At 71.7% G+C, this 87576-nt stretch carries 80 protein-coding genes, 2 tRNA genes, 1 other RNA gene and 1 pseudogene; 54 read left to right on the forward strand and 30 right to left on the reverse strand.

Features of this window, described 5'->3' with window-relative positions; genetic code table 11:
* Positions 1-66: 66 nt before the first annotated feature.
* From ftsE to ssrA, 5 genes are all read left to right on the forward strand, one after another.
* Positions 67-756: a cell division ATP-binding protein FtsE gene (ftsE, locus tag ACIP5W_RS27940; protein WP_067235911.1), complete on the forward strand. Its 690-nt coding sequence runs from the start codon at positions 67-69 to the stop codon at positions 754-756.
* A gap of 36 nt (positions 757-792) precedes the next feature.
* Positions 793-1710 (forward strand): permease-like cell division protein FtsX, encoded by a 918-nt coding sequence (gene ftsX / locus ACIP5W_RS27945; protein WP_401479176.1) that lies wholly within the window; start codon positions 793-795, stop codon positions 1708-1710.
* A 68-nt stretch (positions 1711-1778) separates the two neighbouring features.
* A complete protein-coding gene (locus ACIP5W_RS27950; protein ID WP_401479179.1) occupies positions 1779-2948 on the forward strand; it encodes a S41 family peptidase in 1170 nt (389 codons plus the stop codon).
* Positions 2949-3028: 80 nt separating this feature from the next.
* Positions 3029-3562 carry an SsrA-binding protein SmpB gene (gene smpB / locus ACIP5W_RS27955; RefSeq protein WP_401479182.1) on the forward strand — a complete coding sequence of 178 codons (534 nt, stop codon included), beginning with the start codon at positions 3029-3031 and terminating at the stop codon, positions 3560-3562.
* Positions 3563-3719: 157 nt separating this feature from the next.
* Positions 3720-4108: a transfer-messenger RNA gene (ssrA, locus tag ACIP5W_RS27960) on the forward strand.
* Positions 4109-4215: 107 nt separating this feature from the next.
* Here the strand turns inward: ssrA and ACIP5W_RS27965 are convergent.
* The 6 genes from ACIP5W_RS27965 to ACIP5W_RS27990 all read right to left on the reverse strand — a co-directional run bounded on the left by ACIP5W_RS27965 (position 4216) and on the right by ACIP5W_RS27990 (position 11951).
* Positions 4216-5226 carry a LacI family DNA-binding transcriptional regulator gene (locus ACIP5W_RS27965; protein ID WP_401479185.1) on the reverse strand — a complete coding sequence of 337 codons (1011 nt, stop codon included), beginning with the start codon at positions 5224-5226 and terminating at the stop codon, positions 4216-4218.
* Positions 5226-7514 carry an alpha-xylosidase gene (gene yicI, locus ACIP5W_RS27970; protein ID WP_401479188.1) on the reverse strand — a complete coding sequence of 763 codons (2289 nt, stop codon included), beginning with the start codon at positions 7512-7514 and terminating at the stop codon, positions 5226-5228. The genes ACIP5W_RS27965 and yicI overlap by 1 nt, the downstream gene beginning before the upstream one ends.
* Positions 7515-7526: 12 nt before the next feature.
* Complete coding sequence (locus tag ACIP5W_RS27975; RefSeq protein WP_401479191.1) at positions 7527-8351, reverse strand: carbohydrate ABC transporter permease; 825 nt, start codon at positions 8349-8351, stop codon at positions 7527-7529.
* Positions 8348-9316, reverse strand: a complete 969-nt coding sequence (locus tag ACIP5W_RS27980) for a carbohydrate ABC transporter permease (protein WP_401479194.1) — start codon at positions 9314-9316, stop codon at positions 8348-8350. The genes ACIP5W_RS27975 and ACIP5W_RS27980 overlap by 4 nt, the downstream gene beginning before the upstream one ends.
* Complete coding sequence (locus ACIP5W_RS27985; protein WP_401479197.1) at positions 9313-10605, reverse strand: ABC transporter substrate-binding protein; 1293 nt, start codon at positions 10603-10605, stop codon at positions 9313-9315. The genes ACIP5W_RS27980 and ACIP5W_RS27985 overlap by 4 nt, the downstream gene beginning before the upstream one ends.
* 119 nt (positions 10606-10724) lie before the next feature.
* Positions 10725-11951, reverse strand: a complete 1227-nt coding sequence (locus ACIP5W_RS27990; RefSeq protein WP_401479200.1) for an MFS transporter — start codon at positions 11949-11951, stop codon at positions 10725-10727.
* Between the two features lie 83 nt (positions 11952-12034).
* Between ACIP5W_RS27990 and ACIP5W_RS27995 the strand changes: the two genes are divergently transcribed.
* The 12 genes from ACIP5W_RS27995 to ACIP5W_RS28050 all read left to right on the forward strand — a co-directional run bounded on the left by ACIP5W_RS27995 (position 12035) and on the right by ACIP5W_RS28050 (position 28671).
* The gene (locus tag ACIP5W_RS27995) at positions 12035-13048 is read left to right on the forward strand and encodes a LysR family transcriptional regulator (protein WP_401479203.1); all 1014 of its coding nucleotides are present in this window, start codon (positions 12035-12037) and stop codon (positions 13046-13048) included.
* A 237-nt stretch (positions 13049-13285) separates the two neighbouring features.
* A complete protein-coding gene (locus ACIP5W_RS28000) occupies positions 13286-14401 on the forward strand; it encodes a translation initiation factor IF-2 (protein ID WP_401479206.1) in 1116 nt (371 codons plus the stop codon).
* Between the two features lie 589 nt (positions 14402-14990).
* Positions 14991-17075 (forward strand): bifunctional polysaccharide deacetylase/glycosyltransferase family 2 protein, encoded by a 2085-nt coding sequence (locus ACIP5W_RS28005; protein WP_401479391.1) that lies wholly within the window; start codon positions 14991-14993, stop codon positions 17073-17075.
* Entirely contained in the window at positions 17072-18340 is a 1269-nt protein-coding gene (locus ACIP5W_RS28010) for an acyltransferase family protein (RefSeq protein ID WP_401479209.1), read from the forward strand. Before ACIP5W_RS28005 ends, ACIP5W_RS28010 begins: the two co-directional genes overlap by 4 nt.
* A 138-nt stretch (positions 18341-18478) precedes the next feature.
* Positions 18479-19894 (forward strand): nitrate/nitrite transporter, encoded by a 1416-nt coding sequence (locus ACIP5W_RS28015; protein WP_401479212.1) that lies wholly within the window; start codon positions 18479-18481, stop codon positions 19892-19894.
* Positions 19895-19994: 100 nt separating this feature from the next.
* Positions 19995-21179: a uroporphyrinogen-III synthase gene (locus ACIP5W_RS28020; RefSeq protein WP_401479215.1), complete on the forward strand. Its 1185-nt coding sequence runs from the start codon at positions 19995-19997 to the stop codon at positions 21177-21179.
* Positions 21180-21577: 398 nt separating this feature from the next.
* Positions 21578-22174 (forward strand): CGNR zinc finger domain-containing protein, encoded by a 597-nt coding sequence (locus tag ACIP5W_RS28025; protein ID WP_401479218.1) that lies wholly within the window; start codon positions 21578-21580, stop codon positions 22172-22174.
* Between the two features lie 353 nt (positions 22175-22527).
* Positions 22528-23049 (forward strand): sigma-70 family RNA polymerase sigma factor, encoded by a 522-nt coding sequence (locus ACIP5W_RS28030; protein WP_010039908.1) that lies wholly within the window; start codon positions 22528-22530, stop codon positions 23047-23049.
* A gap of 50 nt (positions 23050-23099) precedes the next feature.
* Positions 23100-23879, forward strand: a complete 780-nt coding sequence (locus ACIP5W_RS28035) for an anti-sigma factor family protein (protein WP_401479221.1) — start codon at positions 23100-23102, stop codon at positions 23877-23879.
* 60 nt (positions 23880-23939) lie between these two features.
* Positions 23940-26336, forward strand: coding sequence for a HelD family protein (locus ACIP5W_RS28040; RefSeq protein ID WP_401479224.1), 2397 nt, complete (start codon positions 23940-23942; stop codon positions 26334-26336).
* Positions 26337-26636: 300 nt separating this feature from the next.
* The gene (locus ACIP5W_RS28045; RefSeq protein ID WP_401479227.1) at positions 26637-28052 is read left to right on the forward strand and encodes an NAD-dependent malic enzyme; all 1416 of its coding nucleotides are present in this window, start codon (positions 26637-26639) and stop codon (positions 28050-28052) included.
* Between the two features lie 337 nt (positions 28053-28389).
* Positions 28390-28671, forward strand: a complete 282-nt coding sequence (locus ACIP5W_RS28050) for an HU family DNA-binding protein (protein ID WP_004000874.1) — start codon at positions 28390-28392, stop codon at positions 28669-28671.
* A gap of 149 nt (positions 28672-28820) precedes the next feature.
* On the opposite strand, the gene murA is transcribed toward ACIP5W_RS28050, so the two are convergent.
* A complete protein-coding gene (gene murA / locus ACIP5W_RS28055) occupies positions 28821-30167 on the reverse strand; it encodes a UDP-N-acetylglucosamine 1-carboxyvinyltransferase (protein WP_366059017.1) in 1347 nt (448 codons plus the stop codon).
* A gap of 263 nt (positions 30168-30430) precedes the next feature.
* On the opposite strand from murA, the gene ACIP5W_RS28060 reads away from it, so the two are divergent.
* The 9 genes and pseudogenes from ACIP5W_RS28060 to ACIP5W_RS28100 all read left to right on the forward strand — a co-directional run bounded on the left by ACIP5W_RS28060 (position 30431) and on the right by ACIP5W_RS28100 (position 41115).
* Positions 30431-31003 carry a YqgE/AlgH family protein gene (locus ACIP5W_RS28060; RefSeq protein WP_401479394.1) on the forward strand — a complete coding sequence of 191 codons (573 nt, stop codon included), beginning with the start codon at positions 30431-30433 and terminating at the stop codon, positions 31001-31003.
* A 29-nt stretch (positions 31004-31032) separates the two neighbouring features.
* Positions 31033-31323, forward strand: coding sequence for a DUF3039 domain-containing protein (locus ACIP5W_RS28065; protein ID WP_401479232.1), 291 nt, complete (start codon positions 31033-31035; stop codon positions 31321-31323).
* Between the two features lie 257 nt (positions 31324-31580).
* Positions 31581-31969 (forward strand): annotated as a pseudogene (locus tag ACIP5W_RS28070) (hypothetical protein); the annotation flags it as partial.
* 4 nt (positions 31970-31973) lie between these two features.
* On the forward strand, positions 31974-33605 hold the full coding sequence (locus tag ACIP5W_RS28075) for a beta-N-acetylhexosaminidase (RefSeq protein WP_401479235.1): 1632 nt from the start codon (positions 31974-31976) through the stop codon (positions 33603-33605).
* 400 nt (positions 33606-34005) lie between these two features.
* Positions 34006-34899, forward strand: coding sequence for an FAD binding domain-containing protein (locus ACIP5W_RS28080; RefSeq protein WP_401479238.1), 894 nt, complete (start codon positions 34006-34008; stop codon positions 34897-34899).
* Positions 34896-36689, forward strand: a complete 1794-nt coding sequence (locus tag ACIP5W_RS28085) for a 2Fe-2S iron-sulfur cluster-binding protein (RefSeq protein WP_401479241.1) — start codon at positions 34896-34898, stop codon at positions 36687-36689. The genes ACIP5W_RS28080 and ACIP5W_RS28085 overlap by 4 nt, the downstream gene beginning before the upstream one ends.
* Positions 36686-38995: a xanthine dehydrogenase family protein molybdopterin-binding subunit gene (locus tag ACIP5W_RS28090; protein ID WP_401479244.1), complete on the forward strand. Its 2310-nt coding sequence runs from the start codon at positions 36686-36688 to the stop codon at positions 38993-38995. The genes ACIP5W_RS28085 and ACIP5W_RS28090 overlap by 4 nt, the downstream gene beginning before the upstream one ends.
* Positions 38996-39416: 421 nt before the next feature.
* A complete protein-coding gene (locus ACIP5W_RS28095; protein ID WP_401479247.1) occupies positions 39417-40598 on the forward strand; it encodes an SUKH-4 family immunity protein in 1182 nt (393 codons plus the stop codon).
* A 28-nt stretch (positions 40599-40626) separates the two neighbouring features.
* Positions 40627-41115 carry a hypothetical protein gene (locus ACIP5W_RS28100; protein ID WP_401479250.1) on the forward strand — a complete coding sequence of 163 codons (489 nt, stop codon included), beginning with the start codon at positions 40627-40629 and terminating at the stop codon, positions 41113-41115.
* Between the two features lie 30 nt (positions 41116-41145).
* Here the strand turns inward: ACIP5W_RS28100 and ACIP5W_RS28105 are convergent.
* Positions 41146-41220 (reverse strand) — tRNA-Cys (locus tag ACIP5W_RS28105).
* Between the two features lie 408 nt (positions 41221-41628).
* Between ACIP5W_RS28105 and ACIP5W_RS28110 the strand changes: the two genes are divergently transcribed.
* The 7 genes from ACIP5W_RS28110 to ACIP5W_RS28140 all read left to right on the forward strand — a co-directional run bounded on the left by ACIP5W_RS28110 (position 41629) and on the right by ACIP5W_RS28140 (position 49155).
* The gene (locus ACIP5W_RS28110; RefSeq protein ID WP_401479253.1) at positions 41629-43089 is read left to right on the forward strand and encodes an MFS transporter; all 1461 of its coding nucleotides are present in this window, start codon (positions 41629-41631) and stop codon (positions 43087-43089) included.
* 40 nt (positions 43090-43129) lie between these two features.
* Positions 43130-43330 (forward strand): CopG family transcriptional regulator, encoded by a 201-nt coding sequence (locus ACIP5W_RS28115; protein ID WP_401479255.1) that lies wholly within the window; start codon positions 43130-43132, stop codon positions 43328-43330.
* Positions 43327-43716, forward strand: coding sequence for a type II toxin-antitoxin system death-on-curing family toxin (locus ACIP5W_RS28120; protein WP_401479258.1), 390 nt, complete (start codon positions 43327-43329; stop codon positions 43714-43716). Before ACIP5W_RS28115 ends, ACIP5W_RS28120 begins: the two co-directional genes overlap by 4 nt.
* A 117-nt stretch (positions 43717-43833) precedes the next feature.
* The gene (locus ACIP5W_RS28125) at positions 43834-45642 is read left to right on the forward strand and encodes a DEAD/DEAH box helicase (protein ID WP_401479261.1); all 1809 of its coding nucleotides are present in this window, start codon (positions 43834-43836) and stop codon (positions 45640-45642) included.
* 342 nt (positions 45643-45984) lie between these two features.
* Positions 45985-46629 (forward strand): IclR family transcriptional regulator, encoded by a 645-nt coding sequence (locus ACIP5W_RS28130; RefSeq protein WP_401479264.1) that lies wholly within the window; start codon positions 45985-45987, stop codon positions 46627-46629.
* A 310-nt stretch (positions 46630-46939) separates the two neighbouring features.
* Positions 46940-47731, forward strand: coding sequence for a S16 family serine protease (locus ACIP5W_RS28135; protein WP_401479267.1), 792 nt, complete (start codon positions 46940-46942; stop codon positions 47729-47731).
* A gap of 197 nt (positions 47732-47928) precedes the next feature.
* Positions 47929-49155 carry a cytochrome P450 gene (locus tag ACIP5W_RS28140; RefSeq protein WP_401479270.1) on the forward strand — a complete coding sequence of 409 codons (1227 nt, stop codon included), beginning with the start codon at positions 47929-47931 and terminating at the stop codon, positions 49153-49155.
* Positions 49156-49385: 230 nt separating this feature from the next.
* Here ACIP5W_RS28140 and ACIP5W_RS28145 read toward each other — a convergent pair whose 3' ends face one another.
* From ACIP5W_RS28145 to ACIP5W_RS28190, 10 genes are all read right to left on the reverse strand, one after another.
* Positions 49386-50648, reverse strand: a complete 1263-nt coding sequence (locus ACIP5W_RS28145) for a cytochrome P450 (protein ID WP_401479273.1) — start codon at positions 50646-50648, stop codon at positions 49386-49388.
* On the reverse strand, positions 50645-51262 hold the full coding sequence (locus ACIP5W_RS28150; RefSeq protein ID WP_401479276.1) for a GTP-binding protein: 618 nt from the start codon (positions 51260-51262) through the stop codon (positions 50645-50647). The genes ACIP5W_RS28145 and ACIP5W_RS28150 overlap by 4 nt, the downstream gene beginning before the upstream one ends.
* Positions 51243-51599 (reverse strand): DUF742 domain-containing protein, encoded by a 357-nt coding sequence (locus ACIP5W_RS28155; protein WP_401479279.1) that lies wholly within the window; start codon positions 51597-51599, stop codon positions 51243-51245. Before ACIP5W_RS28155 ends, ACIP5W_RS28150 begins: the two co-directional genes overlap by 20 nt.
* Complete coding sequence (locus ACIP5W_RS28160) at positions 51596-52015, reverse strand: roadblock/LC7 domain-containing protein (protein ID WP_401479282.1); 420 nt, start codon at positions 52013-52015, stop codon at positions 51596-51598. Before ACIP5W_RS28160 ends, ACIP5W_RS28155 begins: the two co-directional genes overlap by 4 nt.
* A 120-nt stretch (positions 52016-52135) precedes the next feature.
* On the reverse strand, positions 52136-54043 hold the full coding sequence (locus ACIP5W_RS28165; RefSeq protein WP_401479285.1) for an ATP-binding protein: 1908 nt from the start codon (positions 54041-54043) through the stop codon (positions 52136-52138).
* A gap of 422 nt (positions 54044-54465) precedes the next feature.
* On the reverse strand, positions 54466-55413 hold the full coding sequence (locus ACIP5W_RS28170) for a glycine betaine ABC transporter substrate-binding protein (protein WP_401479397.1): 948 nt from the start codon (positions 55411-55413) through the stop codon (positions 54466-54468).
* A gap of 5 nt (positions 55414-55418) precedes the next feature.
* Positions 55419-56228 carry an ABC transporter permease gene (locus ACIP5W_RS28175; RefSeq protein ID WP_401479288.1) on the reverse strand — a complete coding sequence of 270 codons (810 nt, stop codon included), beginning with the start codon at positions 56226-56228 and terminating at the stop codon, positions 55419-55421.
* A complete protein-coding gene (locus tag ACIP5W_RS28180; protein WP_401479291.1) occupies positions 56225-57457 on the reverse strand; it encodes a betaine/proline/choline family ABC transporter ATP-binding protein in 1233 nt (410 codons plus the stop codon). Before ACIP5W_RS28180 ends, ACIP5W_RS28175 begins: the two co-directional genes overlap by 4 nt.
* Positions 57450-58097, reverse strand: a complete 648-nt coding sequence (locus tag ACIP5W_RS28185) for an ABC transporter permease (RefSeq protein WP_401479294.1) — start codon at positions 58095-58097, stop codon at positions 57450-57452. The genes ACIP5W_RS28180 and ACIP5W_RS28185 overlap by 8 nt, the downstream gene beginning before the upstream one ends.
* Before the next feature lie 6 nt (positions 58098-58103).
* A complete protein-coding gene (locus tag ACIP5W_RS28190; protein ID WP_401479400.1) occupies positions 58104-58598 on the reverse strand; it encodes an Lrp/AsnC family transcriptional regulator in 495 nt (164 codons plus the stop codon).
* 122 nt (positions 58599-58720) lie between these two features.
* On the opposite strand from ACIP5W_RS28190, the gene hppD reads away from it, so the two are divergent.
* Positions 58721-59866 (forward strand): 4-hydroxyphenylpyruvate dioxygenase, encoded by a 1146-nt coding sequence (gene hppD / locus ACIP5W_RS28195; RefSeq protein WP_401479297.1) that lies wholly within the window; start codon positions 58721-58723, stop codon positions 59864-59866.
* 232 nt (positions 59867-60098) lie between these two features.
* Here the strand turns inward: hppD and ACIP5W_RS28200 are convergent, their stop codons facing one another.
* Positions 60099-61613, reverse strand: a complete 1515-nt coding sequence (locus ACIP5W_RS28200) for a tetratricopeptide repeat protein (protein WP_401479300.1) — start codon at positions 61611-61613, stop codon at positions 60099-60101.
* Positions 61614-61705: 92 nt separating this feature from the next.
* Here ACIP5W_RS28200 and ACIP5W_RS28205 point away from each other — a divergent pair, with 92 nt between their 5' ends.
* On the forward strand, positions 61706-63112 hold the full coding sequence (locus ACIP5W_RS28205; RefSeq protein WP_401479303.1) for an FAD-binding oxidoreductase: 1407 nt from the start codon (positions 61706-61708) through the stop codon (positions 63110-63112).
* Positions 63113-63123: 11 nt separating this feature from the next.
* On the opposite strand, the gene ACIP5W_RS28210 is transcribed toward ACIP5W_RS28205, so the two are convergent.
* A complete protein-coding gene (locus ACIP5W_RS28210; protein WP_401479306.1) occupies positions 63124-63600 on the reverse strand; it encodes an SsgA family sporulation/cell division regulator in 477 nt (158 codons plus the stop codon).
* Between the two features lie 226 nt (positions 63601-63826).
* On the opposite strand from ACIP5W_RS28210, the gene ACIP5W_RS28215 reads away from it, so the two are divergent.
* Both ACIP5W_RS28215 and ACIP5W_RS28220 read left to right on the forward strand, forming a co-directional pair.
* The gene (locus ACIP5W_RS28215) at positions 63827-65449 is read left to right on the forward strand and encodes an RDD family protein (RefSeq protein ID WP_401479309.1); all 1623 of its coding nucleotides are present in this window, start codon (positions 63827-63829) and stop codon (positions 65447-65449) included.
* Between the two features lie 88 nt (positions 65450-65537).
* Complete coding sequence (locus tag ACIP5W_RS28220; protein ID WP_401479312.1) at positions 65538-66254, forward strand: RDD family protein; 717 nt, start codon at positions 65538-65540, stop codon at positions 66252-66254.
* A 64-nt stretch (positions 66255-66318) separates the two neighbouring features.
* On the opposite strand, the gene ACIP5W_RS28225 is transcribed toward ACIP5W_RS28220, so the two are convergent.
* Positions 66319-66591 carry a hypothetical protein gene (locus tag ACIP5W_RS28225; protein WP_401479315.1) on the reverse strand — a complete coding sequence of 91 codons (273 nt, stop codon included), beginning with the start codon at positions 66589-66591 and terminating at the stop codon, positions 66319-66321.
* 352 nt (positions 66592-66943) lie between these two features.
* Here ACIP5W_RS28225 and ACIP5W_RS28230 point away from each other — a divergent pair, with 352 nt between their 5' ends.
* Entirely contained in the window at positions 66944-69289 is a 2346-nt protein-coding gene (locus tag ACIP5W_RS28230; RefSeq protein WP_401479318.1) for an immune inhibitor A domain-containing protein, read from the forward strand.
* Between the two features lie 145 nt (positions 69290-69434).
* Positions 69435-69776 carry a hypothetical protein gene (locus ACIP5W_RS28235; protein ID WP_401479321.1) on the forward strand — a complete coding sequence of 114 codons (342 nt, stop codon included), beginning with the start codon at positions 69435-69437 and terminating at the stop codon, positions 69774-69776.
* 151 nt (positions 69777-69927) lie between these two features.
* On the opposite strand, the gene ACIP5W_RS28240 is transcribed toward ACIP5W_RS28235, so the two are convergent.
* The gene (locus ACIP5W_RS28240) at positions 69928-70515 is read right to left on the reverse strand and encodes a nicotinamidase (RefSeq protein ID WP_401479324.1); all 588 of its coding nucleotides are present in this window, start codon (positions 70513-70515) and stop codon (positions 69928-69930) included.
* A gap of 124 nt (positions 70516-70639) precedes the next feature.
* A complete protein-coding gene (locus ACIP5W_RS28245) occupies positions 70640-71986 on the reverse strand; it encodes a nicotinate phosphoribosyltransferase (protein WP_401479327.1) in 1347 nt (448 codons plus the stop codon).
* Positions 71987-72122: 136 nt separating this feature from the next.
* Between ACIP5W_RS28245 and clpS the strand changes: the two genes are divergently transcribed.
* The 7 genes from clpS to ACIP5W_RS28280 all read left to right on the forward strand — a co-directional run bounded on the left by clpS (position 72123) and on the right by ACIP5W_RS28280 (position 76969).
* The gene (clpS, locus tag ACIP5W_RS28250) at positions 72123-72440 is read left to right on the forward strand and encodes an ATP-dependent Clp protease adapter ClpS (protein ID WP_010039975.1); all 318 of its coding nucleotides are present in this window, start codon (positions 72123-72125) and stop codon (positions 72438-72440) included.
* Positions 72441-72451: 11 nt separating this feature from the next.
* On the forward strand, positions 72452-73054 hold the full coding sequence (locus tag ACIP5W_RS28255; protein WP_401479331.1) for a DUF2017 domain-containing protein: 603 nt from the start codon (positions 72452-72454) through the stop codon (positions 73052-73054).
* A 404-nt stretch (positions 73055-73458) separates the two neighbouring features.
* Positions 73459-74901, forward strand: a complete 1443-nt coding sequence (locus ACIP5W_RS28260; protein ID WP_401479334.1) for an amino acid permease — start codon at positions 73459-73461, stop codon at positions 74899-74901.
* 130 nt (positions 74902-75031) lie between these two features.
* Positions 75032-75454 (forward strand): Mov34/MPN/PAD-1 family protein, encoded by a 423-nt coding sequence (locus ACIP5W_RS28265; protein WP_382792600.1) that lies wholly within the window; start codon positions 75032-75034, stop codon positions 75452-75454.
* Positions 75455-75533: 79 nt separating this feature from the next.
* The gene (locus tag ACIP5W_RS28270; protein WP_309504872.1) at positions 75534-75629 is read left to right on the forward strand and encodes a putative leader peptide; all 96 of its coding nucleotides are present in this window, start codon (positions 75534-75536) and stop codon (positions 75627-75629) included.
* A 100-nt stretch (positions 75630-75729) separates the two neighbouring features.
* Positions 75730-76008, forward strand: coding sequence for a MoaD/ThiS family protein (locus ACIP5W_RS28275; RefSeq protein WP_401479339.1), 279 nt, complete (start codon positions 75730-75732; stop codon positions 76006-76008).
* Between the two features lie 10 nt (positions 76009-76018).
* On the forward strand, positions 76019-76969 hold the full coding sequence (locus ACIP5W_RS28280) for a PLP-dependent cysteine synthase family protein (RefSeq protein ID WP_401479342.1): 951 nt from the start codon (positions 76019-76021) through the stop codon (positions 76967-76969).
* Positions 76970-77009: 40 nt separating this feature from the next.
* Here the strand turns inward: ACIP5W_RS28280 and ACIP5W_RS28285 are convergent, their stop codons facing one another.
* Complete coding sequence (locus ACIP5W_RS28285; RefSeq protein WP_401479345.1) at positions 77010-77471, reverse strand: type II toxin-antitoxin system PemK/MazF family toxin; 462 nt, start codon at positions 77469-77471, stop codon at positions 77010-77012.
* Positions 77472-77719: 248 nt separating this feature from the next.
* Between ACIP5W_RS28285 and ACIP5W_RS28290 the strand changes: the two genes are divergently transcribed.
* The gene (locus ACIP5W_RS28290) at positions 77720-78472 is read left to right on the forward strand and encodes an MBL fold metallo-hydrolase (protein WP_401479348.1); all 753 of its coding nucleotides are present in this window, start codon (positions 77720-77722) and stop codon (positions 78470-78472) included.
* An 84-nt stretch (positions 78473-78556) separates the two neighbouring features.
* On the opposite strand, the gene ACIP5W_RS28295 is transcribed toward ACIP5W_RS28290, so the two are convergent.
* Positions 78557-79864 (reverse strand): PTS transporter subunit EIIC, encoded by a 1308-nt coding sequence (locus ACIP5W_RS28295; RefSeq protein ID WP_401479350.1) that lies wholly within the window; start codon positions 79862-79864, stop codon positions 78557-78559.
* Between the two features lie 213 nt (positions 79865-80077).
* Positions 80078-81379 (reverse strand): PTS transporter subunit EIIC, encoded by a 1302-nt coding sequence (locus ACIP5W_RS28300; RefSeq protein ID WP_401479352.1) that lies wholly within the window; start codon positions 81377-81379, stop codon positions 80078-80080.
* Between the two features lie 215 nt (positions 81380-81594).
* Here ACIP5W_RS28300 and ACIP5W_RS28305 point away from each other — a divergent pair, with 215 nt between their 5' ends.
* The 4 genes from ACIP5W_RS28305 (at position 81595) to rdgB (ending at position 83921) form a co-directional block, all read left to right on the forward strand.
* Positions 81595-81828 (forward strand): glucose PTS transporter subunit EIIB, encoded by a 234-nt coding sequence (locus ACIP5W_RS28305; RefSeq protein ID WP_401479355.1) that lies wholly within the window; start codon positions 81595-81597, stop codon positions 81826-81828.
* A 90-nt stretch (positions 81829-81918) separates the two neighbouring features.
* Positions 81919-82656, forward strand: coding sequence for a ribonuclease PH (rph, locus tag ACIP5W_RS28310; RefSeq protein ID WP_401479358.1), 738 nt, complete (start codon positions 81919-81921; stop codon positions 82654-82656).
* A gap of 210 nt (positions 82657-82866) precedes the next feature.
* Positions 82867-83277 carry a hypothetical protein gene (locus ACIP5W_RS28315; protein WP_401479360.1) on the forward strand — a complete coding sequence of 137 codons (411 nt, stop codon included), beginning with the start codon at positions 82867-82869 and terminating at the stop codon, positions 83275-83277.
* A 41-nt stretch (positions 83278-83318) separates the two neighbouring features.
* Positions 83319-83921 carry an RdgB/HAM1 family non-canonical purine NTP pyrophosphatase gene (gene rdgB, locus ACIP5W_RS28320; RefSeq protein ID WP_401479363.1) on the forward strand — a complete coding sequence of 201 codons (603 nt, stop codon included), beginning with the start codon at positions 83319-83321 and terminating at the stop codon, positions 83919-83921.
* 55 nt (positions 83922-83976) lie between these two features.
* Here the strand turns inward: rdgB and ACIP5W_RS28325 are convergent.
* The 4 genes from ACIP5W_RS28325 to bcp form a co-directional block, all read right to left on the reverse strand.
* Positions 83977-84051 (reverse strand) — tRNA-Leu (locus tag ACIP5W_RS28325).
* 12 nt (positions 84052-84063) lie between these two features.
* A complete protein-coding gene (locus ACIP5W_RS28330; protein ID WP_401479366.1) occupies positions 84064-84927 on the reverse strand; it encodes an HNH endonuclease in 864 nt (287 codons plus the stop codon).
* Complete coding sequence (locus tag ACIP5W_RS28335; RefSeq protein ID WP_401479369.1) at positions 84924-85343, reverse strand: HNH endonuclease; 420 nt, start codon at positions 85341-85343, stop codon at positions 84924-84926. Before ACIP5W_RS28335 ends, ACIP5W_RS28330 begins: the two co-directional genes overlap by 4 nt.
* A 348-nt stretch (positions 85344-85691) precedes the next feature.
* Entirely contained in the window at positions 85692-86159 is a 468-nt protein-coding gene (gene bcp / locus ACIP5W_RS28340) for a thioredoxin-dependent thiol peroxidase (RefSeq protein ID WP_401479372.1), read from the reverse strand.
* A 101-nt stretch (positions 86160-86260) separates the two neighbouring features.
* Between bcp and ACIP5W_RS28345 the strand changes: the two genes are divergently transcribed.
* From ACIP5W_RS28345 to sugE, 3 genes are all read left to right on the forward strand, one after another.
* Entirely contained in the window at positions 86261-86590 is a 330-nt protein-coding gene (locus tag ACIP5W_RS28345) for a DUF3618 domain-containing protein (protein ID WP_401479375.1), read from the forward strand.
* 97 nt (positions 86591-86687) lie between these two features.
* Positions 86688-86990 carry a GroES family chaperonin gene (locus ACIP5W_RS28350; protein ID WP_401479403.1) on the forward strand — a complete coding sequence of 101 codons (303 nt, stop codon included), beginning with the start codon at positions 86688-86690 and terminating at the stop codon, positions 86988-86990.
* Between the two features lie 176 nt (positions 86991-87166).
* Positions 87167-87487 carry a quaternary ammonium compound efflux SMR transporter SugE gene (sugE, locus tag ACIP5W_RS28355; RefSeq protein WP_030042545.1) on the forward strand — a complete coding sequence of 107 codons (321 nt, stop codon included), beginning with the start codon at positions 87167-87169 and terminating at the stop codon, positions 87485-87487.
* The last annotated feature ends 89 nt before the right edge of the window (positions 87488-87576 follow it).

An 87576-nucleotide genomic window follows, 5' to 3' on the forward strand; every position in this document is an offset into this window, starting at 1 on the left:
CTGCGCGCGCGTCCCCGGTTCGCGTATGGTCACGCTCATCTACCCCCGGCGACCCGTGGTGCATCCGTGATCCGATTCGACAATGTCTCCAAGGTCTACCCCAAGCAGACCCGCCCCGCACTCAGGGATGTGTCCCTCGAAGTGGAGAAGGGCGAGTTCGTGTTCCTCGTGGGGTCCTCGGGCTCCGGAAAGTCCACCTTCCTGCGGCTGGTCCTCCGCGAGGAGCGGTGCAGCCACGGCCAGGTGCACGTCCTGGGCAAGGACCTCGCGCGCCTGTCCAACTGGAAGGTGCCGCAGATGCGCCGCCAGCTGGGCACGGTCTTCCAGGACTTCCGGCTGCTCCCCAACAAGACGGTCGCCGAGAACGTCGCCTTCGCGCAGGAGGTGATCGGCAAGTCCCGCGGCGAGATCCGCAAGTCCGTGCCGCAGGTGCTCGACCTCGTCGGGCTCGGCGGCAAGGAGGACCGGATGCCCGGTGAGCTGTCCGGCGGTGAGCAGCAGCGTGTGGCCATCGCCCGGGCCTTCGTGAACCGTCCCAAGCTGCTGATCGCCGACGAGCCCACCGGCAACCTCGACCCGCAGACCTCCGTCGGCATCATGAAGCTGCTCGACCGGATCAACCGGACGGGCACGACCGTGGTGATGGCGACGCACGACCAGAACATCGTGGACCAGATGCGCAAGCGCGTCATCGAGCTGGAGAAGGGCCGCCTCGTCCGCGACCAGGCCCGCGGCGTCTACGGCTACCAGCACTGACCGCGACCGTCCACGGAAAGGCTTGAACAACCCGCCATGCGCGCCCAGTTCGTACTGTCCGAGATCGGTGTCGGTCTCCGCCGCAACCTGACGATGACCTTCGCCGTCATCGTCTCCGTCGCCCTGTCGCTCGCCCTGTTCGGCGGGTCGCTCCTGATGAGCGACCAGGTCGGCGCCATGAAGGGCTACTGGTACGACAAGGTCAACGTCTCGATCTTCCTCTGCAACAAGAGCGACGCCGAGTCGGACCCCAACTGCGCCAAGGGCGCGGTGACCGACGACCAGAAGAAGCAGATCAAGTCGGACCTCGGCAAGATGTCGGTCGTCGACTCCGTGATCTACGAGTCGCAGGACGAGGCCTACAAGCACTACAAGGAGCAGTTCGGGGACTCCCCGCTGGCCAGCTCCCTCACGCCGGACCAGATGCAGGAGTCGTACCGCATCAAGTTGAAGAACCCGGAGAAGTACCAGGTCATCGCGACCGCCTTCAACGGGCGGGACGGCGTGCAGTCCGTGCAGGACCAGAAGGGCATCCTGGACAACCTCTTCGGTCTGCTGAACCTGATGAACCGGGCGGCGCTCGGAGTGATGGCGCTCATGCTGGTCGTCGCCCTGCTGCTGATCGTCAACACCGTGCGCGTCTCGGCGTTCAGCCGACGGCGGGAGACCGGGATCATGCGGCTCGTGGGAGCGTCGGGCTTCTACATCCAGGCGCCGTTCATCGCGGAGGCCGCCGTCGCGGGCCTCATCGGCGGCAGCCTGGCGTGCGTCTTCCTGGTCGTCGGCCGGTACTTCACCATCGACCACGGCATGGCCCTGTCCTCGAAGCTCAACCTCATCAATTTCGTCGGCTGGGACGCCGTGCTGACCAAGCTTCCGCTGATCCTCGCCACCAGCCTGCTGATGCCCGCGCTGGCGGCGTTCTTCGCGCTGCGCAAGTACCTGAAGGTGTGACGCATGCCAAGGGGGTCGTACGGCCGAGGGACCGTACGGCCCCTCGGCGTTCCCCTAGACTCACCGCCATGTCAGGCCGCGACCCGCTCTGTTCGCCCCGCCGCTTCGGCCGCGGGGCCGCCCTGACCGTGGTGTTCGCCGGCGTGCTCGTGGCGGGCGCGGCGACCGGCTCACTGCCCGGGAACGGCGGCCGGGCCGCCGCCGACACGGTCCGCGCCACCGGCCCCACCAGCCACCCCGAGGCCGTGACCAGGGCCGCCGAGGAGGCGATGGCCGACGGAAAATCGCCCCTGGAGGCCGCCGAGCGCGCCGTCAGCCGCAGCGGGGACCGCTGGGCGGCGGTGTACTCCGAGAGCGAGTACGAGGAGTTCGCGGAGTCCCTCGACGGCCAGTACACCGGTGTCGGCCTGGAGGCACGGCGCGAGCGGGACGGCCGGATCGAGGTCACGAAGGTGCAGGCCGGGTCGCCGGCGGCCGCCGCCGGGATCCGGGCGGGCGACCGGCTGCGCGCCGTCGACGGCGCGGCCGTCGACGGCCGTCCGGTCACCGAGGTCGTCTCCTTGCTGCGCGGTGACGCGACGGACGAGCCCGCCGGCACCACCGTCCGTCTCGGCCTGGAGCGCGGCACGCGCGTGTGGACCGAGACGCTGCGCCGGGCCCGCCTGTCCACCGACTCGGTCACCGTGCGCACCCTCGCCGGGGGCGTCACCGTCATCAGGATCACCGCGTTCACCAAGGGGGCCGGCGACGCCGTCCGCACCGCCGTCGACGCGGCCCCCGCCGGCGCCGGCGTCGTCCTGGACCTGCGCGGCAACTCCGGCGGGCTGGTCACCGAGGCCGTCTCCACCGCCTCGGCCTTCCTCGACGGCGGCCTCGTCGCCACCTACGACGTCGACGGCGAGCAGCGAGCCCTGCACGCCGACTCCGGCGGCGACACCACGCGCCCCCTGGTGGCGCTCGTCGACGGCGGCACCATGAGCGCGGCCGAGCTGCTCACCGGCGCCCTGCGGGACCGCGGCCGGGCGGTCGTGGTCGGCTCGCGCACCTTCGGCAAGGGCTCGGTCCAGATGCCGAGCCGGCTGCCCGACGGCTCGGTCGCCGAACTGACCGTCGGCCACTACCGCACCCCGGCCGGCCGGACCGTCGACGGCACCGGCGTCACCCCGGACCTGGAGGCGGACGACGGGGCGCTGGAGCGGGCGGAGACCGTGCTGAGCGGGCTGGGGGACGCTTCGTGAGCGTCCGTCCGCGCTCCCGGTAATCGGCTTTCCCCCACGGCCCCCTCAGGTGCGAAAATGGCCGCACTATGAACAAGGCAATGTACGTACCCAAGGAGTCCCAGCCGAAGCAGGGCAAGCCGGCCGCGGACAAGACCAAGGGCCAGCGCAAGATCGTCGCCCAGAACAAGAAGGCCCGGCACGACTACGCGATCATCGACGTCTACGAGGCCGGTCTGGTGCTCACCGGCACCGAGGTGAAGTCGCTGCGCCAGGGCCGGGCCTCGCTGACCGACGGCTTCGTGCAGATCGACGGGAACGAGGCGTGGCTGCACAACGCCCACATCCCGGAGTACAGCCAGGGCAGCTGGACCAACCACTCCGCGCGCCGCAAGCGCAAGCTGCTGCTGCACCGCGAGGAGATCGACAAGCTGGCGTCGAAGTCGGAGGAGACGGGGCACACGATCGTGCCGCTCGTCCTGTACTTCAAGGACGGCCGCGCGAAGGCCGAGATCGCGCTGGCGCGGGGCAAGAAGGAGTACGACAAGCGGCAGACCCTGCGGGAGAAGCAGGACCGGCGGGAGTCGGACCGCGCGATCGCGGCGGCCAGGCGGAAGCAGCGGGCCGCCCAGTAGCGGCCCGTTGCCGGTCCGCAGCAAACCGGTGCCGGACCCGGTGACCGGCCGGCCGGCGGGAATAGGCTGGCATCGCGGTGCGTTGGTCACGTACGATGGCGACAGTCCCTCACAGCGGGGACGCACCGCCCCCTCGGGGGCATTGAAAAATCAACATGGGGATGATCGGTTTCGACAGCGGCTGTTGAAGCAGGGGAAGCGTGTCGAGGAAGCGGCAATGATCTCGTTAACCATATGTCGCAAAAAATAATCGCCAATTCTAAGCGCGATTCCCAGTCCTTCGCCCTCGCTGCCTGATAAGCAGTGAGTGAAGGACCCTTAATGGGTGTCAGCCCGGGAGTGTTCCCGACCCGGATCCTGGCATAATCTAGGGGACTAAACCATCGAGCCCGGTCACGGGGTTCGATGGGAAATCAAACAGTGACTGGGCCCGTCGGCGACTTGTTCGCGTGATCGCCGGGGCCGAGAAAATCGCAGCGAACTGCACACGGAGAAGCCCTGATTTAGCACCGTTGGACGCGGGTTCGATTCCCGCCATCTCCACCACCCCATGTGAACAGAGAACCCCGCTTCCTCAGGGAAGCGGGGTTCTCTGCTTTCCGTCTTTTCCATCCTGCCCGTCCTGCCCGTCCTGCCCGTCCTGCCCGTCCGGGTCAGGACGAAGCGCGCGGTCCCGTGCTCGCCCGCCTCGTCAGGCGGGGCGGCAGCAGCGTCGCCTCCGTCACCTCCTCGCCGGCCAGTTTCGCCATCAGCAGCTCCACCGCCCGTGCGCCCAGCTCCGCGGACGGCAGGGCGACGGAGGTGACGGGCACCCGCAGGCTGCCGGCGAGTTCGTCGGGGCAGATCGCCGTGACCGACAGATCTCCGGGGACCCGGAGGCCCAGTTGCTCGAAGGCGTCGACCAGCGGCTCCAGGACCGCCTCGTTGTGGACGACCACCCCGGTCAGGGCGGGATGTTTGCGCAGCAGTCCTTCGGCGACCCGGCGGGCGGCGGCGGGCGTGCCCTCGCAGGGGTGCACGGCAAAGGTGAGCCCGAACCGGTCCGCGGCCGCCGTGAACCCCTGCACCACCCGCTGCGCGAACGCCGTGCCCCGCACGTACACGTCCGGCGGCGACCCGACCAGCGCCACCACCCGGTGTCCGAGCGCCGCCAGGTGCTTCACGCAGGCCTCGCCCGCCGCCCGGAAATCGAGATCGATGCAGGTCAGCCCGTCCGCCTCGGACGGAAACCCGATCATCACCGACGGCCGGTCCAGGGAGCGCAGCAGCGGCAGCCGGGGGTCACGGAGCTGCACGTCCATCACGATCAGGGCATCCACCAGCGCCGTGCCCGCCACCCGGCGCAGTCCGTCCTCGCCCTCCTCCTGGGTCAACAGCAGCACGTCGTGGTCGTGGCGGCGGGCGGCCGTCACCACCGACACCACGAACTGCATGACGACCGGGACATGGATGCCGGCCCGCAGCGGCGCCACCAGCGCCAGCATGCTGGAACGGCTGCCGGCCAGGGCGCGGGCGCCCGCGTGCGGGCGGTAGCCCAGCTCGCGGACGGCCGCCTCGACACGCTGCCGGGTCTCCCCGGAGATCGGACGCTTGCCGCTCAGGGCGTACGAGACGGTGCTGGGGGAGACCCCGGCGTGCCGGGCCACGTCGGTGATCTTCACCATCACCCGGCCGCCGGCTCCAGGGTGAGGAACCCGGTCCCGGCCGCTGCCCGCACCACCCGCTCCCCGGCCGCCAGCGCCCACGGTGCCGAGGGATCACTGCAGGAGGCCTGCAGCACGTCGCCCTCCCGTACGACGGTGAAGGTCACGTCGCCCACCCGCACCGCGACCCGCGCGCCCTGCTCGAGGCCGTACGCCCGCAGGGTCACCCCGTCCGCGTACGCGTAGTCGGGCCGGTCGTCCACCGCCCCGACCGGGATCACCGCACCCGGCCTGACCAGCAGCGGCACGCTCGAGAACCCGTGGCGTTCGCGCACCCAGCGCGGCCCGGTGACCGCCTGCCCGCTCAGGTAGTGCGTCCAGGTGCCCTCGGGCACGTAGTACGTCACGTCCCCCTCGTCGCTGAACACCGGCGCCACCAGCAGGTCCGGGCCGAGCATGTACTGCCGCTCCAGGTGCGCGCACCCGGGGTCGTCCGGGAACTCCAGCACCATCGCCCGCATCACCGGCAGGCCCTCGGCATGGGCGGTGCGGGCCGCCTCGTACAGGTAGGGCATCAGGGCGAGCTTCAGCCGGGTGAACAGCCGCAGCACGTCGACCGACTCCTCGTCGAACAGCCACGGCACGCGGTACGTCGAGGACCCGTGCAGCCGGCTGTGCGAGGACAGCAGCCCGAAGGCCAGCCACCGCTTGAACAGCGCGGGCGTCGGCGTGCCCTCGAAGCCGCCGATGTCGTGGCTCCAGTACCCGAACCCGGACAGGCCGAGCGACAGTCCGCCGCGCAGCGACTCGGCCATCGACTCGTACGTCGCCTCGCAGTCGCCGCCCCAGTGCACGGGGAACTGCTGGCCGCCGGCCGTCGCCGAGCGGGCGAAGAGCACCGCCTCGCCCTCGCCCCGGTGCTTGCGGAGCACCTCGAAGACGGTGCGGTTGTACAGCTGGGTGTAGTAGTTGTGCATCCGTTCCGGATCGGAGCCGTCCGCCCAGGCCACGTCGACCGGGACGCGCTCGCCGAAGTCGGTCTTGAAGCAGTCGACGCCCTGTTCCAGCAGGGCTTCCAGCTTCGCCGCGTACCAGTCGCGGGCGGCCGGGCTGGTGAAGTCGACCAGGGCCATGCCCGGCTGCCACAGGTCCCACTGCCACACGCTGCCGTCGGGGCGTCTGAGCAGGTGCCCGAGCGCCTTGCCCTCGGCGAACAGCGGGGAGCGCTGGGCGATGTAGGGGTTGATCCACACACAGATGTGCAGCCCCTTCTCCTTCAGCCGCGCCAGCATCCCCTCCGGGTCGGGGAACACCCGGGGGTCCCACCGGAAGTCGCACCAGTGGAACTCGCGCATCCAGAAGCAGTCGAAGTGGAACACGGAGAGCGGGAGTTCGCGCTCCCGCATGCCGTCGATGAACGACGTCACCGTCTCCTCGTCGTAGGAGGTGGTGAACGACGTCGACAGCCACAGCCCGAAGGACCAGGCGGGCGGGAGGGCCGGGCGCCCGGTGAGGGCGGTGTACTTGCGCAGGATCTCCTTCGGGGTCGGCCCGTGGATGACGTAGTACGTCAACCGCTGCGACTCGACGCTGAACTGGACCCTGGACACCGTCTCCGAGCCGACCTCGAAGGACACCTTGCCCGGATGGTCGACGAAGACGCCGTAGCCGGCGTCGGTGAGGTAGAAGGGCACGTTCTTGTAGGCCTGTTCGGTCGCCGTGCCGCCGTCGGCGTTCCAGATGTCGACGACCTGCCCGTTCTTCACCAGCGGCCCGAACCGCTCGCCGAGCCCGTACACGCTGGTGCCCACGCCGAGGTTGAGCTGCTCGCGCAGGTAGTGGGCGCCGGTCCCGTCCCGCATGATGCCCATGCCCTTGGTGCCGCTGGAGGTCAGGACCCGGCCGTCGGCCAGGAAGTCGACGTGCCACGGCCCGGTCCGGGCCACCCTCACCGACAGCGCGCCGGAGGTGAGGGTGGCGTGCTCGTCGTCGTACTCGGCGCGGGCGGCGGTCTCCTGCCCGGTGAGCTCGAACTCCGGCCCGAGCGGCTGCCCGCCCTCGAAGTGGGTGAGGGTCACCCCGATGACGTCCGGCATCGGGGTGTGCGCGGTGATCGTCACGACCGGCCCCTTCAGCAGGTCGCCGCGGTGGCGGATGGGCCGGGTCGGCGCGTGGATCTCCAGCGTGCCTCCCCCGGAGGGGGTGCTCCCGGAGGGGTCGCCCCCGGGCGCGTCGACGTCGAGGACCTCCACGGGATGCGCCGAGGTGACGCCCTCGCGCAGCAGCCAGTAGCCGTCGGTGAACTTCACGCGCGCACCCCTTTACTTGACCGCGCCCACGGCGATGCCGCGGGTGAGCGTCCGCTGGAAGACGAGGAAGAAGACGATCGCGGGCAGTACGCCCAGCAGAGCCGCCGCGTTGGTCATCGTGGCGTCCATCAGGCGCTGGCCCTGCAGGACGCCGAGCGCCACCGACACGGTCTGGTTGTCGTTGGAGATCAGCATGACCAGCGGGAGCAGGAACTCGTTCCAGGTCCAGATGAAGAAGAACACCATGAGGACCCCGAGGGTGGGGCGGCTGACCGGGACCACGATCCGCCACAGCACCTGCCACTTGTTCGCGCCGTCCATGCGGGCGGCCTCGATGATCTCGCGGGGGAACTGCCCGAGCACCGAGGAGAGGAGATAGGTGCCGAAGGCGGCCTGGACGACCGTGAACACGATGATCACGCTCAGCCGGGTGTCGTAGAGGCCCACCTGCTTGCTCAGGTAGTAGACCGGGTAGACCAGCGCCTCCTGCGGCAGCATGTTGGCCAGCACGAAGAAGGCGAGGACCCAGGTGCGGCCCCTGATCCGGCCGATGCCGATCGCGTACGCGTTGAGCACCGACAGGGCCGCGGCGAGCACGGCCACGGAGCCGCTGATCAGCACCGAGTTGAACAGCTTCTGGCCGTAGTCGACCCGTTGCCAGAAGTCCTTCAGGCCGTCCAGGTAGAGGCCGTCGGGCAGGCTGAGCGGGCCGTGCGCGGAGTACTCGGCCGGTGACTTGACCGCGTTCACGGCCACGATCACGAACGGCACCACCATGAACAGGGCGGCCAGGCACAGGGCTGCCAGTACCGGGTAGCGGCGTAGGGCGGCGGTCATGCGCGGATCCCCTCCTCGGCGTCCTCGGCGCGGGTCTGGAGTTTCAGGCCGATCAGGGAGACGGCCAGGATGATCACCGTGAGGACGGTGGAGATCGCGGCGCCGTAGCCGACCTGCGTCTTCTCGAAGAAGGTGGCGAAGGAGAAGTACGACGGCACGTTCGTCGCGCCGCCCGGCCCGCCCTTGGTCAGCACGTACACCGCGCCGAACACCTTGAGCGCGGCGATCGTGCACCAGGTCAGCACGACGTAGGTCTCCGGGCGGATCTGCGGCAGCGTGATGTGCCAGAAGCGGCGCCACCAGCCGGCGCCGTCCAGCTCGGCCGCCTCGTACAGCTGCGGGTCGACGCGTTGCAGGCCCGCCATGAAGACGACCAGCGGGAAGCCGATCTGCACCCACACCATCACGCCCATCACGCTGTACAGCGCGATGTCCGGGTCGCCGAGCCAGTCCTGCTGCCAGGAGCCCAGCCCGACCGCCCTCAGCAGTTCGTTGAGGGAGCCGTTCTCGGGGGCGAGGATCCAGCTCCAGACGATGCCGGCCACCGCGATCGGCAGCACCTGCGGGAGGTAGAAGCAGGCCCGCAGCACCGCGGCCCATCTCGGCCCGAAGTGCTTGCCGACGAAGTCGAACAGCGCGGCGGCCAGCACGAGACCGATCACGGTCGGCACGGCCGCCATGGCGAGCACCATGAACAGGCTGTGCCGGAAGGACGCCCAGAACTCCGAGTCGTCCATCAGCGCACGGTAGTTGGCGAGCCCCGACCACGAGGGGCTGCCGACCCCCTGCCAGTCGGTGAAGCTGACGCCCGTGTTCATCAGGAACGGCACGCCGATGACCGCCAGGAAGGCCAGGATCCCGGGGAGCAGGAAGAGCGCGTAGGACTCGCGGGTACGGGGGCGGCGCGGGCCGGCGCCGAGGTGCTTGCCGACGGCCCGCGCGCCCCGTTCGACGGTGACCGTCATCGCTTCGGCGCGCCCTTGTCGTAGGCCTGCTGCAGGGCGCTGAGGTAGTCGTCCGGCTTCTGGGCGCCCGTCATCAGCTTCTGCGTCTCGGAGACCAGGACGTCGTAGAAGCCGTTCACCGGCCAGTCCGGGTAGAAGGCCAGGCCGTCCCGCCCGCTCAGGGTGTTGAAGTCGGAGATGAGCTTCTTGGCCTTCGGGTCCGTGATGGCGCTCGCGTCGGCCGCGACCGGGACGCCGCCCTTGTTGCCGAGCAGGTTCTGGATCTTCTTCGACATGGTGATGTCGATGAAGTCGTAGGCGAGCTCCTTGTTCCTGGCGTTCTTCGGGACCACCCAGAGGTTGCCGCCGGAGCCGAGGGTCAGGTCGGAGCCGGGCCACAGGGTGGTGTCCCAGGAGAACTTGGCCTCCGCCTGGAAGCGGCCGTACCACCAGCTGCCGGAGAACAGGATCGGCGCCTTGCCCTGGATGAAGGAGACGCCCGCGTCCTCGGCCTTGACGCTGGTCGACTTCTTGCTGATGTAGCCCTTCTTCACCCAGTCCGCGAAGGTCTGTGCCGCGTACGTCCAGGCCGCGTCGTGGAAGTCGGTCTTCCCCTTGTACAGCTCGTACGAGTCGACCCACGAGCGGTCGGCCCTGGAGAGGGCGAGCTGGTAGAGGTACTGCTGGGCGATGTACTCGGCGCCGCCGTTGGCCAGCGGGGTGACGCCCTTCTCGGCGAAGGTGTCCATGGCCGCCGTGAGCTGGTCGAACGTCTTCGGCTCGGCGATCTTGTACTTCGCGAAGAGGTCCTTGTTGTAGTAGACCATCGTGTACTCGGCGTAGTTCGGCACGCCGTACCACTTGCCGGAGCCCATGACGCCGTCGGTGTCGTACCTGCTGGTCGTGCTCACGCCGGCGCTGAGCTTCTTGTCCCAGCCGCGCTTCGTCGTCTCGGCCGTCAGATCGGTCAGCAGGCCCTGCTTCGACAGCAGGCCCGCGGTCGCGTTGCCCTTGTTGTACTCCATGAGGTCCGGGGCGTCCGAGGAGTTGAGGACCATGGACGCCGTCTTCTGTATCTGCTCGAAGCCCTTCTCCTCGACCTCCACCTTCACGCCCGGATGCGTGGCCTCGAACTCCTTGATCGCCTCCTTCCAGGCCTGGCCCATCGCGCTGTCGGGGCCCTCGTAGTGCCAGAGCCGGAGCGTCTTGCCGTCGGACGCACCGCTGTCCGAGTCACCGCAGGAGGTCAGGAGCAGCGATCCGGAAAGGATCACCGCCGCGGCCACCACACGCCTTCGTGTCGTCAACATCGAGTGCCTCCAGGGGACTCGGATGGTTCTTGGGGATGCCACGCAACGCTCGTCGAATCGATTCGATGCGTGGTGTCGAAGCGCTTCGACGCGGAAGCTATGCGGAGGATGCCGGTGCGTCAATGGATCTGGCCGGAATTGGTGCAAGCGTTTCGACGACAGGAGCGGACGCGGTTCGCCACGGTGTGGATCAGCAGTGCGGTGCCGGCCGCCGCGACCGGCACCGCGAAGGCGGCCGTGGCCGAGCCGTGCTCCACCGCCCAGCCGCCGGACACCGAGCCGCAGGCCAGGCCGGCCAGCAGGGCGGTGACGACCAGGCTCATGCCCTCGTTGAGGCGGTCCCCCGCAACGCGGTCCTGGACCAGGGCCATCGCGGTCACCATCGTGGGCGCGGTCGCCATGCCCGCCACCAGCAGGGCCGCCGCCAGCACGGGAAGCGTTCCGGCGGTACGGGCGGCGAGCAGCGGCAGGGACATCAGCGCCGCCATCGCCAGCAGGCACCACGGCAGCCGGCGCTCCGCCGGGCCGTTCGGCCCGCGCGCCCCGTACACCAGGCCCGCCGCGCACGACCCCGCCGCCTGGAGCGCCAGCACCACCCCGGCCGCCGAGCGGTGGCCCGCCGCGTCCGCGTAGGCGATCGTGACGACCTCCGTCGAGCCGAACACCGCGCCGGTGGCGACGAAGCACGCGAGCAGCGGCGGTATGCCGGGGGTGCGCAGCGGTGACGCGGAGGCCGTGCGTGCGACGGGCGGCGGCTCGGTCGCGCGTTGGGCGGTGAACACCAGCACCCCGGTCACCAGCAGCGCCACGCCGGCCAGCGTGCCCGCCTCCGGGAAGAACGTGCCGCACAGGAAGGCCGCGAGCACCGGGCCCAGCATGAAGCACAGTTCGTCGGCGGCCTGTTCGAAGGAGTTCGCCGTGTGCAGGGCTGCCGGGTCGCCCCGGAGCAGGTGGCTCCAGCGGGCGCGCGACATGCCGCCGGTGTTGGGCGTGGTCGCGGTGGCGGCGTACGCGGCGAACAGCGTCCAGTCGGGGGCGCCCCCGCGCACGCACAGCACCAGCGCGAGACTGCCGAGCGCCGCGAACAGCGTGGCCGGTACGGCGATCCGGGCCTGCCCGTACCGGTCGACGAGCCGCGCCGTCCAGGGCGCGACCAGCGCGGTCGCGGCCAGTCCGCTCGCGCTGACGGCACCGGCGAGGGCGTACGAGCCACGGGTGCCGGCGATCATCACGACCGCGCTCACGCTGAACATGCCCATGGGCAGGCGGGCCATGAGGTTCCCGGCGGTGAAGGCGCGGGCGCCGGGGACGGCGAAGAGACGGCGGTAGGGGTTGGGCTGCGGCATGCGCCCACCGTCACCCGCGGCCGGTCACGGGGTCCAACACCTGTTCGGAACCGATTCACCCACCCCCGTTGTAAATTCGCCGGATGCCCGCTCATGTCGACCCCCGCCTGCTGCGCGCCTTCCTCGCCGTCGCCGAGGAACTCCACTTCACGCGCGCCGCGACCCGCCTCCACGTCGCCCAGCAGGCCCTCAGCCGGGACGTGCGGCGGCTGGAGCGCGAGCTGGGCGCCGAGTTCTTCCTGCGGACCACCCGGCAGGTGACGCTCACCGCCGAGGGCGAGCGGCTGGTGCCCCACGCGCGCGCGGTCCTCCGCGCGCTGGACGACCTGCGCGCCGCGTTCGGCCCGGCCCGGCCCCTCCTGGTCGACCTGAACTCCCCGGGGCTGGCCACCGGCCGCCGGGTGCTGCACCGGGCCCGTGAACTCGCCCCCGAGCACGAGCTGATGGCCCGCTTCGAGAGCGGTCTGACCGGTGCGGCCGTGGAGATCGCCGCGGGCCGGCTGGACGCGTCGTTCGGCCGTTACGCGGGCCTGAGCCCGGTGCTGCGCGCCCAGTTGGACCACCAGCTCGTGCGCTACGAGCCGATGGCGGTCCTGCTGCCCGAGGGGCACCCGCTGGCGTCGGCGGCCCGGGTGCCGCTGTCCGCGCTGGCGGGGGAGCGGGTGTACGCGGGCGCGGGGAACCCGCGGACGCCGGAGTGGACCGACCTCGCCCGGCTCCTGTTCGAGGGGCGCGGCATCGAGATCGCGCCGCCCGTCCCGCTCGCCGTGGGGGAGGAGGAGTTCCGCCGGATCATGGCCAAGGACCCCTTTCCGATCCTCGCGGTAGTAGGTTTTCCGGCCATGCCCGGAGCGGTGCTGCGACCCCTCGTCGACCCGGTCCCGCTGTCCCCCGTGTCGCTGGTGTGGCGAAAGGGGCTGGTCCATCCGGCGCTCGAGGTGCTGCGCCGTGCGGCGGTCGAACTCGGGTTCGCGGAGGGCTGGTTGGAGCGTCCCGACGGTGGATGGATTTCGGCCATAGACATGAACATGGCGTGTACCCATAAAAGAGACATCGCACACATCGACCCCGCGCCTGCGCTAGATTCGTCGCCCTGAGCACGCTGGGGTCACAGGGGTGCGCCGACCGGGTGGGGGCCCGGTTTCGTCGGCATGTGCTCGTCGTCTCAAGCGCATCCAGGAACTGACCCGTGGTGTCCCGTGGGGGGAAACGCACACGTGAAGAATTGGCGGGAAGGTGCCCAACCGGAGTGGCCGGGAGCGGCATCACCGACCGGAGAAGCACCGGCCGTGAAGGGGGATGTCCAGGAGTTTCCAGGCGGTGCACGGCAACCCGTGAGGGGCGGGCCGGAGCACGGCGGCCAGGATGTCCTCCTGGGTGCCGGCCTCGGGGCGGGCGGCGGAACGCCGACCGGATACCGGGACGAGTCGGGGCAGACCGGCCGGCCGTCGACCTCGAACGGCCTTTCCGAAAACGAACGGCCGAGCGGTGGGCTCCAGGACCCCTGGCAGGAGGCCGCAGAAGCGTCCGTCCTCCTGCCCGGCACGGACGCCGAGGGCGACGACCCCGACGAGGTGACCGTCCGGCTCGACTTCCCGCACCGGGGGACGGGCCCGCGCGGCGGCGGCCCGGACGCCTCCGACGCACCCGTGTTCGTCGACGAGTCCGGCCGCCGCAGCCGCACCTTCCGCCGGATCGGCATCGCCGTCGGACTCGCCTGCGCCACCTACGCCGTCGTCATCGTCGCCACCCTCCTGTCCGGGAACGCCGGTGCGCCCTGGCTGCCGGTGCCGGGCCAGAACGACGACGAGCCGGCCGCCCGGGTCGAGACCTCCGACGAGCCCAGCTCCTCGCTCACCCCGACGCCGCCCGGCTTCGCCGCGCCCGGCCGCCCCGGCCGCACCGCCTCCGGACCCGCTGTGCTCCCCTCGGGTACGGGCGCGGCACCCAGCGTCTCGGGCAGTGCCGTCGTGCTGCCGAGCAGGTCCGCCGCCGCGCCGCGGCCCCTGCCCGGCGGCTCCGGCCGGCCCGGCCCGGCCCTCACGAGCGAGCCCCCTGCCCCGGCGTCCAGCAGCCCGGCCGCGCCTCCGCCGCCGCCCGAGCCGTCCCCGTCCGCCACCGCGGAACCCACCCCGCCGCCCTCGCCCTCCCCGGCGGGCGACGCGGGCACCACGGTGGCGGGGGGTGCGGCGGATCCGGTGGTCGCCGGGTCGGAACCGGGGGGCGGTTCGGGTTCGGGCTCCGGTTCGGGGTCTGGTTCGGGCTCCGGTTCCGGCTCCGGTTCGGGGTCCGGCTCCGGCGCCGGCTCCGGTGAGGAGACCGGTACGGCCGCGGCCTCGGGTGCCGATCCGGGAACCGGCTCCGCACCCGAGCCGGGTCCGTTCCCGTCGTCGTCCTCCGGTCCCGACGACGCCTCCGATCAGGTCACGGTGTCCAGCACCATCTCCTGAACCTCGTCCTGCCTCGTCCGACCTCGCCGGTCGTGCCCGCGCCCTCGCGCGCACCCGTGGAGCGGCCGGCGGATCCGGCAGGCCGGCCGGACCGGCCGCGCCGGCCTCCGCCTGCCCGCGGCCCGCCCCGTAAGGCTGCCGACGCCCGGTCCCGACGCGCCTTGGCGCCGGTTCACCCGTACGGCCGTCGGACCCGACACCACGGTCCGGCCCGCCTCCGGACCCGTCGGAGCCTCCAGACCCACCAGCCCATCGGCACCGCCGTGCCCGGCACCGCCGTCGCATCCGGCACCGCCGTCCCCGTCCCCGTCCCCTTCCGGCGTCCGGCCGGCCCGTCCTCGTCCCCGAAAGAACGTTCCTCATGGCTCCACGCAGCAGCCGGCCCGCGACCCGAAGGTCCGCCGGACATCCAGCCCACCCCGCGCACGGCCCGGCCCCGGCCCCGGCCGCGTACGACCACGACGACGAGCAGGGCGGCGCACCGCGGCCGCCCGCGGCCGGACGCCGTGCCGGCCGGGGCCGGGCCCGCGCCCGCAGACGCCTGCGGCCACCCCTGCGCCATCTGCTGCCCCTCGTGGTGCTGTTCGCGATGATGGCGATGCTCCTGCTGCGCGGCTACGTGCACAGCGAGGTCCTCGCCGACCACCGCGTCCGCCCGGACGCCGCCGCCGACCGGGTGCCGCAGGCGATCCTCGACGGCGGTCCCGTCGTCGACACCCGCGGCGGCCGGGCCACCAGCATCGACGTCCCGGACCACCGGATCGTCCTCACCTTCGACGACGGCCCCGACCCCCGCTGGACGCCGCAGGTCCTCGACGTCCTGAAGAAGCACCGCGCGCACGCCGTCTTCTTCATCACCGGCACGATGGCCAGCCGCCACCCGGACCTCGTGCGGCGCATGGTCGACGAGGGCCACGAGATCGGACTGCACACCTTCAACCACCCCGACCTCTCCTACCAGTCGAAGAAGCGCATCGACTGGGAGCTGACCCAGAACCAGCTCGCCCTCGCCGGCGCCGCGGGCATCCGCACCTCCCTGTTCCGCCCGCCGTACTCCTCCACCGCCTCCGCCCTGGACAACAACACCTGGCCGGTGACCCGGTACGTCGGCAGCCGCGGCTACCTCACCGTCCTCACCGGCGACGACAGCGAGGACTGGCGCAGGCCGGGCGTCGCGCAGATCATCCGCAACGCCACGCCCGCCGACGGCAGGGGCGCGATCGTCCTGATGCACGACTCCGGCGGCGACCGCAGCCAGACGGTCCGGGCCCTCGACACCTACCTCCCCCGGCTCAAGGGGGAGGGCTACGCGTTCGAGAACCTCACCGAGGCGCTCGACGCGCCCAGCGCGCACACCGAGGTCGGCGGCCTCGAACTGTGGAAGGGACGCGCCTGGACCGCCCTGGTCACCGCCGCCGACGACCTCACCGGCGTGCTCGTCGTGGGCCTCGCCGTCATCGGCTTCCTCGTCCTCGCCCGCTTCGGCCTGATGCTGCTGCTGTCCGCCGTCCACACCCGTCGCACCCGCCGCGCCGACTTCGTGCGGGGCCCCGACGCACCGGTCACCGCACCGGTGTCGGTGCTGGTCCCGGCGTACAACGAGGCCAAGTGCATCGAGAACACGGTCCGTTCCCTGGTCAGGAGCGACCACCCCGTGGAGATCCTCGTCGTCGACGACGGCTCCTCCGACGGCACCGCCCGCATCGTGGAGGACCTGGGCCTGCCCGGCGTACGCGTCGTCCGCCAGCCGAACGCCGGCAAACCCGCCGCCCTCAACCGGGGCATCGCGAGCGCCCGGCACGACCTCATCGTGATGATGGACGGCGACACCGTCTTCGAGCCCTCCACCGTCCGCGAGCTGGTGCAGCCCTTCGCCGACCCGCGCGTCGGCGCCGTCGCCGGCAACGCCAAGGTCGGCAACAAGGACACCCTCATCGGCGCCTGGCAGCACATCGAGTACGTCATGGGCTTCAACCTCGACCGCCGCATGTACGACGTCCTGGGCTGCATGCCGACCATCCCCGGCGCGGTCGGCGCGTTCCGCCGCACCGCCCTGGAGCGGGTCGGCGGCATGAGCGACGACACCCTCGCCGAGGACACCGACATCACCATGGCGCTGCACCGCGACGGCTGGAAGGTGGTGTACGCCGAGAAGGCCCGCGCCTGGACCGAGGCCCCGGAGTCGGTCCAGCAACTGTGGTCCCAGCGCTACCGCTGGTGCTACGGCACCATGCAGGCCATCTGGAAGCACCGCCGCGCCCTGCTGGAACGGGGCCCCTCGGGCCGCTTCGGCCGGGTCGGTCTGCCCCTGGTCTCCCTGTTCATGGTCGTCGCCCCGCTGCTGGCGCCCCTGATCGACCTGTTCCTGGTCTACGGACTGCTGTTCGGCCCGACGGGGAGGACGATCGCGGCCTGGTTCGGCGTCCTGGCCGTCCAGGCGGCCTGCGCGGCCTACGCCTTCGTCCTGGACCGGGAGCGCCTGACCCCGCTGATCTCGCTGCCCCTGCAACAGCTCCTCTACCGCCAGCTCATGTACATCGTCCTGCTCCAGTCCTGGATCACCGCCCTCACCGGCGGCCGGCTGCGCTGGCAGAAACTGCGACGGACGGGCCAGGTGGCGGCCCCGCCCGCCGAGGAGACGCGGCCCGCCGTGGAAGAGGGGGCGGCCCGATGAGCATCCGGCCCTCCGACCCGATGAGCACCCGTCCCGCCGGCCTCCCCACGCGGACACCGGCCGAGACGGGCCGCAAGGACCGGGCGTCACAAGAAGTACGCGAGACACCGCGCGAACCGGCCTCCCGCGACCGCTACTTCGACCTCCTGCGCGCCGTCGCCCTGTTCCGCGTGATCTTCTACCACCTCATGGGCTGGGCCTGGCTGCCCGTCGTCTTCCCCTCCATGGGCGTGATGTTCGCCCTGGCCGGCAACCTCATGGCCCGCTCCCTGCGCCGTCGTCCCGCGACCGACGTCGTCCGCGGCCGGCTCCGCCGCCTCCTGCCGCCCCTGTGGCTGCTCGGCGCGGTGGGCGTCACGGGCATGCTGCTCGGCGGCTGGGGCCCGGGCGAGGAGGGCCACCCCGGCTGGTGGTGGCTCCATCTCGCCTTCTGGGTCCTCCCGCTGAGCGACCCGCCCTACGGCGAGGGCCTGCCGGGCATCCCCGGGCTGATCGGCGAGGACTGGGCGGTCGCCGTGGGCGTACCCCTGTGGTACCTGCGCGCCTACCTCTGGTTCGTACTGCTGTCCCCGCTGCTGCTGCGCGCCCTGCGGGCCGCGCCCTGGCCGACGGTCCTCGCGCCCCTCGCGCTGTCGGCCGCCCTGGAGGCCGGCCTGCCGACCGTCCCCGGCTGGCGGCTGGAGTCGGCGCTCAGCGACTTCGGCGCGTTCGGCGCGTGCTGGCTGCTCGGCATGGCCCACCAGGAGGGCGTCCTGCGCCGGCTGCCCCGGTACGTCGTCCCCTCCCTCGCGCCGGTGGTGGCGTGCGCCGGCCTCTGGTACGCCCTCACCCAGGACCTCAGGACGGGGCACGACCTCGACGACATGCCGTTCGCACAGGCCCTGTGGTCCTTCGCGGCCGTCCTCCTCCTCCTGCACCTCAGCCCCGCGTGGCACGAGTGGCCCCGCCGCCTGCGCCGCTGGGACCGGCTGATCACCCTGCTCAACGCACGTGCCGTGACGATCTACCTCTGGCACAACGTGTGCATCGTCGTCGTGGAGACGCTCTGGGACCGCCTGTGGAACATCGGCGTCCTGGAGACGGACGCCCACTGGATCCTGGTGAGCCCCTGGCCCCAGCTGCCGGCCGTCTGGCTGCTCACCGCGGGCTGCGTCGTCTGTTTCGGCTGGGTGGAGGACCTGGCGGCCGGGAGACGCCCGAGGATCTGGCCGGACGGACGCCCGGGGGCCCACCGGGACCGACCTGGCGTGCCCCACCTCTCATGACGCCCTCGCGCAAGGTGAGAGCAACGTTCCCTTCCGGTCACCCACAGCCACAGACCGGAAACGCGCCCTCCCTACCTTCGGGACTCATCACCGCTCATCCCCGCGAACCACCCGAGCCCCGGAGCACGTGGAGGCGTCATGACAGCCCCTGGTACAGCCCCCGCACCCCCGACCGACCCGAGCACCGCCTCGGCCTCCGCCAAGAAGGGGAGCCGCTGGATCGAGGAGTGGGACCCGGAGAACGAGGCCTTCTGGAACACCAAGGGCGAGAAGATCGCCCGGCGCAACCTCGTCTTCTCCGTCCTCTCCGAGCACATCGGGTTCTCGATCTGGACCCTGTGGTCGGTGCTGGTGCTCTTCATGGGCCCGGAGTACGGCCTCACCCCCGCCGACAAGTTCCTGCTCACCTCGATGGTGACCCTCGTCGGCGCCGTCGTCCGCGTGCCGTACACCTTCGCCGTCGCGGTGTTCGGCGGACGGAACTGGACGATCATCTCCGCCGCCATGCTGCTCGTCCCCGCCACCGCGGCGTTCACGGTGATGGAGCCGGGCACCTCGTTCGGCACCTTCCTCCTCGTGGGCCTGCTGGCCGGCGTCGGCGGCGGCAACTTCGCCTCCTCGATGACCAACATCAACGCCTTCTTCCCGCTCCGCAAGAAGGGCTGGGCGCTCGGCCTCAACGCGGGCGGCGGCAACATCGGCGTGCCGGTGATCCAGCTGGTCGCCCTCGCGGTCATCGGCGCGAGCGGCGGGCCCCGCGTGCTGCTCGGGATCTACATCCCGCTGATCCTGGTCGCCGCCACCCTCGCCGCCCTGTACATGGACAACCTGGCGTCCGTGAAGAACGACACCGGCGCCGCGATCGACGCCGCGAAGGACGGCCACACCTGGATCATGTCCTTCCTCTACATCGGGACGTTCGGGTCGTTCATCGGGTACTCCTTCGCCTTCGGGCAGGTGCTCACCAACCAGTTCGGCCGTACGCCCCTCCAGGCCGCCTACCTCACCTTCATCGGCCCGCTCCTCGGCTCCCTCATCCGTCCCGTCGGCGGCTGGCTCGCCGACCGCTACGGCGGGGCCCGCATCACCCTCTACAACTACGTCGGCATGGCCGCCGCCACCGCCGTCCTGGTCTTCGCCAGCATGCGGAAGTCGCTGCCGCTGTTCGTCTGCGTCTTCGTCGTCCTGTTCGTCCTCACCGGGCTCGGCAACGGGTCGACGTACAAGATGATCCCCGGCATCTTCCAGGCGAAGGCCGTCGCGAAGGGGCTCGTGGGCGAAGAGGCGGCCGCCCACGGACGCCGGCTCTCCGGCGCCTCCATGGGACTCATCGGAGCCGTCGGCGCACTGGGCGGCGTCGCCATCAACCTCGCCTTCCGGCAGTCCTTCCTCTCCTACGGCACCGGCACCGGCGCCTTCGTGGCCTTCCTCGCCTTCTACGGCGTGTGCTTCGTGGTCACCTGGGCCGTATACCTTCGTCGCCCGGCCGGCCGCACCACCACCACCGGGACCGCATCTGAGGCGAAGCCACAGCTCAGCTACGCCGAGGTATGACGTAACACCGGCGACACGAAGCCGAACCGAGCCTGTCACGCACCATTGGCAGGCTCGCTCGGCATGTAGGTCCATACGACTCCACTGCGGGACGAGAGTTATGTACGAGCAGCAACAGCAGCGACCGGACCACGACCCGGACGGCCAGGACGCCGAGCAGCACGGGCCCCTCGCCGGCTTCACGGTGGGGGTGACCGCCGCGCGCCGCGCCGACGAGCTCGGGGCGCTGCTCCGGCGGCGCGGGGCGGCGGTGCTGCACGCGCCCGCCCTGCGGATCGTGCCGCTCGCCGACGACGGCGAACTCCTCGCCACCACCAAGGACCTCCTCGACCAGGCACCCGACGTCGTGGTCGCCACCACCGCCATCGGCTTCCGGGGCTGGGTGGAGGCCGCCGACGGCTGGGGGCTCGGCGAACAGCTGATCGCCCGCCTCGGCGGCGTCGAACTCCTCGCCCGCGGCCCCAAGGTCAAGGGCGCCATCCGCGCCGCCGGGCTCACCGAGGACTGGTCGCCGTCCAGCGAGTCGATGGCCGAAGTCCTCGACCGGCTGCTGGAGGAGGGCGTCGAGGGCCGGCGCGTCGCCGTCCAGCTGCACGGCGAACCGCTGCCCGGCTTCGTGGAGGCGCTGCGGGCCGGGGGAGCGGAGGTCGTGGGCGTGCCCGTGTACCGGTGGATGCCGCCGGAGGACATCTCGCCCCTCGACCGGTTGCTGGACGCCACCGTCTCGCGCGGCCTGGACGCGGTCACCTTCACCAGCGCGCCCGCCGCCGCCTCCCTGCTGTCCCGCGCCGAGGAACGCGGGCTGCTCCCCGAACTGCTCGCCGCCCTGCACCACGACGTCCTCCCCGCCTGCGTCGGCCCGGTCACCGCACTGCCCCTGCAGGCGCGCGGGGTGGACACCGTCTCGCCCGAACGGTTCCGGCTCGGACCCCTCGTGCAACTGCTGTGCACGGAACTGCCCGGCCGGGCCCGCACATTGCCCGTCGCCGGCCACCGGATGGAGATCCGGGGGCACGCCGTGCTGGTCGACGGCTGCCTCAAGCCCGTACCGCCCGCCGGGATGTCCCTGCTGCGGACGCTGGCCCGACGGCCGGGCTGGGTCGTCCCGCGCGCCGACCTGCTGCGGGCGCTGCCCGGGGCGGGGAAGGACGAGCACGCCGTGGAGACGGCGATGGCCCGGCTCCGGACCGCCCTCGGGACGCCGAAACTGATCCAGACGGTGGTGAAGCGGGGGTACCGGCTGGCGCTGGACCCTGCGGCCGATGCGAAGTATGCGGACGGGTGAGGGGTGAACCGGGGTTCGGGTGGCCGTCACGGGGGCTGCGCCCCCGGGCCCCCGTCACGGGGGCTGCCGCCCCCGGGCCCCCGCTTCGGCCTGAACGGCCTCGTCCTCAAACGCCGGACGGGCTGAGATGTCCGGACCGGTGCTGGGGAGGAACTGCGGGACGGGGTGGGATGTCCGGACCGGCGTTGAGGAGGAACTGCGGGACGGGGTGGGATGTCCGGACCGGTGCTGGGGAGGAACTGCGGGACGGGGTGGGATGTCCGGACCGGCGTCTCCAGGCAATCGTCGGGCTGGAAGACACCCCCGTCCGGTTCGGGGTCTTCCGGGGAGCCGTTCCCACCCCGCACTGTGAAAGGTGACGCTTCCTCCGTCAGCCTCTTCTCGGTGGTGACCGGCACATGGCACTGGGTACGGGCACGTCCCCCCACGACCTCCGCTTCGACGCCGGGCGGATCTGCCTGGACCTGCTCGCCACCGCCCACCCCCTCGAACGGCTCGACGCCCTGCCGCCGTTGTGTGCCTGGATCAGCGGGTCCGGTCTCGTGCCGCCCGGCACGCCGCTGACCCACGCCGGTCCCTCCTGGCCGTCCGCCTTCCGGGAACTGCGTTCCGGTGTCGGCCACTTGGTGTCCGGGTGGCTCACCGGCGAGACGCGGCCTGCGTACGGTGCCGCCCTCGCGCACGTCAACGCCGTCGCCCGTGCCGCGCCCCCGGTCCCCCGTGCCGTACGCGCGCAGGACGGCGGGCTGGTGCGGGAGTTGGAGGGGGAGCCGGAGTGCGCGGCGCTGCTCGCGGTGGTCGCCCGCGACGCGGTGTCACTGCTGACCGATCCCGTCGCGAGGGCGGCCCTGCGGCAGTGCGCGGGGGACAACTGCCCGATCGTCTACGTCGACACGTCCCGCGGGCGGCGCAGGCGCTGGTGTTCCAGCGAGGTCTGCGGGAACCGCGAACGGGTCGCCCGGCACCGCCGACGCACGGCGCTCGCGCGTACCTGACCGTCGCCGAGCGGCAAGTGGGCCGTCCGCTATGGGGTGTTCGTACCCGTGTCGCCGAAGTGCCGTCGAAGTGATTTCGATTACACGTCGTTTACCTGCCCGCGTCTCCGGGCAGCCCGCCGCCGCCTCGCTCGTGTGGGGGAAATGTAAAGAAAGAGGGGCGGGAATGTGCCTTCATGTTCCTCTTGTCATGTCACCTCGCAGAAATCTGTCACTCCGGTTTGAACACTCGCCGGACCGTGTCCGTACCGGTGGGGGAGCGACCGACTCGGGGGAACCCCCGGACACCGGAGGTGGGCGTGCGCAAGGATGCGGCCGTGGCCAATGAACGTGGATCGAGGGCCCGACATCGCATGTCCCAGCCCTCGGAGCCCGATGAGGAGCTGATGCGCGCTCTGTATCGGGAGCATGCCGGACCCCTTCTCGCGTACGTCCTGCGACTGGTTGCCGGTGACCGGCAGCGCGCCGAGGACGTCGTGCAGGAGACACTCATCCGTGCCTGGAAGAACGCCGGTCAGCTCAACCGGGCGACCGGATCGGTACGCCCCTGGCTGGTGACGGTCGCACGTCGCATCGTCATCGACGGCCACCGCAGCCGGCAGGCCCGGCCGCAGGAGGTCGACCCGTCGCCGCTGGAGGTCATCCCCGCGGAGGACGAGATCGACAAGGCGCTGTGGCTGATGACGCTGTCGGATGCTCTCGACGACCTGACCCCGGCCCACCGGGAGGTGCTCGTCGAGACGTATTTCAAGGGGCGTACCGTCAACGAGGCGGCCGAGACGCTGGGCATACCCAGTGGCACCGTGCGCTCACGGGTCTTCTACGCCCTGCGGTCGATGAAGCTGGCTCTCGAGGAGCGGGGGGTGACGGCGTGATGAGTGTTTACGGGGGATTCGGAACGGGTGGTTCGGGTATGTCTGGCCCCATGCAGGGAGCTGTGCAGGGATCTCCGAGCCCGAGCGAACACGAGACCGTGGGCGCCTACGCCCTCGGGATCCTCGACGACGCCGAGGCAACCGCTTTCGAGGCGCATCTCGCCGGGTGCGAGTGGTGCGCCCAGCAACTCGACGAACTCGCCGGGATGGAACCGATGCTGGCCGCGCTCGCGGACCTGCCGGGCGCCGGGACCCCCGCGATCGGCGAGTCCCTGTCCGCGAAGCCGGGCCCGCGACTGGTCGAGAAGCTCGTCGTCGAGGTCTCCGACCGCCGCGCCCAGAAGCGTCGGCGCAGCATGTACATGATCGCGGCGGGTGTCGCGCTGATCATCGGCGGCCCGCTCGTGGCCGTGGCGGCCGGCGGCGGCGACAGCGGCGGCCGCACCGGCGTCGAGGCGGGCGCGAGCCCCGCGAAGTCGGTCTTCGGGACGCTCTCCGACAAGGTCACGGGCACCGACCCGGGCACCAAGGTCACCGCGACCGTCGCCATGGGCGAGAAGGCCTGGGGCACCGAGGCCGTCGTCGAGCTGAAGAACGTGGCGGGACCCAACAAGTGCTCGCTCATCGCCGTCGGCAAGAACGGCGAACGGGAGACCGTCGCGTCCTGGTCCGTCCCCGAGTGGGGCTACGGCCTGCCCAACGCCAAGACCGAACAGGCCAAGAACCCGCTCTACGTCCAGGGCGGCGCCGCGCTCACCCCGAACGAGATCGACCACTTCGAGGTCATGACCTTCGACGGGAAGAAGCTCGTCGAGGTCGACGCGCCGTAGCCCGCAGTGGCCCCCTTCGCGTACGGTTGACGGCTGCCCAGCACGTCAGAAGGGGGCCCGGTGGCCGCTCAGGCTCAGCAGGAAACCGCGGTCGACTCGGTTCAGGACTCAGTTCGTGACCGTGAGATCAGCGTCGAACAGGAACACCTGGACCGGGTGTACCGGCGCCTCGAGGAGAAGATCCACGAGGCCGAGTTCCTCATGCACGACGCGGCCCGCCGCGGCCAGGTCGGCACGCCCGGCGCCCTGGCCGAGCGGGACGCCCAGGTGTTCCGGGCGGGGGTCCACCTCAACCGCCTCAACAACGAGTTCGAGGACTTCCTCTTCGGCCGGATCGACCTGCTCCCCGGCAAGGACGGAAAGAAGGGCCCCGACGGCGCCTACACCGCCGTGGAACCCGCCGACGGCGCGATCCGCGACGACAACACCGCCGACATCGCCGAGACCCTCCACATCGGGCGCATCGGGGTCCTCGACGAGGACTACGCCCCGCTCGTCATCGACTGGCGGGCCCCGGCCGCCGCCCCGTTCTACCGGTCCACGCCGGTCGACCCCGGCCGGGTCGTGCGCCGCCGGGTCATCCGGTCCAAGGGGCGCCGCGTCCTCGGCGTGGAGGACGACCTGATGCGGCCGCAGCTCACGGCCAGCCTCGACGGCCGGGAACTGTCCGTCATCGGCGACGGCGCCCTCATGGCCGCCCTCGGCCAGGCCCGCAGCCACACCATGCGCGACATCGTCGCCTCCATCCAGGCCGAGCAGGACATGGTCATCCGTGCTCCCGCCGCCTCCGTCACCTACGTCGAGGGCGGCCCCGGCACCGGGAAGACGGCCGTCGCCCTGCACCGGGCCGCCTACCTCCTCTACCAGGACCGGCGCCGCTACGCGGGCGGCATCCTGATCGTCTCCCCGACCCCGCTGCTCGTCGCGTACACCGAGGGCGTCCTGCCCTCCCTCGGTGAGGAGGGCCAGGTCGCGATCCGCGCCATCGGCTCCCTCGTCGACGGCCTGCAGGCCACCCTCTACGACTCCCCGGCGGTGGCCCGCACCAAGGGGTCGTACCGGATGCTCAAGGTGCTGCGGAAGGCCGCGCGCGGGGCGCTCGAAGCGGGGCGGCCGGGCGGCGGCCCGCCGGCCGGGCAGCTCGCGTTCGGGGAGCCCGCAGGCGACACCGACGACGACACCGACGGCGCCCGTCCGCAGGCCCCCGCGGGCACGCCCGACCGGCTGCGCGTGGTCGCCTTCGGGCGGCGTCTGGAGCTGGAGGCCGGCGACCTCGACCGGATCCGGCAGAGCGCCCTCGGCGGCACCGCGCCGGTCAACCTGCTGCGCCCGCGCGCCCGCAAGCTCCTGCTGGACGCCCTGTGGCAGCGCTCCGGCGCGTCCGGCCGGCACAGCGACCCCGAGCTGGCCGCCGAACTGCGCTCCTCCTTCGACGAGGACGTCACCGGCGAGGACTCCTTCATCGCGTTCCTCGACGCCTGGTGGCCCGAGCTGACCCCGAAGTCCGTCCTCGCCGCCATGGCCGACGAACGCCGGCTCGGCCGCTGGGCCCGCCGCATCCTCAACCCCGGTGAGGTCCGCAGGGTCGCCCGCTCGCTGAAGCGCGAGGGCCACTCGGTGCACGACATCGCGATGCTCGACGAGCTCCAGGCGATCCTCGGCGTCCCGGCCCGCCCCCGCAGGAGACGCGAACTCGACCCGCTGGACCAGCTCACCGGCCTGGAGGAGCTGATGCCGGTGCGCGAGGAGTCGCAGCGCGAGCGGGCCGAGCGCCTCGCCCAGGAGCGCACCGAGTACGCGCACGTCATCGTCGACGAGGCCCAGGACCTCACGCCGATGCAGTGGCGCATGGTCGGCCGCCGCGGCCGGCACGCCACCTGGACGGTCGTCGGCGACCCGGCCCAGTCCTCCTGGTCCGACCCCGACGAGGCGGCCCAGGCCCGCGACGAGGCCCTCGGCAGCCGCCCGCGCCGCCGCTTCCAGCTCACTGTGAACTACCGCAACCCGGCGGAGATCGCCGAGCTGGCCGCGAAGGTGCTGGCGCTGGCGATGCCCGGCGCCGAGTCCCCGACGGCGGTGCGCTCCACCGGAGTGGTCCCGCGCTTCAGCGCGGTGGCGGACACCCTGGGCGCGACCGTCCGCGCCGAGGCCGAACGCCTCCTGGAACGGGTCGACGGCACCGTCGGCGTCGTCGTGGCCATGAACCGTCGCGAGGAGGCCCGCCGCTGGCTCGCCGGACTCGGCGACCGCGTGGTGGCCCTCGGCAGCCTGGAGGCCAAGGGCCTGGAGTACGACGCGACGGTGGTCGTCTCCCCGGCCGAGATCGCCGACGAGTCCCCGGCCGGTCTGCGGGTGCTGTACGTGGCGCTGACCAGGGCGACCCAGCAGCTGACGGTCGTCTCGGCGGACCGCGACGAACCCGACGGGGACGGGGTGCCCGATCTGCTGAGGGACTGATTCCTGTGAAGTCCCCGCACGGGAATGGCGTTCGGGGATCCGTTTGTTAGCCTGGACGTGACACCGGCCCGATCCAAGCCCCCGGGCCCAACCTTCGTCGCCACGAGCGACCACTTGCCGCGAGGCGAGCATGGCGGGTCGGTGTCACAGACAGACGAAAGAGGCCCACGTCCATGTGACGTGGGCCTCTTTCGCTGTGAACTCAACGTTCGCAACCCGGGGCGGCTAACGCCTACCCGACAGTAGGTGCGACGATCGAACGGCATCCAGCGTCACAGGTGAAAGCAGAGGAAGTCGGCCATGGCAACGGCGCCCAGCGTCTCCTACTCGATGACGGTCCGGCTGGAGGTGCCCGCGAGCGGAACCGCGGTCTCCCAGCTCACCGGGGCCGTCGAGTCCCACGGAGGCTCGGTGACCGGCCTCGACGTCACGGCTTCCGGCCATGAGAAGCTCCGCATCGACGTGACGATCGCGGCCACCTCCACGGCGCACGCCGACGAGATCGTCGAACAGCTGCGCGGCATCGAGGGTGTGACGCTGGGCAAGGTCTCGGACCGTACCTTCCTGATGCACCTCGGCGGCAAGATCGAGATGGCGTCCAAGCACCCGATCCGCAACCGTGACGACCTCTCCATGATCTACACGCCGGGCGTGGCCCGCGTCTGCATGGCGATCGCCGAGAACCCCGAGGACGCCCGCCGCCTGACCATCAAGCGCAACTCCGTTGCGGTCGTGACGGACGGCTCGGCCGTGCTGGGCCTGGGCAACATCGGCCCCATGGCCGCGCTGCCGGTCATGGAGGGCAAGGCCGCCCTGTTCAAGCGGTTCGCCGGCATCGACGCCTGGCCGATCTGCCTGGACACCCAGGACACCGACGCCATCGTCGAGATCGTCAAGGCCATCGCGCCGGGCTTCGCCGGCATCAACCTCGAGGACATCTCCGCGCCCCGCTGCTTCGAGATCGAGGCCCGGCTGCGCGAGGCCCTGGACATCCCCGTCTTCCACGACGACCAGCACGGCACCGCGATCGTGGTCCTGGCCGCCCTGACGAACGCCCTGCGGGTCGCGGGCAAGGCCGTCGAGGACATCCGCGTCGTCATGTCCGGCGCGGGCGCGGCCGGCACGGCCATCCTCAAGCTGCTGCTCGCGGCCGGCCTGAAGAACGCCGTCGTCGCCGACATCCACGGCGTGGTGCACGCCGGCCGCGCCGACCTCGTCGACGCGGCCCCCGGCTCGGCGCTGCGCTGGATCGCCGACAACACCAACCCCGAGGGCCTCACCGGCACGCTGAAGGAGGCCGTGCACGGCGCGGACGTCTTCATCGGCGTCTCCGCCCCCAACGTCATCGACGGCGACGACGTGGCCGCCATGGCCGACGACGCGATCGTGTTCGCGCTCGCGAACCCCGACCCCGAGGTCGACCCGGCGGTCGCCCGCCGCACGGCCGCCGTGGTGGCCACCGGCCGCTCCGACTTCCCCAACCAGATCAACAACGTGCTGGTCTTCCCGGGTGTCTTCCGCGGCCTGCTGGACGCCCAGTCCCGCACCGTCAACACCGAGATGATGCTCGCGGCCGCGAAGGCCCTGGCCGACGTGGTGACCGAGGACGAGCTGAACGCCAACTACATCATCCCGTCCGTCTTCAACGACAAGGTCGCCGGCGCGGTGGCCGGGGCCGTGCGGGAGGCCGCCAGGGCCGCCGGGGTCACCGCCTGAGATCCCGTGGTGTGCGGGGGCTGTGAGGATCGCCACGACGTGTCATGAAACCGGCGCGTCGGGGAACCCGGTGCGCTCGGCCGCCCTCTAGGGTGGGCGGCCAGTCAGTGGGCCTTTCCGTGTGACTCCCAAGGGTGTTCTCACGACTCCTGCGGGTGCCGGATTGGCTTTCCCGCCGCAGGTGGGGGCAGGATGCGTCTCTGGGCGCGAGGGTCCGACAAGGGACCCGGGTCCGGGGACTGTCCGAAGACCCTGGCAGCATCGGCTTCGCTGTGCCCAACATGCGGCTCCGCCGCGTGGCACGCCGCAACGGCAAGAAGAACACGGGAGTAAGAACATGAACCGCAGTGAGCTGGTGGCCGCGCTGGCCGACCGCGCCGAGGTGACCCGCAAGGACGCCGACGCCGTGCTGGCCGCGTTCGCCGAGGTCGTCGGCGACATCGTCTCCAAGGGCGACGAGAAGGTCACCATCCCCGGCTTCCTGACCTTCGAGCGCACCCACCGTGCCGCTCGCACCGCGCGCAACCCGCAGACCGGCGACCCGATCCAGATCCCGGCCGGCTACAGCGTCAAGGTCTCCGCGGGCAGCAAGCTCAAGGAAGCCGCCAAGGGCAAGTGACGCTCCGCTGAGAGCGCCGTGGGGCGTCTGCGTGCCGTCTGTCGCCGGTCACGCAGTGCCCCGCGCTCCTTCGAGCGCGTCGTCGACATACGCCGATGGGGCGGCACCCGGACCGGGTGCCGCCCCATCGGCGTATGCGCGGGACTGGGCTATCCGAGCGCCTTGCCCGGCAGTTCCACCTTCGCGCCGAGCTCCATCAGCTTGTCCATGAAGTTCTCGTAGCCGCGGTTGATCAGGTCGATGCCGTGGACGCGGGACGTGCCCTGGGCCGCGAGGGCGGCGATCAGGTAGGAGAAGCCGCCGCGCAGGTCGGGGATGACCAGGTCCGCGCCCTGGAGCTTGGTCGGGCCGGACACGACCGCCGAGTGCAGGAAGTTGCGCTGGCCGAAGCGGCAGTCCGAACCGCCCAGGCACTCGCGGTACAGCTGGATGTGGGCGCCCATCTGGTTGAGCGCGGACGTGAAGCCCAGCCGCGACTCGTAGACCGTCTCGTGGACGATGGACAGGCCCGTGGCCTGGGTGAGGGCGACGACGAGCGGCTGCTGCCAGTCCGTCTGGAAGCCCGGGTGGACGTCCGTCTCCAGGGCGATCGACTTCAGCCGGCCGCCGGGGTGCCAGAAGCGGATGCCCTCGTCGTCGATCCGGAAGGCGCCGCCCACCTTGCGGTAGGTGTTCAGGAACGTCATCATCGAGCGCTGCTGGGCGCCGCGGACGTAGATGTCGCCCTCGGTCGCCAGCGCCGCGGACGCCCAGGAGGCGGCCTCCAGGCGGTCCGACAGGGCGCGGTGGTCGTAGCCGCCGAGCTTGTCCACGCCGGTGATGCGGATCGTGCGGTCGGTGTCCATCGCGATGATGGCGCCCATTTTCTGCAGGACGCAGATCAGGTCCTCGATCTCCGGCTCGACGGCCGCGTTCGCGAGTTCCGTGACGCCCTCGGCCAGGACGGCCGTCAGCAGCACCTGCTCGGTCGCGCCGACGGACGGGTACGGCAGCACGATCTTGGTGCCGCGCAGCCGCTGCGGGGCCTCCAGGTACTGGCCGTCCGCCCGCTTCTCGATCTTCGCGCCGAACTGCCGCAGCACGTCGAAGTGGAAGTCGATGGGCCGGCCGCCGATGTCGCAGCCGCCCAGGCCCGGGATGAAGGCGTGGCCGAGGCGGTGCAGCAGCGGGCCGCAGAACAGGATCGGGATGCGGCTGGAACCCGCGTGGGCATCGATGTCGGCGACGTTGGCGCTCTCGACGTAGGTCGGGTCGAGCACCAGCTCGCCCGGCTCCTCACCCGGACGGACCGTGACCCCGTGCAGTTGCAGCAGGCCGCGTACGACCCGCACGTCACGGATGTCCGGAACGTTGCGCAGTCGGCTCGGCTCACTGCCCAGCAGGGCGGCGACCATGGCCTTGGGTACGAGGTTCTTCGCACCGCGGACCCGGATCTCGCCCTGAAGCGGGGTTCCGCCGTGGACAAGCAGGACGTCGTCTGAGCCGTTGACGGTCATGTATCTCGCGTTCCGTGGAGTGGGGCAGGGCCGAGAGGACAGAGTAATCGCCGTGGACCCCGGTCCCGTAAGCCCGAGGAGCACTCAGGCACGTCATGGCTGTGTCACAACACGAACCGTTTCCCGCCGGGCACATGGGGTCACCGCGGACCGGGCCGCGGTGACCCCATGTGCCCGGACCGCACGCGTGCGCCCGGCCCGCACCCCTCCTCGTGCCCCGGTTGCCTCCCCACACGCGGGGAAGATGGGGGATCATGTCTGGCATGACCGAGGTGTCCTCGCTCACAGGGCGGCTGCTCGTGGCAACCCCCGCCCTGGCGGACCCGAACTTCGACCGCGCGGTGGTGCTCCTCCTCGACCACGACGAGGAGGGCTCGCTCGGTGTCGTCCTCAACCGCCCGACACCGGTGGGCGTCGGGGACATCCTCGAGGACTGGGCGGACCTCACCGGTGAACCGGGTGTCGTCTTCCAGGGCGGCCCGGTCTCCCTCGACTCGGCGCTCGGCGTCGCCGTGATCCCCGGCGGCGCCGCCGTCGACGGCGCTCCGCTGGGCTGGCGCCGGGTGCACGGCGCGATCGGCCTCGTCGACCTGGAGGCCCCGCCCCAGCTGCTCGCCTCGGCCCTCGGTTCCCTGCGGATCTTCGCAGGGTACGCCGGGTGGGGCCCCGGCCAGCTGGAGGACGAACTGGTGGAGGGCGCCTGGTACGTGGTGGAGTCCGAGCCCGGTGACGTGTCCTCGCCCTCGCCGGAGACCCTCTGGCGCGAGGTCCTGCGCCGGCAGCGCAACGAGCTGGCGATGGTGGCGACGTACCCGGACGACCCTTCGCTCAACTGACGCGTGTGACCTTCAGTACCCTTGGCCGTATGAGCACTCTTGAGCCCGAGCGCGGCACCGGAACGGGGACCCTCGTAGAGCCGACGCCGCAGGTGTCGCACGGCGACGGTGACCACGAGCGCTTCGCGCACTACGTCCAGAAGGACAAGATCATGGCGAGCGCGCTCGACGGGACTCCCGTCGTGGCGCTCTGCGGCAAGGTGTGGGTGCCCGGCCGCGACCCGAAGAAGTACCCCGTGTGCCCCATGTGCAAGGAGATCTACGAGTCCATGGGTTCCGGTGGTGACGACGACAAGGGCAAGGGCAAGGGCGACAAGTGACATGCTCCTCGGGCTGAAGTCCTGAAGTCCTGAGGTCCCGGTCCTTCCGGCCGTGCCGTGCTGCGCCGCCGCACGGCACGGCTTTGGCGGGGAGTCCGCGGCTCGCTGTCCCGCCGCGCCGCGCCGTGCCGGAACCGGGGAACCGGTCTCCTCGCCGGTGGAGAGGACCGCGAAGCGGGCCGGGCCGGGACCGGTGCCGAGCCCCTGACCGGGGCCGGACATCGCGGCGATGCCGGCCTCGGAGGCGTCCGTGAAATCCATGGCCCCCGTCCTCGTACCCGTCCCCGGATTTCTTCCGGCGCGTCTTCCGGTGGCGGGAATTCGGCCGTCACTTCCTCGACGGTGTGGTCGTCGCGGTAGCCGTGGGGCTCGTCCCGGCGGCCGTCGCGTTTCCCGCCGCGACCGCCGTCACGCGATTCCGGTTCCGCTTCCGGACCACCCCGCCGAGCGTGTTCCCGGCGGCCCGGACGGCGCCCGCGGAAGCGCTCACCGTCCCCTGTTGTCCGCCCGGAACGACTTCCTCTTCGTCAAGTCGTTCATCGTCAAGGGCACTTCGCGGCCGACGACCCCGCCGACGGCGCTGCCGGTGTTCTTCCTGCTCGTACAACGACGACTCGTCTCCGGCCCCGGCGGAGCGGTGAAGGAACGACGTGACTTCTGGCAACGAGATCATTCCGGCGCCGCGCGCCGTCGAGGGCCCCGCGCGGGACGCCGTGCTGCTGGACGACCGCACCACCCTGTGGGCCGCGCCCGGCACGGAGAGCACCGAACGCTGGCTGCGGGCCACCCTCGGCGCCGCACTCGGCCTGCCGCTGCGGACCGGCCCCGAGCAGGCCTGCGACGGTGTGCGGCTGCTGGTCGACGACACGATGGAGCCGGAGACGTACCGGCTGGACGTCGGCGTCCACCAGGGCGTCGAGATCCGCGGCGGCGATCCGGCCGGCGTCTTCTGGGGTGCGCAGACCCTGCGTCAGCTCCTCGGCCCGGAGGCTTTCCGGCGTGCTGCGGTGCGGCCCGGAACGCGTCACGGCATCCCGCACCAGATCATCGAGGACGGCCCCCGTTTTTGCTGGCGCGGTCTTCTCCTCGACGTGGCCCGGCACTTCATGCCTAAGGAGGGCGTCCTGCGCCAGCTGGATCTGATGGCCGCGCACAAACTCAACGTCCTCCACTTCCATCTGACCGACGACCAGGGCTGGCGCATCGAGATCGAACGCCACCCGCGGCTGACCGAGGTCGGCTCCTGGCGCTCCCGCACGAAATTCGGCCACCGCGCCTCACCGCTGTGGGACGACAGGCCGCACGGCGGCTTCTACACCCGGGACGACATCCGCGAGATCGTGGCCTACGCCGCCGACCGGCACATCACCGTCGTCCCCGAAATCGACGTACCCGGACACTCGCAGGCGGCCATCGCCGCCTATCCGGAACTCGGCAACACCGACGTCCTCGACACCCGGGCGCTCTCCGTCTGGGACACCTGGGGGATCAACCCGAACGTACTCGCCCCCACCGACAACACCCTGCGTTTCTACGAGGGGGTCTTCGAGGAGGTCCTCGAACTCTTCCCGTCGGAGTTCATCCACGTCGGCGGTGACGAGTGCCCCAAGGACCAGTGGCGCGCCTCGCCCACCGCGCAGGCCCGCATCAAGGAACTCGGCCTCGCCGGCGAGGACGGACTGCAGGCCTGGTTCATCGGCCACTTCGACACCTGGCTCACCGCGCGCGGACGGCGGCTCATCGGCTGGGACGAGATCCTCGAGGGCGGTCTCGCCGAGGGCGCCGCCGTGTCGTCCTGGCGGGGTTACGCGGGCGGGACCGCCGCCGCGCGTGCGGGGCACGACGTCGTCATGTGCCCCGAGCAGCAGGTGTACCTGGACCACCGGCAGGACGGCGGCGCCGACGAGCCCGTGCCGATCGGCTACGTGCGCGGCCTGGAGGACGTCTACCGGTTCGAGCCGGTGCCGACCGGGTTGACGCCCGACGAGGCCCGGCACGTGCTGGGCGCGCAGGCCAACGTGTGGACCGAGGCGATGGAGGACGCCGCGCGCGTGGACTACCAGGTCTTCCCCCGGCTCGCGGCCTTCGCCGAGGTCGCCTGGAGCCGGCTGCCCGCCCCGGAGCGGCGGGACTTCGCCGACTTCGAGCGGCGGATGGAGGCCCACTACGAGCGCCTGGACGCCCTGGGGGTCGCCTACCGGCCACCGGGCGGCCCGAAGCCTTGGCAGAAGCGGCCCGGCGTGCTCGGCCGCCCGATCGAGGGCCCGCCCCCGTACCGCTGAGCCCCAACTGCTGAGCCCCAACTGCTGAGTCCCAACTGCTGAGCCCGGACCGCCGGCCCGGCCGCCTGCGCCCGGCCCGCGTGCCCGAACCCGGCGGCCCGACCGCTGTGCCGAACTCGGACGCCCGGCCGCCGGGCCGGACTGCGGCGCCGGGCCCGAACTGCGGCCCTCCTTAAGGAAAAACCCCGGCAGGGTCGCTGAAGAGCGGCAAACCGTGCACACCGGTGATGTCGGACGAAAACGGACCATGTCCCGGGCGAGGTGGGCGAATGCCCCCTGGCGGACCCCCGCGTTCGAGCCTTGCGAAGATGTGCCAGAGTTGCCACGTCCGCCCTGTCAGCACGTACCGTACGGCAGCACGGGTGGGACCAGGTGGGGCAGCGGGAAGGGGCAGCCGGTTTTGACCACGCACGCACCGCAGGCGGGGCGGGCCGTCACGCTGCCCGCGACACTGGACGAAGCCGTGGCGGCACTCGCCGTCACGCCGGCCGCCGTGCCCGTGGCGGGCGGCACCGACCTGATGGCCGCCGTCAACTCCGGCCAGCTCAGGCCCGCCGCCCTGGTCGGCCTCGGCCGCATCAGCGAGATCCGTGGCTGGCAGTACCAGGACGGGCACGCCCTGCTCGGCGCCGGACTCACCCACGCGCGCATGGGCCGCCCCGACTTCGCCGCCCTCATCCCGGCGCTCGCCGCCGCGGCGCGCGCCGCGGGCCCGCCGCACATCCGCAACGCGGGCACCCTGGGCGGCAACATCGCCTCCGCCTCCCCCACCGGTGACGCGCTGCCCGTGCTGGCCGCGCTGGAGGCGACCCTGATCATCGCGGGCCCGGGCGGCACCCGCCGCGAGATCCCGGTGTCGCACCTCCTGGCAGGCATGGACATGCTGCGCGGCGGCGAACTCATCGGGTACGTGCGCGTGCCGCTGCTGCACGCCCCCCAGGTCTTCCTGAAGGCCACCGGCCGCACCGGCCCCGGACGGGCCGTCGCCTCCGTCTCCCTCGTCCTCGACCCCGCCCGGCGCGGAGTCCGGTGCGCCGTCGGCGCCATAGCGCCGATGCCGCTGCGGCCCCTGGAGGCGGAGCAGTGGGTCGCCCGGCTCATCGACTGGGACAACAACCGCGCGCTCGTCCCGGAGGCGCTCAACGCCTTCGGCGAGTACGTCGCCGCCGCCTGCATCCCGGACCCGGTCCCCGCCGCGGACGGCTCCGTGCAACCGCTACCGCCCGCCGTACTGCACCTGCGGCGCACCGTCGCGGCACTGGCCCGACGAGCACTGGGGAGGGCACTGTCATGACCGACGACCAGCACGGACAGGGCACGCCGCCGGGCGGCGGCCGCTGGGACCCGCTGCCCCAGGGCGACTACGACGACGGCGCCACCGCCTTCGTGAAGCTCCCCGAGGGCGGCATCGAGGCGCTCCTGGCCGCCCGCGGCGACGGCAGCCCGCTCGCGGCGCCCGGCCACGGCTACGTGCCCCCGCAGATCGAGGCGACGCACGACGGGACCGACCCGGCGGCCGGCAACGGCACCTGGGCGGACCCCGCCGCCGGTTCCGACTGGCCCGCGCCGGCGAGCGGGACGGCGGGCGGCGACCGGTTCACGTACCACCCCGGTGCCACCGGCCAGTGGACCTTCGACGACGCGGGCGCGCCCGCCGAGCCCGCCCCGGCGCCCGGCCACGACGTGACCGGCCAGTGGTCGATCCCCGTCGCGGGCGGCGATCTGCCCGACGAGTCGGGCGAGTTCACCACCTCGGCACTGGTCGAGCAGTGGGGTGGCGGCACACCCCCGGCCACCCTGCCGGGCGGCGCCTCCGCGCCCTGGGCGACGGAGCCCCCACCGGAGGAGCGGTCCTGGGGCGAGGGGACCGACGGGGCCGGCGCCCCACTCGCCGAGGCCGCCGGAGCCCGACCGGACGCCCCCGCCTTCGGACACCCCCCGCGGCACGACACCGACCCCGCGTCCCACGGGCACCCCGGCGGGCACCCCTCGCCCGGACAGCCGTACGAGGCCGCGCCCGGCCCCGTGGAGGCCCACCAGGCGCCCCCCGAGGCTCCCGGGGACCCCGGCGGCCCGGAAGGCGCTCACGAGCCCGCGGGGGCCGCCGAGCCCCCCCGGCCGGCAGCCGCACCGGACCCGGACACGGACGCCCGCCCGGACGGGCACGGCGAACACCGCGAGTACGGCGAGGGTCACGAACGTGGCGAAGGTCGCGAAGGTCACGAGCTCGGCGAAAGCGGCGAACAGGCCGAACCCGCCGGACAGGCCGAACCCGCCGGACAGGCCGAACCCGCCGGACAGGCCCAGGCCACCGACCCCGCCGACCCCGCCGAATTCTCCGAACCCGTCGAACCCGTCGGACCGGTCGGACCGGTCGACCCCGGCGCCGCGTCCACGCGCGTGGACGACGGCGCGGAGGCCGAGCCCGTGCCGGGGGCGGCCCACCACGACGACCACCCCCTCGCCTCCTACGCCCTGCGCGTCAACGGCTCGGACCGGCCCGTCACCGACGCCTGGATCGGCGAGTCGCTGCTCTACGTCCTGCGGGAGCGGCTCGGACTCGCCGGCGCCAAGGACGGCTGCTCCCAGGGTGAGTGCGGCGCCTGCAACGTCCAGGTGGACGGCCGCCTCGTAGCCTCCTGCCTGGTCCCCGCCGTCACCACCGCCGGCAGCGAGATCCGTACCGTCGAAGGCCTCGCCGTCGACGGGCAGCCCTCCGACGTGCAGCGGGCGCTCGCCCGGTGCGGGGCCGTGCAGTGCGGTTTCTGCGTGCCCGGCATGGCGATGACCGTGCACGACCTGCTGGAGGGCAACCCCGCGCCCACCGAACTGGAGGCCCGCCAGGCGCTCTGCGGCAACCTGTGCCGCTGCTCCGGCTACCGGGGTGTCCTCCAGGCCGTCAAGGACGTCGTCGCCGAACGCGAGGCGCACTCCTCGGCGGACACCGAGCCGGACGGCGACGAGCCACGTATTCCGCACCAGGCGGGCCCCGGCGGCGGAGGCATCCACGCGTCGGCGTTCGAGAACCCCGCGCAGCCCCACCCGCACGACCCGGCGTACGGCCAGGACGGAGGCCAGGCGTGACCGACGAAGCAGCCACCGCGGCGAGCCCCGCGGAGGCCGCCCCGGCCCCCGAGCCGATCCCGCACGGCCTCGGCGCCTCCCTGCCGGCCGCCGACGCCCGCGCCAAGACCGAGGGCACCTTCCCGTACGCGGCCGACCTGTGGGCCGAGGGCCTGCTCTGGGCGGCCGTGCTGCGCTCCCCGCACGCCCACGCGCGCATCGTCTCCATCGACACCACCCACGCGCGGGAGATGCCCGGGGTACGGGCCGTCGTCACGCACGAGGACGTGCCCGGCAGACCGCTGCACGGACGCGGCCGGGCCGACCGCCCGGTGTTCGCCTCCGACGTCGTGCGCCACCACGGCGAGCCCATCGCGGCCGTCGCCGCGGACCACCCCGACACCGCGCGGATGGCCGCCGCGGCCGTCATCGTCGAGTACGAGGTGCTCGACCCGGTCACCGACCCCGAACTCGCCTTCGAGGCCCAGCCGCTGCACCCCGACGGCAACCTGATCCGGCACATCCCGCTGCATCACGGCGACCCGGCCGCGGCCGGCGAGATCGTCGTCGAGGGCCAGTACCGCATCGGCCGCGCCGACCCCGCCCCCATCGGCGCCGAGGCCGGCCTCGCCGTCCCCAGGCCCGACGGCGGCGTCGAGCTGTACCTGGCCTCCACCGACCCGCACAGCGACCGGGACACCGCCGCGGCCTGCTTCGGCCTGTCATCCGATCAGGTGAAGATCGTCGTCACCGGTGTGCCCGGTGCCACCGCCGACCGCGAGGACCAGGGCTTCCAGCTCCCGCTCGGCCTGCTCGCGCTGCGGACCGGCTGCCCGGTCAAGCTCACCGCCACCCGCGAGGAGTCGTTCCTCGGCCACGCCCACCGCCACCCCACCCTGCTGCGCTACCGCCACCACGCGGACGCCGAGGGCAGGCTGGTCAAGGTGGAGGCGCAGATCCTCCTCGACGCCGGCGCCTACGCCGACACCTCCGCCGAGGCCCTCGCCGCCGCCGTCTCCTTCGCCTGCGGCCCCTACGTCGTCCCCAACGCCTTCATCGAGGGCTGGGCCGTCCGCACCAACAACCCGCCCTCCGGTCATGTACGCGGCGAGGGCGCGATGCAGGTCTGCGCCGCCTACGAGGCGCAGATGGACAAACTGGCCAAGAAGCTCGGCGTGGACCCGGCGGAGCTGCGGCTGCGCAACGCCATGGCCACCGGCGACGTCCTGCCGACCGGTCAGACGGTGACCTGCCCGGCGCCCGTCGCCGAACTCCTCCAGGCCGTCCAGGACTTCCCGCTGCCCGCCCTGCCCAAGGACACCCCCGAGGAGGACTGGCTGCTGCCCGGCGGCCCCGAGGGCGCGGGCGAGCCGGGCGCGGTGCGCCGGGGCGTCGGCTACGGCCTCGGCATGGTCCACATGCTCGGCGCGGAGGGCACGGACGAGGTCTCCACCGCCACCGTCAAGGTCCAGGACGGCGTCGCCACCGTCCTGTGCGCGGCCGTCGAGACGGGCCAGGGCTTCACCACCCTCGCCCGCCAGATCGTCCAGGAGACCCTCGGCGTGGACGAGGTGCACGTCGCGCCGGTCGACACCGACCAGCCCCCGGCCGGCCCCGGCTGCCGCGGCCGGCACACCTGGGTCTCCGGCGGGGCGGTGGAACGCGCGGCCAAGATGGTCCGCACCCAGCTCCTCCAGCCCCTGGCCCACAAGTTCGGCATGTCCACCGAACTCCTCCAGATCACCGACGGCAAGATCACCTCGTACGACGGCGTCCTGTCGACGACCGTCGCCGAGGAACTGCACGGCAAGGAGCTGTGGGCCACCGCGCAGTGCCGCCCGCACCCCACCGAGCCGCTGGACGCGGCCGGCCAGGGCGACGCGTTCGTCGGCCTCGCCTTCTGCGCGATCCGCGCGGTCGTCGACGTCGACATCGAGCTGGGCTCGGTGCGGGTGGTCGAACTGGCGGTCGCCCAGGACGTCGGCCGGGTGCTCAACCCGGCACAGCTCGCCGCCCGGATCGAGGCCGGCGTCACCCAGGGCGTCGGCATCGCCCTCACCGAGAACCTGCGCACCCCGCGCGGCCTGATCCGCCACCCCGACCTCACCGGCTACGCCCTGCCCACGGCCCTGGACACGCCGGACATCCGGATCGTCAAACTGGTCGAGGAGCGGGACGTGGTCGCGCCGTTCGGCGCGAAGGCGGCCAGCGCGGTCCCGGTCGTGACCTCCCCGGCGGCGATCGCCTCCGCCGTGCGGGCCGCGACCGGCCGCCCGGTGAACCGGCTGCCGATAAGGCCGCAGGCGGCCGTCGTCACGAGCCAGTGAGGGTCGCCCCCCGCGGGACGGAGGCGCGAGGAGGACGCCCCCGGCGCCGACGGGGAGCCCCGGCCGCGGCTGCGGCACCGGTTGTCGGCGCGGGCCGCCACGGGCCGCCACGGGCCGCCACGGGCCGCCGCGGGCCGCCGCGGACAGGGACGCGCGCGGGGGACCGACGGCCGTCGGCCGGGAGGCGGTGCCCGGCGCCCGTCCGGCGACGGCGTTCACCGGACCGGTCCGCACCCGCACGTCACGCACCTGACTCCGGCCGGACACCGCGGAGTTGTCCGTGGGGGAGACGGCCGGTGCGATCCTCGCGGGGAGGGAACGCGCGCGCGTGGCCCGACGTCCTTCCTGCCGAGGGCCGTTGTCAGTGGTGCCGCGTAGGGTGCGGAGCAGTGGGACGGCGAACTTCACGCACGGGGGACCGATGAGCACGACCAGCACCACCACCGGCATGCCGGTGATCACCCTCTCCGAGGCCGAGCTGGATCCGTACGTCACTCACGCGCCGAGCCGCCGCTGGCTGACCGGCCCCGGACTGCCCGACGTCGGCGCGCTGGTGACGTTCGAGGCGCTGCGCGCGGACGGCCTGCGCCCGGTCGCCGACTCCACCGCCGACCCCGACCACCGGCTCCCCGACGACCTGCGCGGGCAGCTGGTCATCGGCGGACTCCTCGGCCCGGCGGGCCCCGAGACCGAGTCCGTGCTCCTCGACGGCGCGACCGGCGAGATCACGACGACGTACTTCCTCCACGACCGTCTCGACCTGATGGACCGCCGGCCGCTCGCGCCCTCCCTGGAGAAGCTCGTGCGGTTCGCCACGGCGGCCGACGAACTCGCGGCGCTCAGAGGGCAGTTCGCGGCCTACGCCGGGCGTTTCGGGCCCGACGCGGTGGCCGAGGCGTCCGGACAGCTCCTCGCGCTGTACGAGTCGGGGGCGGACGGCGAGGTGCCCCCGTTCTGGCGGCTGGCCGCCGTGATCCGTCCCCTGGCGCTGGTCGCGGGCCCCGGCACCCGCTCCGGGCTCGCCCTGGACCTGCCGCCCCGGCTGCTGGACGAGGAGTTCGACACCGGCGCGATCGTCCGCTTCGAGGAGGTCGACTTCCCGGCCGCCCTCTCCCACGAGCCGACCCGTCGCTTCCTGCGGGAGACGGGACTGCCCGAGGAGTGCGTCTGGTTCTCCCTCGACCTGGACGTCCCGCTGCCCACCCTCGCCGAGCACTGGGCCGACGAGCCGTACACCGAACTCCCCGAGGGCGCCGACCGGCTGATCCGCCTGGGCCACCTCGTGGAGGACACCAGCCTCGTCCTCGACGGCACCACCGGCGCGGTGCTGGCCTGGAGCGGCGCGGAGTCCAGACTCCGCCCGCTGAACGCCGACATCTCGACGCTGGCGTTCACCCTCTGGCTCGTCCACCGCGAGCACACCCTCGACGCGGAACACGAACTGACCGAGGCCTACGACCAGTTGGCCGCCACCATGACCCGCACCCTGGCCGCCCTCGACCCGGTCGCCTGCGATCCGACCCCGAGGACGCCCACCGACGACGGCTGGCGCTACTGGCCGGGCATGTTCGAGGACGAGGCGGGCGGCGGACTCTACGCATAGCCCCGGCCCGCGCCGTAAGGTCGCCCGCATGGACTGGCTGGCTCCCGTGAACACCCTGACCGGCGCGGCGATCGGCATCGGATCGACCCTGCTCGCCGACCGTCTCCGCTGGCGCCGCGACCGCGAGGCCCTCCGCCAGGACACCCGCCGACAGGCGTACGCGGCGTTCATGGCGGCGCTGTCCGACGCCTACTCCCGCCTGCACGAGACCGCCCGCGAGACCCTTCCTCCGGCCGAGGCCCGCCCCGCCGCCCACGAGGTGTTCACCTCCAGCAACCTGTACCCGCTGCGCTACGAACTCGCCCTGATCGCCCCGTGGGACGTCATGGCCCCGGTCAACGAGGCCTTCTGGAAGGTCCGCGCCCTGCGCGACCTGGTGGCGACGGGCATCACCACGGACGCCCCGGATTTCCGGACCCACGTGCGCGACTACCTGACGGCCACGGAAGCGGCCCAGGCGGCGATGCGCAAGGACCTCGGCACGTCGTGGCCGCAGGGGGCGGGACGAGAGGCGTAGACCGGGAACGCCCGCGGCGATAAACGGTGTTGGAGGCCGTGGCGGGATTCGAACCCACGTAACTCGCTTTGCAGGCGAGCCCCTGAACCACTCGGGCACACGGCCGTGTCACAACTGTTCCTCTCACGGCCGTGGTGGGATGCGGACCCACGTGACTCCCCGCGAGCGGAGCTCGCTGATGAGTGCGGCGCGGGGGAGCCCCTGAACCACTCGGGCACACGGCCGTTCGGCGGGTTCTTCGGGGAGTGCCTCCCTTCGAACCGCTCGGTCATGACCGTAGGCCCCGGAAACCGGGCGGTTCAAGGGAGCCGCGGGGGCTGCAATACGACTGCCATGTGCCGTTCATGAACGGGTGCCCCGTGCCGTTCGTGAACGGGGGTGAGCCGGCGGCGGACGGGAGTGGCGCGGGAGTGACGCGGGAGCGGGGCGGGAGTGGCGTAGGACCAATGGACGAGGGCCGGTCCGGCCTCCCGACAGGGGTCATTGTCGGTTGTGGGCCTTACTCTGGCCGTCATGGCCGTCCATGAACCTCGCGACACCGGTGTCGCGGACACAGCAGACATACCCGGGAAGTCCGGCTCACGTCGGTCGCAGGAGACCGTGCTCGGGCGGGACCACCGGGCCCTGAGCATCGGCATCGTGTCCGTCGTGCTGCTGATCGCCTTCGAGGCGACCGCCGTGGGGACGGCCATGCCGGTGGCCGCGCGGGAGCTGGACGGACTGTCCCTGTACGCCTTCGCCTTCTCGGGATACTTCACGACCAGCCTGTTCGGCATGGTGCTGGCCGGTCAGTGGTCCGACCGGCGAGGCCCGCTCGGCGCGCTGACCTGCGGGATCGCGGCCTTCGCCGCGGGCCTTCTGCTGTCGGGGACCGCCGGCGTCATGTGGCTGTTCATCCTCGGGCGGGCCGTGCAGGGGTTCGGCGGCGGGCTGGTGATCGTCGCGCTGTACGTCGTCGTGGGGCGGGCCTACCCGGAGCGGCTGCGGCCCGCGATCATGGCGGCGTTCGCGGCGAGCTGGGTGGTGCCTTCGGTCGTGGGCCCGCTGGCGTCCGGCGCGGTGACCGAGCACCTCGGCTGGCGGTGGGTGTTCCTCGGCATCCCCGCGCTGGTCCTCCTGCCGCTGGCCCTCGCGCTGCCGCAGATACGGCGACGGGCCGCGGGCCCGGTCGACGGCGCCGCGGACGCCTCCTCCGACCGGCGCCGCATCCGCCTCGCCCTCGGCATCTCCCTCGGCGCGGGCCTGCTCCAGTACGCCGCCCAGGACCTGCGCCCGCTCTCCCTCCTGCCCGCCGCCGCGGGCGTCGCCCTGCTGGTGCCGGCCGTCCTCGGACTGCTCCCGCACGGCACCTGGCGGGCGGCCCGCGGCCTGCCCTCGGTGGTGCTGCTGCGCGGGGTGGCCGCCGGGTCGTTCATCGCCGCCGAGTCCTTCGTGCCGCTGATGCTGGTCACCCAGCGCGGCCTCAGCCCGACCCTCGCGGGGTTCTCCCTGGCGGCCGGCGGGGCGACCTGGGCGCTGGGCTCCTGGGTGCAGTCCCGGCCGCGCGTGGAGCCGTACCGGGACCGGCTGACGACCGGCGGGATGGTGCTCGTGGCGGCCGCCATCGCCGTCGCGCCGAGCGTCCTGATCGACGCGGTGCCCGCCTGGACGGTGGCCGTCGCCTGGGGCTTCGGCTGCTTCGGGATGGGCCTGGTGATCTCCTCGACCAGCGTGCTCCTGCTCCAGTTGTCCGCCCCCGAGGAGGCCGGTGCCAACTCGGCCGCCCTCCAGATCTCCGACGGCCTGTCCAACGTGCTGCTGCTGTCCGCGGGCGGTGCCGCCTTCGCGGCGCTCGGCGGCGGGACCGTGTCGCACGCGGCCGCCGAGGCCTCCGGCGCCTCCCATCCGGCGGCCTTCGCCGCCGTCTTCCTGCCGATGGCGGCGGTGGCCCTGGTGGGGGCGTGGGTGACGACGAGGCTGCGCACCCCTTCCTGAGTGGTACCAGTCTGACCCCATGGAGGGGTGCCGTTTTGGTGTGGCCATGAACCTGCGTCTCCGCGACGACCAGACGGAAGCCCTGAAGCTGCGTGCCGAGGAGGAGGGGGTCAGCATGCACGCGATACTGCTCAGGGCCGTGGACGACTACCTGGCCCGGACGGCTCATGAAGCACTCGTGCGCAGGGCGGCCAAGGAGCAGACCGCCAAGTGGGCCGAACTGCTGGAGCGGCTCAGGTGAGCCGTGTCTACCTGACGGCCGAGGGCGGCCTGACCATCGCCGATCTCGCGGTCGACGACCGGGACGTCGTCGTCCGTGATGCGGGGCTGCTGGAATCGGCCGTGCACCGCCCGGCTGCCGCCATGTTCGGACGGGAGGCGTATCCGGACCTCTTCGGCAAGGCCGCGGCCCTCCTGCAGTCGCTGGCGATCAACCACCCCTTCGTCGACGGGAACAAACGGACGGCGTGGACCTCCTGCGTCGTCTTCCTGGCGATGAACGGTGTGCAGCTGCGTTTGGACATCGACGCCGCCGAACGCCTGGTGATCGCGGTGGCCACCGGCGCCGTGGACGAGGTCGGGGCCATCTCCGAGGCGCTGCGGGAGCTGTCCGAACCGACGGTGTGACGTCAGTCCCACCCTCGGCCGACCCGGCATCGTCCGCGCACCGGCCGTGCCGGCCCGCCGGTAGGGTGGCCCGGTCGTCCTACGTAGCCGAGCCGCCCGAGCCCCACGACGGAGACCGTGACTACCACCGCCAGCTCCAGCACCGCCTCCCACTCGCACCACCTCTCCCCCGCCTTCCCGGGCCGGGCCCCCTGGGGTACCGCCGGCAAGCTGCGTGCCTGGCAGCAGGGGGCGATGGAGAAGTACCTCCAGGAGCAGCCGCGCGACTTCCTCGCCGTCGCCACCCCCGGCGCCGGCAAGACGACCTTCGCGCTCACCCTCGCCTCCTGGCTGCTGCACCACCACGTCGTGCAGCAGGTGACCGTGGTGGCGCCCACCGAGCACCTGAAGAAGCAGTGGGCGGAGGCGGCCGCGAGGATAGGGATCCGGCTGGACCCCGAGTACAGCGCCGGGCCGCTCAGCAAGGAGTACCACGGCGTCGCCGTGACGTACGCGGGCGTCGGCGTACGGCCGATGCTGCACCGCAACCGAGCCGAGCAGCGCAAGACGCTCGTCATCCTCGACGAGATCCACCACGCCGGTGACTCCAAGTCCTGGGGCGAGGCCTGCCTGGAGGCGTTCGAGCCGGCCACGCGGCGGCTCGCGCTCACCGGTACGCCGTTCCGCTCCGACACCAACCCGATCCCCTTCGTGACGTACGAGGAGGGCAACGACGGCATCCGGTGCTCGTCCGCCGACTACACGTACGGCTACGGCTCCGCCCTCGCGGACAACGTCGTGCGGCCCGTCATCTTCCTGTCCTACAGCGGCAACATGCGCTGGCGCACGAAGGCCGGCGACGAGATCGCCGCACGGCTCGGCGAGCCGATGACGAAGGACGCGATCAGCCAGGCCTGGCGTACGGCGCTCGACCCGCGCGGCGAGTGGATGCCGAGCGTGCTGCGCGCCGCCGACCAGCGGCTCACCGAGGTCCGCAGGGCCATACCGGACGCGGGCGCCCTGGTCATCGCCTCCGACCAGGAATCGGCCCGCGCCTACGCCAAGCTGATCCGGGAGATCACCGGATCCAAGGCGACCCTCGTGCTGTCCGACGACGCCGGCGCGTCCGACCGGATCGACGAGTTCAGCCACAGCACCGACCGGTGGATGGTCGCGGTGCGGATGGTGTCGGAAGGTGTCGACGTGCCGCGCCTCGCGGTCGGCGTGTACGCCACCACCATCTCCACGCCGCTGTTCTTCGCGCAGGCCGTCGGCCGTTTCGTACGGTCGCGGCGGCGCGGCGAGACCGCCTCCGTGTTCCTGCCGACCGTGCCCGACCTCCTCGGCTTCGCCAACGAGATGGAACGCGAGCGCGACCACGTCCTCGACAAGCCGAAGAAGGACGGGGACGAGGAGGATCCGTACGCCGAGTCCGAGAAGGAGATGGACGAGGCGAACCGGGAGCAGGACGAGGACACCGGCGAGCAGGACATGCTGCCCTTCGAGGCGCTGGAGTCCGACGCCGTCTTCGACCGGGTCATGTACAACGGCGCCGAGTTCGGCATGCAGGCCCACCCCGGGAGCGAGGAGGAGCAGGACTACCTCGGCATCCCCGGGCTGCTGGAGCCCGAGCAGGTGCAACTGCTCCTCCAGAAGCGGCAGGCCAAGCAGATCGCGCACAGCCGCAGGAAGCCGGACACCGAGGCCGACCTGCTGGAGCTGCCGGCCGAGCGGCGGCCGGTGGTCTCCCACAAGGAGCTGATGGAGCTGCGCAAGCAGCTCAACACCATGGTCGGCGCGTACGTCCACCAGAGCGGCAAGCCGCACGGGGTCATCCACACCGAGCTGCGGCGGGTGTGCGGCGGGCCGCCGAGCGCGGAGGCGACGGCGGGGCAGCTGCGGCAGCGCATCGCCAAGGTGCAGGAGTGGGCGACCCGCATGAAGTGACGCCCGCGGGCGGAGGTGACGCCCGCGGGCGCCCACCGCACGCCGGGGGTGCTCGACGCCGGGTGGCGCACCGTACGTATGGGGACAAACACAGGTAGTCCCTACCGGCCACTGACCGGATTCTGGACGGAGCCTTCCGCTGAGCGAACCTGCTTCGCTACTGTCCCGCTACGCACACGCCCCGTGGCAGCGCCGCCGCGGAGCGCAGCCGTGAAGCGACCGGGTCCGGGCACGCCGGACCCCTCTGCCGACCGGCGGCCTCTGACGCGCGTCGCTGACGGGACTCGGCGACGCATCCGCCGCTGTGGAGGCCGCCGACCTCACCACTAAGGAGTGGGCGTCGTGACCGCGGAGACCTCTCAGACGCTCGACAGGGGACTGCGGGTCCTCAAGCTGCTGGCCGACACGGACCACGGGCTGACCGTCACCGAGCTTTCCCACAAACTGGGCGTGAACCGGACCGTCGTGTACCGGTTGCTCGCCACGCTGGAGCAGCACGCCCTCGTACGACGTGACCTGGGCGGACGAGCCCGGGTCGGACTCGGGGTGCTGAGGCTGGGCCGGCAGGTGCACCCGCTGGTGCGGGAAGCCGCGCTGCCCGCGCTGCGGTCGCTGGCCGAGGACATCGGGGCCACCGCGCACCTGACGCTCGTCGACGGGGCCGAGGCGCTGGCCGTCGCCGTGGTCGAACCGACGTGGACCGACTACCACGTGGCCTACCGGGCCGGCTTCCGGCATCCCCTGGAGCGCGGCGCTGCGGGCAAGGCGATCCTGTCCGCCCGGCAGCGGACGGCTTCCGGGGGCCCGGGATACACCCTGACCCACGGCGAGCTGGAGGCCGGCGCGAGCGGGGCCGCGGCGCCCCTGCTGGGCGTGACGGGCGTGGAGGGCAGCGTGGGGGTCGTGATGCTGGCCGACGCGGTGCCGGAGCGCGTCGGCCAGCGGGTGATGGAAGCGGCCCGAGAGGTGGCGGAGGCGTTGCGCTGACCCCGGCCGCCGACCCACCGGCCGCCGACCTCCTTGTCGCTCGTGTCGCTCGTGTCGCTCTTGTCACTGCCCGACCGATCGCCGGCCGCCGGGCCGAACGCGAGAGGGCGCGGCGTGCGGTGAGCGGGGCGTGCGGTGAGCGGGGCATGCGGTGAGCGGGGCATGCGGCGAGCAGGGGGTGCGGCGAGCAGGGCGTGAGGCGTGGGCCGGGGCCGGGGCGGGCGGGACGCGTGTCCGCGGGCGGTGGTGAGGGGCCGCGGGCCGGGCACCGGCGCGTGGCCGGGGCCGGGGCTCGCGTTAGATTGGGCGCGTGCTCTCACGCCTCACACGTCCCCAGGCCCTCGCCGTCTGCGCCCTTCCGCTCGTGGCGCTGCTCGCCACCGCGGGGTTCGCGCCACTGCCGTTCTCGGTGGCGCAGCCGGGGATGACGGCGAACGTCCTCGGCGACAACAAGGGCACCCCCGTCATCACGATCTCCGGCGCGCCCACCCGTGACACGACCGGGCAGCTGCGGATGACGACCATCGAGGCGACCGGCCCCGACGCGCACGTCACCCTGGACGATGTGATCGACGGCTGGTTCCGCACCGACCAGGCCGTGATGCCGCGTGACTCGGTCTACCCCGCGGGGGACAGCACGAAGGAGATCGAGCGGTACAACACCGAGCAGATGCAGAAGTCCCAGGACACCGCGACCCAGGCCGCGCTGCGGTACCTCGACCGCACCGACGACGGCATCGAGGTCACGCTGAGGCTCGCCGACGTCGGCGGCCCCAGCGCGGGCCTGCTGTTCTCCCTGGGGATCGTCGACCGGCTCGACGGCGACGGCAGCGGCGGCGATCTCACGGGCGGCCGTACGATCGCCGGCACCGGCACCATCGACGCGGACGGCAAGGTCGGCGCGGTCGGCGGGGTGGCGCTGAAGACGCAGGCCGCCCGCCGGGACGGCGCGACCGTCTTCCTGGTGCCGAAGGCGGAGTGCTCCGACGCCAGGTCCGAGCTGCCCGAGGGGCTGCGCCTGATTCCGGTGACCACCCTCGAGGGCGCCGTCGACTCCCTCGTCAAGCTGGAGAAGGACCAGGGCTCGGTGCCGAGCTGCTAAGGCCTCTCGTTCGGATCATGCCGGGCTCGCGGGGTCCGGCCCGATCCAAACGAAAGAGCCTGGTGCCGTGACCGGGCGGGGACGCTTTTCGGCCAACGATCGTCCATCGTTGAACTGTCGGCCGGGACGGGCTGTCCCGGCCGTCGGATGATCAATAACCTTGTGCGGTAAGCCTGTTACCGGCCTCAGGGAGATCCATGTCCACCGCTCAGCAGGTCCCCGACATCCTCTCGCCCGAGTTCGCCGCGGACCCCTACCGGGCCTATCGCGTGATGCGGGAGAGCGCCCCCCTCTTCTGGCACGAACCCACGCAGAGCTACGTCATCTCCCGTTACGAGGACGTGGAGCGCGTCTTCAAGGACAAGAGCGGCGAGTTCACCACCGACAACTACACCTGGCAGATCGAGCCCGTGCACGGCAAGACGATCCTCCAGCTCAGCGGACGGGAGCACGCGGTGCGGCGGGCCCTCGTCGCCCCCGCCTTCCGCGGCAGCGACCTGCAGGAGAAGTTCCTGCCGGTGATCGAACGCAACTCCCGTGAGCTGATCGACGCCTTCCGGTCCACCGGCTCCGCCGACCTGGTGGCCGACTACGCGACCCGTTTCCCCGTCAACGTGATCGCGGACATGCTGGGCCTGGACAAGGCCGACCACGCCCGGTTCCACCGCTGGTACACGTCGGTCATCGCCTTCCTCGGCAACCTCTCGGGCGACCCCGAGGTGGCGGCGGCGGGGGAGCGCACCCGGGTGGAGTTCGCCGAGTACATGGTGCCGATCATCCGGGAGCGCCGCGACAACCTCGGCGACGACCTGCTGTCGACGCTGTGCGCCGCCGAGGTCGACGGCGTGCGGATGAGCGACGAGGACATCAAGGCCTTCTGCAGCCTGCTGCTCGCCGCGGGCGGCGAGACCACCGACAAGGCGATCGCGGGCATCTTCGCCAACCTGCTGCAGCACCCCGAGCAGTTGGCGGCCGTCCGGGAGGACCGCGGCCTCATCGCCCGCGCCTTCGCCGAGACGCTGCGCCACACGCCCCCGGTGCACATGATCATGCGGCAGTCGGCCGCCGAGGTCACGCTCAGCTGCGGTGTCGTACCGGCCGGCGCCACGGTCACCTGCCTGATCGGCGCCGCCAACCGGGACGAGAACCGCTACCGGGACCCGGACCGGTTCGACATCTTCCGCGACGACCTGACCACCACCACCGCCTTCTCGGCCGCCGCCGACCACCTCTCCTTCGCGCTCGGCCGCCACTTCTGCGTCGGTGCCCTGCTCGCGAAGGCCGAGGTCGAGATCGGTGTCGGCCAGCTCCTCGACGCCATGCCGGACCTCCGTCTCGCCGACGGCGCCGAACTCGTGGAACAGGGCGTCTTCACGCGGGGACCGCAGACGCTGCCCGTGCGTTTCACGCCCGTCGCGCACTGACCCCGCACCCGAGCCGCGGCGGGCGGCCGCCGCCCCGAACCGCGGGCGTCCGCGCCGCGTCGGCCCCGGCGGCGACGGCGACGGCGGTGAGGCGGGGCGGCCGACCGGGGCCGGGACGGCGGGGAACCCGCCGCCGCACGGCACCGCGGCCGGCAGACGCCTGCCGACCGCGCGTCTGCCGACCGCGCGTCTGCCGCTTGCGCGTCCCCGCCGGTCTCCGGCCCGCCCCGCTACCGCACCACCGGGGTGAACTCCACCGGCAACGAGTGGAGACCGCGCATCCAGATGGACGGGCGCCAGGTGAGCTGCTCCGGCTCCACCGTGAGGACCAGGTCGGGCAGGCGTTCCAGCAGGGTCTCCACCGCGGTGCGGGCGATGACGTCGGCCAGCAGCGGAGCCGGGTAGGGGCACCGGTGCTCCCCGCTGCTGAACGACAGGTGCGCGGAGCTCTCCGCCCCGACGTGCGACTCGGGCCAGATCTGCGGATCGGTGTTGGCCGCGGCGAGTCCCAGCACCAGGCAGTCGCCCGCCCGGATCAGCCGTCCGCCGAGCTGGGTGTCGCGCACGGCCCAGCGGCCGATGAAGTTCTGTGTCGGGGTGTCGAGCCAGAGGACCTCGTTGAGCGCCTCGCCCACGCTGAGCCTGCCCCCCGACACGCTGACGGCGAACCGCTCGTCGGTGAGCAGCAGCCGCAGCGTGTTGCAGATCCAGTTGGCGGTCGGCTGCTGCGCCGCGGCGATGACGGAGATCAGGTCCTGCACGACCTCCTCGTCGGTCAGCCCGGCCGGATGCTGCAGCATGCGCGAGGTGACGTCCGGCCCCGGACGCTCCCGCTTCTCCTTGACCAGCTGCTGGATCCGCTCGCCCACGCGCGTGTACGCGGCCACCGGGTCGTCGCCCTCCGCGGCGTCGAGGGAGATCCGCAGGTCCTCGACGAGCTCCTGGGTGGCCTCACCCGTGTGCGGCATCCCGCACATCTGGACCGCGGCGCGCATCGGCAGCGCGTGCGCGTACATGCTCATCAGCTCGGCCTGGCCGCTGCCGGCGAACGAGGCGATGAGCCGGTCGGCGAGCTGCCGGCAGTCGCGCGACAGCTGGAACTGGTCGACGCCCTCCAGCGCCTCGGTGATGACCCCGGCCCGCCGCCGGTGCTCCTCGCCCTCGGTGAACAGCACCGAGGGCTGATAGCCGACGAACGGCATCAGCGGCCAGTCCGCGGGGATGTTCTCCCACTGGTTCCAGCGCCGCGAGTCGCGGGCGAACAGCTCGTCGTGACCGGTCACGTAGCTGACCTCGGCGTAGCCGAGGACCAGCCAGGCGGGGATGTCCCCGTCGAGCAGGACGGGTGCCACCGCGCCGTGCTCCCGGCGCAGGGTCCGGTACAGGTGGGCCGGTGTCTGCTGGTACTCCAGACCGCCCAGCCGCACGGCCCCCGCGTGCGCGGGGCACCCCGCGCCGGGCGCGTGCGGGGGACGGGATCCGGTGTCGGTCACGGTGTCATCTCCTGGGCCATGGCCATTTCGTAGAGGTGGTCCACGAGGGTGATCAGTACGTCCTTGCCCGACGACCTGACCCGCGCGTCGCAGTCCACGAGCGGCACGTGCGCGGGCAGGCAGAGCGCCTGGCGGATCTCGTCGAGGGAGTACCGGTTGGGTTCGTCGTCGAACCGGTTGACGGCCACCACGAACGGGGTTCTGTGGTGTTCCAGCCGGTCTATCGCGTACCAGGACTCGTCCATCCGGCGCGTGTCGACCAGGACGACGGCGCCGAGGGTGCCGGAGAAGAGCCGGTCCCACAGGAACCAGAACCGTTCCTGGCCCGGTGCGCCGAACAGGTAGAGCACCATGCGCTTGTTGAGGCTGATGCGGCCGAAGTCGAAGGCGACCGTCGTGGTGGTCTTCGTGGCCACCTGCTGCGTCTCGTCGACACCGACCCCCGCCTGTGTCATCACCTCCTCGGTGTTGAGCGGCCGGATCTCGCTGACCGAGCGGACCAGAGTCGTCTTGCCGACCCCGAAACCGCCCACGACGACGATCTTCAGGCCTGTCTCGGCGGCATCGGACAGGGGCGTACGCAGGGAGGGCAGGTCAGAGGTTGCGGAGCCCATGCAGCACCTCCATGAGTAGAGCGGAGTCGGGGAGCGCGGCCAGCGACCGCGGCGGGGGTGGGTGGCGGGCGGTGATGCGGCCCATGGCGAGCAGGTCGCCGAGGAGGATGCGCACCACCGTGATCGGCAGCTTCATCTCCGCGGCGATCTCGACGAGGGCCGTCGGATGCCGGCACAGATCCAGGATCCGTGCGTGCTCCGACTGCATCCCGGCGGTGGGTGCGCTCTCACTGACGATCAGGGTGACCAGGTCGAATGCGTCGTCCGCACGGCTGCGCCCGCCCGTGATCGTGTAGAGCCGGTCGGGGTCGCCGGTGTCCACGGGCCGACGCGTCACGACGATGCGCTCCTCTGCGCGCCCCCGCGGGGCTCGGCCCGCAGGTGCTCACCGATCTGCTCGACCAGTTCGGTCATCTGGTGACCCACCACTCCGGGGTCGGCGCTCTCCTCGCAGAGGAGCGCCAGATGCGCGCCGTCACCCGCCTGCACGATGAAGAGCTGACCCCCGTGGAACTCGGTCATGGAGTGGCGGACCCCACCGCTCCCGTCGCCGAACTCGACGGACGCGCCCTGGGCGAGGGCCTGCATGCCCGAGCAGATGGCTGCCAGCTGGTCGGCCTGGTCGAGCGCCAGGTGTTCGGTCCAGCACAGCTTCAGGCCGTCCCGGGACAGGACCAGGGCGTGCCGGGCGCCGGGAACGCGCTCCAGAAGGCCCTGCAGAAGCCAGGTGAGGCTGTTGTCGGTGGTCTGCATGGTAGGTGTTGGGACGGTGGGGCCCGGGGGCCCCGGTCACCGGCCCGTTCCTCCAATCTCACGAGCTGAAGCGGGGAAGAGTGCGCCATGGCTCCGGCGCCGGAGGGGAAGGACGTGGGGCTACCGGGCGGCCGGCGGCTCGGGCGGGGTGTCGGGGCCGGTCCCGGACGGGCCGGTTTCGCCGGCGGAGGTGCGTCCGCTGTGGAAGGCCCCGAAGCGGGTGCCCGCGTCGCGTGCGACGGCAGGTTTCTGCCCCGGTGCGCCGCCCGGTGCGGGGGAGTCGGCGGCCGCCCTGCGCTGCTGCCGTTCCTGCTCGGCCTCGGCCATCGTGCGGCCGGGGGCGCGGACGGGCAGGCCGTTCGGCGTGGCCGCCGACGGACGGCGGGACGCGTCACGACCGCGGACCTCCGACGAAGCCGAAGGCGAAGCCGGGGTCGGGGGCGCAGCCGGTGCCGCTGCCGTTGCCGGGGCCGGAGCGGAGGCGGCGGGAGGGGCGGCAGCCGGTCGCACGCGGGGAGCGGGCAGTCCGCCCGTCCCCCGGACCTCGCCCGGCACAAACTCTTCACCCGGCATGGACACTCCGCCCGTCGTCGGCTGTGCGGTGCCCGTCGTGGCCCGCGCGGACTCCGGCGCGGGCGTCGCCACGGCAGGGCGGTGTGCCGTCTCCTGCGGTGCCGCGTCACGCCGCTGGGCGAGCAGTTGCCGGGGCAGCAGGACGACGACGCCGGTGCCGCCGCGGGACGAGGGCCGGTAGTTGACGCTGATGCCGTACTTGACGGCCAGCCCGCCGACCACGGCCAGGCCGAGCCGGGTGCCGGGCAGCGAGGCGAGGTCGGTCATGTGCCCCGCCACGGCCTCCTCGGCGTGCCGCATCGCCGCGTCCGCCATCTTCAGGCCGCTGTCCTCGATCGTGACGACGAGCCCGGCGCTGTGCTCGTCGACGTACACGTGGACCTCGTCGATGGGCGGCGAGAAGTTGGCGGCGTTGTCCATGAGTTCGGCGATCAGGTGCATCACGCCTTCCGCGGCGAAACCGGAGATCGCGGCGCTCGTGGAACAGTGCAGCCGTACGCGCTGGTACGCCGCGATCCGGCCGGCCGCGCCCCGCAGGATGCTCTCCATCACGATCGGCTTGTTCCAGGCGCGGCTGGACCGACCGCCCATGAGGAGGGCCAGCCGGTCGGTCATGAGGCCCAGCTGGGAGGTGCTGTGATCCAGTTTCAGCAGGTCGCCGAAGATCTCCTCGCCGTGCCGTTCCTGCATCTCGCGCAGATCGGCGAGCATGCTCACGGTCTTGGCCTGGACCCGGCTCAGGGCCTTCGCGGAGGCGGCCTGCGCGGCGGCGGCCCGCCGCTCGCTGCGGGCGAGTTCCTTCACGAACGCCTCGACGGGTGCCCGCAGCAGGGAGGAGGGCGGCCACTCCCACCCGGCCAGCACGGTGTCGGCCGAGTTGCCCTCCCGCAGCTGCCCGACCATGTCGGGCAGGACGGTCCGCGTCACCTGTGCCACCTCTTCGGTGACCTGCGCCAACTCCTCGCGGGCGCGCAGCCGTTCGGTGTCCGTGGCCGCCGCGTACTGCACGACCTGCTCCACCGCGGAGCTGAAAACCTCGACGGTCCGGCGCAGTTGTGCGTCGGCGGGCAGTGTCACCTGCTCCAGGGCGTCCTTCGCCCGCGCGCCGTCCCGGAGCCGGCTCACGAGGGCGGGCACGGTGACGTTCACCAGGTGCGCCGATTCGGCCGACCGCTGCGCCGACTGCGCGGTCAGCCGGGCGACCTCGGCGTCCGTCGCGGCGGTGGCCCGGCGGGCCCGCCGGAGCAGCAGGCCGCAGACGAGGACGGTGGCCGCCACGCAGCACCAGGCGGCCACGGCCGTGATCACCGTCCAGGTGCGGGCCGTGGCGGGGGCCGTCGCGACGGCCGTGCCCGCGGCTGCGGCACTCAGCAGCAGCACGGTCACGGGTACGGCCGACGAGGTGGGGGGGAGTTCAGCTGACCGACGCTGACTGGGTGGTGCAGGCAGAGGCATTCCGCGGTTCCTCGGTCCTCGAGAGCAGGAAGAACGGATCGACCGACACGACGGCCGCAGGCCCGGAAGCGAGAAAGATGTGATTTTCCGATCCGGGTACCGGCTCATGCTAGTCATTGCGCCGGGAGTGGTGATCTCACCGCTTGCCCTGCCCGCCGAGGAGCCGAATTCGTCGCAAAGCCACTGGTGGAAACGGGCGCCGTGGTAGTCGCGAGATGGTGTTTTTCTCCCGGTGTCTTTCCCGCACAACGGGCGATCGCGGGCGTCAAGTGCCTTGAGATCATTGTCCGTAGGGCGTGGCGGGCGGGGCGGAGCGTCGGTTTCCGGTCAATTCTGAAACTTCCGCGCACGGTGTGAGTCGAAAGTCGTGCAGGTCGATCACAGATTCCCCACTAAATCCGCCACAGGAACGGAAGGCGCCCCTACTTCACGAATCCCTGAGCCTTCATCCAGTCCAGTGCGACCTGATGCGGGTCCTCCCCGTCCACGTCCACCTTCGCGTTCAGCTCCTGCGCCACCGCGTTGTCCAGCTTGGCGGTCACCGGGTCGACGACCTCGGCGATGGCCGGCCACTTCTCGAAGGTCCTGGTGTTGATCACGGGCGCCGCGTTGTAGTTGGGGAAGAACTTCCTGTCGTCGGCCATCACCACCAGGTTCATGGACTTGATGCGGCCGTCGGTGGTGAACACCTCCCCGTAGGTGCAACTCCCCTTCGCCGTCTGCGTGTAGATGATCCCGGTGTCCATCTGCGTGATCCGGTCCGCCGGCACGCCCATGCCGTACGCCTTCTGCATGCCCGGCAGCCCGTCCGCGCGGTTGGCGAACTCGCCCTCCACGCACAGCGTGACGGCCTTCGGGTCGGAACGGGACAGCGCGGCCACCTCCGACAGCGTCCTCGTGCCGTACTTCTCGTGGTCGGCCTGGTTCATCGCCAGCGCGTAGGTGTTGTTCAGCCGGGACTGCGGCAGCCAGGTCACCCCGTTGCGCACGTCGGCGTCCCGCACCGCCTCCCACTGCCGCTGCGGGTCGGTGAGGGGCTCGCTGTTGCCCTGGTACGTGATCCAGGCGGTGCCCGTGTACTCGTACATGGCGTCGGCGTCGCCCTTGCGGATCGCCTCGCGGCCGCCGATGGACCCCTGGATGCCGGTGCGGTCCAGCACGTCCGCGCCCGCCGCCTCGAAGGCGATGCCCAGCATCGCGCCGAGGATGAGGCTCTCGGTGAACGACTTCGACGTCACGGTGAGATCGGCGCCCTTGAGCGGCTCCCCCTTGCCGATCGAGCCGGGGGAGACGTCGTCGACCATGGGGGAGCCGCTGGTCAGCCCGCAGCCGGAGGCCAGCACCAGCAGCACCGCGAGAGCGCCCGGCATCCTTCTCACCGCCCCACCTCCAGACCGCGCGGCCGCAGCAGCACCTCGGCCAGTGAGGCCAGCCAGTCGACCAGCAGGGCCAGCGCCACGGTCAGGACGGAGCCCAGCACCAGCACCGGCATGCGCTGGTTGGTGATGCCGGCGGTGATCAGCACGCCCAGTCCGCCGCCCCCGCCGAAGGTCGCCAGGGTGGCCGTGCCGACGTTCAGGACGAGCGCCGTACGGACACCGGCGAGGATGAGCGGCACCGCCAGCGGCAGTTCCACGCGGGTGAGCACCCCGAGCGGGGAGAAGCCGATGCCGCGGGCGGCCTCCAGCAGCGTCGGGTCGTTCGCCTTCAGGCCGGCGACGGTGTTGGAGAGCACCGGCAGGACGGCGTAGGCGATGATCCCGATCAGGGCCGCCCGGCGGCCGATGCCCAGCCAGATCACCAGCAGTGCGAGCAGGCCGATCGCGGGGGTGGCCTGGCCCATGTTGGCGAAGGTCATCGCGACCGGGGTGGCCTTGCGCAGGGCCGGCCGGGTCAGCGCGATGCCCAGCGGGATCGCGATGATCAGGACGAAGAAGGTCGAGATCACCGTCAGCTCGACGTGCTGCCACAGCGCCTTGGACACCTGCCGGCCGGCCAGCGCGTTCTCGGAGACGGTGTCCAGGTCCGCCTGCGCGAACCACAGCCAGGTGGCGAGCAGCATCGCGACCACGAACGCGGGCACGAGGGTCAGCTTCGGCCAGCCGATGCGGCGGCGCGGGGGAGCGGGCGGCGGAGCCGGGGGCTCCTCCTGGGCCGGCCGGTCGTCCAGCTCGGAGATGCTCATGCCGTCGCCTCCCCGCCGGGGCCCTCCTGTTCCGCGTGCGTCCGCACGGCCCGGGCCTCCTCCAGTTCGTGCTGGGACCCCAGCGCCTCCAGCCGGTCGGCCTCCAGCAGTTCGTGCACCGACTTCATCAGCGTCTCCATGTCGACGACCCCGGTGTACTCGCCGCGCCGCCCGGTCACCGCGACCCGCCCGGTGTTGTCGGTCAGGACCGCCTCCAGGGCGTCCCGCAGCGTCGCGTCCCGGGTCACCGTGTCGGTCACCGGGGTGCCGGCGCGGGCCAGCGAGCCCTTGGCCCGCATCAGGTCGCCGCGCCGCAGCCACTTGTAGGGCCGGCCGCGCTCGTCCAGCAGCAGGATCTCGTTCGTCCCGTTGGAGCGGATCCGGTTGAAGACGGTCTGGAGCGGGTCGTCGACGGTCACCGTCGGACACCCGGTGATCTCCACGTCCCGTACGCGCGTGAGGTTGAGCCGCTTCAGCGCCGCGCCGGCGCCCACGAACCCGGACACGAAGTCGTCCGCCGGGTTGGTGAGGATCGCCTCCGGGGTGTCGAACTGGGCGATGTGCGAGCGCTCGCGCAGCACCGCGATCCGGTCGCCCAGCTTGATCGCCTCGTCGAAGTCGTGGGTGACGAACACGATCGTCTTGTGCAGCTCGTGCTGGAGCCGGATCAGCTCGTCCTGGAGGTGGTCGCGGGTGATCGGGTCCACGGCGCCGAACGGCTCGTCCATCAGCAGCACCGGCGGATCGGCCGCCAGCGCCCGTGCCACGCCGACCCGCTGCTGCTGACCGCCGGACAGCTGGCGCGGATAGCGGTGGCGGAACTCCCCGGGGTCCAGCCCGACCAGGTCGAGCATCTCCTCCACCCGGTCCCTGACCCGCCCCTGCGGCCAGCCGGTCATCCTCGGCACCAGCGCGATGTTCTGCGCGACCGTCATGTGCGGGAACAGCCCCGAGGCCTGGATGGCGTAACCGACCTTGCGGCGCAGTTTCACCGGGTCGATGTCGGTGACGTCCTCGCCGCCGATGCGGATCCGGCCGCCGCTCGGCTCGATCAGCCGGTTGATCATCTTCAGGGTCGTCGACTTCCCGCAGCCGGACGGCCCGACGAAGACGACGATCTCGCCCGCCTTGATCTCCATGTTCACGTTGTCCACGGCGGGACCCGCACCGCCCGGGTAGCGCTTGGTGAGGTTCTCCAGCTCGATCGCGGCACCGTGGGACTCAGACACGGATCCCCCTCGGAATCGTCAGCCGGCCGACGACGACGTAGGCGGCGTCGAACAGCAGGGCCAGCACGATGATGCCGAGCGTGCCCGCGAGAACCTGGTTGAGCGCGTTCTTGCTGCCCAGGGAGGCCAGGCCGCGGAAGATCTCGTTGCCGAGGCCGGGCCCGGAGGCGTAGGCGGCGATGGCGGCGATGCCCATCAGCATCTGCGTGGAGACCCGGATGCCGGTCAGGATCGGCGGCCAGGCCAGCGGCAGCTCGACCCGCGCCAGCCGCATCACGCCGGACATCCCGATGCCCCTGGCCGCGTCCACCAGGGACGGGTCGACGCCCCGCAGTCCCACGACGCAGTTCCGCACGATCGGCAGCAGCCCGTACAGCGTCAGCGCGATCACCGTCGGCGGCACGCCCAGGCCCACCACCGGGATCAGCAGACCGATCATGGCCAGGGACGGCACGGTGAGGATGGTGGAGGTGGCCGTGGTGGCGAGGCTGCCGGCCCAGTCGCTGCGGTAGGCGGCCACCCCGATCAGCACGCCGATCAGGGTGGCCAGGAGCATGCACTGGAAGACGACGCTGGCATGCTGGTAGGCGTCGGTGAGCAGCTGCTGGTGTCGGTTGCCCAGGTACTCCCAGAAGCTCACACGCCCTCACCCCGTCGTCCGGCCCGGCCCTTCCCGATCGTCCGCAGCCTGCTCCACCAGCGGGATGATCCGCAGCGGCACGGGGTTCTCCATCACGATCGCGGTGGAGGCCCGGACAATGCCATCAAAGCCGACGACCCGGTCGATGACCCGTTGGAGATCGGCGTTGGAGCGGGCCACCAGACGGCACAGCATGTCCCCGCTGCCGGTGGTGGTGTGCAGCTCCAGCACCTCCGGCACGGACGCCAAGTGGGCCCGTACGTCGGCGCCTTGGCCCTGCCGGATCTGCAGCGTGGCGAACGCGGTGACCGGGTAGCCGAGCGCCGCCGGGTCCACCTCGGGGCCGAATCCCCGGATGACTCCGTTCGACTGAAGCCGGTCCAGCCGCGCCTGTGCCGTCCCCCGGGCGACACCCAGCCGCCGCGACATCTCCAGCACGCCGATCCGCGGCTCCCGCGCCAGCAGCACGATGATCCGCCCGTCCAGATGATCGATCGCCACGCCCGCCTCCGAGATGGTCACCCTGTACAGAAAAGCCGCCGGGACCGCCGTACCACTGCGCACAATGACCAGTGGCACGACGAACTATTGCGCACCTTGCAGGGTGGCGCGACGCTTCGGCCATGACGCAGACCACACACCACACCCCCGACACCGCCCGGCAGGCCGACCCCTTCCCGGTGAAGGGAATGGACGCGGTCGTCTTCGCCGTGGGCAACGCCAAGCAGGCCGCGCACTACTACTCCACCGCCTTCGGCATGAAGCTGGTCGCCTACTCCGGACCGGAGAACGGCAGCCGCGAGACCGCCTCCTACGTCCTGGAGAACGGCTCCGCCCGCTTCGTCCTGACCTCGGTGATCAAGCCCGCCACCGCCTGGGGCCACTTCCTCGCCCGGCACGTGGCCGAGCACGGCGACGGCGTCGTCGACCTCGCCATCGAGGTCCCGGACGCCCGCGCGGCCTACGCCTACGCCCTGGAGCACGGCGCCCGCTCGGTCGCCGAACCGTACGAGCTGAAGGACGAGCACGGCACCGTGGTGCTGGCCGCGATCGCCACCTACGGCGAGACCCGCCACACCCTCGTCGAGCGCGGCGGCTACGACGGCCCCTACCTGCCCGGCTACGTGGCCGCGAGCCCGATCGTCGAGCCGCCCGCCCACCGCACCTTCCAGGCGATCGACCACTGCGTCGGCAACGTCGAACTCGGCCGGATGAACGAGTGGGTGGAGTTCTACAACAACGTCATGGGCTTCACCAACATGAAGGAGTTCGTGGGCGACGACATCGCCACCGAGTACAGCGCCCTCATGTCGAAGGTCGTCGCCGACGGCACGCTCAAGGTCAAGTTCCCCATCAACGAGCCCGCGATCGCGAAGAAGAAGTCGCAGATCGACGAGTACCTGGAGTTCTACGGCGGCGCGGGCGTCCAGCACATCGCCCTCAACACCAATGACATCGTCCAGACGGTCCGCACCATGCGCGCCGCCGGCGTCCAGTTCCTCGACACCCCCGACTCGTACTACGACACCCTCGGCGAGTGGGTCGGCGACACCCGCGTCCCCGTCGAGACCCTGCGCGAGCTGAAGATCCTCGCCGACCGCGACGAGGACGGCTACCTGCTGCAGATCTTCACCAAGCCGGTCCAGGACAAGCCGACCGTCTTCTTCGAGATCATCGAGCGCCATGGCTCGATGGGCTTCGGCAAGGGCAACTTCAAGGCCCTCTTCGAGGCGATCGAACGCGAACAGGCCAAGCGCGGCAACCTCTAGTGCTGTGACCGGAAAGGTTCACCGGCTCGCGACGTCCGGCACGGCTCCCCCACGCTCGGCTTCGCTCGCGCGGGAGGGGCCCCCACCGCCGCGTTGTCGCATCACCCGAGTACATCCGGTACGCGGGCAATGCTCCGCCTTGCGATGCACCGCACCGGACGCCGCGAGCTTTCCGGCAAACCTTTCCGGCCACAGCACTAGAAGCCGCCGCCCACCGGCTGCCGGCAGCCGGTCACGAGAAGTCCGGCACCCGCGCCACCGACGGCTCGCCCAGCGCCACCAGCGCCGTGCGGGCCGTCCGCGCGTACAGCGGGGAGAAGTACGGGTTGATCCGCAGCGCCTCCTCCAGATGCCGCCGCGCCGCCCCCTCCCGCCGCAACTGCCGCTCGATCATGCCCCGGTGATAGAGGTACGGCGCGCTGCGCACCGTGCCCCGGTGCGCCCGGTCGGTGGCGATCACGGCGTACCGCAGCCCCTCCTCGGGCCGCCCGGCCCGGTGCAGGGCCCAGCCCAGCGCGTCGGCGACCTCGACCCCCGGCTGGCGCCGCCACTCCGTGCCCAGCCGCCGCACGGCCGCCGCCGGATCGCCGTGGTCGGCCTCGAACCGGCCCAGCACCAGCGCCCCGTCCACCCCGCCCGCCGCCTCCCGCCGGACCCGCTCGCGCAGCAGGCCGTACTGCACGCGCGCCGCCCGGTCCATCCCCAGCGACTCGTACAGCTCGCCCAGCTCCAGCGCGTACTGCGGCAGCGGCTGCTTGGCCAGGGCCGCCCGGTACGCGGTCAGCGCCTCCGTGGTCCGGCCCAGCGCCGCCAGCGCCCGCCCCTGCCCGGCCTGCGCGGCCCGCTGGTCGGGGTCGATGCGCACCGCCTCCTGGAAGTGCCGCAGCGCCGGCTCCCGCTCGCCGCGCTCGAAGGCGAGCTGCCCGGCCCGCTCCAGGTATGCCGCCCGCTCGGCGGGGGAGACCGCACCGGCCGCCGCGTCCGACAGCGCGGCCGCCGCGTCCTCCCGCCATCCCCGGTCCCGGTAGACGGCCGCCGCCCGCGCCAGCACCGCGGGCCCCGAACGCAGCTCCAGCAGCCGGTCCAGCGCGGCCTTCGCCCTCTTGTGGTCGCCGAGCCCGGTGTAGGCGTCGATCAGCTGCGGATACGCCGTCCAGCGCTTCGGGGCCCGCTTGCGCGCGGCCTCGCCCCAGGACCGCGCGGCCGGGAAGTCCCGGCGGGCGTTGGCCAGTGCGGCCAGCCCGACGAGGGCCTCGGTGTTCCCCGCGGGACGCACCGACAGGGAGGTCCGCAGCGCCCGTTCGGCCTTGGGGTAGAAGGCGGCCGTGTCGGCGGTGCGCCGGCCGTGCTCGACGTAGGCCGCGCCGAGGACCGCCCAGGAGCGGGCGTCCTTCGGACGGGCGCGCACCCGCGCCTCGCGCTCACCGATCAGCACCGCCAGATCGGGCAGCGCGGCCGCCGCCCCGGTCCGGACCGCCGCCTGCGCCCGCGCCCCCGGAGCGGGCCCCGGCGCCGGCCGGCCCGCCTCCTCGCCGGGCAGGCACAGCAGGACCCCGCCCAGCACGAGGCCGCCGGCCACCGAGCCGGTCAGCACCCGCCGGCGCAGCCGGGAGCGGGCCTTCCCCGCCCCGGGCTGCTTCTCGACGGCTGCGGCGGCCGCGGCGGCTGTGGTGTCGGCGTCGTCGTCGGCGGCGGCGTCGGTCGGGGCTTGGGCAGCGGCGTCGGCGGTCTCGGTAGCGCTCTCCATGGCGCTCACTGTGCGCCAGGGCGACGACCGCGTGCCGGTATCGGCCGGGTGCCGCAGACGGGGTTCACACCGATGGCGGCGGGTGCGACGCTGTGATCATGAGCCGTATCGAAGCCCCTCGCGACGAGGTGACCGGCAACCTCCTCGACCGACTGCTCGACGGCCTGCCCGCCGAGGCGGTCCTCACCGACCCCGACGTCACGGCCGCCTACGCCCACGACATGGCGAGCTTCTGCCCGGCCGGCACCCCGGCCGCCGTCGTGCTGCCGCGCACGGTCGAACAGGTCCAGCACGTCCTGCGCACCGCCACCGAGCTGCGCGTCCCGGTCGTCCCGCAGGGCGCCCGCACCGGCCTGTCGGGCGCCGCCAACGCCTCCGACGGCTGCCTGGTCCTCTCCCTGACGAAGATGGACCGCATCCTGGAGATCAGCCCCGTCGACCGCGTCGCCGTCGTCGAACCGGGAGTCGTCAACGCCGTGCTCTCCCGCGCGGTGGGCGAACACGGCCTGTACTACCCGCCGGACCCCTCCAGCTGGGAGACGTGCACGATCGGCGGCAACATCGGCACCGCCTCCGGCGGCCTGTGCTGCGTGAAGTACGGCGTCACCGCCGAGTACGTCCTCGGCCTGGACGTCGTCCTCGCCGACGGACGGCTGATGTCCACCGGCCGACGCACCGCGAAGGGCGTCGCCGGGTACGACCTCACCCGCCTGTTCGTCGGCTCCGAGGGTTCCCTCGGCGTCGTCGTCCGCGCCACCCTGGCGCTGAAGCCGCAGCCGCCGCGGCAGCTGGTCCTGGCCGCCGAGTTCGCCTCCGCCGGCGCGGCCTGCGACGCCGTCTGCCGCATCATGGCCGGCGGCCACGTCCCCTCCCTCCTCGAACTGATGGACCGTACGACGGTCGGGGCGGTCAACGAGCTGACCCGCATGGGCCTGCCGGAGACCACCGAGGCCCTCCTCCTCGCCGCCTTCGACACCCCGGACCCGGCCGCCGACCTCGCCGCCGTCGGCGCGCTGTGCGAGGCCGCCGGCGCCACCCAGGTCGTCCCCGCCGAGGACGCCGCCGAGTCCGAGCTCCTCCTCCAGGCCCGGCGGTCCGCGCTGGTGGCCCTCGAGGCGGTCAAGGGCACGACGATGATCGACGACGTGTGCGTGCCCCGCTCCCGCCTCGGCGACCTGATCGAGGGCGTCGAGCGCATCGCCGGGAAGCACCGCCTCACCATCGGGGTCTGCGCCCACGCGGGCGACGGCAACACCCACCCCACCGTCTGCTTCGACGCGGCCGACCCCGACGAGGCACGGCGCGCCCGCGAGTCCTTCGACGAGATCATGGCGCTCGGCCTGGAACTGGGCGGCACCATCACCGGCGAGCACGGCGTGGGCGTGCTGAAGAAGGAGTGGCTGGCGCGCGAACTGGGCCCCGTCGGCCTGGAGATGCAGCGGCGGATCAAACAGGTCTTCGACCCGCTGGGCATCCTCAACCCCGGCAAGCTGTTCTGAGCCGTGCGCCGTCATTCACCGTCCTTCGGCTCGTCCGACGGCCACGGGTCGCACGGCCACAGGTCGTCCGCCGGAAGCGGAGCGAGCAGCTCGGCCAGCGCCTCGTCGACGCCGAGCCGCCCGCTCTCGGTCCCCGGGGGCACCACCCGCAGTGTCCGCTCCAGCCAGGCCGACACCTGGGCGGCGGGCGCCTCGAGCAGGGCGTCACCGTCGGGTGAACTGAGCGCCATCAGGACGACGCCGCGCCCGTCCGCCTTCGTCGGCCACACCCGCACGTCCCCGTGCCCGCACGGCCGGAACACGCCCTCCACGAGGAGTTCGCGGGCGAACGTCCAGTGGACGGGGCACTCCGAGTCGATGTGGAAGCTGACGTGGACGGCGAAGGGGTCGTCGCTGCGGTAGCCGAGCCGCGCCGGGACCGCGACACTGTGCTCCGGCGACAGGACCAGCCGCACTTCCAGCTCCCTTTCCACCACGGTGTGGTGCATGTCCGTTCTCCTCTCGCTACTGATGCGTACGTGAGGGAGAGCGACTTCGGATTCGACCGTTACGCGGGTTCGGGGAACTTTTTCGCGGACGGTCCGAACGTGTGCGACGCGTGCACACCGTTGCCCGGAAAGGAGTGGGTACGGCCGGACCGGCGATGGGAGTTGCGCCCGTCTGATAGATGTGGAGCCCCCCATCCCACCCCCGAGCAGATACGGGACGACGGACATGAGCGCCCCAACCCCGGCAGCAGGCGACGACAGCCCCCGCGAGGGGTACTACCCGGACCCGTCCATCCCCGGCTACGTCCGGTACTGGAACGGCGCCTCCTGGGTGCCCGGCACCAGCCGGCCGGCGCCGTCCGGCGGTGAACCGCTCGCCGCTCCGGGAGCGTCCCCGGCTCCGGGCCCGGCCCCGGCGTCGTCCCCCGCCCCGGCGTCGGCCCCGGCGTCCGTCGAGGAGACGGGTCCGCACTTCTTCGACGAGGATCCGCAGCAGTACGGCAGCCGGCCCGAACCGGCCTCCGCGTGGGGCGCCGACCGCTCCCACCAGTCCGGCTTCGGCGGCGACCAGGACCGCCGCGTCTCCTGGGGCGGCCCCCGGACGCCGGACCCCCGCACGGCACCGCCCGACGCCGCGCCGGACGCCACCTTCATGTCCCGCCGCCCGACCGTGGGCCCCGCGTCCACGGACGAGGGCACGATGACCTTCCGTACGCCGTCCCCGCGCACTCCGGACCAGGCGGGCGCCGGCCCCCAGGGTCCGGTGGGCGTGGGCGGCGCGAGCGGCTCCGCCGGCTCCGTCGGTGCCACCGGTGAGCCCGGTGCGGGGGCCGGTGCCGGGGTCTTCGGCCCGCCGGGTTCCGGGGGGCCGGGCGATGCCGGTGCCGGTTTCGGTGCGGCGGGTCCGGCCGTGGCCGGTGTGGCCGGCGCGCCGGGCAAGCCCGGATTCGGTGCGGGCAGGGCCGCGGCCGACCGTGCCGCGGCGGCCCAGGCCGTGCCCGCGCAGAGCGTGCCCGCCGCGCAGGCAGCCCCCGCAGCCCCCGCCCCGCAGGCCGTTGCTGCGCAAGGCGCCCAGCCCCCCTCCGGCTCCCCGGGGGCCGCCCCCGGCGTCTCCGCGCCGTCCGCCCCCGGCGCTTCGCACCCGGCCGGCGCCCCGTCCGCCCCCGGCCTCCCCCAGCAGGCCGACGGGGTCCGGGCGGCCGGGCCGGGCGGGGGCGGTGCGCCCATGGCCACCGGGTCCGGAGGCGGGCAGCAGTCCTGGGCGCAGCAGGTGCACCGGCTCGCGGGTGCCGGGGACGATCAGCCCGTGGCGCCGTGGAAGCCGCCGGTGGACGACGTGTTCCAGGCCGCCGCCCGCCGGCAGGCGGCGGCGCGTCCCGCCGGGCTCGGCAGGCGGCTGGGCGCGCGGCTCGTCGACACGCTCGTCCTCGCGGCCGTCACCGGCGCGGCGGCGGTCCCGCTCGGCCTGAAGGCGGTCGAGCACGTCAACGACAAGATCGACGCGGCCGAACTCACCGGCGAGACCGTCACGGTCTGGCTGCTGGACGGGACCACGTCGGCGTACCTCGGCGTGGTCCTGGCCGTCCTGCTCTGCTTCGGCGTCCTGTACGAGGCGCTGCCGACCGCCAGGTGGGGCCGGACCCTGGGCAAGAAGCTGTTCGGTCTGGAGGTGCGGGACATCGAGGGCCACCAGCCCCCGTCGTTCGGCCTCGCCCTGCGCCGCTGGCTCGTCTACAGCGTCCCGGGCCTCCTCGCCGTCGGGATCGTCGGCATCGTGTGGGGTCTGTTCGACAGGCCGTGGCGCCAGTGCTGGCACGACAAGGCGGCGCACACGTTCGTGGCGGGGTAGGTCCTGTCGTCACCGGTCCACGGATGCCGTACCCCCGGACGGCCGCTCGCCGGATGCGGGGGCGGGCGGTTCGCGTTCGACTCGGGCCATGACGACCGAACCGCCCCCCGGCTCCGGCGGCGAGCCGCCGGAGGACGATCCGTTCAGGAAGCAGCCCCCGCAGCAGCCGCCGCACGGGGCGGGGCAGGGCCCGCAGGGTTCGCCGTACGACAGCCCGTACGGCGGTGCGGGCGGGCAGCCGCCGCACGGGGGTGCGGGCGGGCAGCCGCCGTTCGGGGGCGGGCAGCCGCCGTTCGGCGGCGGCGGGCCCCACGGCGGTGACCCCTACGGCGGTTACCCCGCGGACCCGCTCTCCGGGATGCCCCCGCTCGCCGACAGCGGCAGACGCACGCTGGCGCGGATCATCGACATGATTCTGGTGGCGGTCGTCGTGTGGCTGCTGACGTGGGGCTTCGGGGTCAACGAGTACGACGTGAACGGCGATAGCGTCCAGGTCGGCAAGTCCCTCGCCCAGTCCGTCGTGGCCGCCGTGCTGTACATCGCCTACGACACCTTCATGACCTCCAGGTCCGGCCGCACGCTGGGCAAGAAGTGGCTGGGCCTGCGCGTGGCCAACCTGGACGACGGCTCCACGCCCTCCGTGCAGACCTCGCTGGTGCGCGCCCTGGTGCTGTGGGTGCCGTTCGCGTTCTGCTGCGCCTGTCTGTGGACGGCGATCTGCGGCGGCTGGAGCTTCTTCGACAAGCCCTACAAGCAGGGCCTGCACGACAAGGCCGCCAAGACGGTCGTGGTCAGCACCGGCTGACGGGGTGTCGGTACGACGGGAAGGGCCCGCACCTCATGGGTGCGGGCCCTTCCCGTCGTACCGTTCACCGTGTCGACGGCTCCCGGACCGGCTCGGGTGCCGCGGCGACCGAGGCGGGTACGGGTTCGTCCACGGTGGAGCGTGCCACGGTGACGGTGGCCTGGCGGCGCGGCGCCGGGAGCGTCATGGCGACGAGTACGCCGAGGGCGAGCGAGGTGACGGCGACGACCACGACGAGCGAGCCCGAACTCGCCTGTGACAGCAGCAGCATGGCGAGCGTCGAGAGGATGACGGTGCAGGAACCGTACGTGAGCTGTGCGACGGTCGGACGAGGCATGGCAATCGTGTCCTCGGAAGCGGGGGCGGTCTCGACTCTATTCGGCTGCATGCCCGACGGGAACGAGCGGTAAGCGTGAGCTGACACACGGTGCCGGTGCACAGGGGGCGCACGGAGTCATGGCGTCCACCTGCCGGACGGGACCGCGCGCCCTTCACATGACCGTCACATGTCCGCAATGCGAACGCGGGCTTCCAATAATGCGTTGACCTGTTCAAGTCAAGGTCTGTCTTTTCCGGTGAAGCAGTAGTCAAATGGCGTCACTTGACTACACGCGTATAACCGCGCGCGGACTTCCCTTGACATGGATCCCCCTTCCGCGCGTCCGGCACGCGTTAGGGGAGGCAATCAAGTGACCAGCAGATCCTGGACGTTCAGGACGGCCGCCACGGTCGTCGCCCTCGCGGCGGCCTCGGCGACGTTCTCGACGTTCGCCGTGGCACAGGCCGCCGACAACGCGCCGGCCGACACCCCGGCGGTGGACCGGCACGACCCGCAGCCGGCCAAGACCCGCGAACACGACTTCGACGGGCCGCTCAGCAAGACGCAGGAGGCCCAGCGCGAGGAAGCCCTCGAGCAGGTCATCTCCGGCGAAGCCACGGTCAAGAACCGGGACGGCTCCAAGGTCGTCCGGCTCGACAGCCGCAAGGGCGAGAGCAAGTACGTCGAACTCGGCCGCGAGAAGACCGACAAGATCTTCACGATCCTCGTCGAGTTCGGCGACCGGATAGACAGCCGCTACGGCGGCACCCCCGGCCCGCTGCACAACCAGATCGCGCAGCCGGACCGCACCAAGGACAACAGCACCGCCTGGCAGGCGGACTACGACCAGAAGCACTTCCAGGACCTGTACTTCGGCACCGCCAAGGGCACCGAGTCGCTGAAGAAGTACTACGAGAAGCAGTCCTCGGGCCGCTACTCGGTCGACGGCGAGGTCACCGACTGGGTCAAGGTCCCCTACAACGAGGCCCGTTACGGCTCCAACGACGCCTCCACCGGCGCCTGGTACGCCGTGCAGGACGGCGTCAACGCCTGGGTCGCCGAGCGCGAGGCCGCCGGTGACACCGCCGCCGAGATCAAGGCCGAACTGGCCGAGTACGACCAGTGGGACCGCTACGACTACGACGGCGACGGCGACTTCAACGAGTCCGACGGCTACATCGACCACTTCCAGATCGTGCACGCCGGCGAGGACGAGTCCGCGGGCGGCGGCGCCCAGGGCGAGGACGCCATCTGGGCCCACCGCTGGTACGCCTTCGGCACCGACGCCGGCTCCACCGGCCCGGACACCAACAAGCTCGGCGGCACCCAGATCGGCGACACCGGCATCTGGGTCGGCGACTACACCATCCAGCCGGAGAACGGCGGCCTGGGCGTCTTCGCCCACGAGTACGGCCACGACCTCGGCCTGCCCGACGAGTACGACACGGCGGGCGGCGAGAACTCCACCGGCTTCTGGACGCTGATGTCCTCCGGTTCCTGGCTCGGCACCGGCAAGGACTCCATCGGTGACCTGCCCGGCGACATGAACGCCTGGGACAAGCTCCAGCTCGGCTGGCTGGACTACGAGGTCGCCAAGGCGGGCGTGAAGTCCCGGCACACGCTGGGCGTCGCGGAGTACAACACCAAGAACCCGCAGGCCCTCATCGTCTCCCTGCCGGAGAAGACGGTCACCACCGAGGTCGTCGCGCCGGCCCAGGGCGCCACGCAGTGGTGGAGCGGCAGCGGTGACGACCTGCGCAACACCCTGACCCGCTCGGTCGACCTGACCGGCAAGTCGACGGCGGCGCTGTCGCTGGACGGCTGGTGGGACATCGAGACCGACTACGACTACCTCTACACCGAGGTGTCCACGGACGGCTCCAACTGGACGCCGGTCGACGGCAAGCTGGCCGACGGCTCGGCCGTCCCGCGGGACGGCAGCGGCAAGCCCGCCCTCACCGGCACGGTCGACGCCCACCAGAAGCTGACGTACTCCCTGGACGCCTACGCGGGCCAGAAGGTCGACGTCCGCTTCCGCTACGCCACCGACGGCGGCGTGGCCCAGAAGGGCTTCGCGGCCGACGAGATCACGGTGACCGCGGACGGCGCCACCCTGTTCTCCGACGACGCGGAGAGCGCGGACGCCGCGTGGACGGCCAACGGCTTCACCCGCATCGGCGCGGCCATCACGGACGACTACGCGCAGTACTACATCGCCGAGAACCGTCAGTACGTCTCGTACGACAAGGTCCTCAAGGTCGGCCCGTACAACTACGGCTTCTCGACGACCCGTCCGGACTGGGTGGAGCACTACCCGTACCAGAACGGCCTGTTGATCTGGAAGTGGGACACCTCCCAGGCCGACGACAACACCAGCCAGCACCCGGGTGAGGGCCTGATCCTCCCGGTCGACTCGCACCCGACCCCGCTGAAGTGGTCCGACGGCACCCTGATGCGCAACCGCGTCCAGGCCTTCGACTCCACCTTCAGCTGGTACCCGACCGACGCGATCACGCTGCACAAGGCCGACGTCGCCACGAAGATCAAGGCCCGTCCGGGCGTCCCGGTCTTCGACGACGGCAAGTCGACCTACTACGACGCGTCGAACCCGCTGGCCGGCGTCAAGATCACTGACACCAACACCTCGATCAAGATCGTCAGTGAGCCCCTGAGCGGCTCGACGGTCACCGTGAAGGTGGGCCCGTCGACCAAGTAGTCGACGTTTTAGCAGGTCAGAAGCGTATCGGCGGCAACCCTCTGGCGGGTTGCCGCCGATCGTGTTTAGGTGCCTCCTGTGCTCTTCTTATTGACAGTCCCGGGGACGACCGCATCGACACCGACACGCACGGGGGTGTGACCGCATGGCCGCAGGAGGTTTCTGCAAGCTGCCGAACGGCTCGGTGGTGGTGGCGCTGAACCTGCCCAGCCCCGCCGCCGGCGGCGCCGCCGTCCGCGTCCTCGTCCTCGCCCAGAACCGCGCCCGAGCCCTGACCAGGCTCCGCAACCTGGGCCTGCGCGCCGTCTACCTGCGGGGCAACGCGGCCCCGCCCGGCCCGGACGAGATCACCGCGGTCCTGCACCACCCCGACGGCCTGATCTGGCGCACGGCCCCCGACAACGCTGTCACCCCGCTGCTCGGCGTCCCGGAACCGTGGCGTCCGATCCGCGCGCTGCTGCGCCGCCCGGCGGCCACCGGGACGTAGGACCTCCCGTCCGGGTCATGCCGGACCCCGCGAGCCGGGCATGATCCGGACGAAAGACCCCGGCGCCTTCGGCCCGGACCGGCCCCCGCCGCTCCCCGGCCGGGACCGGTCCGGCCGGAAGACCCTAGGGGCCGCCCGTAAGCGGCCGGGATCACTGCACGACCGGCTTGCCCGACAGCTCCACGCCCGCCCCGCGCAGCTCCTCGAGCGCCCGCTCGGTGGTCTCCGGGGCGACCCCGGCGGTCAGGTCGAGCAGGACCTGGGTGCGGAAGCCCTCCCGGGCCGCGTCCAGCGCCGTGGCCCGCACGCAGTGGTCGGTGGCGATGCCGACCACGTCCACCTCGTCGATCCCGCGGGCGCGCAGCCAGTCGCCCAGCTTGACGCCGTTCTCGTCGGCGCCCTCGAACCCGCTGTACGCGGCGGCGTAGGCGCCCTTGTCGAAGACCGCGTCGACGGCGCCGGAGGCGACCGCCGGGGCGAAGTTCGGGTGGAAGCCGACGCCCTCGGTGCCCGCGACGCAGTGCGCGGGCCAGGAGTGCACGTAGTCGGGGTTGTCGGCGAAGTGGCCGCCGGGGGCGATGTGGTGGTCGCGGGTGGCCACCACGTGGCGGTACCCGGCGGGGGCCTGTCCGATCAGCTCGGTGATGGCGGCGGCGACATCGGCACCGCCGGACACCGCGAGGCTGCCCCCCTCGCAGAAGTCGTTCTGCACGTCTACGACGATCAAGGCGCGGCGCATGGTGGGTGTCCTTCGATGGGGGTCCCCCGCTCCTTCGAGCCGGGGAGGGTGAAGTAATCGAGCCTAGAGACTTCGGCGGCGGTACGGGAGGGGCGCGGTCCGCCCCGTCCCAGGAACATCGGCTCTAGTTGCCCGAGCGCCCCTGGACGTACTCCGTCGCAAGGACGGGTTCCCCGCGCGAGAGCTGTGTAGCGGACAGCGGCAGCCCGGCGCGGGCGGCCGCGTGCCGGTCGCGGACCACGTCCAGGGGCTCGCGGGCGACGACCTCGCCGCCCTTGACCAGCTCGACCTGCAGCTGGTGGCCGGCCAGCTCGGCGGGGACCTGGCCGGTGCCGACCACCTCGGCCTCGGCGACGCCGTCCGCGTCCGGGCGGCGCGCGGCCCACTTGCGGCCGCCGATCGACGTCTTGCCGCCGGACGACTTCTTCGCCACCGGCACCAGGGGAGCCTTCGGGTCGTCGGACTCGGCACGGGCGACCAGCTTGTAGACCATCGAGCAGGTCGGGTGCCCGGATCCGGTCACCAGCTGCGTGCCGACGCCGTACGCGTCCACGGGCGCCGCGGCCAGGGAGGCGATGGCGTACTCGTCGAGGTCCGAGGTCACGACGATCTTCGTGTCGGTCGCGCCCAGCTCGTCCAGCTGCTGGCGCACCCGGTGCGCGACGAGCAGCAGGTCGCCGGAGTCGATGCGCACCGCGCCCAGCTCGGGCCCGGCGACCTCCACGGCCGCCCGCACGGCCTCGGAGACGTCGTAGGTGTCCACGAGGAGGGTGGTGCCGCGGCCCAGCGACTCCACCTGGGCGCGGAAGGCGTCGCGCTCGGTGTCGTGCAGCAGGGTGAAGGCGTGCGCGCTGGTGCCCACCGTGGGGATGCCGTAGCGGAAACCGGCCGCCAGGTCGGAGGTGGTGGCGAAGCCGCCGACGTACGCGGCGCGGGACGCGGCCACCGCGGCCAGTTCGTGGGTGCGGCGGGCGCCCATCTCGATCAGCGGGCGCCGCCCGGCCGCCGAGGACATCCGGGAGGCGGCGGCCGCGATCGCGGAGTCGTGGTTGAGGATGGACAGGATCACGGTCTCCAGCAGCACGCACTCGGCGAAGGAGCCCTCGACCCGCATGACCGGCGAGCCGGGGAAGTACACCTCGCCCTCCGGGTAGCCCCAGACGTCACCCGAGAAGCGGTAGGAGGCCAGCCATTCCAGGGTGGCCTCGTCGACGATCTTCCGCTCGCGCAGGAAGCCGAGGACGCCCGCGTCGAAGCGGAAGTTCTCGACGGCGTCCAGGACGCGTCCGGTGCCGGCCACCACGCCGTAGCGCCGGCCCTCGGGCAGCCGCCGGGTGAAGACCTCGAAGACGCTGCGCCGCCCGGCGGTGCCCGCCCTCAGCGCGGCCTGCAGCATCGTCAGCTCGTACTGGTCCGTGAAGAGCGCCGTCGAGGGAACATCCACCGGCAGCCCGAGATCCGCTACGTCCACTTGCCTCACCTAGTCCGTACTCTCTTGGTGCCCCGGCCAGGCCGGGGGTCCGGGGGGCGTGCCCCCGGAGCGCGTCGCACGGCAGGGATCGTACCCCCTTTTCGTCGGTGTGACGATTTCCGGTGCGCATGGCAGCATGGGCAGTGTGACGTCACCCGCCCCCCTAGAGATCGAACGCACCGAGTCGGCGGAGGAGGTCTTCGCCGTACCGGAGCCGGACGTCCCCTGGGTCACGATCGTCCACAACGACCCGGTCAACCTCATGAGCTACGTGACGTACGTCTTCCAGACGTACTTCGGCTACTCCAAGGACAAGGCCACCAAGCTCATGCTCGACGTCCACCACAAGGGCCGGGCGGTCGTCTCCAGCGGAAGCCGCGAGGAGATGGAACGCGACGTGCAGGCGATGCACGGTTACGGACTGTGGGCCACCCTCCAGCAGGACCGGAAGTAGTCACCTCACCGATGCCAGGACACTTCGAACCGATCCCCGGCGGCGGCGCGGCCGTCGCCCTCGACGACGTCGAGATCTCCATCATCCGGTCGCTGGCCGTCCAGCTCCTGGAGCTGATCGGCCCCGGCCCCGCCGAGGACGCCTCCGCCGACCCGCTCGCGGAACTGTTCGCCGAGGGCCCGAGCGAACCGCCCTCCGACCCGGTCCTCCAGCGTCTCTTCCCCGACGCCTACGTCGACCCCGAGGCCGCCCCCGGGCCCCGGGAGGAGGAGGAACGGCGCTCCCGCTCCGCCGAGTTCCGCCGCTTCACCGAGAACGACCTCAGGGCCGGCAAGCGTGAGAACGCGCTCGCGGTCGTGCGCTCCCTGGACGCGCTGGTCGCCGGGGACGACGGCGTGGCGGTCCTCGAGCTGTCGCCCGAGGGCTCCCGGCAGTGGCTCGGCGCGCTCAACGACCTCCGTCTGGCGATCGGCTCCCGGCTGGACATCACCGCCGAGGACGACACCGACCTCCTCTACCGGCTGCCGGACGAGGACCCGCGCAAGCCGATGGTGATGGCGTACCTGTGGCTGGGCGGCCTCCAGGAGACGCTTGTGACCACCCTCATGGGCTGAGGCCCGCCCGGGTCTGCCCGGGGCGCGCTCCAGGAGGCGGGGAGGACGTCCCGCGAGCCGAGGAACCACCCCTTATGGCGTGATGTGTGACGGTTCCGTGTTCGCTCAGAGGACGCTCAAATCCGGATAACGATCACGTCACCGACGCGGCCGACTGTGCCCCTTTTGTGTCCAGTTTGGCCGCTTCTCCCTGTGGGATGCGCCACACGCCGCCCGGACGATCAGGATGACGGGCGTGATAAATCTTCACGACCGCCCGACGGACACCACCCGTATGTCCGCCGGGTGCGCCACCGAGCCGGCGGATCGCCGGCCAGGCACAACGCTCCATCAGTCCGGGGGGATCGAGAACCGGTCCGCGGCCGACGAAGGCCCGGTTCGGCATGGAGAAAGGCGCACCACACATGACCTCCGCTCAGGTCGACACGGAGAAGGCCCCAGAGGGCTCGGAGGAGGGCTACGAGCGCGGACTCGGCAGCCGCCAGGTCCAGATGATCGCGATCGGCGGCGCCATCGGCGTCGGCCTCTTCCTGGGAGCCGGGGCGAACATCGCCAAGGCCGGTCCCAGCCTCATCCTCATGTACGCCCTCGCGGGCGTGATCATCTTCTTCATCATGCGGGCGCTCGGCGAGCTGCTCCTCTACCGCCCGGTCTCCGGGTCCTTCGCGGAGTACTCCCGCGAGTTCCTCGGCCCGTTCTTCGGCTACTTCACCGGCTGGACGTACTGGCTGATGTGGGTGGTGACCGGCATGGCCGAACTGACGGCCGCCGCGATCTACGTCAACTACTGGTTCCCGTCCATCCCCCAGTGGGTGACGGCCCTGGTCTTCCTGGTGGTCCTCTTCGGGGTCAACCTGATCTCCGTGAAGCTCTTCGGTGAGCTGGAGTTCTGGTTCTCGATGGTCAAGGTCACCGCGCTCATCGGCATGATCGTCATCGGCCTCGGCGTCCTCACCTTCGGCTTCAGCTCGGCCGGCGACACCGCCGCCGTCTCCAACCTGTGGGCCTTCGACGGCTTCTTCCCCAAGGGCGTCGGCTCCTCCCTCATGACCCTCCAGGGCGTCATGTTCGCCTACCTCGCCGTCGAGCTGGTCGGCGTCACCGCGGGCGAGTCCGAGGATCCGGAGAAGACCCTCCCCAAGGCCATCAACACGCTTCCGTGGCGCATCGCGCTCTTCTACGTCGGCGCGCTCACCGTCATCCTCTGCGTCGTCAGGTGGACCGAGTTCGCGCCCGGCGTGAGCCCCTTCGTCGCCGCCTTCGCCAAGATCGGCATCCCGGCCGGCGCCGCCATCGTCAACTTCGTCGTGCTCACCGCCGCCCTGTCCTCCTGCAACTCCGGCATGTACTCCACCGGCCGCATGCTGCGCAACCTCGCCGACAGCGGCGAGGCCCCCGCCGCCTTCCGCAAGCTGTCCGCGACCAAGACGCCCGCCCTCGGCATCGCCGTCTCCGTCGCCTTCATGGGCATCGGCGTCGTCCTCAACTACGTCGTCCCCGAGAAGGCCTTCGGCTACGTCACCTCCGTCGCCACCGCGGCCGGCATCTGGACCTGGCTGATGATCCTGATCAGCCACGTCCTCTACCGCCGCGCGGTCGACGCGGGCCGCCTGCCCGCCTCGCCCTTCCCGGCGCCCGGCGGCGCGAAGTGCAGCTACGTCGCCATCGCCTTCCTCCTCTTCGTCACCGGCCTCATCGCCTACGACGCCGACTCCCGCGTCTGCCTCTACGTGATGGCCGGCTGGGCCGCCGCCCTCGGCGTCGGCTGGGCCGTGCTGAAGACCCGCAGCCCGCAGACCGGCCAGGACCGCCGGCCGGAACTCGGGGAATTCGACAAGGCGGGCTGACCTCCGAGGACGTCCGGCCGCAGGGAGCACTCGTGGCGCCCCCCGCGGCTGCCGCTCAGGACGTCCGGCATACGGGCCGCGCCGTACCGCCCTTCGGTACGGCGCGGCCCCTCTGCTTATCCTGGCGACCATGCTGACCCTCACCCAGGCCCTGTTCGACCAGATCGTCGCCCACGCGCGCGAGGACCACCCCGACGAGGCGTGCGGCGTGGTCGCGGGCCCCGCAGGCTCGGGCCGCCCCGAGCGGTTCATCCCCATGCTCAACGCGGCCCGCTCGCCCACCTTCTACGAGTTCGACTCGCAGGACCTGCTCAAGCTCTACCGCGAGATGGACGACCGCGACGAGGAGCCGGTGGTCATCTACCACTCCCACACGGCCACCGAGGCCTACCCCTCCCGCACCGACATCTCCTACGCCAACGAGCCCGGCGCCCACTACGTCCTCGTCTCCACCGCCGACACCGACGACGCCGGCCCCTTCCAGTTCCGCTCCTACCGGATCGTGGACGGCCAGGTCACGGAGGAGGAGGTCAAGGTCGTCGAGGCGTACTGATCCCGGCATCCGGTCGGAAACCATCCATCATGTGGGATCACACTCCAGGGCCCGGACCGGGAATCGATACGATGAGCCCATGGTTTTCCATGACGTGAGCGAGAAGACGCCGGGCGCACTGCTCGTGGCGCGGCTGCACGTCGACCTGTGCAGGCTCGCCAGCGCCATCTGTTGACGCCGGTCCTGCCGCCGTACGGCCGTGCGCCGCGGCGCCCCCGCACGCTTGTCCCGCCTTGTCCCGCGCTGCCCACACCTTCCGACAGGAGCCCTGAGCCATGGCCATCGAGGTCCGCATCCCCACCATCCTCCGCCAGTACACCGACGGTCAGAAGGCGGTGGAGGGCAGCGGTGAGACCCTCGCCGACCTGTTCGCCGACCTCGAGGCCCGGCACACGGGCATCCAGGCCCGCATCGTGGACAACGGCCAGCTGCGCCGCTTCGTCAACGTGTACCTCAACGACGAGGACGTCCGCTTCGTCGACGGCATCGCCACCAAGCTGGCCGACGGCGACACCGTGACGATCCTGCCGGCCGTGGCCGGCGGCATGGCCTGAGCCGGTCCCGATGCGCTACGACTCCCCCCTCGCCGCGGTGGGCAACACCCCCCTGGTGCGCCTGCCGCGGCTCTCGCCCTCCGCCGACGTCCGCATCTGGGCCAAGCTGGAGGACCGCAACCCCACCGGCTCCGTCAAGGACCGCCCCGCCCTGCACATGATCGAGCAGGCGGAGAAGGACGGCCGGCTCACCCCCGGCTGCACCATCCTGGAGCCGACCTCCGGCAACACCGGCATCTCCCTCGCCATGGCCGCCAGGCTCAAGGGCTACCGCATGGTGTGCGTGATGCCCGAGAACACCTCGCAGGAGCGCCGCGACCTGCTGGGCATGTGGGGTGCCGAGATCATCCCGTCCCCGGCCGCGGGCGGCTCCAACACCGCCGTACGCGTCGCCAAGGAGCTGTCCGCCGAGCACCCCGACTGGGTGATGCTCTACCAGTACGGCAACGCGGACAACGCCGGCGCCCACTACGCCACGACCGGCCCGGAGATCCTCGCCGACCTCCCCTCCGTCACCCACTTCGTCGCAGGCCTCGGCACCACCGGCACCCTCATGGGCGTCGGCCGCTACCTGCGCGAACACAAGCCCGACGTCAGGATCGTCGCCGCCGAGCCCCGCTACGACGACCTGGTCTACGGCCTGCGCAACCTCGACGAGGGCTTCGTCCCCGAGCTGTACGACGCCTCCGTCCTCACCACCCGCTTCTCCGTCGGCTCGGCCGACGCCGTCACCCGCACCCGCGAGCTGCTCCAGCAGGAAGGCATCTTCGCGGGCGTCTCCACGGGCGCCGCCCTGCACGCCGCGATCGGCGTCGGCAGGAAGGCCCTCAACGCGGGAGAGAGCGCCGACATCGTGTTCGTCGTCGCCGACGGCGGCTGGAAGTACCTCTCCACCGGCGTCTACACGGCCGCCACCACCGAAGAGGCCATCGAGACGCTCCAGGGCCAGCTCTGGGCGTGAGCGGGCCCGCCCGCCGAGCGCCGTGCCGTCAGGTGACGGGCTATGTCGTCAGGTGACGGACCTGGTCCCACAGGGCCGGGTCCACCACACCCACCCGGCGCCGGAAGTCGCCCAGCGGCACCTGGCGCAGCTCGTCCGTCTCCAGGTAACTCGCCCGCCCCCGCGCGTCCCCGACCGAGCCCGGCGGCAACGGGATCACCCCGGCCCGCTCGTCGTGGTACCTGCTGGTGATCTTCGCGACGGTCACCCGGTTCCCCCGCACCGTCAGCACCAGACACGGCCGGTCCTTCGCGCCCGGCCCGTCCTCGAACGGCACGTTCGCCCACCAGATCTCCGCAGGCCGCGGCCGCCCGGCGCCCCGCCCGCGCTCCCGCTCCGGCCGTCCCGGCGGCCGGGACCTGCGCCCCGCCGGACGCCGACCGCGCCCCCAGCCGTCGACGAGTGCGGCGACCAGTGCGAGCAGCACCACCGCCACGAGAGCCAGCCACCAGGACGTGTCCATACGCACGACCGTACCGGGGCGTGTTCACCGGCGCGCGCCCTTCCTCGCGCCCCCGCGCTCCGGGTCCAGCCGAACCGGTGACAGCACAGGTGAGTTCCCCCACAACAGCCCCTGGCGGAGGAGCGACCGAAGGTTTTGCGCCTTACGCTCGACGGACCGCACGACCCCTGTCGCCCCGTTCCCACGACCGTCCGTCTTCCGACCTTCCCCGGTACTTCCCGGTCCCCGCCAGCGGAGGTTTCTGCTCTATGAAGCTCACCGTCGTCGGCTGCTCGGGGTCGTTCCCGTCCGCGGAATCGGCCTGCTCGAGCTACCTCGTCGAGGCCGACGGCTTCCGGCTGCTCCTCGACATGGGCAACGGCGCCCTGGGCGAGCTGCAGCGCCACTGCGGTCTCTACGACCTCGACGCGATCTTCCTGAGCCATCTGCACGCCGACCACTGCATCGACATGTGCGCGTACTTCGTGGCCCGCTACTACCGCCACGACGGCGGCCGCTGCGCCCCCCTCCCGGTCTACGGCCCCGAGGGCACCGAACACCGCCTCACCACGGCCTACGCCGACACCCCCTCGGCCTCCTCCATGAGCGAGGTCTTCGACTTCCACACCGTCAAGCCCTCCACCTTCGACATCGGCCCGTTCACGGTCCACACGGAACGCGTGGCCCACCCGGTGGAGGCCTACGGCATCCGTATCGAGCACGGCGGGCGGACGCTCACCTACTCCGGCGACACCGGAGTCAGCCCGGCCCTCGACGAACTCGCCCGCGACAGCGACCTGTTCCTGTGCGAGGCCGCGTTCACGTACGGCAAGGAAGACATCCCCGACCTGCACCTCAACGGCCGCGAGGCGGGACAGACGGCGGCCCGGGCGGGTGTTCGCCGCCTCGTCCTCACCCACATCCCCCCGTGGACCGACCCGCAGGCCAACCTCGCGGACGCCCGCGCGGCGTTCGACGGTCCGGTGGAAGTGGCGGTCCCGAGGGCGACGTACCAGATCTGACGTCCTCGCCCTGCGCGCAGGCACGACGAAGGCCCCCGGAGCGGTTCAGGGCTCCGAGGGCCTTCGTCATGTGCGGGGCCGGACTCACGCCTTCGTGAGGTCCTCGACCTCCTCCTCGGGCTCGCGGCCGGGGGTGGTGAGGTTGAACCTGGTGATGGCGAAGCGGAAGACGACGTAGTAGATCACCGCGAAGACCAGGCCGATCGGGATCAGCAGCCAGGGCTTGGTGGAGATGCCCCAGTTGATGAAGACGTCGATGAAGCCGGCCGAGAAGCTGAAGCCCATGTGCATACCCAGAGCCCAGGTCACGGCCATCGAGACCGCGGTGAGAACCGCGTGGATGGCGTATAGCACTGGTGCGATGAACATGAAGGTGAACTCGATGGGCTCGGTGACGCCCGTGAAGAACGAGGTCAGGGCCATCGACAGCATCATGCCCAGTACAGCCTTGCGGCGCTCCGGACGGGCGGAGTGGGCGATCGCGAGGGCGGCGGCGGGCAGACCGAACATCATGATCGGGAAGAAGCCGGTCATGAACAGTCCGGCGTCCGGGTCGCCGGCGAAGAAGCGCGGCAGGTCGCCGTGGAAGACGGTCCCGGCGGCGTTGGTGAAGTCGCCGATCTGGAACCAGGCGACCGAGTTGACGAACTGGTGCATCCCGATCGGGATCAGGGCGCGGTTGATCAGACCGAAGAGTGCCGCACCGAAGGAGCCGAGGCCGGTCATCCACTCGCCGAAGTCGGTGATGACGTTGCCGATGGGCTCCCAGCCCACGACGACCAGCACACCGAGGACGGTGCCCACGGCGGCCGTGATGATCGGAACGAGACGGCGGCCGTTGAAGAAGCCGAGCCAGTCGACGAGCTGCTTGCGGTGGTAGCGCTGCCAGAGCACGGCTGTCAGCAGGCCGAGGATGATGCCTCCGAGGACGCCCGGGTTCTGGAAGCTCGCGGTCTGCGCCGCCTCGTTGCCCTTCTGCCAGAACCCCCCGCCGAGACCGGTCGCCGTGTAGGTGGCGCCTTCGTGCCCGTCCTTGATCGGGTACTGGTGGATCACCGCGTAGTAGGTGAGGAAGCCGACCACGGCGGCCAGCGCGGTCGAGCCGTCGGCCTTCTTCGCGAAACCGATGGCGACGCCTATGCAGAACAGCAGGGGAAGGCCGAACGAACTGTCCAGGAGAGCGCCACCCGCTCCGGCGAACACCTTCGCCACGTCGGCGGGGATGTGGAACCTCTCCTGGGAGTCCGCCTGGCCGAGCCGCAGCAGGATGCCGGCCGCCGGCAGCACGGCGATGGGCAGCTGGAGGCTGCGGCCGACCTTCTGAAGGCCCTGGAACAGGCCGGATCCCCACTTCTTCGTGGGGGCCGCCGCTGGCGAGGTGGCGGTGCTCATAGACTTCCTCCATCGGTGGTGGTCTACACCACTCAGTGGTGTAGACCTGTTTCTAGCACGATGAAGGCGATATAAGGAACCCGTCAAAACTGCAACCGGAGCACTACGCACCGCACCCGCGCCGCACCCGCCCGAACGCCCCCGGCACGGCACGGCGAAGGGCCCCCGGACCGGCGGTCCGAAGGCCCACGACCCTTGCCCGCAAGGCCCTTGTCAGGCCTTGGTGATGTCCTCCCGCTCCTCCTCCGGCTCCCGCCCCGGCGTCTTCAGGTCGAACCGGGTGATCGCGAAGCGGAAGACCACGTAGTAGACGAGGGCGAAGCCCAGGCCGATCGGGACGATCGCCCACGGCCGCGTCGCCAGACCCCAGTTGATGACGTAGTCGATGAGGCCCGCCGAGAAGCTGAAACCGTCGTGCACCCCCAGCCCCCACGTCAGCGCCATCGACGCACCCGTCAGCACCGCGTGGATCGCGTACAGCACCGGCGCCACGAACAGGAACGAGTACTCGATCGGCTCCGTGATGCCCGTCACGAACGACGTCAGCGCCACCGACAGCATCAGACCCCCGACCTCCTTGCGACGGCCCGGCCGCGCGCAGTGCGTGATCGCCAGGGCCGCCGCCGGCAGCGCGAACATCATGATCGGGAAGAAGCCCGAGGTGAACTGCCCCGCGTCCGGGTCGCCCGCCAGGAACATGTTGATGTCACCGTGCACCGTCGTCCCGTCCGGCTTGGTGTACGAACCGAACTGGAACCAGATGGGCACGTTCAGGAACTGGTGCAGACCGATCACCAGCAACGCCCGGTTCGCCACCCCGAAGATGCCCGCACCCCAGGCGTCCAGACCGTCCAGCCAGTCGCTGAAACTCTCCAGCGCGGCACCGATCGGCGGCCAGACCCACAGGCACAACGCCGCGAAACCGATCGCCACGAAGGACATGACGATCGGGACGAGACGCCGCCCGTTGAAGAAGCCCAGCCAGTCCACCAGCTTCGTGCGGTGGAAACGCTGCCAGAAGTAGGCCGTCAGCAGACCGATCACGATGCCGCCGAACACACCCGGATTCTGGTAGGTGAACGCCACCACCGTGCCGTCCTCGGTCCCCTGGCAGCCGATGCCCGGCACGGCCTCCAACCCCTCGCCGCAGTCCTCCGGGAACTGCCGCAGCACGTTGTAGTAGACGAGGAACCCCGCCACCGCCGCCAGCGCCGTCGAACCGTCGGACTTCTTCGCCATCCCGATGGCCACACCGACGCAGAACAGCAGCGGCAGCCCCAGCTGGCCGTCGAGCAGCGCGCCGCCCGCGCCCGCCATCACCTTCGAGACGTCCGTCCAGCCCAGCCCGTCGGCCCCGAACACGTCCGGCTGGCCGAGCCTGTTGAGGATGCCCGCGGCCGGCAGCACCGCGATCGGCAGCTGAAGACTGCGCCCCATCTTCTGCAGCCCCTGGAACAGAGCGTTCCAGCGGGCCCGCCCGGGACCGGCCGTGGTGTCGGCGCTCTCGGCACTCATGGTTTGGCGACCGCCTGTCAGGTGGTGTAGACCAGCTACGGACGATTTCACGGCTGTGCCGTCATCCTTCGGCACCGCCGGCACGATCGCTCGCAAAGATGGGCCAACTGTGGGTTACTGCGACAAAGCGGTCCCGACCGGACCGCACCACGTCAACCAGGCAACCCGGGTGACCCAAGAACTCCAACGGCTTCAGGGACTTCAGGGAGAAGCACATGGCCAGCAAGGCTGAGAAGATCGTCGCCGGGCTCGGCGGCATCGACAACATCGAAGAAGTCGAAGGCTGCATCACCCGCCTGCGCACCGAGGTCATCGACGCGGGCAAGGTCGACGAAGCCGCCCTGAAGGCCGCCGGCGCCCACGGCGTCGTCAAGATGGGCACCGCCATCCAGGTCGTCATCGGCACCGACGCCGACCCCATCGCCGGGGAGATCGAAGACATGATGTGAGTCGTGGCGTCGAACCCGCCGCTCACCCGAAGGGGCCCCACCGCACCCGCGGCAGGGGCCCCTTCCGCGTCTGCCGCTAGGCTCGACGCCATGTCTCGCATCGACGGCCGCACCCCCGAACAACTCCGCCCCGTCACCATCGAACGCGGCTGGAGCAAGCACGCCGAAGGCTCCGTCCTCGTCTCCTTCGGCGACACCAAGGTCCTCTGCACCGCCTCCGTCACCGAAGGCGTCCCCCGCTGGCGCAAGGGCAGCGGCGAGGGCTGGGTCACCGCGGAGTACTCCATGCTGCCCCGCGCCACCAACACCCGCGGCGACCGCGAATCCGTCCGCGGCAGGATCGGCGGCCGCACCCACGAGATCTCCCGCCTCATCGGCCGCTCCCTGCGCGCCGTCATCGACTACAAGGCACTCGGCGAGAACACCATCGTCCTCGACTGCGACGTCCTCCAGGCCGACGGCGGCACCCGCACCGCCGCCATCACCGGCGCCTACGTCGCCCTCGCCGACGCCGTCGGCTGGGCCCAGGGCCGCAAACTGATCAAGGCCGGCCGCCGGCCCCTCACCGGCACCGTCTCCGCCGTCTCCGTCGGCATCGTCGGCGGCGTCCCCCTCCTCGACCTCTGCTACGAGGAGGACGTCCGCGCCGAAACCGACATGAACGTCGTCTGCACCGGCGACGGCCGCTTCGTCGAGGTCCAGGGCACCGCCGAGGCCGAGCCGTTCGCCCGCGACGAACTCAACTCCCTTCTGGACCTGGCCGTTTCGGGCTGCACGGAATTGGCCACCGCGCAGCGCACGGCACTTGATACCGTCCTGCAAAAGTAAAGAGCACGCCAAGCAGTGCCGGACGCGCGGGCAACCCCGCCGTCCGCTCCTGCGTCTTGCGCAGTAGGACGGCCCGCGCACGGCCGTACCCACGGCGGCCCGGACGACGGCCGCCCGTACGGCCCCGCACCGGGGCCGTACCCGCGGCCCCCACCAGGGCCGTACACGACGGGGGCCTCCCGGGGCCTGCACAAGGGGAGGAACACAGCCATGTCCCAGTCCGCCGGCCGCCACCGACACCGCCGCGTCACCATCGCCGCCGCCACCGCGGCCGTCGCGCTCACCCTCGGACTCACGACCACCGGCTGCGACGCCGTGAACAAGGCACTCGACTGCGTCCAGACCGCCGACTCCATCGCCGACAGCGTCACCGACCTCCAGCAGGCCGTGGAGAACGCCGCCGACGACCCGACACAGACCCAGGAGTCCCTCACCTCCATCGAGAACAACCTCGACAAGATAGGTGACAAGACGGACAACGTCGACGTCGACAAGGCGGTCGACGGCCTCCGCGAGGCCGTCACCAACGTCCGCACCGCCATCGAGAACGGCGACAACACCCCCGACCTCGGCCCCGTCACCGACGCGGCGGGCGAACTCACCAAGGTCTGCACGCCGTAGGACCCCGCGGAACCCCGCACGCGAGCCGCGATACTGGGCGCATGACCCGCCTGATCCTCGCCACCCGCAACGCCGGAAAGATCACCGAACTCAGGTCGATCCTCGCCGACGCAGGCCTGCCCCACGACCTCGTCGGCGCGGACGCCTACCCCGACGTCCCCGACGTCAGGGAGACCGGCGTCACCTTCGCCGAGAACGCCCTCCTCAAGGCCCACGCCCTCGCCCGCGCCACCGGCCACCCCGCGATCGCCGACGACTCCGGCCTCTGCGTCGACGTCCTGGGCGGCGCCCCCGGCATCTTCTCGGCCCGCTGGGCCGGCGCCCACGGCGACGACAAGGCCAACCTCGACCTGCTCCTCGCCCAGCTCTCCGACATCGCCGACGCACACCGGGGCGCCCACTTCGCCTGCGCGGCGGCCCTCGCCCTCCCCGACGGCACGGAACGCGTGGTCGAAGGCCGGCTCCGGGGCGTCCTCCGCCACACCCCGGCCGGCACGAACGGGTTCGGCTACGACCCGATCCTCCAGCCGGACGGCGAGACCCGCACCTGCGCGGAACTGACGGCGGAGGAGAAGAACGCGATCAGCCACCGGGGGGAGGCGTTCCGGGGGCTGGTGCCGGTGGTGCGGGAGCTGCTGGGCTGAGACAACACAAAGGCCCCGCACCTTTGAACCGAAGGTGCGGGGCTCGCTCTGTCCGTGGGCCCGGTGGGACTCGAACCCACGACACACCGGACCTAAACCGGCGCCCTCTGGCCAGCTGGGGTACGGGCCCAGGTCGCTCACTCTACTGTGCCTGCCCGGGCGCCGGGAAAGCGACGTCCGCCCGGCGGCGGTTCGAGAAACTGCTTGTCTGGCTGTGGCAGGAAGGGCACAGATACCTCAGGTTCTGCCGCCTGTTGTCCAGTCGGTCGCCGTTGACGTGATCGATCTCCAGCACGAGATTGTGGTCCTGCCATGTGTCTCCGAGTCCGCATTCAGCGCAGACATGCGGTACCGCGAGATCGTCGAGGGCTCGCCTGAGCAGCATTGTCTTGGTGCGCGGGCTCCCTGGAGGGAGAAGCACCAGGATTTCGGCCGCAGATCTCCGGTTCGGGGAACGAGTGCCACGGAAGTGGCCCTGACCTGTGAAGTGCGCGGTCGACAGGCCGTGGAACTCGATGCCGCGCTTCACGAGCGCCCGGGCCGCACTGTTGTCCCTCCGGCCGAGGGCGGCCAGAACGCCGGCCAGACTCGTCGCGGCCTCGACCGCGGGTGCCAGTTCGTCGCGGCGAGGGACGCCGGGGCCGTACCTGCGGCCTCCGGTGAAGTGCGAGGTGTCGATCCCGAACTTGTCCAGCTGCTTCCTGATGTGGCCGTACGGGCTGTCGCACGGAGGAAAGCCCATGTACTCCAGCATCTCCTTGATGCTGTATGAACGGGCGGCTGCTTCTCGGAGGAGACTCTCCGGGTAGCTGCGCCGCTCACGTTGCGGCAGGGGTTCCTCCCGGAAGTGGGAGGTGTCGATACCGTAGTGCCGAAGGCGCTGGTTCAGATAGCGGCGCGGGCCGCTACCCAGGGGCATGCCCAGTTCGCGCATCAGGTCGGCGGTGCTCGTGGCCCTGGCGGCAGCCCGGGTCAGCACGGCGCACGTGAACTCCGGTCTGCTCATGCGGTCCTCCTCGGCTTGCGCCCGCGGTAGGTGTCCGTCACCGCATGGCAGTTGGGACAGAGGAGTCGCAGATTCTCCGGCCGGTTGTCCCACCAGTCGCCGTTGATGTGGTCGACCTCCAACCGAAGGGGCTTGTTGTTCCATTCGGGACCCGTGCCACACATCGTGCAGACATCCTCGATGCCGCTTCGCAGCAGTTGGTGTCGAAGGCGGCTGCCGGGGATTCTGCCGTCGCCCTGTGAGCCTAGGGTGAGCGGATTGCCGCGCGAGCCCTTCGGTCCTCCTCGCCGCACGGTGAAGTGGGACGTGTCGATGCCGAGACTCGCGATACGGCGGCTGATGTGGGTGTGGTTGCCGCCCACGGGGTTGATGCCCAGGCGGCGAACCACTTCTTTGATGCTGCTGGATGCGGCCACTACCTCTCGCAGCAGTGCCTCACTGTGACGTGCCCACCGTGTGGGGAAATGGGAGACGTCGACACCTGCGTCCGCCATCTTCTGGCGCAGATAGCGTCTGCTGCCCGCTGTCGGCGTTCCTCCACACCATCGCACGGCGTCGTCCCAGCTTGTCGTCGCACGAGCTGCCTCTTGGAGCAACTCACGGGTGTACCTCGCGGCCACCGAAACCCCCTCCGTCCCCGACCACCCGTTCGTGGTCTCGTACGGAGTAACGAACCGTTTATCGGACAGTCACGGACGGGAAGGGGGGGGCGGCCCGCGCCGGGGTTGCGGTGCGGGCCGCCAGAGGGTCGGGGGAGGGGGGACTCAGATGCCCAGGTCCTTGATGATCTTGGCTACGTGACCGGTCGCCCGGACGTTGTAGAAGGCGTGCTCGACCTTGCCGTCCTCGTCGACGACGATCGTCGAGCGGATGACGCCCAGGTACGTCTTGCCGTAGTTCTTCTTCTCGCCGAAGGCGCCGTAGGCGTCGAGGGTCTTCTTGTCGGGGTCGGCCAGAAGAGTGACCTTGAGGGACTCCTTCTCGCGGAACTTCCCCAGCTTCTCGGGGGTGTCGGGGGAGATGCCGATGACGTCGTACCCGGCGCCGGCGAGGAGGTCGAGGTTGTCGGTGAAGTCGCAGGCCTGCTTCGTGCAGCCGGGGGTCAGGGCGGCCGGGTAGAAGTAGACGATGACCTTGCGGCCCTTGTGGTCCGACAGGGACACCTCGTTGCCGTCGGCGTCGGGGAGGGTGAAGGCGGGGGCCACGTCCCCGGGCTGGAGTCGCTCGCTCATCGGGCCAGCGTAACCGGGGGTCCTGACAGTGCGGGCGCGCGGGGAACTGACAGACTGTCCAGAACACGTAGGAAACGTCGGCTCACTTCGGAGGCCCCACCGTGGCGGACACGTCGGACACCAGAACCCCGGCGCAGATCGAGGCGGACATCAGGCGCCGTCGAGACACGCTGGCTGAGACGCTCGACGAGATCGGGGTGCGGGTGCATCCGAAGACGATCGTCGGCGATGCCAAGGCGAAGGTCGCGGCCAATGTCGATCACACCCTCGGGAGGGCCTATGTGCAGGTCAACCGGGTGGTGAGCGATGTGCGGGCGCAGTTCGTGGACGAGGAGGGCGCGCCGCGTCTGGAGCGGGTGGTGCCGGTGGCCCTCGTGGTGGTCGGGGTCGTGGGGCTGCTCGCGTTCAGCTCGCGGCGTCGCAAGGGCTGACCCGGAGGCGTCGCTGCCGTGCGGAGACAGGTAGGTTCGTGGCGTGAGCGGTAACAGAAGCGAGCACAGCAGCCACGACGACAAGCTCCCCATCCGGATGCTGCACGACCGGGTCCTGGTGCGCCAGGAGGCCGGTGAGGGCGAGCGGCGTTCCGGCGGCGGGATCCTGATCCCGGCGACGGCGGCCGTGGGCCGTCGGCTGGCGTGGGCGGAGGTCGTGGCGGTGGGCCAGAACGTGCGGACCGTGGAGCCGGGCGACCGGGTGCTGTACGACCCGGAGGACCGGGCCGAGGTGGAGGTGCGGGGCGTCGCGTACGTGCTGATGCGCGAGCGTGATCTGCACGCGGTGGCCGCGGACCGGTTCGAGGGGTCGGAGGACTCGACGGGCCTGTACCTCTGATGCCTGTGAAGTAGTGGCCAGTAGTGGCCGAGAAGGGCTGGTGACCATGGTCACCAGCCCTTCTCTGTGTGTTTTGCTAGCGTGGAGGGAGCCCGACGAGACGCGCCGTACCGGGATGGACCAAGGCAAAGACGACGCACTGTTCTGTTGAGTGTTCGTTCCTCGGAGGTGCTGTCATGGCCTGGGTCCTGCTGGTCGTCGCCGGTCTGCTGGAGGTGGGCTGGTCGGTCGGGATGAAGTACACCGACGGGTTCACGCGGCTGGTGCCGAGCCTTTTCACCGGTGCGGGGATCGTCGCCAGCATGCTGCTGCTGTCGTACGCCGCCCGTTCGCTGCCGATCGGGACCGCGTACGGCGTGTGGGTGGGGATCGGGGCGGCGGGGGCGGCGGTGTTCGGCATGGTGGTGCTGGGGGAGCCGGCGACCGCCGCCCGGATCTTCTTCGTGTGTCTGCTGCTGGTCGCCGTGGTGGGGCTGAAGGCGACCTCGGGACACTAGCTTGATCTTTAACCTGTGCGGCGTGGGCGCGGAGTGGTCGACTTCTTGGCCCGGGACGTAGTGGTGCCCGTCTTGCGGGGTGTGTGGAC

This window comes from Streptomyces sp. NPDC088766 (assembly GCF_044750845.1).
In the GTDB taxonomy this organism is placed as follows: Bacteria; Actinomycetota; Actinomycetes; order Streptomycetales; family Streptomycetaceae; genus Streptomyces.

Excerpts from the sequence above, each read along its gene's own strand:
- ftsX (WP_401479176.1), top strand. The coding sequence starts at position 793 with ATGCGCGCCCAGTTCGTACTGTCCGAGATCGGTGTCGGTCTCCGCCGC.
- ACIP5W_RS28035 (WP_401479221.1), top strand. The coding sequence starts at position 23,100 with ATGCAGGGAGCTGTGCAGGGATCTCCGAGCCCGAGCGAACACGAGACC.
- ACIP5W_RS28010 (WP_401479209.1), top strand. The coding sequence starts at position 17,072 with ATGAGCATCCGGCCCTCCGACCCGATGAGCACCCGTCCCGCCGGCCTC.
- rph (WP_401479358.1), top strand. The coding sequence starts at position 81,919 with ATGTCTCGCATCGACGGCCGCACCCCCGAACAACTCCGCCCCGTCACC.
- ACIP5W_RS28025 (WP_401479218.1), top strand. The coding sequence starts at position 21,578 with ATGGCACTGGGTACGGGCACGTCCCCCCACGACCTCCGCTTCGACGCC.
- ACIP5W_RS28285 (WP_401479345.1), bottom strand. The coding sequence starts at position 77,471 with ATGGACACGTCCTGGTGGCTGGCTCTCGTGGCGGTGGTGCTGCTCGCA.
- ACIP5W_RS28275 (WP_401479339.1), top strand. The coding sequence starts at position 75,730 with ATGGCCATCGAGGTCCGCATCCCCACCATCCTCCGCCAGTACACCGAC.
- ACIP5W_RS28295 (WP_401479350.1), bottom strand. The coding sequence starts at position 79,864 with ATGAGCACCGCCACCTCGCCAGCGGCGGCCCCCACGAAGAAGTGGGGA.
- ACIP5W_RS27950 (WP_401479179.1), top strand. The coding sequence starts at position 1,779 with ATGTCAGGCCGCGACCCGCTCTGTTCGCCCCGCCGCTTCGGCCGCGGG.
- ACIP5W_RS28210 (WP_401479306.1), bottom strand. The coding sequence starts at position 63,600 with ATGCACCACACCGTGGTGGAAAGGGAGCTGGAAGTGCGGCTGGTCCTG.
- ACIP5W_RS28110 (WP_401479253.1), top strand. The coding sequence starts at position 41,629 with ATGGCCGTCCATGAACCTCGCGACACCGGTGTCGCGGACACAGCAGAC.
- ACIP5W_RS28265 (WP_382792600.1), top strand. The coding sequence starts at position 75,032 with ATGCTGACCCTCACCCAGGCCCTGTTCGACCAGATCGTCGCCCACGCG.
- ACIP5W_RS28095 (WP_401479247.1), top strand. The coding sequence starts at position 39,417 with ATGAGCACGACCAGCACCACCACCGGCATGCCGGTGATCACCCTCTCC.
- rdgB (WP_401479363.1), top strand. The coding sequence starts at position 83,319 with ATGACCCGCCTGATCCTCGCCACCCGCAACGCCGGAAAGATCACCGAA.
- ACIP5W_RS28030 (WP_010039908.1), top strand. The coding sequence starts at position 22,528 with ATGTCCCAGCCCTCGGAGCCCGATGAGGAGCTGATGCGCGCTCTGTAT.
- ACIP5W_RS28085 (WP_401479241.1), top strand. The coding sequence starts at position 34,896 with ATGACCGACGACCAGCACGGACAGGGCACGCCGCCGGGCGGCGGCCGC.
- ACIP5W_RS27980 (WP_401479194.1), bottom strand. The coding sequence starts at position 9,316 with ATGACGGTCACCGTCGAACGGGGCGCGCGGGCCGTCGGCAAGCACCTC.
- ACIP5W_RS28300 (WP_401479352.1), bottom strand. The coding sequence starts at position 81,379 with ATGAGTGCCGAGAGCGCCGACACCACGGCCGGTCCCGGGCGGGCCCGC.
- ACIP5W_RS28255 (WP_401479331.1), top strand. The coding sequence starts at position 72,452 with ATGCCAGGACACTTCGAACCGATCCCCGGCGGCGGCGCGGCCGTCGCC.
- sugE (WP_030042545.1), top strand. The coding sequence starts at position 87,167 with ATGGCCTGGGTCCTGCTGGTCGTCGCCGGTCTGCTGGAGGTGGGCTGG.
- clpS (WP_010039975.1), top strand. The coding sequence starts at position 72,123 with ATGGGCAGTGTGACGTCACCCGCCCCCCTAGAGATCGAACGCACCGAG.
- smpB (WP_401479182.1), top strand. The coding sequence starts at position 3,029 with ATGTACGTACCCAAGGAGTCCCAGCCGAAGCAGGGCAAGCCGGCCGCG.
- ACIP5W_RS28170 (WP_401479397.1), bottom strand. The coding sequence starts at position 55,413 with ATGCCGGGCGCTCTCGCGGTGCTGCTGGTGCTGGCCTCCGGCTGCGGG.
- ACIP5W_RS28165 (WP_401479285.1), bottom strand. The coding sequence starts at position 54,043 with ATGCCTCTGCCTGCACCACCCAGTCAGCGTCGGTCAGCTGAACTCCCC.
- ACIP5W_RS28240 (WP_401479324.1), bottom strand. The coding sequence starts at position 70,515 with ATGCGCCGCGCCTTGATCGTCGTAGACGTGCAGAACGACTTCTGCGAG.
- ACIP5W_RS28270 (WP_309504872.1), top strand. The coding sequence starts at position 75,534 with ATGGTTTTCCATGACGTGAGCGAGAAGACGCCGGGCGCACTGCTCGTG.
- ACIP5W_RS28020 (WP_401479215.1), top strand. The coding sequence starts at position 19,995 with ATGTACGAGCAGCAACAGCAGCGACCGGACCACGACCCGGACGGCCAG.
- ACIP5W_RS28060 (WP_401479394.1), top strand. The coding sequence starts at position 30,431 with ATGACCGAGGTGTCCTCGCTCACAGGGCGGCTGCTCGTGGCAACCCCC.
- ACIP5W_RS28290 (WP_401479348.1), top strand. The coding sequence starts at position 77,720 with ATGAAGCTCACCGTCGTCGGCTGCTCGGGGTCGTTCCCGTCCGCGGAA.
- ACIP5W_RS27985 (WP_401479197.1), bottom strand. The coding sequence starts at position 10,605 with ATGTTGACGACACGAAGGCGTGTGGTGGCCGCGGCGGTGATCCTTTCC.
- ACIP5W_RS28225 (WP_401479315.1), bottom strand. The coding sequence starts at position 66,591 with ATGCCTCGTCCGACCGTCGCACAGCTCACGTACGGTTCCTGCACCGTC.
- ACIP5W_RS27995 (WP_401479203.1), top strand. The coding sequence starts at position 12,035 with ATGCCCGCTCATGTCGACCCCCGCCTGCTGCGCGCCTTCCTCGCCGTC.
- ACIP5W_RS27965 (WP_401479185.1), bottom strand. The coding sequence starts at position 5,226 with ATGGTGAAGATCACCGACGTGGCCCGGCACGCCGGGGTCTCCCCCAGC.
- ACIP5W_RS28330 (WP_401479366.1), bottom strand. The coding sequence starts at position 84,927 with ATGAGCAGACCGGAGTTCACGTGCGCCGTGCTGACCCGGGCTGCCGCC.
- ACIP5W_RS28150 (WP_401479276.1), bottom strand. The coding sequence starts at position 51,262 with ATGGGCTCCGCAACCTCTGACCTGCCCTCCCTGCGTACGCCCCTGTCC.
- ACIP5W_RS27975 (WP_401479191.1), bottom strand. The coding sequence starts at position 8,351 with ATGACCGCCGCCCTACGCCGCTACCCGGTACTGGCAGCCCTGTGCCTG.
- bcp (WP_401479372.1), bottom strand. The coding sequence starts at position 86,159 with ATGAGCGAGCGACTCCAGCCCGGGGACGTGGCCCCCGCCTTCACCCTC.
- ACIP5W_RS28140 (WP_401479270.1), top strand. The coding sequence starts at position 47,929 with ATGTCCACCGCTCAGCAGGTCCCCGACATCCTCTCGCCCGAGTTCGCC.
- ACIP5W_RS27990 (WP_401479200.1), bottom strand. The coding sequence starts at position 11,951 with ATGCCGCAGCCCAACCCCTACCGCCGTCTCTTCGCCGTCCCCGGCGCC.
- ACIP5W_RS28315 (WP_401479360.1), top strand. The coding sequence starts at position 82,867 with ATGTCCCAGTCCGCCGGCCGCCACCGACACCGCCGCGTCACCATCGCC.
- ACIP5W_RS28200 (WP_401479300.1), bottom strand. The coding sequence starts at position 61,613 with ATGGAGAGCGCTACCGAGACCGCCGACGCCGCTGCCCAAGCCCCGACC.
- ACIP5W_RS28045 (WP_401479227.1), top strand. The coding sequence starts at position 26,637 with ATGGCAACGGCGCCCAGCGTCTCCTACTCGATGACGGTCCGGCTGGAG.
- ACIP5W_RS28065 (WP_401479232.1), top strand. The coding sequence starts at position 31,033 with ATGAGCACTCTTGAGCCCGAGCGCGGCACCGGAACGGGGACCCTCGTA.
- ACIP5W_RS28175 (WP_401479288.1), bottom strand. The coding sequence starts at position 56,228 with ATGAGCATCTCCGAGCTGGACGACCGGCCGGCCCAGGAGGAGCCCCCG.
- hppD (WP_401479297.1), top strand. The coding sequence starts at position 58,721 with ATGACGCAGACCACACACCACACCCCCGACACCGCCCGGCAGGCCGAC.
- ACIP5W_RS28100 (WP_401479250.1), top strand. The coding sequence starts at position 40,627 with ATGGACTGGCTGGCTCCCGTGAACACCCTGACCGGCGCGGCGATCGGC.
- ACIP5W_RS28305 (WP_401479355.1), top strand. The coding sequence starts at position 81,595 with ATGGCCAGCAAGGCTGAGAAGATCGTCGCCGGGCTCGGCGGCATCGAC.
- ACIP5W_RS28235 (WP_401479321.1), top strand. The coding sequence starts at position 69,435 with ATGGCCGCAGGAGGTTTCTGCAAGCTGCCGAACGGCTCGGTGGTGGTG.
- ACIP5W_RS28005 (WP_401479391.1), top strand. The coding sequence starts at position 14,991 with ATGATGGCGATGCTCCTGCTGCGCGGCTACGTGCACAGCGAGGTCCTC.
- ACIP5W_RS28280 (WP_401479342.1), top strand. The coding sequence starts at position 76,019 with ATGCGCTACGACTCCCCCCTCGCCGCGGTGGGCAACACCCCCCTGGTG.
- ACIP5W_RS28015 (WP_401479212.1), top strand. The coding sequence starts at position 18,479 with ATGACAGCCCCTGGTACAGCCCCCGCACCCCCGACCGACCCGAGCACC.
- ACIP5W_RS28220 (WP_401479312.1), top strand. The coding sequence starts at position 65,538 with ATGACGACCGAACCGCCCCCCGGCTCCGGCGGCGAGCCGCCGGAGGAC.
- ACIP5W_RS28160 (WP_401479282.1), bottom strand. The coding sequence starts at position 52,015 with ATGCAGACCACCGACAACAGCCTCACCTGGCTTCTGCAGGGCCTTCTG.
- ACIP5W_RS28050 (WP_004000874.1), top strand. The coding sequence starts at position 28,390 with ATGAACCGCAGTGAGCTGGTGGCCGCGCTGGCCGACCGCGCCGAGGTG.
- murA (WP_366059017.1), bottom strand. The coding sequence starts at position 30,167 with ATGACCGTCAACGGCTCAGACGACGTCCTGCTTGTCCACGGCGGAACC.
- ACIP5W_RS28260 (WP_401479334.1), top strand. The coding sequence starts at position 73,459 with ATGACCTCCGCTCAGGTCGACACGGAGAAGGCCCCAGAGGGCTCGGAG.
- ACIP5W_RS28350 (WP_401479403.1), top strand. The coding sequence starts at position 86,688 with ATGCTGCACGACCGGGTCCTGGTGCGCCAGGAGGCCGGTGAGGGCGAG.
- ACIP5W_RS28215 (WP_401479309.1), top strand. The coding sequence starts at position 63,827 with ATGAGCGCCCCAACCCCGGCAGCAGGCGACGACAGCCCCCGCGAGGGG.